98 protein-coding genes, 2 tRNA genes and 1 riboswitch are annotated in these 115,343 nt (G+C 59.2%); of the genes, 27 read left to right on the top strand and 73 right to left on the bottom strand.

All coding sequences use genetic code 11. From position 1 onward, the window contains the following. The first annotated feature begins 33 nt into the window (after positions 1-33). The 4 genes from JX292_RS04910 to JX292_RS04895 all read left to right on the top strand — a co-directional run bounded on the left by JX292_RS04910 (position 34) and on the right by JX292_RS04895 (position 3,623). Entirely contained in the window at positions 34-1,266 is a 1,233-nt protein-coding gene (locus tag JX292_RS04910; RefSeq protein ID WP_204862117.1) for a Wzz/FepE/Etk N-terminal domain-containing protein, read from the top strand. A 123-nt stretch (positions 1,267-1,389) separates the two neighbouring features. Further along, positions 1,390-1,869, top strand: a complete 480-nt coding sequence (pssD, locus tag JX292_RS04905) for a PssD/Cps14F family polysaccharide biosynthesis glycosyltransferase (RefSeq protein WP_204862116.1) — start codon at positions 1,390-1,392, stop codon at positions 1,867-1,869. A gap of 279 nt (positions 1,870-2,148) precedes the next feature. Continuing rightward, positions 2,149-2,859 carry a glycosyltransferase gene (locus JX292_RS04900; RefSeq protein ID WP_204862115.1) on the top strand — a complete coding sequence of 237 codons (711 nt, stop codon included), beginning with the start codon at positions 2,149-2,151 and terminating at the stop codon, positions 2,857-2,859. A gap of 266 nt (positions 2,860-3,125) precedes the next feature. Beyond that, the gene (locus JX292_RS04895; RefSeq protein ID WP_204862113.1) at positions 3,126-3,623 is read left to right on the top strand and encodes a DUF2505 domain-containing protein; all 498 of its coding nucleotides are present in this window, start codon (positions 3,126-3,128) and stop codon (positions 3,621-3,623) included. Positions 3,624-3,740: 117 nt separating this feature from the next. On the opposite strand, the gene JX292_RS04890 is transcribed toward JX292_RS04895, so the two are convergent. The 7 genes from JX292_RS04890 to rfbB form a co-directional block, all read right to left on the bottom strand. After that, positions 3,741-4,238, bottom strand: coding sequence for an adenylyltransferase/cytidyltransferase family protein (locus JX292_RS04890; protein WP_204862111.1), 498 nt, complete (start codon positions 4,236-4,238; stop codon positions 3,741-3,743). Positions 4,239-4,525: 287 nt separating this feature from the next. Next, positions 4,526-4,996 (bottom strand): Fe-S cluster assembly sulfur transfer protein SufU, encoded by a 471-nt coding sequence (gene sufU, locus JX292_RS04885; RefSeq protein ID WP_204862109.1) that lies wholly within the window; start codon positions 4,994-4,996, stop codon positions 4,526-4,528. Between the two features lie 98 nt (positions 4,997-5,094). Further along, on the bottom strand, positions 5,095-6,393 hold the full coding sequence (locus JX292_RS04880) for an aminotransferase class V-fold PLP-dependent enzyme (RefSeq protein WP_204862107.1): 1,299 nt from the start codon (positions 6,391-6,393) through the stop codon (positions 5,095-5,097). A gap of 156 nt (positions 6,394-6,549) precedes the next feature. Beyond that, positions 6,550-7,137: an aminoacyl-tRNA hydrolase gene (gene pth, locus JX292_RS04875; protein ID WP_204862105.1), complete on the bottom strand. Its 588-nt coding sequence runs from the start codon at positions 7,135-7,137 to the stop codon at positions 6,550-6,552. Positions 7,138-7,329: 192 nt separating this feature from the next. Then, complete coding sequence (locus JX292_RS04870) at positions 7,330-7,614, bottom strand: 50S ribosomal protein L25 (RefSeq protein ID WP_204862103.1); 285 nt, start codon at positions 7,612-7,614, stop codon at positions 7,330-7,332. A 234-nt stretch (positions 7,615-7,848) separates the two neighbouring features. After that, entirely contained in the window at positions 7,849-9,273 is a 1,425-nt protein-coding gene (gene rfbD, locus JX292_RS04865; RefSeq protein WP_204862095.1) for a dTDP-4-dehydrorhamnose reductase, read from the bottom strand. Then, entirely contained in the window at positions 9,273-10,271 is a 999-nt protein-coding gene (gene rfbB / locus JX292_RS04860) for a dTDP-glucose 4,6-dehydratase (protein WP_204862094.1), read from the bottom strand. The genes rfbD and rfbB overlap by 1 nt, the downstream gene beginning before the upstream one ends. A 74-nt stretch (positions 10,272-10,345) precedes the next feature. Between rfbB and rfbA the strand changes: the two genes are divergently transcribed. The 4 genes from rfbA (at position 10,346) to JX292_RS04840 (ending at position 14,079) form a co-directional block, all read left to right on the top strand. Continuing rightward, positions 10,346-11,206: a glucose-1-phosphate thymidylyltransferase RfbA gene (gene rfbA, locus JX292_RS04855; protein WP_204862344.1), complete on the top strand. Its 861-nt coding sequence runs from the start codon at positions 10,346-10,348 to the stop codon at positions 11,204-11,206. 108 nt (positions 11,207-11,314) lie between these two features. Continuing rightward, positions 11,315-12,802, top strand: coding sequence for a polysaccharide biosynthesis tyrosine autokinase (locus tag JX292_RS04850; protein ID WP_204862093.1), 1,488 nt, complete (start codon positions 11,315-11,317; stop codon positions 12,800-12,802). Between the two features lie 108 nt (positions 12,803-12,910). After that, entirely contained in the window at positions 12,911-13,768 is an 858-nt protein-coding gene (locus JX292_RS04845) for a nucleotidyltransferase family protein (protein ID WP_239653643.1), read from the top strand. Further along, complete coding sequence (locus tag JX292_RS04840; protein WP_204862091.1) at positions 13,765-14,079, top strand: PqqD family protein; 315 nt, start codon at positions 13,765-13,767, stop codon at positions 14,077-14,079. Before JX292_RS04845 ends, JX292_RS04840 begins: the two co-directional genes overlap by 4 nt. 115 nt (positions 14,080-14,194) lie before the next feature. Here JX292_RS04840 and JX292_RS04835 read toward each other — a convergent pair whose 3' ends face one another. From JX292_RS04835 to JX292_RS04785, 11 genes are all read right to left on the bottom strand, one after another. Further along, positions 14,195-15,445, bottom strand: coding sequence for a glycosyltransferase (locus JX292_RS04835; protein ID WP_204862090.1), 1,251 nt, complete (start codon positions 15,443-15,445; stop codon positions 14,195-14,197). Positions 15,446-15,458: 13 nt separating this feature from the next. Next, on the bottom strand, positions 15,459-16,403 hold the full coding sequence (locus tag JX292_RS04830; RefSeq protein ID WP_204862089.1) for a glycosyltransferase family 2 protein: 945 nt from the start codon (positions 16,401-16,403) through the stop codon (positions 15,459-15,461). A gap of 71 nt (positions 16,404-16,474) precedes the next feature. After that, positions 16,475-17,515, bottom strand: a complete 1,041-nt coding sequence (locus JX292_RS04825; protein WP_239653642.1) for a glycosyltransferase family 4 protein — start codon at positions 17,513-17,515, stop codon at positions 16,475-16,477. Positions 17,516-17,517: 2 nt separating this feature from the next. Beyond that, entirely contained in the window at positions 17,518-18,942 is a 1,425-nt protein-coding gene (locus JX292_RS04820; RefSeq protein WP_204862088.1) for an O-antigen ligase family protein, read from the bottom strand. Further along, positions 18,939-20,054 carry a glycosyltransferase family 4 protein gene (locus JX292_RS04815; RefSeq protein WP_204862086.1) on the bottom strand — a complete coding sequence of 372 codons (1,116 nt, stop codon included), beginning with the start codon at positions 20,052-20,054 and terminating at the stop codon, positions 18,939-18,941. Before JX292_RS04815 ends, JX292_RS04820 begins: the two co-directional genes overlap by 4 nt. Continuing rightward, a complete protein-coding gene (locus JX292_RS04810) occupies positions 20,051-21,136 on the bottom strand; it encodes an acyltransferase family protein (RefSeq protein ID WP_204862084.1) in 1,086 nt (361 codons plus the stop codon). The genes JX292_RS04815 and JX292_RS04810 overlap by 4 nt, the downstream gene beginning before the upstream one ends. An 11-nt stretch (positions 21,137-21,147) precedes the next feature. Beyond that, positions 21,148-23,391, bottom strand: coding sequence for an N-acetylneuraminate synthase family protein (locus JX292_RS04805; protein ID WP_204862082.1), 2,244 nt, complete (start codon positions 23,389-23,391; stop codon positions 21,148-21,150). A gap of 89 nt (positions 23,392-23,480) precedes the next feature. Next, positions 23,481-24,209 (bottom strand): cytidylyltransferase domain-containing protein, encoded by a 729-nt coding sequence (locus JX292_RS04800; protein ID WP_204862080.1) that lies wholly within the window; start codon positions 24,207-24,209, stop codon positions 23,481-23,483. Next, positions 24,209-25,309 carry an RNA-binding protein gene (locus JX292_RS04795; RefSeq protein WP_204862078.1) on the bottom strand — a complete coding sequence of 367 codons (1,101 nt, stop codon included), beginning with the start codon at positions 25,307-25,309 and terminating at the stop codon, positions 24,209-24,211. Before JX292_RS04795 ends, JX292_RS04800 begins: the two co-directional genes overlap by 1 nt. Then, positions 25,300-26,298 (bottom strand): CgeB family protein, encoded by a 999-nt coding sequence (locus tag JX292_RS04790; protein ID WP_204862076.1) that lies wholly within the window; start codon positions 26,296-26,298, stop codon positions 25,300-25,302. Before JX292_RS04790 ends, JX292_RS04795 begins: the two co-directional genes overlap by 10 nt. A 258-nt stretch (positions 26,299-26,556) precedes the next feature. Beyond that, complete coding sequence (locus tag JX292_RS04785; RefSeq protein ID WP_204862074.1) at positions 26,557-27,477, bottom strand: glycosyltransferase family 2 protein; 921 nt, start codon at positions 27,475-27,477, stop codon at positions 26,557-26,559. A 181-nt stretch (positions 27,478-27,658) separates the two neighbouring features. On the opposite strand from JX292_RS04785, the gene JX292_RS04780 reads away from it, so the two are divergent. After that, positions 27,659-28,621, top strand: a complete 963-nt coding sequence (locus JX292_RS04780) for an alpha-1,2-fucosyltransferase (protein ID WP_204862072.1) — start codon at positions 27,659-27,661, stop codon at positions 28,619-28,621. Beyond that, positions 28,618-29,589, top strand: a complete 972-nt coding sequence (locus tag JX292_RS04775) for a glycosyltransferase family 2 protein (protein WP_204862070.1) — start codon at positions 28,618-28,620, stop codon at positions 29,587-29,589. Before JX292_RS04780 ends, JX292_RS04775 begins: the two co-directional genes overlap by 4 nt. Before the next feature lie 113 nt (positions 29,590-29,702). On the opposite strand, the gene JX292_RS04770 is transcribed toward JX292_RS04775, so the two are convergent. From JX292_RS04770 to JX292_RS04760, 3 genes are read right to left on the bottom strand one after another with little or no spacing between them, the layout of a single operon-like run. Continuing rightward, positions 29,703-31,520 (bottom strand): ABC transporter ATP-binding protein, encoded by a 1,818-nt coding sequence (locus JX292_RS04770; protein WP_204862069.1) that lies wholly within the window; start codon positions 31,518-31,520, stop codon positions 29,703-29,705. Positions 31,521-31,528: 8 nt separating this feature from the next. Further along, entirely contained in the window at positions 31,529-32,605 is a 1,077-nt protein-coding gene (locus JX292_RS04765; RefSeq protein ID WP_204862066.1) for an acyltransferase family protein, read from the bottom strand. A gap of 32 nt (positions 32,606-32,637) precedes the next feature. After that, a complete protein-coding gene (locus JX292_RS04760; RefSeq protein WP_239653641.1) occupies positions 32,638-33,507 on the bottom strand; it encodes a glycosyltransferase family 2 protein in 870 nt (289 codons plus the stop codon). 422 nt (positions 33,508-33,929) lie between these two features. Here JX292_RS04760 and JX292_RS04755 point away from each other — a divergent pair, with 422 nt between their 5' ends. After that, positions 33,930-35,096: a phosphotyrosine protein phosphatase gene (locus JX292_RS04755; protein WP_239653640.1), complete on the top strand. Its 1,167-nt coding sequence runs from the start codon at positions 33,930-33,932 to the stop codon at positions 35,094-35,096. A 109-nt stretch (positions 35,097-35,205) separates the two neighbouring features. Here JX292_RS04755 and JX292_RS04750 read toward each other — a convergent pair whose 3' ends face one another. The 3 genes from JX292_RS04750 to JX292_RS04740 all read right to left on the bottom strand — a co-directional run bounded on the left by JX292_RS04750 (position 35,206) and on the right by JX292_RS04740 (position 37,820). Further along, positions 35,206-36,186: a ribose-phosphate diphosphokinase gene (locus JX292_RS04750; RefSeq protein ID WP_204862060.1), complete on the bottom strand. Its 981-nt coding sequence runs from the start codon at positions 36,184-36,186 to the stop codon at positions 35,206-35,208. A gap of 20 nt (positions 36,187-36,206) precedes the next feature. Next, entirely contained in the window at positions 36,207-37,661 is a 1,455-nt protein-coding gene (gene glmU, locus JX292_RS04745) for a bifunctional UDP-N-acetylglucosamine diphosphorylase/glucosamine-1-phosphate N-acetyltransferase GlmU (RefSeq protein WP_204862058.1), read from the bottom strand. 88 nt (positions 37,662-37,749) lie between these two features. Continuing rightward, a tRNA-Gln gene (locus JX292_RS04740) sits at positions 37,750-37,820 on the bottom strand. A gap of 254 nt (positions 37,821-38,074) precedes the next feature. Here JX292_RS04740 and JX292_RS04735 point away from each other — a divergent pair. The 3 genes from JX292_RS04735 (at position 38,075) to JX292_RS04725 (ending at position 41,497) form a co-directional block, all read left to right on the top strand. Then, entirely contained in the window at positions 38,075-39,919 is a 1,845-nt protein-coding gene (locus tag JX292_RS04735; RefSeq protein ID WP_204862055.1) for an ABC-F family ATP-binding cassette domain-containing protein, read from the top strand. A gap of 149 nt (positions 39,920-40,068) precedes the next feature. Then, positions 40,069-40,551: an acyltransferase gene (locus tag JX292_RS04730; protein ID WP_204862053.1), complete on the top strand. Its 483-nt coding sequence runs from the start codon at positions 40,069-40,071 to the stop codon at positions 40,549-40,551. 1 nt (position 40,552) lies between these two features. Next, complete coding sequence (locus JX292_RS04725) at positions 40,553-41,497, top strand: glycosyltransferase family 2 protein (RefSeq protein WP_204862051.1); 945 nt, start codon at positions 40,553-40,555, stop codon at positions 41,495-41,497. An 83-nt stretch (positions 41,498-41,580) separates the two neighbouring features. On the opposite strand, the gene JX292_RS04720 is transcribed toward JX292_RS04725, so the two are convergent. From JX292_RS04720 to rsmI, 8 genes are all read right to left on the bottom strand, one after another. Continuing rightward, positions 41,581-42,774: a glycosyltransferase gene (locus JX292_RS04720; RefSeq protein WP_204862049.1), complete on the bottom strand. Its 1,194-nt coding sequence runs from the start codon at positions 42,772-42,774 to the stop codon at positions 41,581-41,583. A 77-nt stretch (positions 42,775-42,851) separates the two neighbouring features. Further along, positions 42,852-43,868, bottom strand: coding sequence for a 4-diphosphocytidyl-2C-methyl-D-erythritol kinase (locus tag JX292_RS04715; RefSeq protein ID WP_204862047.1), 1,017 nt, complete (start codon positions 43,866-43,868; stop codon positions 42,852-42,854). Between the two features lie 68 nt (positions 43,869-43,936). Next, the gene (gene rsmA, locus JX292_RS04710; protein WP_204862045.1) at positions 43,937-44,809 is read right to left on the bottom strand and encodes a 16S rRNA (adenine(1518)-N(6)/adenine(1519)-N(6))-dimethyltransferase RsmA; all 873 of its coding nucleotides are present in this window, start codon (positions 44,807-44,809) and stop codon (positions 43,937-43,939) included. A 45-nt stretch (positions 44,810-44,854) separates the two neighbouring features. Beyond that, positions 44,855-45,676, bottom strand: coding sequence for a glycosyltransferase family 25 protein (locus JX292_RS04705; protein ID WP_204862043.1), 822 nt, complete (start codon positions 45,674-45,676; stop codon positions 44,855-44,857). A 377-nt stretch (positions 45,677-46,053) separates the two neighbouring features. Further along, positions 46,054-46,875, bottom strand: coding sequence for a glycosyltransferase family 25 protein (locus JX292_RS04700; RefSeq protein ID WP_204862037.1), 822 nt, complete (start codon positions 46,873-46,875; stop codon positions 46,054-46,056). 11 nt (positions 46,876-46,886) lie between these two features. After that, entirely contained in the window at positions 46,887-47,711 is an 825-nt protein-coding gene (locus JX292_RS04695) for a glycosyltransferase family 25 protein (protein WP_239653639.1), read from the bottom strand. A 273-nt stretch (positions 47,712-47,984) separates the two neighbouring features. Next, complete coding sequence (locus JX292_RS04690) at positions 47,985-49,058, bottom strand: TatD family hydrolase (protein WP_204862035.1); 1,074 nt, start codon at positions 49,056-49,058, stop codon at positions 47,985-47,987. Between the two features lie 115 nt (positions 49,059-49,173). Continuing rightward, complete coding sequence (gene rsmI / locus JX292_RS04685; RefSeq protein ID WP_204862034.1) at positions 49,174-50,112, bottom strand: 16S rRNA (cytidine(1402)-2'-O)-methyltransferase; 939 nt, start codon at positions 50,110-50,112, stop codon at positions 49,174-49,176. 172 nt (positions 50,113-50,284) lie between these two features. Between rsmI and JX292_RS04680 the strand changes: the two genes are divergently transcribed. Continuing rightward, positions 50,285-51,916: a dolichyl-phosphate-mannose--protein mannosyltransferase gene (locus tag JX292_RS04680; RefSeq protein WP_204862033.1), complete on the top strand. Its 1,632-nt coding sequence runs from the start codon at positions 50,285-50,287 to the stop codon at positions 51,914-51,916. Positions 51,917-52,009: 93 nt separating this feature from the next. Here JX292_RS04680 and JX292_RS04675 read toward each other — a convergent pair whose 3' ends face one another. The 3 genes from JX292_RS04675 to JX292_RS04665 form a co-directional block, all read right to left on the bottom strand. After that, a complete protein-coding gene (locus JX292_RS04675; protein ID WP_204862025.1) occupies positions 52,010-53,383 on the bottom strand; it encodes a TIGR01906 family membrane protein in 1,374 nt (457 codons plus the stop codon). 135 nt (positions 53,384-53,518) lie between these two features. Then, complete coding sequence (locus JX292_RS04670; RefSeq protein ID WP_204862023.1) at positions 53,519-53,743, bottom strand: DUF3499 family protein; 225 nt, start codon at positions 53,741-53,743, stop codon at positions 53,519-53,521. A gap of 20 nt (positions 53,744-53,763) precedes the next feature. Further along, a complete protein-coding gene (locus JX292_RS04665) occupies positions 53,764-54,183 on the bottom strand; it encodes a WhiB family transcriptional regulator (RefSeq protein ID WP_345771515.1) in 420 nt (139 codons plus the stop codon). Between the two features lie 687 nt (positions 54,184-54,870). Between JX292_RS04665 and JX292_RS04660 the strand changes: the two genes are divergently transcribed. Then, positions 54,871-55,665, top strand: coding sequence for a TIGR03089 family protein (locus JX292_RS04660; RefSeq protein ID WP_204862021.1), 795 nt, complete (start codon positions 54,871-54,873; stop codon positions 55,663-55,665). A gap of 126 nt (positions 55,666-55,791) precedes the next feature. Here JX292_RS04660 and JX292_RS04655 read toward each other — a convergent pair whose 3' ends face one another. After that, positions 55,792-56,397, bottom strand: coding sequence for a GtrA family protein (locus JX292_RS04655; protein WP_239653638.1), 606 nt, complete (start codon positions 56,395-56,397; stop codon positions 55,792-55,794). Between the two features lie 270 nt (positions 56,398-56,667). Here JX292_RS04655 and JX292_RS04650 point away from each other — a divergent pair, with 270 nt between their 5' ends. The 3 genes from JX292_RS04650 to JX292_RS04640 all read left to right on the top strand — a co-directional run bounded on the left by JX292_RS04650 (position 56,668) and on the right by JX292_RS04640 (position 59,629). After that, positions 56,668-57,858, top strand: a complete 1,191-nt coding sequence (locus JX292_RS04650) for a 5-(carboxyamino)imidazole ribonucleotide synthase (RefSeq protein WP_204862019.1) — start codon at positions 56,668-56,670, stop codon at positions 57,856-57,858. A gap of 111 nt (positions 57,859-57,969) precedes the next feature. Next, positions 57,970-58,608, top strand: a complete 639-nt coding sequence (gene purE, locus JX292_RS04645; protein ID WP_204862011.1) for a 5-(carboxyamino)imidazole ribonucleotide mutase — start codon at positions 57,970-57,972, stop codon at positions 58,606-58,608. Between the two features lie 19 nt (positions 58,609-58,627). Beyond that, positions 58,628-59,629 carry a lipid II:glycine glycyltransferase FemX gene (locus tag JX292_RS04640; RefSeq protein ID WP_204862010.1) on the top strand — a complete coding sequence of 334 codons (1,002 nt, stop codon included), beginning with the start codon at positions 58,628-58,630 and terminating at the stop codon, positions 59,627-59,629. Between the two features lie 95 nt (positions 59,630-59,724). On the opposite strand, the gene glpX is transcribed toward JX292_RS04640, so the two are convergent. Then, positions 59,725-60,732: a class II fructose-bisphosphatase gene (glpX, locus tag JX292_RS04635; RefSeq protein ID WP_204862008.1), complete on the bottom strand. Its 1,008-nt coding sequence runs from the start codon at positions 60,730-60,732 to the stop codon at positions 59,725-59,727. Positions 60,733-61,053: 321 nt separating this feature from the next. Between glpX and JX292_RS04630 the strand changes: the two genes are divergently transcribed. Together JX292_RS04630 and JX292_RS04625 are read left to right on the top strand one after the other, a co-directional pair. Further along, positions 61,054-61,785 (top strand): carbonic anhydrase, encoded by a 732-nt coding sequence (locus JX292_RS04630; RefSeq protein WP_204862005.1) that lies wholly within the window; start codon positions 61,054-61,056, stop codon positions 61,783-61,785. A 233-nt stretch (positions 61,786-62,018) separates the two neighbouring features. Beyond that, positions 62,019-63,425, top strand: a complete 1,407-nt coding sequence (locus tag JX292_RS04625; protein ID WP_204862003.1) for a class II fumarate hydratase — start codon at positions 62,019-62,021, stop codon at positions 63,423-63,425. A gap of 135 nt (positions 63,426-63,560) precedes the next feature. Here the strand turns inward: JX292_RS04625 and JX292_RS04620 are convergent, their stop codons facing one another. The 7 genes from JX292_RS04620 to mca form a co-directional block, all read right to left on the bottom strand. After that, positions 63,561-64,832 carry an MFS transporter gene (locus JX292_RS04620; protein ID WP_239653637.1) on the bottom strand — a complete coding sequence of 424 codons (1,272 nt, stop codon included), beginning with the start codon at positions 64,830-64,832 and terminating at the stop codon, positions 63,561-63,563. A gap of 316 nt (positions 64,833-65,148) precedes the next feature. After that, on the bottom strand, positions 65,149-66,405 hold the full coding sequence (locus tag JX292_RS04615) for an FAD-dependent oxidoreductase (protein ID WP_204862000.1): 1,257 nt from the start codon (positions 66,403-66,405) through the stop codon (positions 65,149-65,151). A 48-nt stretch (positions 66,406-66,453) separates the two neighbouring features. Next, positions 66,454-66,927 (bottom strand): DUF6423 family protein, encoded by a 474-nt coding sequence (locus tag JX292_RS04610; RefSeq protein ID WP_204861999.1) that lies wholly within the window; start codon positions 66,925-66,927, stop codon positions 66,454-66,456. A 336-nt stretch (positions 66,928-67,263) separates the two neighbouring features. Beyond that, entirely contained in the window at positions 67,264-67,770 is a 507-nt protein-coding gene (locus tag JX292_RS04605; protein WP_005506863.1) for an NUDIX hydrolase, read from the bottom strand. A gap of 127 nt (positions 67,771-67,897) precedes the next feature. Then, the gene (locus JX292_RS04600; RefSeq protein ID WP_204861998.1) at positions 67,898-68,425 is read right to left on the bottom strand and encodes a prepilin peptidase; all 528 of its coding nucleotides are present in this window, start codon (positions 68,423-68,425) and stop codon (positions 67,898-67,900) included. A 101-nt stretch (positions 68,426-68,526) separates the two neighbouring features. Next, positions 68,527-69,336, bottom strand: a complete 810-nt coding sequence (gene uppS, locus JX292_RS04595) for a polyprenyl diphosphate synthase (protein ID WP_204861995.1) — start codon at positions 69,334-69,336, stop codon at positions 68,527-68,529. Positions 69,337-69,587: 251 nt separating this feature from the next. Next, positions 69,588-70,559 (bottom strand): mycothiol conjugate amidase Mca, encoded by a 972-nt coding sequence (gene mca, locus JX292_RS04590; RefSeq protein WP_204861985.1) that lies wholly within the window; start codon positions 70,557-70,559, stop codon positions 69,588-69,590. 494 nt (positions 70,560-71,053) lie between these two features. Between mca and greA the strand changes: the two genes are divergently transcribed. After that, positions 71,054-71,551: a transcription elongation factor GreA gene (gene greA / locus JX292_RS04585; protein ID WP_204861975.1), complete on the top strand. Its 498-nt coding sequence runs from the start codon at positions 71,054-71,056 to the stop codon at positions 71,549-71,551. Between the two features lie 179 nt (positions 71,552-71,730). Here greA and ilvA read toward each other — a convergent pair whose 3' ends face one another. The 18 genes from ilvA to sdhC all read right to left on the bottom strand — a co-directional run bounded on the left by ilvA (position 71,731) and on the right by sdhC (position 94,682). Then, a complete protein-coding gene (gene ilvA, locus JX292_RS04580; protein WP_204862338.1) occupies positions 71,731-73,008 on the bottom strand; it encodes a threonine ammonia-lyase in 1,278 nt (425 codons plus the stop codon). Positions 73,009-73,226: 218 nt separating this feature from the next. Then, positions 73,227-74,492 carry an AI-2E family transporter gene (locus JX292_RS04575; RefSeq protein ID WP_204861973.1) on the bottom strand — a complete coding sequence of 422 codons (1,266 nt, stop codon included), beginning with the start codon at positions 74,490-74,492 and terminating at the stop codon, positions 73,227-73,229. A 119-nt stretch (positions 74,493-74,611) separates the two neighbouring features. Further along, positions 74,612-75,550, bottom strand: coding sequence for a Bax inhibitor-1/YccA family protein (locus JX292_RS04570; RefSeq protein WP_204861971.1), 939 nt, complete (start codon positions 75,548-75,550; stop codon positions 74,612-74,614). Between the two features lie 169 nt (positions 75,551-75,719). Further along, positions 75,720-76,610, bottom strand: coding sequence for an HAD family hydrolase (locus JX292_RS04565; protein WP_204861970.1), 891 nt, complete (start codon positions 76,608-76,610; stop codon positions 75,720-75,722). A 679-nt stretch (positions 76,611-77,289) separates the two neighbouring features. Then, a tRNA-Leu gene (locus JX292_RS04560) sits at positions 77,290-77,363 on the bottom strand. 266 nt (positions 77,364-77,629) lie between these two features. Further along, positions 77,630-79,015, bottom strand: coding sequence for an NAD(P)/FAD-dependent oxidoreductase (locus JX292_RS04555; RefSeq protein WP_204861969.1), 1,386 nt, complete (start codon positions 79,013-79,015; stop codon positions 77,630-77,632). A gap of 532 nt (positions 79,016-79,547) precedes the next feature. Beyond that, a complete protein-coding gene (locus tag JX292_RS04550) occupies positions 79,548-81,113 on the bottom strand; it encodes a S8 family peptidase (RefSeq protein WP_204861967.1) in 1,566 nt (521 codons plus the stop codon). A 146-nt stretch (positions 81,114-81,259) separates the two neighbouring features. After that, a complete protein-coding gene (locus JX292_RS04545) occupies positions 81,260-82,213 on the bottom strand; it encodes an exopolyphosphatase (protein ID WP_204861965.1) in 954 nt (317 codons plus the stop codon). Between the two features lie 154 nt (positions 82,214-82,367). Further along, on the bottom strand, positions 82,368-82,967 hold the full coding sequence (locus tag JX292_RS04540; protein ID WP_070482901.1) for a DUF501 domain-containing protein: 600 nt from the start codon (positions 82,965-82,967) through the stop codon (positions 82,368-82,370). A 121-nt stretch (positions 82,968-83,088) separates the two neighbouring features. Next, positions 83,089-83,742 (bottom strand): septum formation initiator family protein, encoded by a 654-nt coding sequence (locus tag JX292_RS04535; RefSeq protein WP_204861963.1) that lies wholly within the window; start codon positions 83,740-83,742, stop codon positions 83,089-83,091. 245 nt (positions 83,743-83,987) lie between these two features. After that, a complete protein-coding gene (gene eno, locus JX292_RS04530) occupies positions 83,988-85,268 on the bottom strand; it encodes a phosphopyruvate hydratase (protein WP_204861961.1) in 1,281 nt (426 codons plus the stop codon). A gap of 268 nt (positions 85,269-85,536) precedes the next feature. After that, a complete protein-coding gene (locus JX292_RS04525) occupies positions 85,537-86,283 on the bottom strand; it encodes a MazG family protein (RefSeq protein ID WP_204861959.1) in 747 nt (248 codons plus the stop codon). A gap of 85 nt (positions 86,284-86,368) precedes the next feature. Then, complete coding sequence (locus JX292_RS04520; protein WP_204861958.1) at positions 86,369-89,350, bottom strand: ornithinee aminotransferase; 2,982 nt, start codon at positions 89,348-89,350, stop codon at positions 86,369-86,371. A 241-nt stretch (positions 89,351-89,591) separates the two neighbouring features. Then, positions 89,592-90,842, bottom strand: a complete 1,251-nt coding sequence (locus JX292_RS04515; protein ID WP_204861956.1) for an amidohydrolase — start codon at positions 90,840-90,842, stop codon at positions 89,592-89,594. Between the two features lie 285 nt (positions 90,843-91,127). Continuing rightward, the gene (locus JX292_RS04510) at positions 91,128-91,916 is read right to left on the bottom strand and encodes a succinate dehydrogenase iron-sulfur subunit (protein ID WP_204861954.1); all 789 of its coding nucleotides are present in this window, start codon (positions 91,914-91,916) and stop codon (positions 91,128-91,130) included. A 1-nt stretch (position 91,917) separates the two neighbouring features. After that, positions 91,918-93,681, bottom strand: a complete 1,764-nt coding sequence (gene sdhA / locus JX292_RS04505; RefSeq protein ID WP_204861952.1) for a succinate dehydrogenase flavoprotein subunit — start codon at positions 93,679-93,681, stop codon at positions 91,918-91,920. Positions 93,682-93,734: 53 nt separating this feature from the next. Beyond that, positions 93,735-94,220, bottom strand: a complete 486-nt coding sequence (locus JX292_RS04500; RefSeq protein ID WP_204861950.1) for a succinate dehydrogenase hydrophobic membrane anchor subunit — start codon at positions 94,218-94,220, stop codon at positions 93,735-93,737. Positions 94,221-94,223: 3 nt separating this feature from the next. Beyond that, positions 94,224-94,682 (bottom strand): succinate dehydrogenase, cytochrome b556 subunit, encoded by a 459-nt coding sequence (gene sdhC / locus JX292_RS04495; protein WP_204861948.1) that lies wholly within the window; start codon positions 94,680-94,682, stop codon positions 94,224-94,226. A 348-nt stretch (positions 94,683-95,030) separates the two neighbouring features. Here sdhC and JX292_RS04490 point away from each other — a divergent pair, with 348 nt between their 5' ends. Then, positions 95,031-96,140: a mannose-1-phosphate guanylyltransferase gene (locus tag JX292_RS04490; RefSeq protein WP_204861945.1), complete on the top strand. Its 1,110-nt coding sequence runs from the start codon at positions 95,031-95,033 to the stop codon at positions 96,138-96,140. Between the two features lie 285 nt (positions 96,141-96,425). Continuing rightward, a complete protein-coding gene (locus JX292_RS09005) occupies positions 96,426-96,749 on the top strand; it encodes a hypothetical protein (protein ID WP_239653636.1) in 324 nt (107 codons plus the stop codon). Positions 96,750-96,935: 186 nt separating this feature from the next. On the opposite strand, the gene JX292_RS04480 is transcribed toward JX292_RS09005, so the two are convergent. The 3 genes from JX292_RS04480 to JX292_RS04470 all read right to left on the bottom strand — a co-directional run bounded on the left by JX292_RS04480 (position 96,936) and on the right by JX292_RS04470 (position 99,599). Further along, the gene (locus JX292_RS04480; protein WP_204861943.1) at positions 96,936-97,514 is read right to left on the bottom strand and encodes a 2'-5' RNA ligase family protein; all 579 of its coding nucleotides are present in this window, start codon (positions 97,512-97,514) and stop codon (positions 96,936-96,938) included. Between the two features lie 51 nt (positions 97,515-97,565). Further along, on the bottom strand, positions 97,566-98,630 hold the full coding sequence (trpS, locus tag JX292_RS04475) for a tryptophan--tRNA ligase (RefSeq protein ID WP_204861942.1): 1,065 nt from the start codon (positions 98,628-98,630) through the stop codon (positions 97,566-97,568). Between the two features lie 93 nt (positions 98,631-98,723). Further along, positions 98,724-99,599 carry an exodeoxyribonuclease III gene (locus tag JX292_RS04470; protein ID WP_204861940.1) on the bottom strand — a complete coding sequence of 292 codons (876 nt, stop codon included), beginning with the start codon at positions 99,597-99,599 and terminating at the stop codon, positions 98,724-98,726. Positions 99,600-99,681: 82 nt separating this feature from the next. On the opposite strand from JX292_RS04470, the gene JX292_RS04465 reads away from it, so the two are divergent. After that, the gene (locus JX292_RS04465) at positions 99,682-100,524 is read left to right on the top strand and encodes a GntR family transcriptional regulator (RefSeq protein ID WP_204861939.1); all 843 of its coding nucleotides are present in this window, start codon (positions 99,682-99,684) and stop codon (positions 100,522-100,524) included. Positions 100,525-100,646: 122 nt separating this feature from the next. Here the strand turns inward: JX292_RS04465 and JX292_RS04460 are convergent, their stop codons facing one another. The 5 genes from JX292_RS04460 to purN all read right to left on the bottom strand — a co-directional run bounded on the left by JX292_RS04460 (position 100,647) and on the right by purN (position 106,417). Continuing rightward, complete coding sequence (locus JX292_RS04460; protein ID WP_204861938.1) at positions 100,647-101,525, bottom strand: bifunctional methylenetetrahydrofolate dehydrogenase/methenyltetrahydrofolate cyclohydrolase; 879 nt, start codon at positions 101,523-101,525, stop codon at positions 100,647-100,649. A gap of 185 nt (positions 101,526-101,710) precedes the next feature. After that, positions 101,711-102,985 (bottom strand): serine hydroxymethyltransferase, encoded by a 1,275-nt coding sequence (gene glyA, locus JX292_RS04455; protein ID WP_275586146.1) that lies wholly within the window; start codon positions 102,983-102,985, stop codon positions 101,711-101,713. Between the two features lie 266 nt (positions 102,986-103,251). Continuing rightward, positions 103,252-103,833: a TetR/AcrR family transcriptional regulator gene (locus JX292_RS04450; protein ID WP_204861937.1), complete on the bottom strand. Its 582-nt coding sequence runs from the start codon at positions 103,831-103,833 to the stop codon at positions 103,252-103,254. A 203-nt stretch (positions 103,834-104,036) separates the two neighbouring features. Next, a complete protein-coding gene (gene purH, locus JX292_RS04445; protein WP_204861936.1) occupies positions 104,037-105,647 on the bottom strand; it encodes a bifunctional phosphoribosylaminoimidazolecarboxamide formyltransferase/IMP cyclohydrolase in 1,611 nt (536 codons plus the stop codon). 212 nt (positions 105,648-105,859) lie between these two features. Continuing rightward, positions 105,860-106,417, bottom strand: coding sequence for a phosphoribosylglycinamide formyltransferase (purN, locus tag JX292_RS04440; RefSeq protein ID WP_239653635.1), 558 nt, complete (start codon positions 106,415-106,417; stop codon positions 105,860-105,862). Positions 106,418-106,632: 215 nt separating this feature from the next. Here purN and JX292_RS04435 point away from each other — a divergent pair, with 215 nt between their 5' ends. Next, a complete protein-coding gene (locus JX292_RS04435; RefSeq protein WP_204861930.1) occupies positions 106,633-107,289 on the top strand; it encodes a 4-hydroxyphenylpyruvate dioxygenase in 657 nt (218 codons plus the stop codon). 96 nt (positions 107,290-107,385) lie between these two features. Here JX292_RS04435 and JX292_RS04430 read toward each other — a convergent pair whose 3' ends face one another. The 3 genes from JX292_RS04430 to JX292_RS04420 form a co-directional block, all read right to left on the bottom strand. Then, on the bottom strand, positions 107,386-109,836 hold the full coding sequence (locus tag JX292_RS04430) for a cell division protein PerM (RefSeq protein WP_204861928.1): 2,451 nt from the start codon (positions 109,834-109,836) through the stop codon (positions 107,386-107,388). A 133-nt stretch (positions 109,837-109,969) separates the two neighbouring features. Next, positions 109,970-110,404, bottom strand: a complete 435-nt coding sequence (locus tag JX292_RS04425) for a plasmid stabilization protein (protein WP_204861926.1) — start codon at positions 110,402-110,404, stop codon at positions 109,970-109,972. A gap of 10 nt (positions 110,405-110,414) precedes the next feature. After that, the gene (locus JX292_RS04420; protein WP_049333079.1) at positions 110,415-110,642 is read right to left on the bottom strand and encodes a hypothetical protein; all 228 of its coding nucleotides are present in this window, start codon (positions 110,640-110,642) and stop codon (positions 110,415-110,417) included. 35 nt (positions 110,643-110,677) lie between these two features. Further along, a riboswitch (SAM riboswitch) is annotated at positions 110,678-110,809 on the bottom strand. Positions 110,810-111,094: 285 nt separating this feature from the next. Between JX292_RS04420 and JX292_RS04415 the strand changes: the two genes are divergently transcribed. After that, complete coding sequence (locus tag JX292_RS04415) at positions 111,095-115,219, top strand: DEAD/DEAH box helicase (protein ID WP_204862331.1); 4,125 nt, start codon at positions 111,095-111,097, stop codon at positions 115,217-115,219. The last annotated feature ends 124 nt before the right edge of the window (positions 115,220-115,343 follow it).

Raw genomic sequence — 115,343 nt, 5'->3', positions numbered from 1 at the left:
TTAGTGTCCGTTTTCTCTTCCAAGGATGTCCTCATGGATAACACCTCTCACAACTCCTCGGTGACGCTGGGTAGCCAGGTCCGCCGTATTTTTCGTCATCCCCTGCTGATTTTGGTATCGGTCGTGGTGTTTGCTCTAGCCGGTGCAGCGTATGGCTATGTGACTAATGGCAAGTACACTGCCAAGGCTGCTCTGGTTGTCTACCCGATGGTGGTGGATCCTGCCGGTACCGGTAGTGCGAACTCGGCCAAGGTTGACATTGCGACCGAGTCGCGCGTTGCGTCCTCTCGTGAGGTGGCGTCTCAGGCCGCTAAGACTCTGATTAGCGAGGGCGATACCCTCTCCGAGGCGCAGCTGACCAGTCGTCTTATGGACTCTGTGAAGGTGACCGGTACCTCCCAGACCTCGGTGCTGGATATTGAGGTCACTCGCTCCAACGCAGATGATGCCGCGCGTTATGCAAACGCTATGGCGAATGCCTACCTGCAGGTTCGTTCCGATGCTCTCAAGAGCAGCGTGGACTCGGCAACTAAGCAGCTGGACGAGCAGATCGCTTCAATGGAGGGGGATGCGAACCGTAACGCCCTGGTATCCCAGTTGCAGGAGCGTCGCGCTCAGATTCAGCTGACTTCCCTCGCCGGTGGCCGTGTGATGAGCCAGGCTCAGGTTCCGAGCTCTTCGAAGTCTCTGGGCCCGGTGAAGCTTGGCGTGGTCGGTGCTGTGGCGGGTCTGCTGATTGGTTTGGTTGTGGCGTACGGCCGCGACCGTACGATGCGTCACATCGGGTACGCTGACCGTTTGCAGGATGCGGGTATTCCTGTGCATGAGCTGGGTTCGACTTCCGAGGCGAATGACGCGTTCATGCTGCTGCGTACCGTGGGTGCTCCCGATGGTGATATCAAGAGCGCGGGCGCTTCCGGTGTGGCCATTATGCCGGGTACTGACCGCGGCGTGGAGCACTTGTACCAGATGCTGCAGCGCGTTCTGCCCAGCGATTACGCCCGTTTCACCGATTATGCTTCGGTACGCGAGGATCTGACCCGTTACACCCCCGAGTCGATGGTGACCAGGAGCGAGGCTCCGCTGGTCATCAGCTTGAGTACCGCTACTCCCCTGTCCACTCAGTTGCGTTTCGTGCAGGCTTCGGGTCTGGCTTTGGTTCCGGTTACCGCGGCTACTTCCTTGAAGCCGGTGCGTGAGCTGTTCCAGCAGCTGGATCAGCTGGAGGGTGTCACCTCTCTGGCGGTCTTCTTGGATCGTGAGTAGCGTCGGGGCACACCCGAGTGGGTATTCACTCTATGGCGTGGGGCTCGGCGATTCTGATGTGTCGAGTCCCAGCTGCTCATCACTTTTTTGTTTCTCCCTTTGTGGGGTATTAGGAGAATACTTATGACTGAGGCAACTTCTGCCCAGGCCCGACCTAAGCTCTTGTTGGTTTCCAGCAGCGGTGGTCATTTGAAGCATTTGACGGCTACTGCCGCTGCCTGGCAGGATTACGACCGCGTGTGGGTCAGCTTTAAGCAGCCTGACGTGGAATCGTCGTTGGCCGGCGAAAAGACTTATTGGGCGTATTATCCGACGACGCGCAATATTAAGAATGCTATTCGTAACCTTTTTTTGGCGTTTCGGATTTTTCCGAAGGAACGTCCGGATGCGGTGGTTTCCGCCGGTGCGGGCGTCGCGGTCCCGTTCTTTGTTGCGGCGAAGCTTTTCAGGGTAAAGACTCTGTATATCGAGTGTTTTGACCGTCCGACTCTGCCGACGATGACGGGTAAAATGCTGTACACCATTGCTGATCGCATCATTGTTCAGAGCGATGAGCAGCAGAAGAATTTCCCTGATTCTCGCGTGATTCACCCTATTTTTTAAGAGTGATTAACCTATCCCGAAAATAATGCCCTCACGTGCATAGAGGGCATTATTTTCGGGGTATAGTATCTATTAAACATACAGATATATGAAAAGTCGTGCGCTTCGCTGGGGACTCACCATCCACACGAACTAACCACTCGTCAGAGAAGCGTATGCGGGGATTACTCACCATTCTCTCCGGCACGACGCCGCCGCGTATATCCATACGATGCCCTCCGGATTTTTGCATCGGATATGCGGGGTTACTACCGATAAATACATAGAGAGGAATAGGCAATGTCTATTCAGAACTTCCCCCAGGTCAGTGTCGATACTGCCAAGTTCGACCTGCCCGTATTTACTCCCGCTGTCGCGCCGGTTCGTATCCCGACGAAGACGTACGATCTGGTGGTTTCTCTTGGCACCGACGTTCATACTTTTGATCGTCTTCTGCGCTGGGTTGAGGCTTACCTTGAGGCTCACCCGCAGGTCACCTGCCTCGTGCAGCATGGCCACACTGCGCCCATTAAGCACGCGGACAATCTGAAGCTTCTTCCCGCTGCCGAGTTGCTGGACTACTACGCCAACGCGAGCGTTGTGTTGGTTCAGGGCGGCCCCGGTTCCATCCAGGATGCACGCCGCACCGGTGCCCTGCCCCTGGCCGTTCCGCGCCGCGCGGAGTTCGACGAGGTTGTTGATAACCACCAGGTCCCCTTCACCGCTCTGATGGAGAAGCGCGGCCACGCCGTTGTGGTGGAGAGCCGTGAGGACCTCTTCCACAAGTTGGATTTGGCGCTGTCGAACCCCTCTCTCTTCCGCACTGCCGAGCCCTACGTTTCTACTCCGGAAATTTCCGCAGCCCAGCTGGGTGAGGAGTTGCATAATCTGTTGGCTGGTAAGACCCACCGCCGCGATTCTTTCTGGAGCCGTTGCAAGCAGGCCGTTCGCGCGCATCGTGCGGGCAAGGCTGAGATGGCACGCATCGACGCTATGGCTCCCAGCGCCTAGTACCAGCCCCTAGCGCTACGGGCTGAGTATTTCGGCCCGCTCCCCCATTCGTTGCAGGACGCTCTGGGGTCTTGCATCTTAGACCGGCACGCGAAACCCCGGTCGAGAACGCGGCGACCTGCGGGTATGGACCCGCCGCCGCTGTTTGCCTACGGCGTATTCTCGGCCGGATTCGCATCGTGTTATTAGGCTGCGAAACCCCGCGCACCGTATCCTAAAGAGGAATGATGCGCGGGGTTTATCGCGCACTACGAAAGGAAAATCTCATGGCAGTTCAGGAATCGACCGTCATCAATGCAAGCGTCGAGCAGGTCGTTGAGGCTCTCTCTAGCGAGGATTTCGCTCGCTTCGTCTGCTCCGAGGTGGGCGTCGAGTTCGGTAGCTTCTCGGTTTCCGGTGACACCTCCGCCGAGTTCACCGCAACCACCGAGCGTACCATCCCGGCTAATCGTGTTCCGGATATCGCCCGCAAGTTCGTGGGCAACGGTGTCTCCATGACCCAGGTGGACAACGTGAGCGCCCCCGCAGCTGACGGTGCGCGCACCGTCACAACCGAGGTGAAGGTCAACGGTATCCCTGTCTCGGCCAGCGCCACCCAGCACCTAATCCCCGAAGGCGACAAGACCCGTCTGGATGTCAACGGCGAGGTTTCCTGCTCGATTCCGCTGGTGGGTAAGAAGATTGCCGCCGCAGCTGAGCCGCAGGTTGGCCGCGTGCTGAAGGTTCTGGGCACCTCCGCCGAGAAGTGGATCGCTCAGCGCTAATCGTTCCTGCCCCTTAGGCCGGCGTACAACCGGGCCTCACGAGGGTTAAATGAATCCCCGCTACCCAATGAGGTAGCGGGGATTCATTCGTCTCAGCGGTTACGAGAGCGGCACAGTTTAGGAGGCGACAATCGCCTCGGAGTACTCGCGGTCCCCCAGCAGCTCGGCAAATCGGTGCATCTCCGCGCGCAGGTCGTGCTCAGCCTCAAGTAGGTCAACAACTTTGCGCAACTTAGTGCTGGAGGTGTGCTCGGTGTAGGGGAAGTAGTGCACTTTCACGCCTACCTCTGCGAAGCGCTCCTCGAGGGCGCGGCCTTTCTCAGTGCCCTTCCAGTCGTCACCCTTGAAAAAGACGTCGAAGGGCTTCTGCTTCCAGGTTTCAAGCTTGTCGGGAGTGGTTTCGATGTGCACCTCGTCCACGTAGTCGATGTGGCTGACGATGGCGGCACGCTCCTCAATGGGGATGACGGGGCGGCGGCCCTTAGTGATTTCGAGGACGTCGTCGTGCACAACACCAGCGATCAGGTAGTCGCAGTTCTCCTTAGCCTTACGGAGAATCTCAAGGTGACCGTAGTGGAAGAGGTCGTAGGCACCTGCGGCGTAGCCAATAATCATGAGGGGTTCCTTGTGGTTGGTAGCGGCGATGGTCGCTCCGGCGCCCTGAGGGGGTCGGAGGGTGAGGAACGCATCCGCCCCATTCTGCGGGGCGGGGCTGGTCCGGAAAAGGTTCCTCGCGGGGCGCTGGTTAGGCGAACCGCACCTATTATTTTACCAGTCATCTTTTCCCATGGGGCCCGGATAAAACACGGAATGAGGCGGACGCGTTGTAGCGTCCGCCTCATTCCGTCGTAACAATCTTTAGGCCCTCCAGCGACGAGCTGGTGGAAGTCGCGCGGACTGTACTAGTCCTTCAGAGCGGCTTCCTTAGCGGCCTCCTCCACGGCAACCCAGGAGAGCATCGCGCACTTCACGCGAGCCACGAACTTCGAAACACCAGCGAAGGCGGCCATGTCACCGTATTCCTCCTCGTCCAGGGTAACCTGGCCGCGGGAACGCAGCATCTCGCGGAACGCGTCCACGTGGCGTTGCAGCTCGGAGAGGGTCATGCCCGGAGCCATCTCCGAGAGTACGGAGGCAGCCGCCATCGAAATGGAGCAGCCGTCACCCTCCCAGGAGACCGATTCGATGGTCTTCTCCCCGTCCTTCAGCTCATTAGAAAGCACCACACGCAGGTTGATTTCGTCACCGCAGGTGGGGTTGTACTGATGATTGTCTGCGCTCGCGTGGCCCGCAGGGACCTCCACGAGGTGCTCACCGGTACGCTGCTTGGAGTGCTCCAGGATGATGTCCTGATAGAGAGCTTCGAGAGACATTTTGGTCTTCTTCCGTGTGTTGAATCGTCTAGTGAGAATAACGCGGCCACGCACGGCGGCCCGGGTATGTTCGGGGTCCGCCGTGCGCGCCGTAGAGATTAGAGGCCGAAGTAGGGGCGCACCTCTGCGAGGGCCTTCAGGAAGGCGTCCACATCCTCAGTCGTGTTGTAGATGTAGGTGGAGGCGCGGGTCGAGGCGGTTACACCGGCGCAGCGGTGCAGCGGCTGGGCGCAGTGGTGGCCCACGCGCACGGCGATACCCTGCGTATCGAGTAGCTGGCCCACGTCGTGCGGGTGCACGCCATCGATGGCGAGGGCCACAAGGCCCGCGCGCTGGGAGGGATCGGTCGGGCCCAGCAGGCGCACGCCCTCAATCTTCTGAACGCCCTCAACCAGGCGGGCGCCCAGTTCGTGTTCCCAGGCTGCGACATTCTCCATGCCGAGGTGCTGTAGGTAACGCACAGCGGCAGCGAACGCGACAGCCTGCGAAACGCGCTGGGTACCGGCTTCAAACTTGATGGGGGCGGGCATGTACTCGGCGTCCTGCAATCCGACGCGGGTAATCATGGAGCCACCGGTCAGGAAGGGCGGCAGGGCGTTCAGCAACTCCGCGCGGCCATAGAGGGCACCGATACCGGTGGGGGCCAGCATCTTGTGGCCGGAGAAGGCAGCAAAGTCGACGTCCAGGGCGTGGAAGTCCACGGGCATGTGCGGTACGGACTGGCAAGCATCCAGCACGACGAGCGCGCCGTGCTTGCGGGCCAGGGACACCAGGCGCGGCACGTCGGTAATCGCGCCGGTCACGTTGGAGACGTGGGTGAAGGCCAGGATGCGAGTCTTCTCGTTGACGATACCCGCGGCGGCCTCGTAGTCGATGCGGCCGTCCACGGTGGCGGGGATGTGGCGCAGGGTTGCGCCGGTGCGCTGGGCGAGAATCTGCCAGGGAATCAGGTTCGCATGGTGCTCAATCTCGGTGGTGACGATTTCGTCGCCGGGACCCAGCGCGAAGCGCTTCGCGGCCTCGCCCCCAATACCCTGGGAGGCGTTACCGATGCTGTATGCGATGAGGTTCAGCGCCTCGGTGGCGTTGGAGGTCCACACCAGCTCTTCCTCCGTGGCGCCCACGAAGCCGGCCACGGTACGGCGGGCGTCTTCGAAGAGGTCGGTTGCCTCGACGGCAAGGGTGTGTGCGCCGCGGTGTACGGCGGAGTTGGCGTGCAGGTAGAAGTCGCGTTCTGCGTCGAGAACCTGCAGGGGTTTCTGGCTCGTCGCCCCAGAATCCAGGTAGACCAGGGGGTGCCCGTTGACCTCGGTATTGAGGATCGGGAAGTCCTGGCGGAGCTGGCGCACAACGTCGTCGCTCAGGGGGATATTGGCGGGGGTGGAGTATTCAGCCACGGGTACCTTCTTTTCTCGCTCATACGCTCCACGGGGCGGGTATTTTCCCGTCGTGGAGCGTATAACGTCATTCTTTTCTAGCTTATTCCCTCGCGAGGCTCTTGCATAGTTAGGTAGAGCCTAGTTCGCAGGGCGCACAGCGGGTGAGGCAACCAACTAGGATGCGGCGCCGTGGTAGCGCTGCTGGGTAGCCTGCAGGCCCTCCTTGATGAGCATGACGGTTGCATCCGTGGCGTTCGAGATGAGGAACGGCAGGGCCTTCACCTCGGTGCTGCTGAAGGGCTTGAGTACGAAGTCTGCGGTGTCCATGCGTCCGGGCGGACGGCCGATGCCGGTACGCACGCGGTAGTAGTCCTTGGTGCCCAGCGCCTTGGTGATATCGCGCAGGCCGTTATGGCCGCCCTCTCCCCCACCAATCTTGAGCTTGATGGTATCGAAGGGAATGTCGAGCTCATCGTGGACGACGATGACGTGGCCGGGGTCAATGCCGTAGAACTTGGCGATGGCACTGACGGGGCCGCCCGAAGTGTTCATGTAGCCGAGGGACTTCATAAGGATGACCTTGGGGCCGCCGAAGCCCAGGCGCCCCTCCACCACAACCGCGGAGGCTTTGGAGTGTTTCTTGAAGCTGCCGCCAACTTCCTTGGCGAGCTCGTCCAGAACCATCTGACCAATATTGTGGCGGGTTTTAGCGTAGTTGGGGCCGGGGTTTCCTAGACCCACGATGAGCCACGTATCTGACATCTGTGCCTACCCTTCTCTTGTGATACGTTCTTGGGCGAATTCTCGAGGGGCGTTCCGAGGGGGGGGTGTTCTCGGGCCCTCAAAAAATTCTAGAAGCTTCGGGGGATGCGCGAACGGCCCGCACCTCTTGTTGAGGATGCGGGCCGTTCCCAGCCCGGCTTATGCCGGTTTATAAGCGTTGAAATCCGCTACTTACGCAACGAACACCAGGTCAATGTGCTGCAGTTCGGGGCGGATGGGGTGGCGCTGGATGTCCTGAACGCGAGCCTTGATGGTCTCACCTTCAACCTCGATAGCCAGCACTGCGTCTGCCTGACGAACTGCCATGGTGGTCTCGTGACCGGGCAGGGTTACGTGCTTGGGCTCTGCGCCGTTGCCGTAGATAACAGCGGGGATCTTGCCTGCAACGCGTGCGCGGCGTGCGTAGCCCTTACCGAAGTCAACGCGGGGCTCTGCAACAATCTTGATTTCAGCCATGGGGTTCTCCATTTCTGTAGTTTGTACATAACGCGCCAAGAGAAACGGCGCGGATGAAGAATCCGTACGCCACCTCGTCGATAACGGCTCACCGCGTTTGCGGTGGCCCTCGCCTTGGCCAAGACATTATTGTACAGGTTCCCGGCTCTTCTTCAAGAGCCGGGAACCTGTGATATGGCGATTTTCACGCCTTTTATGCTGTTATCAGCAGATATAGGGCCATATCTCTAAGGATTAGGAGCCCATTTCTGCTAGGTAGGCGGCCAGCGCCTCGCGGTGATCGCGCGGGGTGAATCCCGTAGCAATCAGCTTGGACAGGTCCATTGCCGAGTTCGTCGGACGGTGAGCGAAGAGCTCAGCGTTGGCGAAGTATGCCTCGGTAGTGGTGTCGCTGACGCGCGCCGGGTCGTGGCCGGTACCCTCGTACACCGCGCGGGCGAACTGGGCCCAGTTGATGACCTCACCAGTGTTCGACACGTTGTAGGTGCCGTATTCTGCGCCGGAGAAGAGCAGGTGCAGGGCCGCTGCGGCTAGGTCCTGGGTAAAGGTCGGGCGACCCCACTGGTCGGCGACCACGGACGGGTCGATACCACGCTCAGCTAGGGACGCCATGGTACCCACGAAGTTCTTGCCGGCACCAACAACCCAGCTGGTGCGCAGGGTGTAGTGCTTACGCCACGCGGCGGCGGCCACCTCACCGGCTGCCTTGGACGCACCGTAGACGCTCAGCGGTGCCAAGGGGTAATCCTCCGGGTACTCCTCACCCAGGGGCAGGGAGCCGTCGAACACGTAGTCGGTGGAGACATGTACCAGCGGCAGGTTAGCTTCCTCGCAGATGGAGGCGAGCGCACTCACGCCCAGAGCATTGGCAGCCCAGGCGTCACGACGGCCCTCGGGGGTCTCTGCCTGATCCACGGCAGTGTACGCTGCAGCGTTGATGACCGCACGGAAGGAGCGCCAGCGGAATGCGTCGCGCCACTGCTCAGGCTTACCCAGGTCGAGGCGGTCGCGATCCACAGCCAGGAAGGGTACGTTCTGCTCGGTGAGCTGGCGAACCAGCTCGGTGCCGAGCTGACCGCCAGCGCCAATAATCAGGATCGGGTCGGCTTCCAGGGGCTTAATCTCGTTCAGACGCGGGTGGTTGCGGTCCTTCTCGGAGAGCTCTGCCTTCGCCAGGTCGATAGGCCAGTCGATTGCGACGGTCTCATCGGCAAGGTTCAGGAAGCTGTAGCCGGATACTGCATCCGCCGACCAATGGTCGTTTACCAGGTAGGTGTAGGCGGTATTCTCTTCCAGGGTCTGGAAGGAGTTACCCACGCCGCGGGGCACGAAGATTGCAGTGTCCGGGCCCAGTTCCACGGTGACGACCTTACCGAAGGACTCGCCGGCACGCAGGTCAACCCACGCGCCGAAGATACGCCCGGTCGCAACAGAAACGTACTTATCCCACGGTTCGGCGTGGATACCGCGGGTGGTACCTACCGAAGCGTTGAACGAGATGTTGTTCTGCACCGGGTTGAAGTCGGGCAGACCGGCGGCGACCATCTTTTCGCGCTGCCAGTTCTCCTTGAACCAGCCGCGGTTATCACCGTGAACCGGCAGATCGATGATGAGCAGGCCGGGAATCTCGGTCTCAGTAACCTTCAGCTCCTTGGTCATTACTGACCAGCCTTCGCGTACTTTGCCTCAACCTCAGCCTTCAAGGGCTCCCACCAGCTGCGGTTGTCGGTGTACCACTTGATGGTGTCTGCCAGACCGGACTCGAAGTCAGTGAACTTCGGCTCCCAGCCGAGTTCTGCGCGCAGGCGGCTACCGTCGATGGCGTAGCGCAGGTCGTGACCGGGGCGGTCAACCACATGCTCGAAGTCGTTCTCGTCCTTGCCCATCAGACGCAGGATGGTGCGCAGAACGGTGATGTTGTTCTCTTCGCCATCTGCACCGATGAGGTAGGTTTCACCAATCTTGCCCTGCTCCAGGATGCGCAACACAGCAGAAGAGTGGTCAGATGCGTGAATCCAGTCACGCACGTTCAGGCCCTCGCCGTACAGCTTCGGGGTCAGACCCGAGAGGATGTTAGTAATCTGACGGGGAATGAACTTCTCAATGTGCTGGTAAGGACCGTAGTTATTCGAGCAGTTCGAGATGGTGGCCTCAATGCCGAAGGAACGAACCCAGGCACGCACAAGCAGGTCAGAGCCAGCCTTGGTGGAGGAGTACGGGGAAGAGGGGTTGTAGGGGGTGGTTTCGGTAAACTTGGCGGGATCATCCAGCTCGAGGTCACCGAAGACCTCGTCGGTGGAGATGTGGTGGTAGCGGGTTCCGTGCTTGCGGACTGCCTCCAGCAGGCTGAAGGTACCCACCAGATTGGTGTGGATAAAGGGTTCGGGGTTGGCCAGCGAGTTGTCGTTGTGCGACTCCGCTGCGTAGTGAACAACCGCGTCAGCCTTGCCAACCAGTTCGTCTGCCAGCTCGCGATCTGCGATGTCGCCGACAACGAGCTTAAAACGAGATTCGGGAAGACCTTCCAAAGACGCCGCATTTGCGGCGTAGGTCATTTTATCCAGCACAGTAATAGTGTGATCAGTGTTATCGATGAGGTGGTGAACAAAGTTCGAACCAATAAAACCGGCACCGCCGGTAACAAGAATGTGAGCCATACGGTAAATTTTACCTGGCTAAAGAGCGATTTTTATACCTCAACAAAGAGATAAACATGACACAATATGTAGTTATGAAAGGAATTATTCTTGCCGGCGGTACCGGTAGCCGTTTGCACCCTATCACTCAGGGTATTAGCAAGCAGCTCACTCCGGTCTATGACAAGCCGATGATTTACTACCCGCTGTCCACTCTGATGCTTGCGGGTATTCGCGATATTTTGATTATTACCACTCCGGCCGATCAGGAGCAGTTTAAGCGTTTGCTCGGTGACGGTTCTCGTTTTGGTATTAATCTCGAATATAAGGTTCAGCCTTCCCCGGACGGCCTGGCTCAGGCATTTATTCTGGGAGCCGATTTTATTGGAAATGATCCCGTAGCGCTCGTGCTCGGCGACAATATTTTCTATGGCCCCGGTCTGGGAACTCAGCTGGCCACTTACGAGCAGAAGGACGGTGCGACCGTCTTTGCCTACCGCGTGGCCGACCCCCGTGCTTACGGTGTGGTGGAATTCGATGAGGACTTCAACGCTCTCTCTATCGAGGAGAAGCCCGAGAATCCCAAGAGCGACTACGCAATTCCGGGTCTGTACTTCTACGACTCTAAGGTTGTGGAGTACGCCCACCAGATTAAGCCTTCACCCCGCGGTGAGCTGGAAATCACGGACCTCAACCGCGTCTATCTGGAACAGGGTAAACTGAAGGTTGAGGTTTTGCCGCGCGGCACCGCATGGCTCGATACCGGAACCTTTGACTCACTCGCTGATGCCACGAACTTCATCCGCACTGTCCAGAGCCGCCAGGGTCTGTCCGTTGGTTGCCCAGAGGAAATTGCGTGGCGTCACGGTTGGCTTTCCGACGAGCAGCTCCGCGAGATTGCTACCCCGCTCGTCAAGAGTGGTTACGGAAGCTACCTGCTCGGCCTGCTCCGCTAAGCCTCACACCGCAACCCAGGGGATATACCGTATCCCTTCACCGCCCGCGGCAATACTCCACGTCACGGGTACACACTAACTCAAACTTTCTGGAGTATTCTCACTACTATGACCATTTTGGAATTCTTCCGCACCACGAGGGCTAACCTCTGGTTACTGATTATTGGCATCATCGTTGGTGCCGTGGCGGGCTTCGGCTATGCGTCCCTGCAGCCGAAGGTGTACGCCGCATCGTCCTCGGGCTACGTGACCGTGGGCGAGTCCGGTACGGTGGATGTGCTCTCCGGCTCCTCTGCTGCTAAGGAACGTGCGCGTTCCTACGCAGCCATCGTCTCTTCGGAGGCTGTGGCTCAGAGGATTAAGCAGAAGAACGCTGACCTATCCAACCTGAGCACCGGCCAGATTCGCGCGAGCCTGTCCGCTAGCGCAGGCGAGAACGCAGCGCTCATCACCGTGAGTGCTAAGGCTTCCAGCCCGAAAAACGCACAGCTTCTGGCAAACAGCGCTCTGCAGGCTACCGCAGACTACATCCATGAGATTGAGCAGAACCCCGGTAATGCCCAGGCTCTGGTCAACGGCGATAATAACGCTGCCGCGGCTACCTCTGCGAATGGCAATACCGTCCGTGTGATTCCGCTGAATAACGCGAGCGTTAACCCGCCGCTAGTATCCCCGAACTACCAGCAGAACACTCTCATGGGTGCTGGCGTGGGTCTGGTACTGGTATACGCAGCTATCTTCCTGCGCCGCGCACTGGATCAGCGTATCCGAACCCGCGATGACGCCACCAAGGCAACCGGCACCAGCATCCTGGGTGTGTTGCCCGTCAGTGAGGACCTGAGCGAAGAGAACATCGTGAACGGTGATACTGACGACCACATCGCTCAGGAATCGATTCGCCAGCTACGTACCAACCTGCGTTTCGTGAATGTCGATACTCCCCCGCGCTCCTTCATCGTCACCTCCGCTGTGCCTGGTGAAGGTAAGTCGACCGTGTCGCTCTCGCTGGCTCGTTCCTTGGCTGACGCCGGTTCGCCCGTCATCCTCATTGACGCCGACCTCCGACGCCCGACCGTGGCTAAGAAGCTGAAGCTCGACGCTAAGGTCGGTCTGACCCAGGTCCTGGCCGGTCAGGTGGAGATTGCAAACGCTGTGCACCAGCTAGGCGATTCGAACCTCTTCGTGCTCCCCGCGGGCCGCATTCCCCCGAACCCCTCCGAGCTTCTAGGTTCGGACAAGATGCGCCAGCTCGTCAAGGAACTCTCCGAAGAGTTCATTGTGGTCGTCGACGTTCCGCCGCTACTGCCCGTGACCGACGCATCGCTGCTCTCCAACTCGGTGGACGGCGTGATTCTGGTCGCTTCGATTGGCCGTAGCCACCGTGAGCAGATGACCGAAGCTTCGAACGTCCTGAAGAAGGTCAACGCAAACCTCTTCGGCCTTGTTCTGAACCGTGCACCCCGTAAGGGCCTGGGTAACTCCTACTACGGCTTCGGTTACGCAAGCACCTACGTGGGCTACGCAACCTACTACGGCTACGGTAAGGACGGAGACAAGAAGTCCTCGAAGTCGAAGTCCTCGACCCCCAAGGCATAACCTCTCAAACCTCTCCCCACGGGGAGCAACATACGGCGGGAAGGGCAGTGTTTCTGTCCCTCCCGCCGTATACTTATTTGGTATAGACCGGTGCACCGAAAGGTTATTGTGACCACTCACTCCGCCAATACCCCGGAGCCGCTCACCACCCCGCTCGCGGCACGGATTCGGCTTGCGCATGCCTACTTCCAACATATAGCCGATGCGCATTCCATCGATGTTCTGCACATCAAGGGCTATGCATTCTCGCAGGAGATTTATCGCAAGGGTAGGTACAGCTCCGACGCTGACCTGCTGGTCCGCCCCTCACAGGTAGACCGCTTCGTGAAGATCCTCCTGGCAGACGGATGGCGTATCCAAGCTCATTTCGAGACGGGCTCCGTGTTCGAGCACGCCATGACGCTCTACCACGCTTCTTGGGGTTTGACCGACATCCATCGGTTCTTCCCCGGTCTCGGCCGCCACGGCGACTACGAAAAGACCTTTGACCGTGTCTGGGCTGCCCGCCATACCCGATTCATCGCTCACCGGCCTTGTACGGTCCCCTCAGACCTGGATGCACGTCTTATCGTGGTGCTACACCGTGCCCGCGCTGCTTCTCGGTACAGCGCGGACATCAACTATCTAGTGAACCGCATGTCCTACGCCGATTGGCAACGCCTTAAGGAACGAGCCAACGAGCTCGACTCAAACCTGGCCTACAGCGCTGCCATGGGTGGGCTTGAACAATACCGAGGTGACCGTGACTACCTGCTGTGGCTTTCCGTTTCGCAGGACGTCCCCCACTACATTCAGTGGATTGGTAGGCTCCGGTCGGCGACCACACTGCGCGATAAGCTACGCACCCTGAAGAACATCTTCTTCGTCAATAAGGACCATTTAGCAATGCAACTCGGGCGCACTCCCACGCGTGCCGAGGTGCGTACCAAGTTCTTCGAACGCTTCGGAATCGAGGTGAAAAAATGACGGTTTCCGCAGATTCTCCTCAGACAGCACCTGTATATGGGATTCCCAAGAACATCGCCTACGTACACTCTGAGGAGTTCGCCAAATACTCCCCCACCGCCACCTATATTGCAAACTTAGACACCGGGGAGCACTCTATCCTACAAGATTCGGCCTCCATCATCTGGGATATTTTTGAAGAGCCCACGAGCGAAGAGGAAGCGATTGAGACCATCTGCGAACTCTACGAGCAACCAGTTGAGGTGATTGCGCCGCAGATTCGAGCGTTCATCCCCGACCTGCTCTCCAAGAACCTCCTGGAGATCCTCTAGAGGCCTCTCAACAGTTCGTAAAAGCATAGCGCCTACGGGAAGAGGCGGGGCGGTCAGACTCTTAAGCCTGACCGCCCCGCCTCTTTGACTCTACGAACGAGTGGGCAAAGCGTCCTTACTGGTCTTCGGGAAGCGCATGGATATAGGTCTTCAAACGGCTGATAAACCGTGCCTCCGAAAAACCGTCCACGTGCTCACGGATATAGTCGGCGTCCCAGTCTTTCGGGTTGAAGACTTCCAGAGCCGCCTGTAGCTGTTCCACCGTGGGCTGATCGATGAACACACCCGTCTTACCTTCCTGAATCGTATCCAGGAAGCCACCCGCGCGGTACGCGATGACTGCCTTGCCGCTCGCACCAGCCTCCAACGGGGTGATGCCAAAGTCCTCATAGGAAATCGCCAGCAACGCCAGGCAGTGACGGTAGGCGTAGCGCAATTGCGCGTCCGTTACACCCGAGGCAATCCGAATAGTGTCACCCGCAATCTGCAGCAGGTGTTCCTTCTCAGGACCGTGACCGATCACCAGCAGCTTCTTACCCAGGTTATTGCAGGCCTCCACGGCCTTGTCCACATTCTTATAGGGCAGCAGACGCGAGACAATCAGGAAGTAATCATCTCCACTCATGAACTCTTCGAAGCCCGGAATCGGTTCCGTCGGGGCCTTAGGGTCCACAGAGTGCGGCGGGAAGAAGATCGGAACGTCCTTCTTACCGTATACGTTCTCGATGCGCTTCTTAATGACGCTGGCATTCGCCACGTAAACCGCCGAGCGGTGTGCCGCCCAGTGATCCCACAACATCAGCGCCGGACGCAACGTCTTCAGCAACAACGGAACAGGGCCGGTGCTCTTCTCACCCAGGTACTGATCACTCAAGTAGAGCCAACGGGCCGGCGAGTGGCAGTAGATAAACTTACGTCCCGCATAGTTGAAGCCGTGTGCCCAACCCGTCGTCGACACAACGGCACGCTCCGCGGGAACCTTCAGAAGGGAGGAAGCCAACGGAAGAATCGGCAAAGCCATGCGGTGGTTACGGCGCAGGTAGCCAATCTTGTTCAAAGGACTCGTGATGATTTTCGCGTCCTTGAACTCGGGGAACGTTCCCTCCGGATCGTACAGGGTCGTGTAAATCGGGGCATCTGGGAACGCACGATGCATAGCCAAGACCACGCGCTCAGCACCGCCACGCTGGGTCAGGTAGTCGTGCGCAATCGCAACCTCTTCCTTCGCCTCCGGCCTCACAAAGGGTACGTAACGGCGCACCAAACGCGCTACCTTCTTCATGCCCTTCGGAATATCCCTCAGAACCGCGTCTGGGTTCTTCGGCCCGGTAAACGGAGCGGAGGTCAAGAACTGAGTGAGCGACATTTTCTTTTCCCTCCTAAAAAACTTTCTGAGCACGCTCGGGGTAGTGAATACCGGCATAGGACGCAGCCTCAACCTGCAGAGCCACCAGCTTCTCAGCTACCTTAGCGGGCAGCTTGAGCAGAATCTTATCGCTCGCATCGCCCAGGGTCTTAATAGTCTTCTCGGTCGTAAAGCGCGCCAGGGTCTTCACCGCGAAACCCCACGGGCCGCTCGGGTTCGGAGCCGGGTGCGCGGTATCTCCATGCTTACGAACGAAAATCGTGCGAGCAGATCCCGAGTGCAGTGCGCGCAGAGCACGCACCGCGGTGGTGGTAGCCTCAGCATAGTGCTTAACCTCAACCTCATCAGAAATAATGATGCGGCCACCGGCGTCGTGCACCATCTTTCCCATGTCTACGTCCTCCCAGCCGTAAAGACGGTAGGCAGGATCGTATCCCCCGGTACGCTCGTAGAACTCAGCGGAAATCGACGAGTTTCCGTTCCAGTACAGCCAGCGTCCCTCCTCAGCCACGCTCAGGGCGCCCTGTTTGAAACGCGCGTCACGGAAGTTACCGTAAACGCGGGAGTAGGGAGTATCCGGGTACACGTTCTTGAGGGTGCCAATCACTCCGTCGTAGTCGCGGTGCAGACGAATCTGGTTAGCGACATAATCGGGGGCCGGCTGCAGGTCATCATCGCAACGAATGAGAATATCGGCATCAGCCGCGCGGTGGCCAGCGTTCAACGCTGCCACACGACCGCGATTCTCTTCAAAAACAATCTTGGTCAGGTTCAGCTTGCCCTCGGCAATGTAGCGGTCAACCACGGCCTCGCTGTTATCGATATCGCCGTCGAGGACCACGATGACCTGGAAATCCTTCTCCGTCTGCTCGGCAAGCGCGTCCAGCGGGTAGTGCAGAATCTTTGCGCCACCACGAGAGGGGATAATGACCGCAGCCTTATAGCGGTGAGTCGTCATGCTTTTCCTTCGGGTTGATGTGAGATAAGAGTTTGAGTGAAATATCCCGTTGGGAGAATTCGGGTAAGGGGCTACCGGGCGAAGCGCTCCAGAATTTCGCCCACGCGCGCCTTGCCCGCCTCGGGAGAGTAGTTCTCCTGCCAGCGCCAGAACAAGTCGGAGGTGCGCTCCGCCAGGCTAGAGGAGTTCTCGCGCAGTTCCTCCCCAAGGGTTTTGATGGCGGCGGCCAGGTCCAGAGGCTGACCGGCCGAGACGATGTAGGGGTAGGATTCACCGCCTACGACCTCGGCCAGGGCGCCGGCATCGCTCACAATCACGGGGATGCGGGCGCTCATCGCCTCCGCCACGACCAGACCAAAGGACTCAGGTGCTATGGAGGGAACCACCAGCATGTCGATGGAGCCAAAAAGCTGGTCCGGGGTGGTCCAGCCGAGTCGGGTGCTGAAAGACGACACCTGCTTCAGCGCTTCCTCCACCTCGGCGCGCTCCTCATCCGAGGCGAACACGGGTTCACCACCGATAATCAGGTCGTAGGTGACCTCGTCAGCGTTCAACGCGCTCATTGCCGAGCATAGGGTCGCAATGCCCTTCGAGGGAGTCAGACGGCCCAGGTACCCTACACGCAGGCGGCGGTCGCCCACACTGTGGTCTAGGGCGGTAGATACGCCGCTCACCCAGTTCGCGAAAACCTCGCTGCCCGGGCAGGAGTGCTCCACATAGCGGCTGGGCACCAGGGTCACGGAAGCCTTACGGCGGGCGAAAGGCACCAGCTTGGCGTTCAATCCGGCCGGTAGCTGGTGCAGGTGCACGATGCGGTTCTTACGACCACCGGTTGCGGCAGCAGGCACCAGCCCGTTGCACCACAGCAGAACATCTTTGTGGCGAGCGTGCCAGGCGCGCAGGGCTAGCATGTACTGGGCGCGGTTTTTCACCGGAAGCACGACCCGGGCGAAGCCCTCATCGGCGGCCGCCTCCACAAGCTGATTAGGTTCGTCAGGGCCGACGATGGTGACCTTATAGCCCAGGCTACGAGCTGCGCGAGCCACGTTCAGGAGCATGACTTCACCGCCGCCCATATCACCGTTATTAGTAGCGATGTAGAGCTCTTTCACGATTAGGACTTCCTCGCATGCTGACGGATAGAAGCAATATCAAAGGAATAGCTGGGACCCGAGGAGGAGCGGTCAGCCACGGGAGCCGCAGTAGCACTCACGTCCTCGGTGACTACCTCCGGCACAACTACCACCGTTTCGTCCTCTCCTTGCGAAGACTTCGGTTGGTCGTTCTTCTCGAGGTCAGCCGGCGTGATTTCAGCGTGGCCACTATCAGAAGCGTCCAGCTTATCGTCAGGGTTCAAATACAGCAACGCCAGGCCCACCACGATAGCCCAAGGCACAGTCAAAATAACTTCACCGAGACGCTGTGATGCAATCAGAATAATAACCATAGCAGCTTCAGCAATAACGATACGCTGAGTACGAGCCTGTTTCCAGAAGAAGGTAGCCACAACCATTAGACCCACGACCACCACCATATATGCCCAACCAGCTTCTTGAACCAGCGTCATATATGAGTTATGGAAGTAGAAGTATCGATCTTTTAGCGGAACCTGTGCAGTACCCAGACCACCGCCGTACCACGGAACCACATCAATCATGCGGTACATCTCTTCGTCGATTCGCTGACGCAGAAGGTCACTACCGAGTCGGTCGGCGAAGGCACCGGCACGCGCGAAGTTATCCTCTAGGTAGTTCACGCCCAGGTAGAACAGGTATGCCAGAACGGCCTTTCCGAATAGGTTCAGTCGATGAGAGAAATACAGCCATAGAATCGCGAAGGCATACGCGGCGAGGGAGGTTCGAGAACCGGTCAGCCACAGCATCCCAGAAGTAATAGCAATGGCGACGACTCGGTGTTTTGTCTTCTGAACCATAGCCACAAACAGAAAACCGAACATCGCATAGTACAGACCCGCCTGGTTCTTATCGTTGAGCCAACCGGTCAGCGTACCGGCGTAGTTATCGGGTGCGACGCCCGCATAGAAGCCAATAAAGTTAAACAGAAGGCCAAAGGCCACACCGAAGAGCAGGGAGCGAATATCTATCTTCTTCTGCGCAATCTGCAGAGCAAGCAACACCACGACCGCCATACGTACCGCACGGCGGACAGCGTACTCCACCGGGAAGCTGTTGAACGCCAAGGTTTCAAACAGGGCCCAGCTAATAGCCAGCAGAAGCACCGTGAAGAAGAGGCCGTTATTGGGGTGCTCAACCTTTGCGGGCTTGGTCAGGTTGTAAAGAACCAGGACCATCACCACAACCGTTCCCACGGGCATGGCGAAGAAACCTGTCGTAATACCGATGAAGATAAGACCAAAGCCAGCCCAGAAGTCAAGCATTGATAGCTTGGAGACGCTACCTGCCAGATACTTTGCCTCGTCCTTCGCAGCCTGCCCAAGGCGAGTAGCATGGCTCGATGCGGTGCCTGCGGAGACTGGGCGCTTAGTTCCAGACGCAGGTTGAGGGTGAGCTACTGTCATTTCTTCTCCAAAATACGGGTGTAGATATGGGCGGTCTGGGCGGCCATCTGCTCGTTCGAGATCCAGGTGAAAGGCTCCGCCTCGCCCTTCTGCAGCTGTCGGCGCATCGCCTGCAGAACATCTTCGGTGAGCTTCGGGCTCTGACGATCCACCAGTTCATCAGCTTCCAGAATCTCCGGGTTACCGCCCACGGCGGTAGCCACGGTCTTCAACCCAGCTGCCTTGGCATCCAACAGGGTGTAGGAGCAGTTCTCCCACACCGAAAGCTGCACAATCATATCGCTACGGCCCATCGCCTCGATGGGGTTAACGAAGCCACTAAAGGTCACCGAATCACCAAGGTTCAGACGCTTAGCGTGAGCCTTCAGCTCGTCACCCAAATCACCCGAACCGGCGATTTCGAGGTGAGCCTGCGGGTACTCCTCGCGCAGGCGCGCGAAGGCGTCAAGCAGAACGTCAATGCCCTTCTCGGGGGATAGACGAGACAGCGATAGGATGCGCGGGCCACCCTCGACGGGGACACGCTGCTCGGCAACGGCAGCAGCCACCTCGGGAATGTCCACACCGTTGTACACCAGCTCCACGCCACGGGCACCCCACTTGGCGTGCATCTGTTCGGCAGTCGAACGAGACACCGCAATCGCCTGATCAGTACCCCACAGACGCACACGATGCACGGTCTCCATGAGCTTTGAGCGCCATGAGCTACCGTGATACACCGAGTCGTTGCCAGCAATACCGTGCTCAGTGGTGAGCAAGCGCGGAACCCACACACTACGCTGCAGCAGGTGGTGCATGCGCAGAGCATTCACCACGGCAACAGCCACAACGTCAGCGTAGGCCAGGTGACTGTGCACGATCTCCGGACGGAGCTGCTCAACAGCTTTCATGAGGGACGCGAAAGAGGTCTTAAAACCATAATCGGGACCGAACTCGGCCTTAACGACGGTGACGCCCAGCTCCTCGAGGCGGCTCGTGAGCTTGCCCTCGGGGGCGAGAACCACCAGGTTAAAGCCGGGGAGCCCGGCACGCGCCATATCGACAACGTGCCGAGCTACTCCGCCAAAATCGGGAACCGGAACGACCCACAAGGCCGTGGGTGTAGAGGTCATGCCTTAGTCAACTTTCGAGTGAGGAAAGAACGGAAGGATGCTGAAACTTTCGTTTCAATGGAAATATGCACCAGGTAGGCGAAGCATACCACCAAAACCAGCGCGATAATACGGGAACCCCAAGGACCAGCAAACGGGTAGAACAAATCCACCAGCATGTAACCGACCATCGCATGGCCAAGGTACAGAGGATAGGAAATCCGCCCCAGGAAGTTCAGGGGTCCTCGCGCAAGTAGCGGAACATTCTTAAGATAAATGACCACAAAGAACATCAGGCCAATCAACGCCACGCCGATACCATGAGCGAGATCATGCATCAGGGCCGCGTTGAGGGTAGCCAGAATCGCGAAATACGGGATGTGCCACGTGAATTTACGATCATGGCTATACATGAAGAACATCATGCCCAGGCTAAAGAGCGAGGAATGTTCCGCAACTGCTGCCCAGACAATCATCTTAGGTGCGCCGCCCAGAGAAGCCTCGGGGTGGAAGAGCAGGCACAGGGCCGTGCCGATTACCGACCATGTCAGCAACATAGTCGTAAGCTCATTCCGGACGATCTTACCGCGACGTATCACCATGTACAGGGCGACCATCACATAGAATTGCAATTCCACCGCTAGTGTCCAGTACACCTGATCGACGTTGTCCACGCGCAGAAAACGCTGCAACATCGTCGTATTAATCATGGTCTGTAAGACCGTGATGTGACGGCCGGGATTTCCATACAGAAAATACACCAGTGCAGATACAGCTAGTGCAAACCAGTAGGTCGGGTAGATACGGGAAAACCGAGAAATCGCAAACTTCAGCGCTGAACCACTCTTAATAGCGCTGAGCAGAATCACGAAGCCAGAAATGATGAAGAAGAGCTGAACTCCAAGCTCGCCCAGAGGAATATCATAGGGCGATGGCGCAGTTCGCGGGTAATTTTGAGTAGCCGGAACACCCAGGTGATAAATCACCACGGTAATAGCAGCCAGGCCACGGAACCCGTCTAGCTCCCGGAAACGCCCGGGAGTAATGAAATTCTGGTCCAGAATTCCACTCTCCCGAGCTTTTACGGTCTGAGACTTGGCCATCGATGTCTGTCCTACAGCCACTTCTCGAGGCGGTCCAGAGCGGTGAAGAAGCCTTCACCGTTGTTAATGTGGCCCTGCCAGATTTCGGGAATGAAGGATGCCTTCGGGGCCAGCTCACGCAGCTGCTTACCCAGTGCAGCCCAGTCCACGTCGCCTTCGCCAACCTGAACGCCCTCACCGTCAACGCCAATGCCGTCCACCAGGTGCAGGTGAATCGACAGCGGTGCCAGCTGCTCAACAGCCTCCGACAGCGGAATGTTCAGGAAGTTAGAGGCCAGCATGGTGTGAGAGATGTCCAGGCAGAGCGCGGTGTCGTAGGTACGCGAGAACTCAGCGGTATCCTTCGGATCCAGGAACAGGTTGTGGTACTGCTGACCACCCATCAGCCAGGGGTACGGGGGCAGGGTCTGAGCGGCCAGGCGCACGCCGGATGCATCCAGGCGCTTCAGGGCCTCGCCGATGCGCTCATACTTCGCGGCACGCTCGGAGACGGGGATGTGCTTGTCCTTGGTGAAGCCGCCCATGGTCACAACCATGATCGGGTCCTCATCCACGGTGAAGTAGCGGGTCAGGTCACGGGTGATGTCGATGGTGCGCTGCACCTCGGCGATGGAGCGTTCCCACACCTCAGGGTCCTTCGAGGCGAGGTCCACGAGGAAGTCGCCAGCGAAGAGGTCGGGCAGGTGGGTGGTGAAGCCCATGTCCAGCTTGGAGTCGAAGACATCGTCAATGTTGATGTCCAAATCCTTGTAGGAGAAGTGGAACTCCAGGAAGTCCGGCTTAGCCTCTTCAATCAGCGGCTTGTAGTCGTGGTAGCGGACGGGCAGACCCCAGGGGCGATCGAACTTGAAGTCGCGGCGGGTGACCAGGTCATCCTTCAGGTCGCCCTCGAAGAAGAAGGAGCCTTCTTCAACATCGCGATGCATGGTACGGCCTACAAGCTGGTGCAGATGGTTCGGCTGCAGGCCACGGCCCGGAGACTTCACAGCCACGTCAGCCTCGGTCACGACCTCGCCCTTAGCGATGTGGCGGGTAGCGACCAGGGACTTGGCCAGGTTCACGCGGTTCATCAGCTCACCGGTGGACACCTCGCGGGGAGCGGCGGAACCGATAGCTGCTTCAACCTCGCGAATCTGCTGGACCATGGCCTTGAATTCCTCGGGCAGCAGGGAGACGGTGTGGTCGTTACCCTCGAGGGTCTTGTCGGTGGTGAAGTGCTTCTCAATAATCTTTGCACCGCGAGCAACAGCAGCAATCGGCACGTGGTAGCCACGCTCGTGGCCCGAGTAACCGACCAGGCACTGGCCAATCTCAGCCAGGCGATCCATGTAGGCCAGGTTCACATCCTTGAAGGGTGCGGGGTAGGCCGACTGGCACTGCAGCAGAGCGTAGGATGCACCAGCGCTACGCAACAGGGCCACGGACTCGCGAATCTCTTCCTCACGGCTCATACCGGTGGAAACCAGCATGGGCAGGCCGCGGGATGCGACATCGCGCAGCAACTCGTGGTTGGTCAGGTCAGCAGAAGCAATCTTCATGCCCTGAATACCGTAGTCGACCAGGGCCTGTACCGAGGGAGCATCCCAAGGGGTGCACATGATGTCCATGTTGTGCTGCTTGACGTGGTCGAAGACCTCGTACATCTGGTCCACGCTCAAGGAGAAGCGGGAGAGCAGGTCCAGGGTGTACTGCACGCCCAGGTCCTCACCTGCGGTGGCTGCGCCGCGCTGACGGTAGAGGGCGTCCATGTCACGCAGCTGGAACTTCACAGCGTCCGCACCGGATTCAACGGCCAGGTCCACCAGTTCCTTAGCGAAGTCAACGCTACCCTGGTGGTTGTTACCAATCTCAGCGATGATGAAGGCCGGGGAGTCCTCGCTGATGGTGTGCTTACCGATGCGCAGAACATCCTGCTCGTCCATGGCCAGCGCCACGAGGTGACCACGCTCGTCGGTCAGCGGCACGTGGTTGATGCCCTTAGCAAAGTAACCGCGCAGAGTCTCGGGGTCGGCATCGGCCGGAGCAGTCTGCGGGTTGGTGTTAGCGGCGGCCAGGGCGCTGGTCTCCAGGGATGCGGTCGGGTTGGCAATCAGCCAGCGGCGGAAGTCGCCGTCTGAGAGAGAACCGCGCAGAACGCCGGACTCGTTGACCAGGAAGATGATGCGCTGACCGTTGGCAGAAATCTTCTGCAATGCGGTAAGAATCGGGTCTTCAGCAAAGACCACATACGGGGCGATATTGCGTTCGATAATCATTGGTTTGGACCTTTTCGTTTGAGTGTTCTTATGAATGACTGAGTGCCGGTCAATCCGGGGTGGCGGCCGGAACGTCGCCGGGGCGAGGGTTACTTGCCCTTGTTCAGAATCTGAGTGAGCTGATGTTCTGCCACGGAGAAGTCAATCGGTGCGTCAATGTCAACGCCCTCAACCTCGTTGAGCATGAACAAGTCAATCGTACCGCCGGGGTAGCCGGCCAGGCGGTTGTGGTGCTCCGTGTACACGGGGGTCTTGGTGATGTACATGGAGCCGTTCTCGCGGTAGCGGAAGGTCTCCTTAGTCAGTTCCTGACGGCGCGGACGGTGCATAATCTCGAAGGCTGCGGTGGGTTCCCCATCGACATGCCAGGTCCAAATAAACGGACCAATCGGGACCACACCAACCATGGAGTCCTTGTCGTTCTCAACGAACTGGCGAACCGCACGAGCCAGGGTTCCGGGCAGACGCACGGGGCTAGTTGCCTGCAGCAACATAACGGCCTCAGGCGCCCAGCCGTTCTCGGTGTAGAACTCGATGGCGTGCTCGACAACCGGTTCGGTTGCGGTGGTGTCCTCTGCCAGGTGGGCCGGGCGGATGAACGGTACCTCGGCACCGCATTCACGGGCGATATCGGCCAGCTCGGCATCGTCGGTGGAGACGACAACGCGCAGTTCGTGCTCGCCAGCAAGTTCTTCCTTAGCGGCCAAGGCCTGCTCGACGGTCCATGCAACCAGCGGCTTACCCGCAATCGGGCGCAGGTTTTTACGCGGGATGCCCTTCGAGCCGCCGCGTACGGGAATGACGCAGAGAATACGCATTATGCCTCCAAAGTTTCAATCATAAGTTCAGCGATGCGGCGTGCCGGTTCCTTCTCGGGCTGCACCGGGGCGGGGGTGGGTTCGCTCCCCCAGCGGTTCATGCCGTAGCGGTCCCAGAATTCCACAAGCCACGCGGGCGGTGCCGGGTGGTACACCCAAGCAGGGATGCCGCGGATAGCTGCCTCCAACACACCGGTGGAGAAAATCGACACGACGGGGTTCGGTACCTCGTTGAGCGGGGTGCCGGAACGATCGATGCGGATACCTTCCTTCTCCCACAGCTTGTGGGTCAGCACCGACAGCTTGTCCTTCTCGCTCGGGTGCGGACGATAGATACCGCCGTACTTCTTCAGGAAGGAGTGCGCAGCGAACGCAAAGGACGCTCGCGGAAGCTCAGCACCGTGCATCTGACCCAGGAAGATGGGTTCTAGGTCGTTCTGCTTCTGTGCCTCGCTGCCCGCGGCTTTCTGAGCAGCCAGGTAGAGTAGCTGGGAACCCACAGCGTGGGTACTCACATCGCGTCGACCCGAAGCCCAGAATTCTGCGTCAGCCTCGCTGAACGCCAGCAGGGTGCATCCAACCGGCAACGGCGGTGCCTGCGGCACGAGCAGACCGTGCTGTACGACCCAGTACTCCGCGCCAATCGCGCGAGCGTACTCGTAGGCGGCCGCACCACGGGCCAGGTAGTGACCAAGGGAAAGAACCACGCGCACACCGGGCAGGAGCTCCTGCAACTGGTCTCCTGTCGCTTCCTGCTCGCTCCATGCATCACGACTGTAACGCTCGGTGGCGTACTGGCCGTTGAGGTACTCCGAAGCGTCCTCAGGGACCCACAGGGCCACACCCACGTTTTCGAGGTACTTGAGCGGCTCCAATAGGGAGTTACGGCTCGTCGGCGAGAACGAATCGAGCACGATGAGCACGCGGGGTACGGCGCCGCGGGTGTACAGCATGCCGCCGACGGGACCTTCCTGTTCAGCCGCGCCTCCGCGCAGACGTCCCACAAGAGCACGAGCCTCGCTCTTAGCCCAGCGCAGGGTGTTCTGACGCCTCTGCCAGGCGGCCCATGCGTCAATGTCGAGGGGATAATTTAGGCCCATAGCTGCTCCAAAATCTTGACGCGCTGATCAAAAGTGTGCTCGGCCAGGGTTCGCTTCTGGCCGGCTTCACGAATCTTGCGTGCCCACTTTGGGTCACGGAAAATGCGGGTACAAATCTCAATGAGCTCATCGATGCTCTCGTACACCAGGACCTCTTCACCCGGAATGTAGTAGCGGTCCACGTCAGGGCGATCAATTACCTGCAAGGCTCCCACGCCGGGGGCCTCGAAAGTGCGCATAGTGAAACCGTCCTGGTTATTGTGAATGTTCAAAGTAGCCGGGGAGGACGCCATAATGCCGTACGCTTCGGAACGGTCAATATCGCGGCCGGCGGGCACGCCGGAGTCCTTGAACTGCTTCGTGCGCAGAATATCGTAAAGATGGCGAGACCAGGCACGGCCATAAGCACGCACCGGCAGACCGGCGCTGACGAGAGCCTGCAGGGTCTCCTCACGATTAGGGTACTTGGCACCCACGAAGTTGATGGAATCCTCACGCATGGGAACAACCGGGCAGTGGGTGTCGTAAGCGTTGGGCATGTCGAGCACCTCAAATCCCTGCTCACGCAGGTGCTGTGCATCCAGCGGGCTGTAGCTTGCCAGCGCGCCCAGGTGGTGCAGGTCCTCTTCGGTGTAGCTCATGCGGCGCATCTCGTCGTAAAGCCAGGTGCCGTAACGCACGCCGGAGGTTTCCAGCAGGTCCCACCATTCGCGAGAGAGCATATCACCCTTAATGACCAGCACAATATCGGGACGGAACCCGTTGAAAGCGCCGATAGCCTTACGAGTTGCCTGGGCGGCGAAGCTTTCAGGGCGATACTTCTCGGGCAACTCGTGGGCAAGCTTATTGAGGATGCGCTCAGACAGAGTGCCGGGGGCATCGTAGATGTGGGTGCGCACATCATATCCGTGCACTTCCAGGGATGCCTGAATCGCCTTCCAGTACCCGTGGAATGCGGGTGAGAGCAGTAGAAGTTTGGGCTGAGTCATATGAGGATTGGATCCTGTCGGCGTTTGCTATAAGACCCCGCAGGGCAAAACCGTGCGGTGCTATGTGTTGGAGTGAAGAGGAACGGAAAGTTTCACCTGCAACTTGAGGCAAAATATACCTATTGAAATTTTACAACGAAAGCAGGAGACGACACACTCGAGTGCACTGTGTCGCCTCCTACGTTCTATATGCACCTTCTGAGGAAGAGGGCTAGAAATCTTGCGGAACTGCCGCTGTAGATTCCGCACGTTTTGCGCCTAGTTCTCGCGGCGCTCGGCCTTGGCGATGCGCTCCAGCTCGGTGGCGAGGAAACCACGAGCGTCCACGTCCTTATTGCGCAGGCCGCGCACCGAGTTTACCAGGAAGTTCGCGTAGCTGGTGGCACGCAGAGCAACAGTAAGCTTCTTCTCCCAGCCCCACTTATCCGCATAAATGAAACGAGCGGTGGTCAGCCACTGGACACGGCGCTCCGAAGGGGATGACCCGCCGCCCTCATGAGTGACGGTCACCGAGGGAATCAGGTAGCGATCCACTCCGGCCTTCGAGAGACGGTACTGGAAATCTACCTCTTCACTATTCATGTAGAAGCGCTCATCCATGCCGCCGAGGCGGTTGAAGGTAGCACGGGGCACAACCATGCAAGCACCCATAACCCAGTCAGCCTTCGCATCCGAAGTACCGGTGCATGCCTCAACGTCATGGCCGACACCGCGGTGCCACCAGTTAGTCGGCTTAAAACGAGCCAGCGGAGTGAACCATTCCCAAGCCACATGCGCTGCGGTGGGGAACTTGCGTGCGACCCACTGTTGCTTGCCATCGTGGCCAATAATCTGGGGGCTAGCGAGAATCTCGCCGTGACGCTCTACTGCAGCAAGCATGCGCGAGACGAAGGTGTTATCCAGTTCTAGGTCACTGTTGAGGATGAAGACCCACTCACCGGTAGCGGCAGCAACGCCGGAGTTCACTGCCTTACCAAAACCACCGTTAACAGGGCGGCGAACCACAGTCACGCCCTCGACCTCGGGGAACGGGATAGGCGAAACGTCATCAGAGACAATGATTTCAATATCGGCGGGGTCAATACCCTGCTGAGCGCGCAAAGTGTCGATAATGGCGAGAACCGGTTCCGGCTCACCGTAAAACGGAATGACCGCAGATACGCGGGGATGGAAGGTCATGTATTACAATCTTTCTTGAGTGAGAGGGATAATAGCAACCACCGTAACGGTGGGCGCTATCGTCTCTAGGATTATACAACTTCACTACTTTTTCAGCTGCACTTTTCAATTACCTATGCAGTCGACAAATACTCACCCGCTATCAGCTCGCTATCTTACACATCGGAAAGGGGACTTTCTCATGGATTCTGATATCCAAACTATCAATGATTCAGAAAGGGTCGCCGTATATACTGTTCAGCAACCCGCTTTCAAACGTGCTGTCAATGAGGCTTACAACTCTATTCGCCATAAGTGTCTGGCGAAATATATTAACCTTCTACGTCGCGGCGAAAAAATTATTCTCCTTTCCTACCCTATCTCCCGGGGAGGCAATTGGCTATATCTGTGGGCCCGCGCCGCTACTCTGCGCCATCATGGTACCGACAAAGCGTCGTTGCTCTATGGTCCCGGAATGGAGGCATGGACCGAGGAGTTCCCGAAGCTTGCCTCCATTACGGCTCCTTCGTCAGAGTATACGTTCTTTACCCGCCGTAGCGGCTACTTCCCGACGGATATTGAGGAGGATATCAGCGAAGAAGATTTGCACTTTTTTATTCGCGAGTACCTTCTTTCTTCAGAGACCTTTAGCGAGCGCCTTGCAAGAATGCAGAACGTAGTAGATGAAAATTCTCTCGTCATCAACATTCGCCGTGGCGATTACTATTCTGTGCCTCAAATTAATGAGGTTTTCGGAATTGATACGGTGACCTATGTGGAGGAAGCACTGAAGAAGCTTCAGGATACCGTGACTCCTTCAAAGATTATTTTTGTATCAGATGATCTTCAGTGGTGCGAGGAAAATCTCTCACATCTAAACTCGGTTGCGCCTTGCATTTTCAAAAAGCAGGGTTCCGGCATGTTCGACGATCTGGCCCTTGTGGCCAGCGCCCCTTACCTGATTCTGACCAACACGACTTTCGGTTATTGGGGCGCCTATATCGGTGAGTTACTGGCCCAAAAGCTCGTCCTTTCCCCTGATATTCATCAAGTTATTCCTGAAGATGCTCGTATCTATCAGAGCCGCCCAAAGATGCACCGTACTCATTGGGTTGCTGTGCATCACCCCGAAGGTAAAAACTGGATTACGGGTGAAATGCTGTGATTAACACTCTTAAATCCCTCAAGCACCAGCTTTTCCTGCTGAAAATTAATCATGATAAAAAACGCGAAGCCATTGCGCTCCGTGAGAGTACCGAGTTTAAAGAACGTTACGCATCACTTAACAAAACATTTACCCGCACGGATCTCCCCCGCGGTCCCTTTATCTGGGGCATAACCATGGTGAAGAACGAGGCGGATATCGTCGAACAGACGATTCGCCACCTGCTCGATCAAGGTGTGGATCATATCTTAGCAGCTGATAATGGCTCTTCTGATGGGACCTATGAACTATTGCTCGAGCTTAGTAAAACCCTCCCCGTGCACGTTATTCAGGACCGTGAGCTAGCCTACTACCAGTCAGAAAAAATGACCTGGCTTGCCGATCGGGTGATGGAAGCGGGCGCTGAATGGATTATCCCTTTCGACGCTGATGAATTTTGGTACGGTGTTTCCGCTCCACTATCGGAAGTCCTACGCTCGCAAAAGGGGCACACTATCGAGCTGACGAAGCTGTACAACGTTTTTCCCAGTATTGAAGGACCTTCTCTCAGGATTGACCCAACTCCCTATTGGGATCTGAAAGTCTGCTTCTCTCGCTGGGAAAATGCCGTTATCAAAATGGGCAACCATGAGGTCATTGCACCGGGTAAGCAGAAGCTTAATGAAGCTGCTATCATCCACTACCCCTGGCGTTCAAAGGAACAATTTACCCGCAAGCTACGTCAAGGGGCAAAGGCGTTGGAGGCAACCGATCTGCCTGAAGATATGGGCTACCATTGGAGACGTAATGGTGATATAACCATTGAAAGTGCTACCCCCCTGTGGGAAGCACTTTTGCGTGGCGAAGTTGACCATGAAACCATCACTTGGCGTCCCACCGGTCCTCTTACGTCTATTGGCTCTTCTTTGCCTCAAGAGTTTAAAGACATTATTCATTTGCTCAAGGAGAAGATGAGCACAGGTATTTAACAAGGATCTTTTCAGACGGTAAAAATACAACATAAACACACTGCAACAAAAAGAAGGGGGCTCTCGTTCATGACGAGAGCCCCCTTGCTACTTTAGATATGCGACCTATGAGACTAATCCGGCAACTGGCCCAGCTTCACCAGGTTAGCGAACTCTGCGTTTGCTTGTTGCACCTCAGTGAATGTACCTTGATTAGCGATTCGGCCATTGGAGAGATAAACCAACTGATCAACGTTGCGGACCGTTGACAGGCGGTGGGCAACAATAATCACGGTGATATCCTTCGAGATTCGTTCAATGGTCTTTGTAATCTTGTGCTCGGTCTCGTTGTCCAATGCGCTGGTCGCCTCATCCAGAATCAACACACTCGGGTTGCGGTACAGAGCACGGGCAATACCCAGGCGCTGCTTCTGACCACCCGACAAACGAGTAGCGTTGTAGCCAATCTTAGTTTCCAGACCATTCTCCAGGGAGTTGATGACCTCGGTCAGAGCAGCCACTTCGAGGCAGTACTTGACGCGTTCCACGTCAATTTCCTCCAGATTTAGGCCGAACGCCACAGCCTCCAGCACAGTGGAATCTGCGATAAAGACATCCTGGGGAACGTAGCCGATATGCTGGTGCCAGGAACGCAGATCCTTCAGAATCGACTCACCATTCTGTAGCACCTGACCACGGGTCGGCGCAAAGAGACCCAGAATAAGGTCAATCAGAGTAGTCTTTCCCGAACCAGAACCACCCACAAAAGCAATTGAAGAGCCCATCGGGATGTCAAGGGTGATGTCCATCAGCACAGGCTTATCACCGTCAGGGTACTGGAAGGTCAGATTATCAATCTGGATATTAACCGGCTCAATGCTCTTGTTGATGTAGTCGTGGTTCTTCGGGACGACCGGTGCGGAGGGCATCTTGAACATACGCTCTTCAGGAGTAAGGTGTTCAAGCTCTTCCAGCAGTTTCTCGCTGGCATGTTCACCTGCGCGGATGCTACCAAGAGAGGCAACCATACGGGTGTAGTTAGGCAAAATACGAATGCAGGCACCAGCAAAGAGAAGCAAGTAGCCAGTGCTATCAGCACCTTGCGTAGCGCTCATGAAGGCCAAGAGAGCAGCAATACCAACAATGAAGATGATTTCCAAGGTGTACTTCGGGAAATCGGAGAGGAAAGCACTACGCATCGACGCATTCACAGAGTCAATTCGCTTTTCCTGGTATCGGTAGGTGTAGCGTTCAGTTACACCGTACATGCGGATTTCACGGAAGCCCACTACAGCTTCGATAGCTGCGTCCAGCGCACCCTTAGTCGCATTCAGTACGATGGCGCCCTGTTCGCGATTCTTGCGCTTGAGCAAAGCCTGTAGCACGAATGAAGCCAGGCCGAAGTAGATAAAGGCGAGAAGAGCGGGCACCGGCATAACGACTAGTAGCATTACCATCAACACAATAATTGACAGTAGGTCACCGATAAAGCCAAGCACACCGTTGACGAAGGTGCCGTAGGCCTGACCCACCACATCATTTACGGAGTTCAGCACCGGAGCGGTACCACGCTTACGGTGGTCCAGGTAGGGCTCGCGCATGTAGCGGTTTAGCAGAGTCACTGAAACGGCGCTCTGCTGGGTGGCGATGAAGCCGAGGCTCCAGCGACGAATAATTAGGGAAAAGACACCCTTGAAAACAAATGCTGCGACGAGAGCCACACCGAAGATAACGATTAGGGTGGGGGTATCCGGATCGCCGAAGAAGTTAGAAACTTTCAGGATAAAGCCTTCACGTGGGGTTCCCATAGCGAGGTTCACCAGAGGAAGCACGAGAGCCACACCAAGCATCTCAAAAAGCGATACCGCAAAGAGACCCAAAATGTTTAGTACCAGGAGGCTAAACTTTTTGCCCGGGAAAAAAACCCGAATTTTAGAGTAAACACTCTTCACAATAAGACCTATACCTTCTGTGAATATCTTTTCACAATAAATTGATGAGCCGGACGCTCAATAAAATAATGAGCCAGAAGCGCGAGAATGCTCGCGATGATAAGAGAAATTACAACATACAGCAAACCAGTCATACCACCGTGAGCGGAGGCAGCCGAAGGCATCGATCGCACGTAAGCCAGTACCAGCTCATGTACCAGATAGAAGGCGAAGCTCGCCTCACCGGCAATGACCGCGATCTTCCAGAACACGTTCTTCTCGCGGGGTTCAGCAGAACGTTGGATATCCCAGAGTCCCAGCACAAGAATCAGCACAGCCCAGACTGGCGCCAGCAACAAGCCATGAGTTGTCTGCAGCAAATAGAACTTCGAGCTGACGTACATGGTTCCAAGAGCCAGAGCAATCATCGCCAAACAGTGGTAGCCACGAATCACGGGAACGCGGTAACCATCACGCACCATGAGAGCAAAGAGGCCCAGAGCCAGGCCGAGTGCGAACTCGCCTGAACGCAGAAGCGGGTTGGCATACACCACCACGTCCATGAAGTTTGACTGGGCGGCCAGAATGTAGGAGACCGTTGCCATCAGGAGGAACCAACCACCCAGTAGAGCAGCTTTCACACGGTAGCGCATACCATCCAAACGGTTCAGCACGAACGGGGTCATGAGGTAGAAGAACGCCTCACAGGAGAGAGACCAGCTCACCGCGTTATTTGAGAAAATAACTTCCCAGGATGGCACCCAGGCCTGCAGCAGAACCAGATTCAGCAATGCGCTCAGCGGGTTGAGGTCTCCGACAGAGTTAGACACTCCAACCAGCAAAAGACCCAACAATGCCACGCAGTAGAAAAAGAAATGCAGGGGGTACACCCTCGCAAAGCGACGAAGATAGAAGTTCTTTGCCCCTGCATTCCTGTTGTACGACCATGCCAGCACGAATCCAGAAAGAATAAAGAAGAGCGAAACGCCCACGTAACCAAGACGCGCGCCCGGAATCCAGTTAGCCCACTGCGTACCGTGGATAACGTGGTAACCGAACACAAGAAGTGCCGCCGGACCGCGCACCGCGGTCAGCGAATCTAGCATAATCCTGGAGGAGGGTCGTGCGGGCGCCGCCATTAGGCATCTCCCTTAGGGACTGACCCGTCTTCATTCCAGTAGTTCCATTTCAGGAACTTACCGTGCACAATCGGGCCTTCAGCCACGAATTTGATTCGTTCATCAGGACGGCCGTGCGAAATGTTCTCCCATACCTCGGCAATTTCGGCGTCACTCAGCTTGCTACCTGCCTCCCAGTGAGGTGCGAAGTAGCTTAGGTCCTCACCGGTACGACGGGAGGTCTCGGTTCCCACACGTACCTTGCGCGCAATCTGAGCAATACCTCGGTACTGAAGGTGAACAATCTCAAGTCGCTGGTCAGCATCTCCGAGACGGCACACATCGTGGTTACCAGGGATTACAACGGCAAAGGGGTGAGAGCGGAAAGCGCACTTACCCGGGAAGGGGTAGGAAGCGTCCATCACCAATTCGGTGTCCAGGATGTTCTCAGGCGAATCAACGGTAGGCACAGTGTGGTGGAATCCTGCATAGTAGATACCCATGTTATCGGGTGCGTTACGCAGGAAATCACCAAGCTTCTCATCCTCCGCGTACCAGAATTCGTCACCATCAAAAGGAATGATCCAGCGAGCACCGCTACGCCAAGCCAAGTGCGAAAGATAGGTCATCTTCTCAGACTGAATATGTCGGTCGCAATTATCTTCAGCAAAGATTAGTCGCGAATCCTCATTGGCTCGCTGACGCAGGTATTCGCGGGTGCCATCGGTCGAGAGGTTGTCCGCAACAATAATTCGGTCTATGCCCTGTGCAAAAAGGTGATTGAGCACATAGGGAAGAATATCGAGTTCGTTCTTAACGACAGAAACAGCCCATATCTCCCGACGCGGCCCTACAAGGTGCGGGGCAGGAAGATTATGGACTTTCATCATGCGGATAGCTTCGAGCTGATCCCGCCAAAGCTTAGGGGTGTTTCGCCTCTTAAAGGAGTAGCTAAGCTGCCCCAATTCTGTGCGAAGTTTTGAGAGAAGGTTCATGATGCCTTTCTCGACCCGCCACAAATTGCAGACGGGCCCATGTATTTGAGGAGTGACGAGTAGAGTCTAGCCATAATTCTAGCATGCAAGCTTTCTTTAGCTTTGGAGAATTTTCTGTACTTTAGGTCATTTGTAAACAGAAGTTTTCCACGAATGCCATCGCCTTTCTAAACACTTGTAGGGTATTCGCCACACACAGGAAAAGGAACCGTTGACGATGCAAGGAACTCGGTATGATAGATACTATTCGTTCAACTTCACCCGACACTTCCGGCTTCCCTGTTCACCGTTGGGTACGTCAAGAGAAAAGGCTTTTGATGGGCATCTTCAACATCAAGTCCTTGAAGGACAAGTACACCCGAGGCTCCGCAGAGGAGATCACCGACTCCTCCAAGGCCCCCGAAACCACCGCGGCTACTACGCCGGCATCTGTTCCCTCCATTGCGGAAGGGGTCCGCTCCCTTATCCAGAGCAACCCCGACCTTGCAGGCAAACACCGCCGCGGGGCTGCTCAGCGCTCCATCATTCCTTCGGGTTCACTCCGCGAAGTCATAGGTGAGTATAAGGCCCACTCCCCCGCCGAAGTAGCCGCGCAGACACCTCTTCCTAAGGCATCCGAGCTTTCCCGCGCCGAAGAATTCTTCGAGGACGGCACCGTCACCATTGATGCGCAGCCGCTGAGCCTCACCGAAACCTCAGGTACTGCCACCGATATCCTCCCCCTCGATGCACCTTCCACCGAGAAGTCTGCCCCAGCCATCATTCGCATCGAAGAGCGCCACACGCCCACCGTGGCCTCCGATGTTCTAGCCGACACCGTCAACGATTCTGCTCCGGCAACCCCTGCCGCACGCGAGGAAGCCGCCGACGCTTCGCAGGGTGAGCGCGAACGCACCCCGCTGTTCAAGCTATCCCCGGGCACCTTTACCCGTAGTGGCGTGCACAGCACCGACGGCCCCTTCGAGGCGCTCTTCGTATGCACCGGCAACATTGCCCGCAGCGCATCGGGCGAGATTATTTCCAAGCACCTGGCTGCCGAGTACGGCCTGGAGGACAAATGGACCTTCACCAGCGCAGGCACCGGCGCACTGGTCGGACAGGGCGTCTACGAAACCATTGCCGCCGAGCTGGTTGAGCGCGGTTACAACCCCGAAGGTTTTGTCTCCCGACAGCTAACCGAGGAAATCATCAAGAACGCAACCATCATCCTGGTCGCGGAAAAGGTGCACGCCGACTGGATTGTGCGCGAGTGGCCCCAGTATCACTCCAAGATTAAGCTACTCAAGCAGGCCGCCCGCATCCGAGAAGAGGCTCGCCGCGCCGAGCCGCTCTCATATCTCTACTCCTACGGCGCACAGCCCCTCGATAGCGATAAGCTTGAGGACCCCTACCGTCGCGGCCCGGAAGCCGCCAAGACGGCCGTGGACGAGGTGGAGGAATCGCTACGCGTCATCCTGCCGTGGCTGGCACGAGCACACCGCTAAATCTTCACACCGCGGAAATCCAGAGAGGGCCTGCTCTCCTCTCTGAAACATAAAAATCCCCCGCTACCACAACGATGGTAGCGGGGGATTTTTATAGGTTATTCAAACCCTAGTGATCGAAAATCTCGGTCACGGAACCCCCATCGAAAACCTCACGAATAGCGCGGGCGATGAGGGGCGCGATGGAGAGAACGGTCAGGTTCTCGAAGCGCTTCTCCTCCGGGACGGGTAGGGTGTTGGTCACCACAACCTCGACCGCACCGCACTCGGACAGACGCTCAACGGCAGGATCGGAGAGAACCGGGTGGGTTGCCGCGATGATAACTTCCTTAGCACCCTTGTCCATGAGAACCTTCACGGCGCCGGCGATGGTTCCACCGGTGTCAATCATGTCGTCAATCAGCACGCAGGTGCGGCCCTCAACGTTACCCACAACGGTCTTGGAGACTGCGTGGTTCGGAACGTTAATATCGCGGGTCTTGTGCACGAAGGCCAGGGGCGCGCCATCCAGCAGGGTAGCCCAGTGCTCAGCCACGCGCACACGACCGGTATCCGGGGACACCACGGTCACATTCGACAGGTCCTCAACGCGCTCGCGGATGTGCTTAGCCAGCACCGGAATTGCGAAGAGGTGATCCAGCGGGCCGTCAAAGAAGCCCTGAATCTGCGAAGTGTGCAAATCAACGCACATCAGGCGATCTGCACCAGCGGTCTTGTACAGGTCAGAAATCAGGCGAGCCGAGATGGGTTCGCGACCCTTGTGCTTCTTGTCCTGACGGGCGTAGGGGTAGAACGGGGACACCACGGTAATGGAGCGAGCGGAGGCACGCTTGAGCGCATCAATCATGATGAGCTGCTCCATGAGCCACTCGTTAATCGGTGCCGGATGCGACTGAATCACGAATGCGTCCGCGCCGCGTACCGACTCCTCAAAACGGACGTAGGTCTCGCCGTTGGCGAAGGTGTATGCGGAGGTGGGCAACAGGTCGTGGTCAAGGGCCTGCGCAATCTCCTCGGCGAGCTTGGGATGTGCTCGACCGGAGACCACTACAAGCTTGCGCTCACCGGGGTTGGTAATCTCGCTACTCATGGTGTTGTTCTTTCCTCGGATTAGGATTCTGCCGGTTCCTGCGCACCCGCGGCCTTCGCGGCCTCAGCAGGTTCGGTACCGGCACGGTTCTTCAGAACCCAGCCCTCAATGGTGCGCTGGGAAGTCTCAGAATAGGCGAGGGCGCCCGCAGGAACATCCTTACGAATCAGCGCGCCCGCGCCAGAGTATGCACCATCACCCACGGTGACCGGTGCAACGTAAATGCCCGCGGATCCCATGCGGGCATGTGCGCCAACAACGGAACGGTTCTTCACCAGGCCGTTATAGTTAGCAAAAATGGAACCTGCACCAATGTTGGCACCCTCACCGATGGTGGCATCACCAACATAGGACAGGTGCGGAACCTTCGCGCCATCACCAATCTGCGAGTTCTTAGCCTCGCAGAAAGTGCCAAGCTTCGAGCCCTTACCCAAGGTCGTGCCAGGACGCAGGTAGGCGAAGGGACCAACGGTTGCGCCCTCTCCAATGACGGCGCCGAAGCCGTGAGCGCGGATGACGGTAGCGTCAGCCTCAACGGTCATATCGGTCAGGGTGGTGTCGGGGCCAATGGTTGCGCCGGTGGCAACGGTGGTGGAGCCGTGCAGCTGCACACCGGGCAGGAGAGTCACATCGTTCTCGATGCGCACAGTCACGTCAATCCACGTGTTCTGCGGATCAACGATGGTTACGCCGTTGCGCATGTGGCCCTCGAGGATACGGTTGTTGAGCATACGGCCCAGCTGAGCCAGCTGCACGCGGTCGTTAGCGCCCTCAACCTCCCAGCGGTCCTCAATGGCCAAGGCGGAGGTACGGTGCCCCTTCGAACGGGCGATGGACAGCACATCGGTAATGTACTTCTCGCCCTGAGCGTTATCGGTAGTCACCTCAAGCAGGGCCTCGCGTAGCACATCAGCGTCAAAAGCGTAAATACCGGAGTTAATCTCGGTAATCTCGAGCTCTTCGGGGGAGGCGTCCTTCGCCTCAACAATGGCGGTCACCTCGCCAGCCTGGTTACGCACGATACGGCCGTAGGAACCGGGCTCATCCACGTGGGTGGTCAGCACGGTGACAGAGTTCTTGTCATGCTCGTGGAAAGCGATAAGCTCACGCAGAGTCTCGGGGCGCAGCAGGGGCACATCACCGTAGGTCACCAGCACGGTGCCGGAAACAGGAGCCTGTGCGTCCAGGGCGTTCAGGCCAACCTCAACAGCGCGACCGGTACCGGGAATTTCGTCCTGATCAACAATGGTCACGTCGGGGTCGAAACCGAGCACATGCTCAGCGACCTTGTCGCGCTGGTGGCGTACCACCACGGCGAGGCGTTCGGGGTTCAAGTCGCGAGCCGCAGCAACGGCGTGCTCCACCATGGAGCGGCCACCAATACCGTGCATAACCTTAGGGGTTGCGGACTTCATGCGCGTGCCAGCGCCGGCGGCGAGAACAATCACCGCGGAGGGTGCCAGTTCAGTATTCACTGAGAAGACTCCTTATACGAGGTTGTAAGAGTGAGAGGTGAAGGCAGAACCGTCGACTCTCATTCAACGATTCCGTTGAGTGCTTACGCTCCGCCACTAGGACTCGAACCTAGACAAACGGCTCCAAAGGCCGCTGTGCTGCCATTACACCATGGCGGATTATTCCCGTGCCGGTGCGGGTACCGCCTCTAATGGCAGTCGCCATTCGCAAGCCTAATTTTGGGCAGAGAACAGCGCCGTGCAGGAAATGCTTTCCTCAGTTTATCAAATATCCGCCATAAGCTCGCCCCACGCACGGCGCAAACGCGGGCTTTCGACGGGGGCTTCGGCAATCCTATCTATACCTTCAAGCACTCCCCTATCGATTGCCTCACCAGCACCTGAAAATACCTTCACCCTGTACCCTAGAAGGCGTGGCACATTTACTAGGCGGCGAATCGCTGCATCTTGAGTTTCCTACCCGAACCATTTTCGAGGGCATCACGGTCGGCCTGAACGAGGGCGATCGCATCGGCATTGTCGGCCGCAACGGTGACGGCAAATCCACCCTCATGAAGATCCTGGCCGGCCGGCTCGAACCGGACTCCGGCCGCGTCACCGTGCGCGGCGGTACCCGCATCGGCTACCTGGATCAGTCCGATGTTCTCGACGACGACCACACGGTTGGCTACGCGATTGTGGGAGACACCCCCGAGTACGAGTGGGCGTCGCAGGCCCGCATCCGCGACGTCATTTCGGGCCTAGTCTCTGATCTGCCCTGGGATGCGCCGGTCTCTTCTCTCTCCGGCGGCCAGCGTCGCCGCGTGGCTCTCGCCTCTCTACTCGCACAGGAGTGGGATGTGCTCATGCTCGACGAACCCACCAACCATCTGGACGTCGAGGCCATCACCTGGCTCGCCGGCCACCTGAAGTCCCGCTGGTCGAAGAACGCCGGCGGCCTCATGGTCGTAACCCACGACCGCTGGTTCCTCGACGAAATCTGCACCGACACCTGGGAGGTTCACGATCACATCGTCGAGCCCTTCGAGGGCGGCTATGCGGCGTACATCCTGCAGCGCGTCGAGCGTGACCGTCAGGCCGCCGCCGCGGAGGCGAAGCGCCAGAACCTGATGCGCAAGGAACTCGCGTGGCTACGTCGCGGTGCCCCCGCGCGCACCTCCAAACCGAAGTTCCGCATCGACGCGGCCAACGCTCTCATCGCAGATGTTCCGCCCGTGCGCGACACCGTGGAGCTGAAGAAGATGGCCGTCTCCCGCCTCGGCAAGGACGTGGTGGACCTCGAGAACGTCTCGGTTACCTACGACGACCCCTCCCTGCCCGGCGGCAAGCGCCCCGTGCTGAAGAAGGTCACCTGGCGCATCGCCCCCGGCGAGCGCACCGGTATCCTGGGTGTTAACGGCGCGGGTAAGTCCACCCTGCTCTCGCTGGTGACCGGCGACCTAAAGCCTACCGAGGGCCGTGTCAAGCATGGTAAGACCGTGAAGATTGCGACCCTCACCCAGCAGCTCGACGAGCTGAAGGAGGTTGAGAACGACCGCGTCTCCGACGTGATTGGTCGCAAGAAGCGTAGCTACATTGCCGATGGCAAGGAGCTCTCCCCCTCGCAGATGCTCGAGCGTCTGGGTTTTACCAGCGCGCAGCTGTCTACCCCCGTCAAGGACCTTTCGGGCGGTCAGAAGCGCCGCTTACAGCTCATGCTGATTCTGCTGGACGAGCCGAACGTGCTGATTCTTGACGAGCCCTCGAACGACCTGGACACCGACATGCTCGCAGCCATGGAGGATCTACTGGACACCTGGCCCGGCACCCTGCTGGTGGTCAGCCACGACCGTTACCTCATGGAGCGCGTCACCGATCAGCAGTACGCCGTGATTGACGGTTCGTTCCGTCATCTGCCCGGCGGTGTGGACGAATACCTAGCGCTCTCTGCCGCCGGTGCTGGCGGTTCTGCTGCCGGTAGCGCGCAGGCGCGTACCACCTCCCCAACACAGAAGACTTCGGCACAGCAGACTGAGGCCCCCACTAAGCCGAAGGTTTCCGGTGCCGAGCAACGTGCAGCACAGAAGGAATCCGGTGCGATTGAGCGTCGCCTCGCCAAGCTCGCTGCAGAGCAGGAGAAGCTCTCCGAGCAGATGAGCGCGCACGATGCCTCGGACTACGCCGGTTTGGCCGCTCTGGGCGAGCAGCAGCAGGTTCTTCAGGACGAGATTGACGAGCTAGAAATGCGCTGGCTCGAGCTCTCCGAGATACTGGGCTAACGCCTGCTTTATGTGCCATATATAACAATGGGTTTCTTATCTACTTCTGCGGGATATCGCCTCGTCGGGGCGATATCCCGCTACCATTAGATAGTAACCTTTAACACTTTTAGGGAGCATTTTTCCCTGTCACCCTTATGAAGGTATTCATGCTCAACACACTCAAACAGCTCAAGCACCAGCATTTTCTGAAGCAGAAGACCAAACGCCGCGCGGTACGCATCGAAAAACTCCGCGCCGCCGGTGTCTCCATTGGTGATGGCACCTACGTGTGCCCCACCGCCGAGATTCTTCCAGGGGCTCGGATTGGCTCCGGTTGCTGGATTAACCGCGATATCTTTATCGACCGTGCCGCACAGGTCGGCGACCGCGTCTATCTGGGCCCACGCGTCACCCTATGCACCGCAAGCCACGAGATGGGCCCTTCCCGTCAGCGTGCCGGCGAAAATATTGAGGCTCCCATCGTGATTGGTGACGGTTCCTGGCTTGGACAGAATGTATCCGTCATTGCCGGCGTGACCATTGGCGCCGGATGCATGATTGCAGCGGGGGCCGTGGTGGTCTCCGACTGCGAGCCGAACGGCCTTTACGCGGGTGTTCCTGCACGCCGCATTAAGGATTTGGGGAAGTAACATGAGCGAAAAGTACGAGTACGAAGCTTCGGTCGTCATCCCCGCGTACAACGCAGCCCGCTTCATCACAACGCAGCTGGAGGCCCTAGCTAAGCAAACCACCACCCGCTCTTTTGAGGTGGTCGTTAGCGATAACGGCAGCACCGATAACACTATCGCTCTGGTTGAGGCCTTCGACGCCCCTTACCCTCTCCGCTGGGTGGATTCTAGCGATATCAAGGGCCCCGCAAACGCCCGTAATGTCGGCGCACGTGAGGCACGCGGCAAGATTCTCGTCTACTGCGATGCAGATGATTTCGTGGAACCCGAATGGGTTGAGGGACACCTTCACCTGCAGGATCTGCACGGCCCCGTCATCGGTGCGGGCGCTAACCTGCACGGATCCAACCCTCCCGAGGTGCTGGAAGCCTACGGCATTCCGACCGATGCGGATAAGGATATTCTGGAGAACCGCGGGCTGATTGAGAGCATCGACAAACTCACACCCTTCGCGGGTTTCCTCCCCTCGCTCACCGGATGTAACTTCTCGGTACCTCGCGAGGTTTACCTGGAGCACGGCGGAATGGATTGTAGCTACATCGCGGGCTCTGAGGAGACGGACTTCTCTTGGCGTTTGACGCTTGCGGGGGTCCCCTTCTACAAGACCCAGGAATCCCTCGTCAACTACCGCCTTCGCGCGACCCTTCGGGGTTTGTTCCGCCAGCAGCGACGCTATCAGATTTACCGTGTGCTCCTCTGGCAGCGTTTCAAGGATCAGGGCATGCGTGGCCCCAGCCTCAAGTTCTCGGTGCTTGCCGCTCTGAAGGCTATCCCCATGGTCTGCTTCTCCCAGTCACAGCGCGCTAAAGGACTCGCTCAGCTCGGCGGCAATCTTGGAGCGCTTGAGGGTATCTTCAAGTACCGTTTCCGTGGTGTCCCCGAGCGTCAGCTCATGAGCGACCGCTAGATTATAAATAACAGAGAGTGCCGGTCCTAGATTTTGCTCTAGAACCGGCACTCTTCTATATAAGCATTCCTCGACACTTACGACTAACGGTGGATAGACGCAAAAACTTTCTCCCAACACCGAACAATATGTTCAGGAGAGAAAATAGAGGACTTCTCAACACACAAAGCAGATTTTTTAGCTCGCAATTCATCATCACCTATAGCCAGGCGTAGCTGCTTCGTCAGCGCCTCAACGCTACGTTCTTCAGCGAGATAGCCGAATTCAGGCAAATAGTCCAACAATAGATAGCTGGAGGGGTAAGAAACCAAAGGCGTACCAACGCGCATGCCCTCTTGCAAAGACATGGGGCCACCCTCAAAATCAGAGGCACAAATGGTCAATGATGCTTCGGCATAGGCTTCAAGCACCTGCTCGGAGCTCAGGGGTCCACCCACCACGATACGCTCGGCAAGAGCAGGCTCCAGCGAAGCAACGCGGTCCTTGATCTGCTGTTCCACCTCCTGGCTGCCGCTACCGTTGAATTTCAGAACCCACTCGGGGAACTCCTGCGCACACGCGATGAAGCTCTCCAGAATGTGCATGAGACCCTTCTCAGCCCCATAGCGGCCAACATACTGAATGATTGGCTTCTTCTGCTGAGCTATGCCCATAATCTTCTGCTGAATCTCAGAGGTGATATAAACGTTAGGGTTAAAGACAGCGTCAACCGGACGCTTCAGCCATTCAGCAAAGAGGCGCGCGTCTCCTTCAGAAAGCGCGATGAAGGAGTCATAGTAGCGCCCGATATCCTGAAGGGCCTTTTCACGAGTTGTGCGGTGAAAGCTTTCGAAAGCACTATGGAATTCGTAGAGATACCCGACTCCCTGTTTCTGGTCTTTTCGTGCATAGTCCACCAGATATTCAGCGATATCGGTCATCGAGGTCAAAATAACGGTATCTTTACCCAGCGAGCGCAGGTAGCGGCTGGTGCGCACCGCGTTGTAACGGTCCCACAGGGCGGTAAACGCCTTCTTAGCCGCCAGCACGGCACCCAGCGGTCCGGGGTTGTTGTACACCAGCTTGTTATGGGTAGTCTTTGAGACAAGCGAGCCGGCGCGAATCACAAAATCCGGGGTCACAGCGTCAGGGTTATTTCCCGTATTGTCGTAGAGTGCCAGATGGCTAACGTTGTACCCGGCTTCTTTAAAGGCCCTACCCAAAATCCTGTTAACGGTCGTAATACCGCCAAGAAGGCTAAAACGGTCCTGGGCGATAACAATATTTTTAACCTTCATAAGATTCTCCCTTTCCGCCAGAGAACAATAGAAGTCAGTGAGTGATAGATCGTTATCTAGTGTGACAGATATACGAGCTACGCACTAGTAACTTCGGCAGCTACGGCGTGGTGGCCCTCAACACGAAGAGAGGTAGCGAGAGCCTCTGCTCGTGCTTGAGAAGAGGCCAGTAGCAGCACGGTCGGACCGGAGCCAGACACCAGCGATGCGTGCGTTGCCCCGTCATTGCGCAGGGCCAGGGTTTCAGCCAGCTGCGGGGCGCACGAGAGCGCGGGTGCCTGCAGGTCGTTACGCAACAGGGCCGCTAGGGAGGCGAGCGCCGTATCCGAACCGTCGTAGGACTTCAGAGCATCCAAAAGCTCCACGGGCTCTACCAGCTCGCCGGAGGCGGGATATAGGCCCGCGGCTCGGCCGGCATCCAGTTGCTTGAACACGCTGGGGGTGGCGAGGCCGAACTGCGCGGCGACAATTACCAGGTGTAGCGACTCCGGGGGCGCTTCAACGTTCTGCAGTTCGGTGCCGGTGCCCTGCCCCAGGGCGAGGGTCTGGCCGAGTGCGGCGCGCACGCTAAAGGGGATATCGGCGCCGAGCTGCGCGGCGAGGCGCTCGTAATCACCCGGGGTCAGGAGCCCATCGGTGCGGCCGGTTGCGTGCAGGTAGCGGTCCGTGGCAATCAGGGCGGCTGCGGCATCTGCTGAGCCGCCCGCCATGCCACCGGCCACGGGTACAGCCTTCGCAATGTGCAGGTGCAGCGCCGGCGCGGATTCAACGCCGTGCCCAGAAATACCGTGTTCGGCAAGAATCAGCTCGGCGGCACGGTAGACGAGGTTCCGCTCGTCCATCGGCACGTCGGCGGGATCGAACTGGCCAGCCTGCATCTGCTGATCCACTAGGGAACCGGGCACAATATCCATGCTCAGACTCAGGCCCTGGGTCTGCCCTTCAGAGACGGTGACGGTCTCGGTCAGAGAAACCGCAGCAAAAAGCGTGGTCAGCGGATGGTAGCCGTCCGGGCGAACGTCCCCCACGGCAAGGTACAGGTTTACCTTTCCGGGGGCATCAACCGAAATAGCAGTCTGGGCGGCGGTATTCATCAGCGCATACACCTTTCGCGCGGAAACTCGCTTAAGAACATCAATGAAAAATTCGGTGCAGGAGGAAACTACTCTGCGGCAGGCTCAGCCGGGACGGTCAGCGAAGCCTCCGCGATACGGATAAAGCCGTGGATGTCCAGCTTCTCACCGCGCTCAGTCGGGGCGATACCGGCAGCCATAAGAATCTGCTCGGCACGCGCGCCCGAACCCGCCCAGGAGCTCAACGCAGCGCGCAGGGTCTTACGGCGCTGGGCGAAGGCCGCATCGATAATCGTGAACACCAGGTCACGGTCCACGGTTGAGAGAGGCTCCTCGCGCATGCGGAAGCCCACCAAACCGGAGTTAATCTTCGGGGCCGGCCAGAACACATTCTTGCCGATAACACCTGCCTTGTACACCTCGGCGTACCAATTGGCCTTGACCGAGGGAACACCGTAAATCTTCGAACCCGGAGTCGCCGAAAGACGGTCGGCAACCTCGTCCTGAACCATCACCAGCGCGTGACGGATGCTCGGGAACTGTCCGAACAGGTACAGGAGCACCGGCACCGCCACGTTGTAGGGCAGGTTCGCTACCAGGGCGTCCGGGGTGCGGGGAAGCTCGGTCACCTTCAGCGCATCCATCAGCACCACATCGATATCACCCGCCTTCTCGGGACGGAACTTCTCAATGGTGTGCGGAAGCTGCTGCGCCAGCGGCGGATCAATCTCCACCGCGACCATGTCCTTCGCCGCGTCCAGAATACCGAGGGTCAACGAGCCCAGACCCGGGCCGACCTCCAGCACGGTTTCCTCAGGGGAAATCTCCGCGGCATTGACGATACGACGAATCGTATTGGGGTCAATCACAAAGTTCTGCCCCAGCGTCTTCGTGGGTCGAATGTCGAGGCTCTCAGCGAGCTCGCGAATCTCGGCCGGTCCGAGCAGGGGCAGATCGTTCACAGCGTTCCTTCACATAGGTGGATGGTGGGGAGGTTACAGTTTAGGTTACCGCGAGAAACGCTGCTTTATCTCATCAAGGGTGGCATCCAGAGCAATCCTCGCATTCTTCAGACGTATCTTCGGAGCAAGTGCAATACGCACTCGATCCAGGGGACCAGTACCACGATGGAGACTATTCACCGTGTCCAGATGACGCTTACCGGATGCAAGAATGACGCTACTACCCTCCCAGCCGCACAGGCCAGGTTGCACAAGACGCACATCCACGCCCCACTGCTGGTACAGCCTATAATCGTCAGCCACAGTACCCGGCCCCTTATCCTCAAACTGCTTGAGTAGCAACTCAGCGCCCGAACGGGAAATCAGATACAGACCGGTGCAAATCAGGGGCCAGGCACCGTACAGCTTACCCATACGGTACTTACCGTGCACAAAAGGAGACAGCAGAGATAAACGAATATATTCCACCTGCGGGTTCAGCTTGCCCGCATCATTAGCATAAGAATCACAAAGGTTCACCAGTTGAACCTGCGGGTACTTCGTGATGATTGCGTTCACCACCGCATCAGCATCCGGAGAAAGAAGGACGTCATCCTCAGCAATCAGAGCCCAATCAGCGTCACTAGCGACGAAATCACGCCACATCTTCACGTGGCTAAGCATACACCCCTTCTCCGCGGGCCTAGGGTCGCGATGCCAGCGACTACGGAAAAACTCAACGTCAAACTCTTCATCAGTGACGTGATTATCACGGTTATCCACCGCAGAATAACGGACAAAATCCTGCACGGAAGCACTCACAGAATAGAACGATTCAAAACGGTTTGCGCCATCCAGGCCCAGAACATACTTCAGAATCTTTGCCATGTTTTTCCTTTCAATAGCTCATTCAGAAAACCTAAGCAATAGAAGATTGCAATGGTCAATGATGAGCTTTCAGAGCATCAGACCACCTGCACAATAGAAGGGTTCGTCAATCTTACAAATCAGTGGGCAAATGGCAGGGCGTCTGAATATTGAGCGTGTGATAAATACGCACACAACAGTGCTACGTAGAAAGAATTCTATCATTCAACATGCACCAACCTCAGATATCCGCAGGGTAAGACGCGATATGGTACGCGTCGTGCTGGTATTCAGCAAAAACAATCCCCTCCCTATCGTGTGTGCGATAGGGAGGGGGGGAAAAGTCAGGCAGAAGACCCACTATATATGTGATAGCAGTAGCCCATTCCGTCTCTGGGTTACCGTCCCAAGCGCCGCTTCAAATCCTCAAAAGTTGCTTCCAGGATATTCTGTGCATTCTGCAAACGCTTCCTCGGCGCCAAGGCGATGCGCAAACGATCGAGAGAGCCGGTGCCATGCTGCGTGCTCTTGAGGCTTTCCAGGTGACGAACGCCAGAAGTTTGAATGAGGCTGGTACCTTCCCAACCGCATAGACCGGGTTGCACCAAATATACGTCCACTCCCCATTCTCGATAGAGAGAATAATCATCGGCAACAACGCCAGGAACCGTCTCGCCAAAACATTCCACGAGTCGTTCAGCCCCGGAACGCGAAAGAAGATACAAGGCAGCACCATACAGAGGCTTTGAACCATAGGTACTCCCCATACGGTACTTACCGTACACAAAAGGAGAAAGCAACGACAGACGAGGATAATCCACCCGGGGGTTCAACTTGCCAGCTTCAGAAGCGTAGATATCGCCCAGGTTAACCATCTGTACGTGAGGATACTTGTCAATAATCCTCTCCACTACAGGCTGAAGGTCAGGGGAAATAAGGATATCGTCCTCTGCCAGCAAAGCCCAGTCGGCATCTGAAGCGAGGAAGTCCTTCCACATGTGGTAATGGCTCAAAGCGCAACCCTTTTCGGCAGGCCTTGGCTCTTTACCGTAACGAGTCAAGAACAGCTTGCTATCGAATTGTGCATCAGTGACATGATCGTCGCGATTATCTACTGCAGAATAACGCTGAAAATCTTGAGCAGGTGCGCCCACGGAGAAGAAAGAGTTGAATCGGTTAGCGTTGTCCATTCCCAGAACATATTTCAGAATTTTTGCCATGATTTTCCCCTTTACTCCGCCTTACCCAGGCGGTGCTTCACCTCGTCAAGAGTGGCTTCCAGAGCATTCTTTGCATTTGTAATACGCTTCTTGGGCGCCAATGCAATACGTAGACGGTCAAGAGGACCAGTACCGTGTTGGAGACTATTCACCTTATCCAGATGACGCTTACCGGATTCCAAAATAACGCTACTACCCTCCCAGCCGCACAGACCAGGCTGTACAAAACGCACATCCACGCCCCACTGCTGGTACAGCTTATAGTCATCAGCCACAGTACCCGGAACCTTACTCTCGAACTGCTTGAGCAACAGCTCAGCACCCGATCGGGAAATCAGATACAGGCCAGTACAAACCAAAGGCCAGCTACCGTACGGCTTACCCATACGGTACTTGCCGTATACGAAAGGAGACAACAATGACAAGCGAATATACTCCACGTGCGGATTCAATTTGCCCGCATCATTTGCAAAAGAATCGCTGAGATTCACCAGTTGAACCTGCGGGTACTTCGTGATAATTGCCTCGACTACTGCCTGAGCATCAGAAGAAATCAGTGCGTCGTCCTCCGCAATCAGAGCCCAATCAGCATCTGATGCAACGAACTCCTTCCACATCTTCACGTGACTGAGCATACAGCCTTTCTCAGCGGGCTTCGGGTTGCAATGCCAACGCTGACGGAACGCCTCGGCATCGAACTCAGAAGCAGTGACGTGATTATCACGATTATCAACCGCTGAATACCGGACGAATCCCTGGGCAGGCGCACCCACCGAATAGAACGAGTCAAAACGGTTAGCACCGTCCAGGCCCAGAACATATTTAGTAATTCTCATCAAAAGAATCCTCCGATTTCATGATGACGCCGCATGGGGAGCACATAGTGCTTAGAGAGGAACCCGGACATAGCACATATCGTGCAAACGTCAGGTGGTTGGGGTATCTCTATCTACGACTTCCGGAAGAGAATATTTATATGAGAGTGAATAATATGAAACTATCACAGAAACATGCACATTCGCTAATAAAAAGATAATGCACAATCACAGCCGTCATAGAACATCGTACTGAAAAATACACTCGCCTCATAACCTAGCAGACTGATCAGCCTACCACTGACCGTACACACGCTCCGAATTTTCGCGGATGCGGCGGCACAACGCCTCCAGCTCCTCACTGCGGTGAGCCGCCATAAAACGCACTGTGTAATTTGTCATATAAGACGCATTCGGGCGACCACGGAACGGATGCGGGGTCAAGAACGGCGCATCCGTCTCAGCCAGAATCAGCTCCGGTCGAGCCATCGCCAGCGATTCCTGAATACCCTTCGAGTTCTTGAAGGTAACCGTACCCGAAAAGCTCATGTACCAGCCGCGCTCGTTACAGATTGCGGCCAGCTCGGGCCCACCCGAGTAGCAGTGGAACACGGTCCGCGCCGGCGCGCCCTCCTCGTCCAGGATGCGCACGACGTCCTCGTGGGCATCACGGTCGTGAATCTGCAGCGCCAGGTTATGCTTCTTTGCCAGACGGATGTGCTCGCGGAAGCTGTAGTGCTGTGCTTCCTTACCCTCATCTCCGGTGCGGAAGTAGTCCAGGCCGGTCTCACCGATGGCGCGCACGCGGTCGGCAGCGGCCAGGCGGTCCAGGGTTGCGAGCGCCTCTTCGAGGGTTCCAGCCTGGGCAAGCTCGGGCGCGGTGTTCGGGTGAATGGCGACGGCGGCCAGCACACGCTCGTCAGCCTGGGCGGCGGCCACGGCGTAGAGGGAGGAGGGGATGTCGCATCCGACCTGCACGATGGCGCCGATGCCGAGCTTCTCACCGGCATCGAGCGCATCGCGGGCGCTGATTTCTACCTCGCCGTCGAGCAGGTCCATGTGAGTGTGGTTGTCAACGATGGGGTAGGGCAGCGGCTCGGGGGCGGGTGGGAAAACCAGGTTGCGGCTACGACCGTTCTCACCGGTCGTGGAGCGGCGGCGGGTGCCTTCCCCGCCCTCGGCGTCGCTAATACCAGCGTAGAGTTCCGCCTCGTAGGGGGCCGGAATCTCGCCGGGCACGATGCTCCAGCCCTGCGGCAGCACGGTTCCCTCCAGCTGTGCGGGGGTGGGCAGAGTGTAGCCGGCCAAGGCGGCGAGGGCGTTCAGGTCTTCCTGGGTGATAGCGTTACCGGTATGGTTCTGGCACATGGGGATTCCTTCTGTGTGTTTGCAATGCCGCGAGGTAGTCCGCACAGGGTAATCCGAGGTCCACCCTATGGGGGGGGGGTGCGACACCAAAGTGATTACTGTTCCGGACGGTTCATTATTCCGCACGGGCAGCCAGGGCTGCCTCGTACAGCTCGCGCTTGGAGGTGCCGGTCTCGGCAGCAACGGCGGCGCAGGCGGCCTTGAGACGCTCACCGGCGGCCACGCGGTCGAGAACCAACTGCACGACGTCCTGAGCTTCGGGGGTTTCGGGGGCTTGCGCGCCCTCGACAATAATGACAATCTCACCGCGGATACGTTCGGCTTCAGCCCACTCGGCGAGCTCAGCGAGGGTGCCGCGGCGAACCTCCTCATAGAGCTTGGTCAGCTCGCGGCTGACGGTGCCTCGACGGTCCGCGCCGAAGGTCTGCACAAAATCAGCGAGGGTCGCGGCGGTGCGGTGCGGGGATTCGTAGAAAATCATGGTGCGCTCTTCTCCCGCCAGCGAGGCGAGGCGACGCGAACGCTCGGAGCCCTTGCGGGCCAGGAAACCCTCGAAGGCGAAGCGGCCGGTGGGCAGGCCCGATAGCGCGAGCGCGGTCAAGGCGGCGGAGGGGCCGGGCACCACGGTGATGGGCAGGTTCGCCTCGGCAACGGCTGCCGCGGCCACGTAGCCGGGATCGGAGACGGTGGGCATGCCCGCATCCGAGAGGAGGAGCACGCGCTGGCCGTCCTGCACTGCCTGCACGATGGTTGCGCTACGCTCTTCTTCGTTATGGTCGTGGTTGACGATGACGCGGCCGCGAGTGCGCACGCCAAGCCCGGAAGCGAGGGTCCGCAACTTGCGGGTGTCCTCGACGGCAATGAGGTCGGCAGTGGCAAGAGCCGAGCGCAGGCGGTCGGAGGCGTCAGCCAGGTTGCCGATGGGGGTGCCACCGAGGATAAGCACGCCGCCTTCTTCGGTCGTGACGGGCACGTCATTGTTAAGTGCCTCGGCCGTTGAGGGTTCGGAGAGCTCGATGGGTTCTTCGGGGTGTTCCGCGGCGGGTGCAGTCATGGCAGGCCTCGTGTCTGTGTCTGGTCTTCGCTTACCACCTAAGTGTAGCGCTCACTTTTCGGGCGGCGCGTTCGGGTTACGCTTTCCCGGCGGCGGGTCCTCCGGGCGTCATATACCCTCGTCACCGGGCGGAAATGGTGCATCGCACTGTCTAACCATTTAGGATGGATGGGTGAAGATACCTAAGCTCTCCTCCCCCGAGGCCTCGACCGGGTCGAGCCGGGCCGCCGTCCGTGCAGGACGCTACGGTCTGGACTCCCTGCTCGATGCCCTCGCTGTCGCCTACATCCGTGCCCCGCGCTGGGGTTGGGTAGCCCCCACACTAATTGTGCTACTGGCCGGCGTGCTGCGCTTCTACAACTTGGCTCACCCGAACGCCATCGTCTTCGACGAAACCTACTACGCGAAAGATGCTTACTCCTACGTCCACTACGGCTACGAGCTGAGCTGGACGAAGGACGCGAACGCTTCTTTCGTGGCGGGGCACCCCTCGGGCATCCTGCCGGACTCACCGGAGTACGTGGTGCATCCGCCGCTGGGTAAGTGGATGATCGCCGCGGGCATGGCGATTTTTGGCGATAATAGTCCCTTCGGTTGGCGCGTTTCAGCGGCCCTTATCGGTACGCTGTCGGTGGCACTGATTGCCTACGCCGCGTGGTTGCTTTTCCGTTCCGTGACGGTTTCGACCATTGCGGCGCTGTTGGCCACGGTGGACGGCCTCATGTTGGTTGAGTCGCGTCTGGCGCTACTCGATATCTTCCAGATGTTCTGGATTCTGGCGACCTTCGTGTGCTTGCTCTTGGACCGCATCCACGCCCGGCGTGTGTTGGCTCGTAATATTGCGGAGGCGGCCCGGCATCATCAGGGGGAGCTTCCCCCGATGTCTTGGGGCCCGAGTATGGGCCTGCGTCTGTGGCGTGTGGCGGCCGGTGTGTGCGCCGGTGCCGCCGTGGGCGTGAAGTGGAACTCTCTCTTCTTCATCGCCGCGATGGGTCTGCTGACGGTTTTCTGGGATATGAACGCCCGCCGCATCGTTGGCCTGCCGAAGTGGGGTTTGACTGCTCTGGTGCGCGACGGCATCCCGGCTTTCGTGCAGATGATTGGCGTGGGCCTGCTGGTGTATCTGAGCACCTGGGCCGGTTGGTTCCAGTCGTCGAACGCGTACTTCCGTCACTGGGCTCAGGAGAACCCGGGTAAGGGTCTTCTGTGGCTTCCCGAGGATTTGCGTTCCCTATGGGAGTACCACGCCTCCGCTTTCAAGTTCCACTCGGGTCTGAGTAGCCCGCACACCTATTCATCGCAGGCGTGGCAGTGGCTGATTCTGGGCCGCCCGACCTCATACTTCTACGAGTCACCAAAAATGGGTTCCGCCGGATGCACGGTAAAGTCCTGCTCCGAGGCCATTTTGAACATTGGTAACCCGGCGATCTGGTGGGCGTTTATTCCCGCGGCACTGGTGGGGTTGCTCGTGTTCCTGCTCAAACGGGACTGGCGTTTTGGTGCGTTGCTGCTGGTGTTTGGCGCCGGTTACTTCCCGTGGTTTATGTACCCGACCCGCACGATGTTCTACTTCTACGCGCTGTCCTTCGAGCCGTTCCTGATTCTGCTGTTGGCTGGTACCCTAGGCCTGGGCCTCTCGGGGGCTCGCGGCTCGGTGGTAAGGGCGCGCGTCGGCGTGACCGTGGTTGTGCTGTACCTGGTAGGTGTGCTCGTGGTGAGCGCATACTTTATGCCGCTGTGGACGGCTCAGGTTATTCCCTACGAGCAGTGGTACTCGCACATGTGGTTCAAGTCTTGGATTTAGGATCCCGGATCTAATCCGCGGGCGACCCAAATACGTGGGGGGGCCGGAACCATATGGTTCCGGCCCCCTCGCTATGCATCCAGACGCGCGATGCTAGTTCTCACCCACACGGGCCGAAGCAAGCTTGATGCGCAGTTCCTGGCGTTCCTGGCGGCGACGCTCTGCCTTGAGCTTGCGGTAGGTCGTGGGCCAGGTGGCCACCAGCAAAATCACAATCTGCGCGACCACGATAGCCGCCACGGCGATGGCCGCGTCAATCCAGAACTGCGGCGGGTAGAGGCGAATCAGGGTGCTACGCACCGAGAATTCCCAGTTACCCTGCGGGAAGAACACCTGATGGAAGGTTGTGAAGAGCCACTCCCAGCCGAATGCTCCGACGACGCCCAGCACCACGATGAGGCCCAGGGTAATCCAGGTGCCGGTGAAGAGGCTACGGCGAATCACGCCGGGGGCGCGCTCACGCAACGAGAGGCTACTGAAGAGCGTAACCAGCACAAACACGGCGACGGCAAGCGTGGCAATCAGCAGAACCCACTTCACATCGTGCATGTGGTTGACCTCTGCGTCGGTGAAAGCGAGGGTCTTATCTGCACCGGTGCTGATGCGTGCGAGGTACTCTCGCGGGGCAAAGTTGTTGATGTAGTCCAGACCGTAGGAGCCCAGGCGCATGCGTTCGATGAGGTAGTAGCCGTAGCTGTCCTCGGGGAACCCAGGTCGGTGGTACTCAAACCAGAGGAAGGGCGCGGAGGCGACAGCACGAATCGCAATCATCAACACGCTCAGGGGCACGGCCAGGGCGATGAGCGTGGCGCGCAACTTCAGCAGGCGCGGCTGATCTTGCATGGCATCCTGACGGGCCGCGGCGCGTTCTGCTGCCTCGGGTGAGGATGCGAGGGAGGAAAGCGGCGCGTTGGGGTCGGCAACGGTCTGATTCTGGCCGGTGCGGGTGGTTTCAGTACGGTACTTACGACAGCTGTTACCCGTGGTGGTTGCGGCCTCGGCGGTGGCGACACCCGCCGCCTGGGCGGGTGCACCCGCGGCGGGTGTACTGGAGGCGGTTGCGGGGGCCGAAGCTGCCGCCTCAGCTTCGGCGGCGCGCTGCATGGTCTCGCGGTTGAGATCGCTGAGCGTGGGGTTTTTGGGGGTGCTCTGGGAGTCGCGGACCAGGGGCACGAAGCCGGTGGAGACGTTGGTTCGGGTGCGCACACGCGAACCGACACCCTGCTCACGCAGTTTGCTACGGGCCGGAACAACGGGAACAGAGCCGGTGGGCAGGTCGGGTTCTTCGGCTACACTCGGAACGTCGGCGGCAATGCGCCCGAAAGCTCCGGTATTCGGCGCCGGTTCTACGGCCTGGCGGTTGGCCTGTCGCTCGGCTTGGCGGGCTTGCAGGAGCTCCTCTGCGTTGGTTCGACGGATGGCCGGGCGCAGGGCTCCCCACATGCCTCGAGGTGTTTCTTTGGTCATGGTCTCGCGTTCTATCGTGAGTGAGTGTCCGTTGAGTGTGTTCGGGCGGGTGAATACTACCTGTCAGTTTCTCACACGCAAAGAACCTTCCGCGGCAATTCGCGGAAGGTTCTTTACATTCTAGTGCTTTAAAGCTTAGTTTTCGGTGTCTGCAGCCTGGACAGGCACCTTGTAGACCACACGCCAGCCCTGCGGCGCAGTGAGCCGGGCGGCATGCTCGTCGCAGAGATCGTAGGCGTGGGGATCACGAAACTCCGAGAGCTCATCGATGGTTGCGGTGGAGTCCGCGTAAGAGTAATGGAGGGTGACGGTCGCCTCTCGTCGACAGGTTTGGCGGGAGCACAGTCGCGCAGTCTGCATGTGGGTTATACCTTCCTGGCTTAGCTCGCCTGTTTGCGTAGTCGGCGGCGTTCTCGTTCTGACAGACCGCCCCAGATGCCGAAGCGCTCGTCATTGTCCATTGCATATTGTAGACACTCTTCACGCACAGGGCATACACCGCACACCCTTTTGGCGTCCCGGGTGGATCCGCCCTTTTCGGGAAAGAAGGCTTCAGGATCAGTCTGAGCGCAGAGTGCTTCGGCTTGCCAGGCGAGTTCTCCGTCGTCTCCTTCGGTTCCGTAGAGTCCGGCGGCGGCGGCCCAGATATCGACGGGGGCGGTGGCAGACTGTCGCCGCCCTGCGTCGGTGAGGAAGGTGTCGGTGGCTTGTTCGAGTGATGGTGCAGGGTTCATGCTACGGTGCTGAGCGCCTGAGGTGCGTGCCGCGGTCATGCGGTCAGCGGCTAGGTAGGAGCCCATGGGTATTCCTTCCGTGTTCTCATTGTGAGGATAATGAGTCTGCGGATCCGTCGTGGACAGAATCTTAGTGTGTATGGTGTGGCATGATTCGCTTCGGTCTCTATGGTCCCCCAAAGCAAACACGCTTATATATCTATTAGACGTGCGACACGCTGTTTCGTCAAACTAGACTTATTGATTGTTTGGATGTATATAACACGAAGATTATTTATTGTAATTGCGACTTTTATTTGGCACAGAAACTAAGAATATCGTTTCACAAATGGCGCGAAGCACCTCGTCGAACCCCTCGTCACGCACCTGTTTTCTGGGGCGATTTCTTGCGGCCGAATACCTTCTGGGGCTCCCACCCTATCCTTTAGAGACTCAGCAATAAATAAGAGTAGCCATACCTAATCTCTTGTCGCCCGAGTGTTTCCCCATTCATACAGTTACGCATATTTGATCTTACAGACAAATATTTCATTACTACAACGAGAAAACTTTACATTAAGCGGTTTTATGGCAATCACTATTTGAAAAATATCGCTCCGCTCCGCATGTTTTTCTTCCGCCCACTCGCTGAAAATTTTCTCGTCGCTGTTTTATGGCGCTACCGCCCTGGCCCACCCCTCATCGCACGGCCGAGGCAAACGTCAAGGATGGCCCGTACCAAGGGCAAAGCCCACGGTGCGGTAGAGTGAAACCATGGTTACCCTATCCCCCACCGGTCCCGTGGCTCCCGCCTCCCTCAACCGGTTCTTTGAGACTCTCAGCTCCATACAGACCCCCGCGCTCATCTGGTATTCCGACGATGGCGAGCGCATTGAGCTTTCCGGGCGAGTCCTCATGAACTGGGTCAACAAGGCTGCTAACCTGCTCATCGAGGAATGTGACCTCACCGCTGATGAGGCCTTCGACCTACAGGCCCCCTTGCACTGGCGCCCTCTGGTGGTCGGCTTGGCCGCCCTGCGCGTGGGTGTGACTCTCAATCAGGATGAGCCCCTGGCCGCCGCAGTGTGCACTGAACAGGACGCGCACTTCGTGAACGACCCAGCCTACCTTCTGGCGGTCGACCGCGCTCCCCTGGCCCTCGCCTACTCGGGGGATCTAACGGCCCTGCAAACCTACGCCGATGAAGTGCTCGATTTCTGTGCCCTCGTGCCCAGCATGGGGGACCACTACGAGGGACTACTACCCGATGAGTCTACCGAAGTCATCGAGGGCTTCACCTACTCTGAGGCCTACGCACAGATTCGCCAGCTGGCTGACTCGTACCGCGGCGAAACGCTTTCCGGCGGTCAGCGGGCGCTGGCCCTCATGCTGAGCCCCAGCTACGGTTTTGATTCCTCGAACGCAACGCTGAGCACTCTGATGCAGGCCTTGGCCATCATGGCTTCGGGGCACGCCGTGTTCCTGGCTGATCCAGCCGTTGAGTGGAGCGAGGAGCGGCTTACATCCCTCCTGGAGGCTGAGCGGGCCAAGGAACTCCCCTGTAGCTAGGCCGCGCTCCGATACGACAAGACCCTAGGGGCAAAGACTAAGCACCGGTCCCGATACCTCGTGTATCGGGACCGGTGCTTAGTCGTCGTGGTACGAGTGGCTGGCCCTGCGCCGCACGGTTATCGTTTAGTGGCCGTGCCCGGTGCCGGATGCGCTCGCCTCACCGCCCTGAGCGTTGGAGTTCTTGGAGGATTCGCCGTCTAGGATGGCGGCCGCGTCATCAAACATGCGGCCGAGTTCCTCGTGGTCAGTGCCCTCGCCCTTGGAGACCTGGTTACGGTGCGAACCGTACACCCAGAAGCGGTAGAGGAAGTATCGCAGGATGGTGCCCAGAATGGTACCGATAATCGTACCGGAGATGAATGAGGCCTCAGCGGTGCGCAGGTTCAGCACGTAGGTGCTGAAGGCCACACAACCGGCCTCAACCAGGATACCCAGCAGGTTGACGATGCCGAATTCAATGGCCTCACGTTTCCAGTTCTCTGAGCGGGATTCGCGGAAGGTCCACAGGCGGTTCATGAGCCACGAGAAAATGGTGGCCACGATACTTGCAATGACCTTCGCCTTCGTGTGGGAGTGCGACATGACGGTCATCATGAGGACCCACACGGTAATGGAATTCACCACAAACGCGGCACCGCCAACGGTTCCGAACTTAAGCACCTCGATGCCGTAGCTATCCCATAAGGATTTCAGTCGTTCGGTCATGGTGGGTTTAGTCTGTGTGCTCATGCGGGGCCTATCTAGCAGATGGTGTCGGTGCATAACTTCCGGGTCCTCGGAGATGGGGCCGCGAAGCCGAAACCTGGCACCGGGGACTTTTCAAGCTCTTCATATGGTAGTACAGACCGGCCGAGTTATCCCTAGCCGCGCCGGATTTTTTATCCAACATCCAGTTGGGTAGCGGAAGCTCTCTCTCCAGGCCAAGGGCCGCTACCTTCCGGTAGTTCACGATACGGTTCATCTAACGTGTACGTCCCGAAGCGAGTACACTTAGGTGATGTGACTTACCCTGTAACTGGACCCGTAATTGGCGTCATCGGTGGAGGCCAGCTGGCCCGCATGATGGCCCCCGCAGCAACTAACCTTGGCATCAACCTGCAGATTCTCGCGGAGGCGCCCACCGTCGGCGCCGTGGCGGCGGTACGCACCGCCCCTGTCGGCGATTACAAGGATCTCGATACCCTCCGCGAGTTTGCCCGCGGCAAGGATGTCATCACTTTCGATCACGAGCACGTGCCCACCGAGTTTTTGCGCACCCTCATGGCTGAAGGTGTGAACGTGCAGCCTCAGCCCGACGCCCTGCAGTACGCGCAGGATAAGCTCCTGATGCGCCAGGCCGTTGAGCGTCTGGGCCTGCCGAACCCGCGTTGGGCACGGGTGACAACCCTGGATGAGCTTCTCGCTTTCGGCGATGAGATTGGCTGGCCCGTGGTGCTGAAGACTCCGCGCGGCGGCTACGACGGCAAGGGCGTACTCGTTCTGGATTCTCCCGAGGAGGCTCGCGAGCGTAGCGCCGAGTGGTTTGAGCAGCTGCCCTCCCGCACCGATTTCTCCGCCCTGCTGGCCGAGGAGAAGGTGCCTTTCACCCGCGAGCTTTCTGCGCTGGTGGCTCGACGTGAGAGCGGCGAGGTGCGCCCCTGGCCGGTTGTCGAGACCATCCAGGTGAATTCCATCTGTGACGAGGTGATTGCCCCCGCGCAAAACCTGTCCCCCGAGATCGCAGAGGCCGCCGCGGCCGCTGCGGTGACTATTGCCTCCGAGCTGGGCGTGACCGGTGTGATGGCTGCCGAGCTCTTTGAGGTACCCGGCTCCCCCGCAGGCTTCTACATCAACGAGCTGGCGATGCGTCCGCACAATACCGGCCACTGGACCCAGAATGGTTCGGTGACCAGCCAGTTCGAGCAGCACCTGCGCGCTGTGCTGGACTTGCCGCTGGGCGATACCTCCGTGCTGGACGAGGTCGCCGTCATGAAGAACTACCTGGGTGGCGAGAACGAGGACATCTTCGGTGTCTACCCTCTGGCGCTCTCGGCTGAGCCTCGCGCCAAGATTCACTTCTACGGTAAGGAAACCCGCCCGGGCCGCAAGATTGGCCACGTCAATATTTCGGGTCGGGTTGATGAGCTTGAGAGCCTACGCCACAGTGCCGCCAACGCCGCATCTATTCTGCGCGATGGCCGCCCCCTGTAAGTGGCGGGCCACTCAATGTAGGTCGAGTGCGGGTTCTCTCCGCCGAGAGCCCGCGCCCGACGCCCCTAGTGATGGTGGTACTCCACCGCATTGTGAAAGGATATGAGGATTATGTCTCAGTCTCCCTATGATTCCTCCCAGCCCATCGTCGGCATTGTGATGGGTTCCGATTCGGACTGGTCGGTCATGGAGGCCGCCGCCGAGGTGCTGGAAGAATTCGGCATCCCCTACGAGGCTGACGTCGTTTCGGCTCACCGTATGCCCGAGGACATGATTGAGTACGGCAAGAAAGCTCACAGCCGCGGCATCCGTGTGATTATCGCCGGTGCGGGCGGTGCTGCCCACCTGCCGGGTATGCTCGCCTCCGTGACCGCGCTGCCCGTGATTGGTGTTCCGGTGCGTCTGAAGAACCTCGAAGGCATGGATTCGTTGCTGTCGATTGTTCAGATGCCCGCCGGTGTTCCGGTGGCTACCGTGTCTATCAACGGTGCACGTAATGCGGGTCTGCTGGCCCTGCGTATCCTGGGTTCGGGCACCGATGCTTTTGCTCGTCAGGTGCACGATGACCTGCACGCGTTCTCGACCAACCTGCGTCAGACGGCTATTGATAAGGGTGCCGCCCTGCGCACCCGCGTAGCCAAGGCTAAGGCCAAGGCAGCCGCTGAGCGTGAGGCTAAGGAGAACGTCTCGTTTACCCGCCCGAATTCCTCCCCCGAGGCCTCTTCGGAGCCGCAGGCTTACGTTCCCTAAGCTCGGATACACTAGAGGAATGAGCAATATTCTTCAGTCCGATATTTGGGCACGTTTTCAGGAATCTAATGGTCACACCGTGATTCGCAAGAGCGGTAACGGCTGGTCATACCTTGCGACCGTTGAGGGCGGCGCTACTGGCCGCTACCTGTACAGCCCGTACGGACCGGTTGCTTCGAGCGCTGTGGCCTTTGACGAGGCTCTCGCCTCACTGAAGAAAGAAGCTGCGAAGCACCGTTGCTTGTTTGTACGTATCGAACCCACTGAGTCGGCCATCTGGGGTGATCAGGATGCAGCGGCGTTCCTCGCGAAGCGCGGTGCAGTGTTGGCTCCCCGCCAGGTGCAGCCTTCACATACGCAGATTATTGATCTCTCGGGCTCTGAGGACGAGATTCTCAAGGGCATGAAGTCCAATAACCGCAATCTGCACCGCAACATCCACAAGAAGGGTGTGACCATCGAGGTTTCGACCAATCCTGCGGATATGTCGACTCTCTTCGGTTTCCTTGAGGAGACCGCGGAGCGTAATGGCTTCAACCGTCAGCACGACGATTACCTGATGCAGGTGGCCCGCGTGCTGATGCCCGCTGGCGCGGCTTCCCTGTACATCGCGAAGCTGGCGGGTGAGAACGGTGAGAGCACCCCGATTGCGGCGGCGTTTGTATACGATTCGGACGATACTCGCACCTACGCGCATGCGGCGGCCTCCTTCGAGCATCGTCGCCTGTCCGCGGGTATTCCCGTGGTCACGAACTTCATCCTGGACGCTAAGCGCAAGGGCCTGAAGTACGTGGATCTCTTCGGCATTGCGCCGGAGGATCAGCCGGACCATGAGTGGGCTGGCTTCACGAAGTTCAAGAAGTCCTTCGGCGGCAAGTCGGTGGAGTACCCGGGTACCTGGGATGTTCCGGTCACCTCGCTGGGTTACCGCGCCTACACCCTGGCATACAAGGCTCGCCCGGCGGTTCGTGATGCAATCTCGAAGGCAAAGGCAAAGGTTCAGGCCTTCCGCTCTCGCTAACGCCTGCCGGTAACGGCGATAAACATAAGGAGCCGCCCCCGACCGAACGATTCGGTTGGGGGCGGCTCCTTATATTTGTTGGCTATCTCAAAGGCTTAGGCCTGGCCGGGGCTCTTGGTGTGCGAGAGAATCTCACGCAGGCGGGAGAGGCGGTGCTCCGCCTCGACGGTGCGCACGGTGCCCGAAGAGGAACGCATAACCAGTGACTGGGTGGTGACGATGTTCTTGCTGTAGCGCACGCCGCGCAACAGCTTGCCGTCGGTGATACCGGTTGCGGCGAAGAAGCAGTTGTCGCTGGTGACCAGGTCGTCGGTGGTCAGCACGCGGTCCAGGTCGTGGCCTGCTGCCAGCGCCTTCTCGCGCTCTGCATCGTCGGTCGGTGCCAGGCGGCCCTGAATCACGCCACCGGTTGCCTTGATTGCGCACGCGGCGACGACGCCTTCGGGGGTGCCGCCGGTGCCGAGCATCAGGTCCACGCCGGTGTTCTCGCGGCAGGCGGCAATAGCGCCGGCGACGTCACCGTCGAGGATGATGCGGGTGCGGGCGCCAGCTTCGCGAATTTCCTGAATCAGCTTGGCGTGGCGGGGGCGGTCCAGCACGCAGACGGTCAGCTCGCTGACCTTCTTGCCCTTAGCCTTGGCAACCAGGTGCAGGTTCTGCTTGACCGGCAGGCGCAGGTCCACAAATTCGGCGGCCTCGGGGCCGGTGACCAGCTTCTCCATGTAGAACACGGCGGAGGGGTCGAACATGGTGCCGCCATCTGCCACTGCAATCACAGAGAGGGCGTTGTCCATACCAAGAGCGGTCAGGCGAGTACCGTCAATGGGGTCAACCGCAACATCAAGGGAGGGGCCGGAGCCATCGCCGACGTTCTCGCCGTTGTACAGCATGGGGGCCTTGTCCTTCTCGCCCTCACCGATAACGACGGTGCCGTTGAAGTGAATGGTGGAGAGACGGTAGCGCATAGCATCGACAGCTGCACCGTCTGCAAGGTTCTTTTCGCCCGCGCCAACCCAGGGACCCGCTGCGATGGCTGCGGCTTCGGTAGCGCGCACCAGTTCCATTGCCAGGTTACGGTCGCCGTGGTTATTGTTCGTAGTCATAGACTCACCTTCGAGAATTCTTGACAGCGCCGGTTGGCTGGACCTTTCCAGCACGAAATCACCGACGTTCAATGCTCCTTTCAGGATAGCGCGCTCACGCACCGCATTTCTCATTATGAACGGGTTTTCGAGCGTGTTGGTCATTCAGTGAAAGGATGCACCCCTGCTGTTCCGCGGGGGCGCGTCGCATTAGCTATTTTTCTCATCATTAGGCATATTTGAGTTATGTTCTTTGGGGCGTTGGTGAGGGGCCTCTCCGTTGGGGCCGCTCGGGCCGCCGAAGCCGCGTCCCCTGCGCCCAGATATCTAGGAGAAGACACCATGGCTAAGAAGCCCAACCAGGTTCAGCCGACCCCCGCAGAGGCGTGGAAGCATCTGAAGGACGGCAACCGACGTTTCGTTGAGGGTAGCAACGAGCACCCCAACCAGGACACCATCCGCCGTACCGACCTTGCTTCGGGGCAGTTCCCCTTCGCTTCCATCTTTGGTTGCGGTGACTCCCGTCTTGCGGCGGAAATTATTTTTGACCTGGGCCTGGGCGACGCCTTCGTGGTGCGCACCGCCGGCCACGTCCTGGAGAACGCCGCGCTCGGCTCGCTGGAGTACGCGGTGGAGGAGTTTGAGACCCCTATCGTAATGGTCCTGGGCCACGACTCCTGCGGCGCTGTGACCGCAGCCAACCAGTCCCTGGAGTCCGGCGAGATGCCGCACGGCTTCATCCGTAACCTGGTCGAGCACATCCTGCCCTCGGTGATGTCCCCGAAACTGCCGGAGAACCCGACCGTTAACGACATGGTGCGTGAGCACACCCGTCAGACCGCTATCCGTATTATCGAGCAGTCCCACATCATTTCGGAGGCGGTGGTTGCGGGCAAGGTCGCCGTGATTGGTGTCTTCTATCACCTGAAGGAGGGTAAGGCCGAGCTCGTGTTCAGCTCGCAGGACCTCGCCCTGCCGGAGGAGAAGAACGACGCGCAGAACCCGCCGACCCAGGCGCTTCCGGTGGTCGTGAAGACTCCCCCGCGCGTTGTGGTTGCTGAGAACCTGGACTAGAGCCCGGATTTATTTCTCCGGAGGGACGCTTGAATGACCCGCCGCGAGAACCCACGCGTTCGCACGCAAGGCCATGTTTTTTCATGGGTAGGCCCCTCCTCTACGGTGTGTTCCCACATCCGCGGGGCGGGGCTTTTCCCATGCTCTGAACCCTGCAAAATTTATGAGCGTTTTTCGTTTTCTGACACCGGATTTTGGCGACGAGAGCCACTTTAAGCGCCTATCCTAGAGGTATGGCTGAAAACATTGAATACCGCATTGAACATGACACCATGGGCGAAGTTCGCGTTCCGGCTGATGCACTCTACCGTGCACAGACCCAGCGCGCAGTCGAGAACTTCCCAATTTCGGGTCAGACCCTCGAATCCGCCCATATTCGTGCGCTTGCCCTCGTGAAGAAGGCAGCCGCGACCGCCAATGAGGAACTCAAGGTGCTCGACGCTGAGCGCGCCCAGGCTATTCGCGACGCAGCGGATCTGGTAGCAACCGGTAAATACGACGCCCACTTCCCCATTGACGTCTTCCAGACCGGCTCCGGTACCTCCTCGAACATGAACGCGAACGAGGTCCTGGCAACCCTGGCAACCCGTTCCCTGGAGTCCAAGGGCATTGAGGTTCACCCCAACGACCACGTGAACGCTTCCCAGTCCTCCAACGACGTCTTCCCCACCTCCGTGCACGTTGCTGTGACCGAGGCTCTGGTGAAGGACCTGATTCCCGCTCTCGAGGTGCTCGCTGAGTCTCTGGAGCGCAAGTCCGCAGAGTTCAAGGACGTTGTGAAGTCCGGTCGTACCCACCTGATGGACGCAACCCCCATCACCCTGGGTCAGGAGTTCTCCGGCTACGCCGCAACCGTGCGTTACGGCATTGAGCGTGTGAACGCTTCCCTGCCCCGCGTGGCTGAGGTTCCCCTGGGCGGTACCGCTGTGGGTACCGGTATTAACACCCCGGCTGGCTTCTCGGCTCGTGTGATTGAGCTGCTCGCTGAGGAGACCGGCCTGCCCCTGACCGAGGCTCGTAACCACTTCGAAGCTCAGGCTAACCGTGACGGCCTGATTGAGGTTTCCGGTCAGCTGCGCACCCTTGCGTACGGCCTGATGAAGATCAGCAACGACATCCGCTGGATGGGTTCGGGCCCGAACACCGGCCTGGGCGAGCTGCACATCCCCGACCTGCAGCCCGGCTCCTCGATTATGCCCGGTAAGGTCAACCCCGTGATTTGTGAGGCAACCATTCAGGTTGCCGCCCAGGTCATCGGTAACGACGCAACCATTGCCCTGTCTTCTACTAACGGCGCGTTTGAGCTGAACGTGGGCATTCCGGTGATGGCCGCTAACCTGCTGCAGTCGATTCGCCTGCTCGCTAATGTTTCTCGCGTTGCCGCTGAGAAGATGGTTGACGGTCTGACCGCTAACGTTGAGCGTTGCCGCTTCCTGGCTGAGGCTTCGCCGTCGACCGTGACCCCGCTGAACAAGCTGATTGGTTATGAAGCTGCTGCGAAGATTGCTAAGTACTCGGTGGCTCACAAGGTGACTGTCCGCGAGGCAGTTGTGGCTCTGGGTTACGTGGAGCGCGGCGAAGTGACTGAGGAGCGGCTGGATGCGGCTCTGGACGTCACCAAGATGCTGGGCAACTTCTAATCTCACCCGCCTGAACCTCGGTTGAGGTGCGCGGCTTAACCATAGGGGGAGGGGCGACTCGCCATGACGGCGGGTCGCCCCTCCTTCTGTGTATGTTCTTCGCCCCCCCGTCATTGAGTTGGCAGCAGGTCCTCACTATTGTTCAACAATATTGAACACTTTGAACTGTTTATAGTGGACCAGCGTGTAGATGAGGCAGAGTACAGCCGGGATACTGACGACGAGTGCAGCGTTGAAGGAGCCGAGATGGTCAAGCATCAGTGCTACCGCACCCATGGAGTACAGCGTTCCTAGCCCAAACACGGCACCGTCAAGGGAGCTGGCACGCCCCAGTAGCTCATTCGGTGTAATGCAGTCACGCAGATTGTTGGAGAAGATGAAAGCTGATGCCCATCCTACGTCCAGGATGAAGAGCAGGGCGCCGAGCACTACGGGGTTATTGCTGATGGTGACGAGCGGTATTCCGAGCAGGGATACGACATTGGCGACCAGCAGCATTCCTCGTGTGTTCTCGAAAGAGAGGAAACGATCGATGATGAGTGCCGCGACAATACCGCCGATACCGCTGCAGGCCATAATCATGCCTACCACTGAGGCTTCAAAAGTGAGTTCCTCGTACAGGCGGTAAATAATGATGAGTGAATACGATGCTGTAGCTGCCGCCAAGAAGAACGTGTAGACAAGGATAAGTCTCTGCGGGGCGCCGGAGAACATGTATTGGATACCGTCAAACATGCGGTGAATAAACCCATGTTGTACGGTTTCGCGTTGCTCAGTTTTAGTTTCCATCTCTACGGATGGCAACGTTGCGTATGAAATAGTTGCCGCTCCGAAAAGGAGCACCGGGACGATAAGACCGACCGTTGCACCCGCGACAAGAACAATAAATCCTGCTGTAGGGGGCGCAATGATTGCGGATATTCCCTCACAAATTTCACGACGTGCATTGTACGAAAGAAGGTTTTCTCGTCCGAGAAGCTGCGGAATATATCCTGCTTCTGAGGCAGCAGCCAGCTCGGAGAAGACACCGCTCACAAATCCTAGTGCGGCGATGGCGAACCATGACAGCATATGCTGCTCAATCATCAACGCCAAGGTAAGGATGCTGAGGATGTTTACTGCCCCGGCAATCACAATCATAGGTTTTCGAGGCAGACTATCAGATAGGGTTGCTAGTGGATATGCCAAGGCGATATTGGGGATTTGCATGGCTACTGCCATCACGCCAGCCAACCCAATTTCGCCTGTACTAGCGAGAATCGCGATGGGTAGGGCGAAGGAATATATTCCTGTACCTACCAGAGAGCCGATAAGGGCTACGTAGATTCTCCAGGGTATTTTATGTGTTGTCATGCTTTCCTCTTCCCAGCACGCATCAAAATAGCTGCTAACAATTGTGATGAACACGATGATCCTAGTTCACAGAAAATGGCATGCCTTAAAGATTTATAGGCAGAATAATGAAATGTTGTCCTAGGAATCTGAACTTTACTAGAGACAATATTGACAGTATCCTCCACCTCCTTACATACAGGCCAATTCCTATGAGATAGAATTTCGCCTCTTAAAATATGCTCCCCCAAACACATTGCACCCCTGCAGGACCCTAATGAATCTTGAAGAGAAGCATACAAAACTTCATTTCCCAAAGACATCATAACAATTTCACATTGAGAAATACCTGGATAGTCATCAGGCAAACTCTTAACTAAATCAGAATATTTCATTTTAGTTTTTCGCCCTTCCTTGTAATAGAATCCAAAATTCTAATCACACCAACTCTATGCCCATCAATATTCTTAGCCGCAGGACCCAACGCAGCCTCAGCCCCGGCCCCCAACACATACAATCCATCATGAATAGCACACCAATAGTCCACATCCCAGATATCTATACTCTCATCAATAAGGCAACGAAAACTCTTCGGCACCAAACCAAAACAGAGAATAATTTTTTTATAACCCATCCCTTCACCATCAACCCTAATTCCATCTACATAGATAGAACGGTCTTTCAGCTGAGCCATTGGATAAATATTTAGGAATCCTTTAGTCCTATAAGCATTAAATATATCTAAATACTCATGCATAACTGAAGATTTTTTAAATCCTAAAGATGAACTTTTTCTGTATTTTTCTCGCCCTTCAGGCCTGAAAAACTCAGCAGGAACATCTGCGCAACGAAAAGTAATAGACTCGCCTCTATGATATAAATCAACGTTAGCACCTAATTTCAAGAGCGCATAAGTCAAAGTAGCAGCTGTTTGCCCACCTCCAAATACCGCAAACTTATCTCCTGGCCTTGCCTCCTGAAGAGTATTCAAGTCCCAGGGGGTACTATACCCATCTGGTACTTCAATAGATTCTTGACCAGTGCAAAAAACAACATTTCGAGATTTAAGCATAATTCCAGATTTAAGCGAAACAGTATAATATCCACCCATCTTGGAAATATTTTTCACTTCATCCTCAATGTGCCTTTTTTCGAGTTCATGCAATTCAATCACATGATGCATGAACCCTTCAAAAACATCCATAGGAACTATAGACCGATGCCCCATGATTGACATTTTAACTTGTTCCCTTTCCGTCTCAGTAAGGAAACTATATTTAATCCGAGCAAAATCCACTAGTTCACAATCGTGAACAAATTGGCAACCTGGATGATGTTCATATGGAGACCTCATTACATTTTGACCAATTGAATTACACATGGACAAAAATTTGTCGCCCAACCTTTTATGTGGATCAATAATTACATACTTTAATCCATCAACATGAAAGATAGATGAGGCAAGATTGATTCCAGACAAACCTCCCCCGACTATAACCACATCCAAATAACCTTCAGAATCGATATAGTCATGAAATGAGGGCATCTCATGCAAATCAACTACATTTTTCAAAATTTCCTGCCTCCCCCTGGGGCTATCCAACAAATATCCAGGTGGCACAAAAAAGTAATTTTTATAGTTTCCCATACTTACCTCCTAAAATGCCTACCTATTACAAGATAGGTAGGCATTTTACTAATAGCGAATTTCAACTGGAACAAAAATTTCGTAAGAAGAATCCAGAGTGTACCCCTCTAGAATTTCAGAGAAAATCTCATCAACAGGGGTTCCCTGAGGGCGATGCCTACGTCCGTGACTCATGTAAAACCGACGCGACGGAGCTCGAACGGTAAACTGCTTCAGGACTGCCTCTCCCGGTCGAACCTCACCATCAAAAAATCCCAACCTCCGATGATCAGCGCTATAGACGACCTGTGAGAACTGTTGCGAGATAGCCGGACGAGCAGAATCCTCCACAAATTCACCGTCATCGTCTACGCTCATAATCCAGCTGCTCCAAGATTGATTAGACAGGTTTGTCTCTACCTTAATGAAGGTCCACTCACCTTCTGAAGGCAAATCATAGGTAACCATGACCGCCCGGTCACTGGTTTCCAGGGTTCCAGAGACAAGAATTGTTCGAGTCTCAAGGAAAGCAACTGCAGTCATCTGAACATCACGTGAACGAATTTTCTCGGGTGACTGATATGGGGCCACCACTCCCGATGTAACCTGTGTCATACATAAAGCATCTCATGTACACCACTCATAATTCGACACACAGGCACAACTTAAAGTAAAAAAGACATAAACAAGGCAAAGCCACAGCAAAACTTGGGATTTTAGCTCTTCAATCCCACAGAAAAACAGGAAGAACCACCCAATAACATGTAACACACTGTCATAAAAATGCTGGGAGGGGCGACTCGCCATGACGGCGGGTCGCCCCTCCTTCTGTATCTACATGCCTCATTCGGCGGCTTCTGTTCAGTCTCAGTAGCCGGTCTAGTACTCTTCCGGCGGCACCGACTCCAAACCAAAACGGCAGTGGCCGTCATAGTTCAGCGCCGCATCAATACGGTCCAGCATCCGCTCAGAAAGCAACGCACGCTCCGCCGGGTCAGACACATCCACCCAACGCACCTGCGAAGACTCCTCATCGTTCACCTTCGCCTCACCAGAAACCCAGCGGCACAGGAACGTATGATCCAAGAACTGGCAGCGGTCACCATTACCGAACTGCATCGGCGGGTCGGCCTTCACCTGCGCCAGTTCCAGCACCTCAATCTGCACGTTAGCCTCCTCCTGCGCCTCACGCAGGCAGGTCAGTGCGGGGCTCTCTCCCGGGTCCACAATGCCCGTGATCGGGGTCCACGCCCCGTTATCGCTACGGCGCACCAGCAGCACCTTAGAATCCTGCTCACGGTACACCACAGCCGTCGCACCGGACAGCCACAGGTAATCCGAACCAATCCGCTCACGCAACTTACGGATATAGGGAGGAGTAGGCATAACATCAACCTTTCAAAAGCCCCAGCAGTTCAGCTGGGAAATAGGTGCTAGAGAGCAGAGCGAACAGCCGCGAGCCGCACGAAGAACGAGCCCGCCACTTAGCCGGACGGTCGCCCTACTTCGGAATCTACCACAGAGAATACGCCGGAGCAGCCAACGCCACCAGCGCACCCAGAAGCATAAACGGGCCGAAGGCAATGCGGGTGCTACCGCGCGCCTTCGTAAACAGCACCAGGGCCAAAGACACCAGACCACCGGCAAGGAACGTCACCAGCGATGCCCAGCCCAGGTTCGCCCAAGACAGGTACCCGAGCACACCACCCAGAATGCCGGCAAGCTTCACGTCCCCGCGGCCCAGCGCGCCAAAAGACAGAATACGCAGAAGCCCGTAGCAGAACCACAGCGCCAGACCGGCACCGATCACGCGCCAAATATCGGCGGGGCGACCGGCAAAAAGCAAAGACACCGGCAGCGCCGTATACGTGGCAATAGCCAAAGGAATCAGGATGCGGTGCGGCAGCCGGTGCTCCCGCACATCAATACGCCACAGCCGCAGGGCACACCACAAAAAATACAGCAGGTAGCTGCCGAGCACCAGAGCGGCAATAACGGAGGCACCGCCTGCGTTGTAGAGGCGGGAAAGCTCAGCGAGCATAGAACGTCCATTCTGTATTGCTAGAGGCCGTACTACTGGAGGCTACCAGTCAGGAACCAGCCAGCCGAGAAACACGCGCCCGCGGCGCTAGCCCCTAGCTTCTAGGAGCCGAAGCGGCGGGAACGGTTCGCGTAGTCCCGCAGGGCACGCAGAAAATCAACACGCGTGAAATCCGGCCATAAGGCGGGGCAGAAATAGAACTCGGAATACGCGCTCTGCCAGGTCATAAAACCGGACAGACGCTGCTCACCCGAGGTACGAATCAGCAGGTCCGGGTCGGGCATATCGGCGGTGTACAGGTGGGAAGAAATATCCTCAACGTTCAGCAGATCCGCCAAGTCCTCGAGGGAGGTACCCTTCACTGCGGCCTCACGCAGAACCGAACGGACCGCATCCACAATCTCCTGGCGGCCACCGTACCCCACCGCAATATTCACGCGCACACCAGGCAAATGCGCCGTCTGTGCAATCGCCCAGTCCAGGCGCTCATGTAGCTGACGGGGAATCAGGTCAATATTGCCAATGGCTCGCACCGGACCTCGGGCAGAGTCCACCAGTCGCCCCAAGAAGTTATCGATGACCGCCACCAGGCCGGTCAACTCCTGCTCGGGACGCTTGAGATTCTCAATCGAGAGCATGTACAGGCTCACCTGCGGAATCGACAGCTCGGTACACCAGGCCAGAAAATCAATAATCCGCTCCGCACCGGCCGCATGCCCCTCACGGGTGCTCAGGCCGCGCTGAGCCGCCCAACGGCGGTTGCCGTCCACCAACACTCCAATGTGGGCGGGCAGGGCTTGAGGGCTCAGCGAGCGCTCCAAGGCCCGCTCGTAGACGGTCAGCTCCGTGACAGTACCGGGGTTGCTGGCATGACCGTGCACAGTAATCACGGGCAGGGCATTGGCGCTCATGGCTCGTACCTCATTCGGCTGTCGGAACGGATGCATCACGGGCTCTGCGGTTTGAGAGCCCAAGCTCTAATTCTACGCCCCGGATATATACCGCGGGGCGCCCTTCGAGTACGGACGGGCTGAGAATCAACTCAAAGTTTGAGCAGTCGATGCTCAGGGCCCAAGCAGGTGCTCACACGAAGGCCCCAGACCCCGCTATCAGTAAGTACCGGGGCGGAGCCGAGAACGGTGGAGAAGAATCGTAGAGAGCCCTAGATGACGTAGTAGTCGCTCAGACCCTCAGCCAGGCTAGATTCGGGCAGCTCCACCTTGGTGCGTGAAGCAGCCAGAGTGTAATCCTCCCACGGCCAAAGATCCCTCAGCTGCTCGTTAGGCACCGCGAAGAACACGCCATTCGGGTCCACCTGCGAAGCGTGTGCCCGCAGAGCTCGGTCACGCTGCTCGAAGTGCTCGGGAACCAGGATGCGGGTCGTGGTCTCATGGCGAGGAGCATCCCCCGAAGTTGCACGGTGCGCAATGTTCTCAACCCAGCCGCTCAGCAGGCTCTCACCGTGCGTAGCGAGCAGATGCTCGTGCAGGGCCAGGGTGCGCTCAGGGTTGAACGCGCGGTCATAGTACAGTTTCTGCGGAGTCCAGGGCTCGCCCTCCCCCACATATGCTTCGGGGTCGCCCGCCTTCTCAAAGGCTTCAACGGCCACCTTGTGGCTCATGATGTGGTCGGGGTGCGGGTAGCCGCCAATCTCGTCGTAGCTGATGATGATGTGGGGACGATACTCGCGTACCAAACGCACGAGCGGAGCTGCGGCACGGTCCAGGGGCATGGTGCCGAAGCTACCAAAGGGTAAAGGCGGCATAGGGTCGCCCTCGGGTAGACCCGAGTCAAAGAAACCAATCCAGCGGTGCTCAATGCCCATAATGTCGCGGGCCGCCGCCATCTCGGCACGGCGCAAGCCCGGCAGATCACGATGCGCACGCGGGCTGTTAGCGATCTCCTCATTCAGAATGTCACCGCGCTCACCGCCGGTCATCGTCGCAACCATGAAACGCGCACCACGGGCAATATACGCGGATGCGGTACCGGCGCCCTTGGAGGACTCGTCATCCGGGTGCGCGTGCACGGCCAGGATGCGCAGACCGGTGTAATCCTCCTCCAGCGGCTTAATAGCCTCGACGGGAGGATGAGCCGGCAGATTCGCCTTCAGCAGTTCGATTGCTTCACTCACGGTGGTGTCCTTTGGATTAGTGCCTGACGGCGCGGCGGGTGGTGGGTTGGGGCTGGATGCGTCGGTGCCTTCCGGGGAGTCTCCGAGGCCACGGCGAAAGCGGTACGAAAACACCGCTTGACCCGGGTAACTTCTCGTATGATACCCGGGGGAAGGGAAGGTTCACTAGTGTAGATGACGCCGTGTGACATCGTGAAACGTAACGTCACATCCGGGGAGTGTCTATGAGGTATATGGAGGGATCCCGAACCTTCAGTAGCCACCACTCGCCCCGGCTTTCAGTCACCGCCCCACACACCGTCGAGGATGCATCTCAAGGTGCGCTCAGAGGGGAAGATTCGACCGAGCTACCAGCCGAAAATCCTCCGGTGCTCTAAAATAGGTCTGTTGATTCATTCCGTTACCGGTACCCACCCGCGCATCTGAACGCGGCACACGGTAGCGGGTTTATTCGTTTCGCACCGGCAACGCCGGCGCACAAGCAAAGGATACGCATGGCTGACAACACCGGTGCATGGCTCACTCAGGACGCCTTCGACCGTCTCACTCAGGAACTGGAGTACCTCTCCGGCCCGTACCGTCAGGAAATCGTCGACCGCATCGCTCAGGCACGCGACGAGGGTGACCTCCGCGAGAACGGCGGCTACCACGCTGCCCGCGACGAGCAGGCCAAGAACGAGGCACGCATCAAGCAGCTCAAGCACCTGCTGGAGACCGCACAGATTGGCGACGCCCCCGTCGACGATGGCGTTGTAGCCCTGGGCATGGTCATCGAGGCCGAGGTGGCGGGCCGCCACCTGAAGTTCCTGCTCGGTTCCCGCGAGATTGAGGACACCCTCCCCGCAGGCACCGATTTGAAGGTCTTCTCGGAGAAGTCCCCGCTGGGTGCCGCCATCCTGGGCGCCAAGCAGGGTGACACCGTCACCTACGAGGCACCGAACGGCAAGGAGCTGAGCGCCAAGATTGTCTCCGTGACCCCCTACCACGCCTAAGTCGAGGCCCACAGATTTGCGGAGGTCAGGGCTGCGGAGGTCAGGGCTCAGGGACTCTGTGCCAACACGCTAAAAGTGCGGGGTGCCGATTCTTCAGAATCGGCACCCCGCACTTTTTATGTATTCCACCCCCGCACAGGTTCACGCGCGAGCGGCGACCCACAAAATGAAGGGTCGGCTTAGTATACGATAATCGGCTTGAAGCCCTCATCCTCCAGGGCAGAAATAACCTGGCGGCAGTGCTCCACGCCTTTGGTTTCCATGTCGATGGTGATGGACACGTCCCCCATGGAGAGCGAACCGCCCACGCGGGTGTGATCCACACCGGTCACGTTCGCATCGTTCTCAGCAATGATGCGCGAGATGGTCGCCAGCTCACCCGGACGGTCAGAGAGCATCATCTTGATGGTCATGTAACGACCGGCAGCAGACAGACCACGCTGAATCACCTTCAGCATCAGCATAGGGTCAATATTGCCGCCCGAAAGCACACACACGACCGTGCCCAGGTCACCGTACTCTTCCTTCAGCTTGCCGTTCATCAGCGCCGCCACGGGCACCGAACCGGCAGGCTCCACCACGAGCTTGTTGCGTTCCATCAGGAAGATCAGAGCGCGGGCGATATCGTCCTCGCTCACGGTCGCCACGTCATCCACCAGCTCCTTGATGATGGAGAAAGGCATCTGACCGGGGCGACCGACCGCAATACCGTCAGCGATGGTGGAAACCTTCTTCAGCGGCACCAGCGCATCGGCCGCCAGCGAGAGTGGGTAGGCCGCAGCGTGCTCCGCCTGCACGCCGATAATCTTAATCTTCTTGCCGAGCTGCTGCTCCTTCGCACGAATCGCCGCGGACAAACCCGCCAGCAGGCCGCCGCCGCCAACACCCACAATCACGGTGTCAACATCCGGAACCTGCTCTAGAATCTCCAGGCCAATCGTGCCCTGGCCCGCAATAATGTCTTCATTGTCAAAGGGGTGCACGAACACCGCGCCGGTCTCTTCGGCGTAACGTTTCGCCTCCGCCAGAGCCTCATCCACGGTCACACCGTACAGCTCAACCTCAGCACCATGATCGCGAGTTGCAGTAATCTTCGGCAACGCCGCACCCAACGGCATGTAAATACGAGCCTTAATACCCAGACGGTCAGCCGCCAACGCCACACCCTGCGCGTGGTTACCCGCACTCGCAGCCACCACGCCGCGCTTCTTCTCCTCCTCGGAGAGCTTCGCCATGCGCACGTATGCGCCACGAACCTTGAAAGAACCGGCGCGCTGCAGGTTCTCACACTTGAAGAACACCTCGGAACCCAGGCGCTGGCTCAGCGCACGTGAATGAGCGACGGGGGTGCGTTCAATAACGCCTTCGAGCAGCTCTGCGGCACGTTCAATATCGGTGATGGTCACGGGCAGGGAGTCGAGATCTACGCTCACAGGTTTTCCATTCTGACGGTGCATTGCCCCGCGGGCGCGAGGCGGTGATGTATTGCTCATCCCATTCTAGAGGATAGGCACAGCAAAGGGGGCTACCCGGTCACGAGTAGCCCCCTAACGAGATGCCTACGGAGGCAGCATCTCAACCGGCAATACCGCCGAAAACGAGTCAGCGGTGCGTTACGAGGAGGGCGAGGACGCCCCGTGATTCCGTGCCGGCGCCTCCCGCCCGGTACCGGCCCCTACCCCTCAGATGATTCCGAGGTCTCAGAAGCCCGTTTCTCAGACTCGTCCTGCTGGCCCGGTGCACGGGAGGCCAACTTCTTATCGCTCTTCTGCCTTTCCTGAGCCTTCTCATCCGCCTGCTCGCGACGAGCCACCTCGTGCGGGAAGAGGAACTCCTCATCACGCAGGTTAGGATCGTGCTCCCAGCCACGACCTGCCAGATAACGAACCACAGAGTTCACCACAGCCAGCGTCGGTACCGCAAACAAAGCGCCCACCGCGCCGAAAATCATGGAGCCACCGGCCACCGAGAAAATCACGGCCAACGGGTGCAGAGACACGGCCTTACCCATGATGAGCGGCTGCAGAATATGCGACTCCACCTGCTGCACCAGCAGCACGATACCCAGCATAATCAGCGCCTGCACCGGCCCCAGAGCCACAAGCGCCAGAAGCACCGCCACGGCACCAGAGAACAGCGCACCAATCACCGGGATAAAGGACCCCAGGAACACCAGCACGCCCAACGGAAGCGCCAGGGGTACGCCCAAGATGGCGGCACCCAGGCCGATACCAATGGCGTCAATCGCAGCCACCAGAATCTGCACGCGAACGTACGCGCCCAGGGACTTCCAGCCTGCACGGCCCGCACCGTTCACGGCCTCGCGCGCATCCTTGGGGAAGAGACCAACGACGAACAGCCAGATGCGCTCGCCCTCCATCAAAAAGAAAAGCAACGTGAACAGGGTCAGGAGCACACCGGTCGCAACATCAGCCGCGGTCGAACCAACCCGAGATACGCCGTTCAGCACGGTGTTCGGATTGTCCTTAAAGGTGTTCTCAATCTGGTGCAGGAGCTGATTCAGCTGGTCAGCTCCCAAATCGTACCCGAGGCTCTTTAGCCAGTCCACGAGCTGCTGATAGCCCTGCACCGCCTTGTTGGCCATCGTGGCAAAGCCGCGCACCAACTGCTGACCAGTCAGCGAAATAATTACGGCGAGGAGTAGCAACAGGCCCAGCTCAGCGATAGCAGCCGCACCGCCAGCGCGCATACCCTTCTTCCGTAGGAGCATGACGGTCGGGCTCAACAGAGCCGCTAGGAGCATGGCCACCATCATCGCGATAACCAGCAGGGAAACATGTCCCAGGCCCTTCCACACGACCCATCCCGCACCCGCAATCACAATGAGGCGCCAGGACCATGCACCAGCCACGTCTACAGCAAAGGGGACCCTGTAGCTCTCCCCCGCCCGACGTTCTTTGGCACTCGGTATAAGTTTCACGCTGTCTCTCTTTCTCGAGCCCGCCGTGGTTGCTGAGCGAGCCGGTATTCGTGGGGTGTAACCCCGTCAAAGCCGCGAAAGCGGCGGCACCACACGGTACCGCCGCTTTGTACGAATTTTTAGTCGTCGCTGAAGATGCTTGCCAGGTACATCAGAACGCGCAGAATCTCAACGTACAGCCACACCAGCGATGCGGTCAGGCCAAACGCCAGGCGCCAGGACTCGCTCTGCGGCAGACCCGCGTCCACGGCCTCAGCGGTCGTGGTGTAGTCAATCAGCAGCGAGTAGGTTGCCATTGCGACCGCAATCAGGGCAATCGGCAGACCCAGCGGGATGCCACCGATGCTCATGCTGTTCAACGAGAAACCGAAGATACCCGCGGTCAGCATAGACACCAGGCCGTATCCCAGGTAGCTGAGCGCACCAATCATGAAGATCTTATTCAGCTTGGGGGTGGTGCGAATCTTGCCATTGGCGAAGAGAGCCAGGGTCACACCCGCAACCACGATGGTCGCCAGAACCGCCTGGATAGCGGTACCCGGGTAACGCAGGTTGACGAGGGCAGACAGGCCACCCAGCATCATACCTTCCATAAGTGCGTAGGCCATGACCAAGATCGGGGAAACCTTCTGCTTGAAGGAGTTCACGAGACCCAGCACCAAACCACCCAGCAGGCCCAGGAGCATCAGCATAGGCACGTACCACGCGACCACAGCACCCACTACAACCAGACCCAGGTTAATGGCGGTCTTGACCAGCACATCGTTCATGGTCAGACGCTGACCGGCCGGAATCGGCTCAGAGTAGGTCGGCTCGGAATAAGTCGGGGCGCTGTAGTCGGTATACTGCGGCTGGTCGTATGCCTGCTGGCCGTACTGAGGCTGGCCGTATGCCTGCTGGCCATACTGAGCCTGACCATAGGCCTGCTGGCCATACTGAGCCTGGCCATATACCTGCTGACCCTGCTGGGCCTGGCCCCCCGCCCCGAAGCGGCCGAAGCGAGGATCGCCCTGCCCCTGCTTCTTCGTCATTGAATTAATAAGCGGATTTCCCGCCATCGTTCTCTCCTTAGATAGATAAGTACTAACGCGTTTAATTCTAGCCGACGGTTGTTTGGCTCACGCTTCTGTTCGTTCTAAGCACGGCGCCGATTTGGCCCGGCTCGCATCAAGCGGGGGTGCACAATCATTCGCCGCCTTTCGATTGATAAGAGGCCGGTGCGAGGCGTTAGGAGGCATCATGCGCATCCAGTTTATCCAGTAGGTTTTCCAGATAGGCCAGGACGGCCTGCTCCTCGTTTGTGCCGATTACCTCATCAGCCGCGTTTCGAACAGCCTCCGGAGCGTTAGCCATGGCAACGCCCCAACCTGCGTAGCGGAGCATCTCCATATCGTTCTCGCCATCGCCGAATGCAAGAATGCCCGCCGGGTCAGCGTTCAGACGCTTGCACAGGTCCTTCAGACCGGTCGCCTTGTTCACACCGGTACGCACCAAATCGATAGCACCGAAACCGCTGACCATCGGGGTGACGGTCTGCGGAAGAGCCTCGCGCAGGTATGCGCTAATCTGCTGAGTCTGCTTCGGAGGGGTCAGTAGTGGGAATTTAATGGGGACGCCCTCAAAGTTCTCGATGGAATCAATCATGACCGCACCGGGGAAGAAAAACGCGGCAAAGTCCTCCAGAGTGAGGGTTTCAGGGATGCTCTGACCCGTGTCTTCGAAATAGCCGCGAATCATATGCACAATCTGATCGCAACGATCCTTCGGCAGGTAAATACCCTCAGTGGTACAGACTAGTAGGCCAATCTGCTCTAGCCCCTGAACGATTTCAATAATGCGCGGAACATCTTCAGCAAGGAAGGGGTGAACTGCCAGCTGGCCGCTGTCATCGGCGAGGTACGCGCCGTTCTCTGCAATGTAGATAAGGCCCTGATTCTCGAAGCCGCGCATGTAATCCTGCAGCTTGGGATGGGTGTTGCCGCTAGCCACGACGAAGTGAATTCCCAGCGCGTGCAGGCGAGGCAGGATGCGCGAGAAGCGTTCAGTGTCGAAAGTTTTGGAGTCGGTGAGGAAGGTGCCATCCATATCGACGGCGATAATTGAGGGCTTAGTCTGCATGCTGTGCCTTTCTGACTCGGCTACCCCATTCAGGCAGGGGCGTGCCTGTGGCCATATCTCTATAAGGGTCTCATGTTTTTGAGGTCCCGGAAGCCGTCGCGAGGGGGTTTTAGGTATTGAGCACCGTCACAAAACGTCATCTAAAACCCCGTTTTTTTGGGATACAGGTCACTTTTTACCCCTATTTTTTGCCACTTTTTGCACCCTTTTCCGCTACAGACTAAATTTATTTGAAATGTAAAACTTTAGCCTTCAAACTTTGATACAGGGGTGCCGCTCCCATGAAACTCGCCCGCAGTAGCAAGCTCTCCATCGACGCACTCTTCGCGCACAGCAAGTAGCGCTCCGCGTCCATACATAGACTTTCGGCCTCCGATTCACCGCCCTACACGGGCCACCAATCACCGGCAGGTTCACCAGACTTCACCGCAGGCCGTCCTAAACCCGGCAAAAGACGAGCCCATCTACCCGCGGTGAAGAGAGTGCACAGGATGCCATAGCCCGCACCGGCACTCCACGACGCCCCCGATAGTATGGGTCGGGGGCATCGCCTTTTACCACCCCCAGGAAACCATATAGACACACGAGCGACAGCCCCTCCCCCACGGGAAGAGCCGCCGCTCGTCTTCTTGCCTATCGACACGGTGCTTCCATCTACGCAGTGCCTCTATCTACACGGTGCCCCCACTGGGACTCGAACCCAGAACACAAGGATTTTAAGTCCTCTGTCTCTGCCAATTGGACTATGAGGGCTCGTCTGGCACACACCAGACGCAAAACACCATTATTCCATGAATTCTGAGCAATGCATATCCACGCTCTTCAGCATGTAAAGTGCACGACTCGACCAAGACCGAGTATGCCAGGCAACAAAGCATACAGCACCAGAAAATCTACCTGGAAAGCATCAGAAAACACCACGAATACAGCGACGGGCGGCGCCGAAGACCAGAGTCTTCAACGCCGCCCGTAACGTTCGCGAGGCCTATGCGGCCTCACCGGCTATCGGCCAGCTCGGTTTAGAGCTTTGCCTTGTGCGGTGCCGGAGCAGTACCGGTTGCCTGCTGGAATGCCAGGCGCGGGGAGCGCTGGTGGCGAATCGAGGAGGTATCGCGACCGAAAATCTGGTTCAGAGCCCAGGTGGTCATCACGCGAACGGTACGCTCGGTGGTGGGGATTGCCGAGCCGTGGTAGCCGCGGTGCATAATCCACGCCAGCGGGCCACCAATAGTCTTGCCCTTGAAGTTTGCAACACCCTTCCACAGGCCCAGACCTGCCACAACACCAATAGTCTCGTGGTAGTAATCGGTCAGGGGCTCACCACGGCGAGCAGCCAGCAGGTTCTTAGCCAGAACGACAGCCTGGCGGGAAGCGTGCTGAGCGTTGGGGACGCAGAAGCCACCCACGCCACCGCCGGAGAGGTCCGGAACAGCTGCGTTGTCGCCTGCTGCCCATGCACCCTCGACCACACCGTCATCACCGGTGACGCGCAGGTCTGCGCTCACACGAACGCGGCCGCGCTCGTCAATCGGGAAGTCGGTGTTCTTCAGCATCGGGGATGCTGCCACACCTGCGGTCCAAATCAGAGTGTCGGTGGAAATCTCGCCGGCGGGAGACTTATCAGCCATGTTGATCAGCTTCAAGTCACCGTCAGTTGCGTCAGCCAGGGAGGTGTTGAGCAGAACCTCGATGCCGCGGGCACGCAACTCTGCGACAACCTTCTCGGCACGGTCTGCGGGAACCTCGGGCATAATGCGCGGTGCGGCCTCAATGAGCACGAAGTGCAGATCGGAGACGGACAGACGTTCGTTACGTTCAACAGCAACGCGAGCCATATCCTCAAGCTCGGAGATGGTCTCGATACCGGCGAAGCCACCGCCCACAATCACGAAGGTCAGGGCGCGACGGCGCTCATCCGCGTTGGTCAGCAGGGATGCGACCTCGATGCGATCCAGAACCCAGTTACGAACCGAGACAGCCTCTTCAATAGTCTTCATACCGATGGCAACATCTGCCAGACCCGGAATCGGGAATGCACGGGTCACTGCACCTGCACCGAGCACAATCTCGTCGTACTTCAGCTCGAAAGGCTCACCGTTATCGGTAGGCTCAACCACGGCGGTGCGGTTTGCATGGTCGACAGAGACAATACGGCCGGGAATCAGCTCGGTGTCACGCAGGTGCTGACGCAACGGCACGGTTGCGTTACGGCCTTCCATGGAACCCGCTGCAACCTCCGGCAGGAAGGGCTGGTAGGTCATGTAAGGGTTCGGCTCAACGATGGTGACGACGCCACCGGTCTCCTTGATAGCCTTCTGAATCTTCTTAGCAACGGTGAAGCCGACGTAGCCACCACCGACAATCAGGACGCGAGGACGATCCTGTGCCACCTTAGTGAATGCCATGTTAGTTACTTCCTAGTCTCAGGTACCGGGAGTTCTCATCCCGGTAGGGTGGTATGCGCAGCCTCCGGCTCATTCCGAAAGCTTTCCTAACAAGCGACGAAGCGGCTCGCCCTGGAAGTCCTTACGCAACGCGAAGTGGCTAGCGGTACGAGCCTGTCTGTTACATACCCGGTTCGCTATACATTTTACGCCCTTTTGTTTAGGTGAAATCGCATTTATGCCCCGTTGAAGGGGCCCTACATCAAAAGTTTCGAGGCTTGAACAGAGTTCCTGCAAGATAAGCCACTTACGGTCGAAAAAACTCTTTCCATTTTTTCGCTTGATGTTCGAATTTTTCGTCACAAATGAACGTATTTGAGTTCAGCGCACACCACTACAGGAGAAGATTCCCGCGACCCCATAAAAACTCAGCCACCCGCGAACGAGCTAAGGCAAGAAATATAACGGACCGGCATTAGCCGCTCCTCCATCCCATAAAAGCGCAATCCCACGGGCCCGCCCGCCACCACGACGAACCGCCGCGACGCCAAGCCTAATGATGCGGATGCGGCACATGCTCCGCCGCATGATGCGCCTGCTCACGCACCGCGGTCCCTACCTGACGGGCTGCGTCGCCTGCCCGCACGTGCATCCGGTGCAGACGATGCACCGCACCGGCAGTAATAATCGTCACCCACACCAACAGCGCGCCCACAATGACCGGCGGCAACCAGCCGCGATCCTCCGGCGGGCGGCTTGCATCCGGTGCCGCCTGCTTCACGATGTTCTCGCCCTCCTCATGCACGGGCGCAGCATCACTGGGTGACGGTGCACTCACCTGGTGCTTGCGATGCACCGCAATCCACTCAGACATCGAACCCAGCGGATTCGCCGTCACCTTAGGCGCAGGCAAAGCCATCGCATCCTGCGGGTTAAACACACCGTACCCGTACAGCGGGTCACGGCCCGTAGCACCCGCATCATCAGCCGAAGCAATCAGACGCTGAGCCAGCTGAGCCGCAGACTCCTGCGGATACTTCTGCTTCAACAACGCCGCCACGCCCGTCACCAGAGGGGCCGCCGCCGAAGAACCCGACCACAGCATGTACCCGTTACCAGGCGCCGCCGCAATCATGTCGGTACTCGGGGCAACCACAGCAATCGAAATACCCTGCGTCGACGAGCCCTCAGAAATCTGCTTATTCCGGTCCACACCGCCAACCGTCAGCACACCCGGAATCGTCGCCGGAGCGCCCACCTGAGTCAAACCGCTACCACGATTACCCGCAGCCGCCACAATCAGCACGCCCTTCTGCTCCGCGTAGGCGAAAGCGTCGTCCCAGCTCTGCGGCCAGCTCGTCTTATTCGAACCAATCGACATGTTGATAATCTGTGCACCGTGGTCAACCGCATAGCGCACAGCGGCAGGAATCTGCTCGTCAATGCTCTTACCACCGGTCGTACCCATATTCAGCGAAATCGGTAGGATCTTCGCCTCAGGGGCCACACCAATCATGCCGGTCGGCTTACCCGGCTGGCCCGCAATGGCGGAATACCCCTGAGTATCATGACCGTGGCCGGCAATCAGCGAGGCAACCTCCGTACCGTGCATCGGTTCAGCGCCCAGACCCTTCCAGCCGTCCTCGCTGCCCACACCCGAAACATCGGTACCACGCAGCACATTACCCGCCAAATCCGGGTGGCTCCCGTCCACACCTGTGTCAATCACGGCAACCGTCACACCGCGGCCCGTAGCCTGCGACCACAACGAAGTAATGCCGTAATCGTTCAACCAATACTCACGATGGCGCACATCGTCACCGCTGGCAGTATCCGTCCCCTGACTCGGGGCCGCCGTGCTATTCGGCACCGCCGTACCCGACGGCGAAGGAGTCGCCGTCACCTCCCTCTTAGGGCTCGGAGAAGCCGTGGCCGAGGAGCTCGAATCGGTCGCGCTGACCGCGGTCAGCCACGAAACCGACCCCAGCGGCAGCAGAGTCAGCAACGCGGCAGAAACAACGGCACCGGCAGCACGCGAGCACACCGAATTCAGGCCCGCCGGACGCAGACCATCCAAGGGATGGCGGACGCACCTCGCGACACGCTCAAACCAATCCATTCGTTTCTCCTCAACTGACCAACGCAAGCTCACATAGTGCAGCAAGCTCAACTAGACGATACAAACCGGCCGACCCGCACTGCACGGGTCGGCCGCTAGAACCTCCAGCCCGAAAATCGGGACGGATTTCTGCCTAAATGGCAGGGCTACAGCTGGGACAGCGCAATGCCATCCAGAATGTCATGCTCGCTCACCGTTACCGAATCCACCGCGCCGCCCGTCAACTCGTTCAGGCGAGTCAGGATGCGGGCGTAAATCGTTGCGCCGGCACCAATCACATCTACCCGACCCGGGTGCATATATCCCAGCGCCTCACGCTCAGCACGGTTCAAGGAAGCCAACCAGCGAGAAGTCTTCTGAACGGTCTCGATGGAGAAGGTCTGCGCGTTAATAGCCTCGGAGTCGTAGTGATCCAACCCCAGAGCAGCCGCTGCGATCGTTGTCGCGGTGCCAGCCACGGCCACCACGCGGCGAGCGTCCTGCAGGGGAACGGTCTTGCGGGCCACATCAAGGGCCTCGTCGGTATCAGCTTCAACACGGGCAATCTGTACCTCGGTCGCCGGCGCGTTCACCATGTGACGCTCGGTCAGACGCACACAACCGATATTGACGCTACGGGAAGCCTTCACGCCCGACTCATCCCCCAGCACGAATTCGGTGGAACCACCGCCCAGGTCGAACACCAGGGTGTCGCCGTCGCCAGCACCCACGGCGCGCACCGCACCGGCGAAGGACAGCGCAGCTTCCTCGTCACCACTAATCACCTCGGGCTCAATACCCAGGATGTCGCGAATACCGCTCACGAAGACGCTGCGGTTACCCGCATCGCGAGTTGCGCTGGTCGCCACGAAACGTACCGAATCCACGTCATAGTCACGCAACAGTACAGCGTACTCGCGGGCCGCCGCGAAGGTGCGGTCCAGGGCCTCCTGCGCCAGCCAGCCGGTCGCATCCACACCCTGGCCCAGACGCACAATACGCATCTCACGCACAACGTCCTTCAGGACGGTCTTCTCGACCCCGTCCACCACCTCAGTGGTGGAATCGGCAATCAGCAGACGGATAGAGTTCGTACCACAGTCAATCGCTCCAACACGCACGGTGGGTTCCTTTCAGGATTATCGTCATCATCGTTCAAGGCCAAAGGCAACGCGAGCGCCGCAGGCGAAGCTGTTTTCGCTTCTGGGCGCTCTTTCTATCTATTATGCGCCCGCGCCGTCACGGGCGACGGTGCGGGCGCATCAAAATCAATATTTAGGCTTCCTCACGCCACGCGGGGTCGCAGGAGCATACCTCGGGGGTCCACCACTCAGCGATGGCGTCCAGGCCACGGTCACCCATTGGGTTCACGCCGCGACCCACAGAGAGGGTATGGCCGATGACGGCGTGCAGACACTTCACGCGAGTGGGCATGCCGCCGGCCGAGATGCCGTCAATCTCGGGAACCTCATCGGTACCGCTAATCAGGCGGATGCGCTCACGCTCAGCCAGGTAGTTCTCGTGGGCTGCCGCGTAGGCGGCGGCCAGCTCGGCGTCCTCAGCGAGGGCGTCGGTCATTTCGTACATGAGACCACCCGCTTCCAGGCGGGACGCTGCGGCAGTAATGACCGGGTGTGCCAGGTAGAACACGGTCGGGAAGGGGGTACCGTTGCTCAGGCGCGGTGCGGTGGCGGCAACCAGCGGATTGCCGCATACGCAGCGGGCGGGAATCTCGACCACGTCACGAACCTTACGACCCAGCTGTGCAGAGAGAACACGGATGTCCTGCTCGGTGGGCTTCAGGGTTTCAACGGTCACGCCGAAACCGCCGGGGGTACGGTTTTTCAGGTCCTCAATGGTGTTTTCGGTGCTCATAGTCCTTATTCCTATCCCGTCCACTTGCTTGTGCGGTCCAGGATGTTAGGGTCGTAGGTTCAATGCTGGTCGTCGGCCTAATACGTACAGCAACTTCTCGGTCAGCCGCGCAGGCGCAGTTTCAGTTCTTTTCGAGGGAGTCCCAGACTTTGGTGGTCCAGGCATCCTCGGGGGCATTCTTCGCGTTTGCGGAGGTCTTGTCAGCCTTCGAGGAGTCATCGGTAATACCGGTGACCACGTAGGGGGTATCCCCAGGGTTGACATAGTAGAGGCGGCTGCGGGCCTGCTGACGCACGTAGTTCTCATCGTTCCACCAGGTCTGCTCAGCCTTCAGCTGGGCATTTTCCTGCTGAAGCTGCGAGATGTGGGTGTGGATTCGATTCATCTCCCGATCTTGATCCATGTAGGTCAGCACCGGGTAGGTGGTGCCGAGGGCAATCACACCCACCATGACGGCCGTCAGGAAGCTTCGCCCGGAGAACATATGGGCGGCCACGGGGGTAGCGTAGCCTTCCTCCTCAGCACGCTGTCGGTAGGCGCGGCGGCGCGCACGTTCCTGCCGGCGGGCCTGCGCCGCGCGTTCACGTTCCGGATGGCGACGGTTGAGGCCCACGCCAAAGAAGAGCGCACCGGCCTTCTTCAACAGGGAAATGCCAGCTTGGCGAGCCGCCGAGGGTTCGTGGGAACCGGTGGAAGTTCGACCGGTGCCGCGCTCCTCAGCCGAGGTACGACCCGTTGCATTGCGCCGGGTCTGCTCGTCTGCTCGCTGGCTCATTGTTTCTCTCCCCCATCGTTATTCCTACCGCAGTGCACTTCTACCTATTCTACCCGGGTTTGTGCACCCGCATGCGCGTTCCTTCCGGGGCTGTTTCCGGGCCTATTTCGAGGGGCTCTCGGGCTTTCTACGCTATCCGGGTAACGGGTGCCCTCCCGGGTACAGCAGGAGGCGACACCGCCCCAATTGGGGTAGCGCCGCCTCCTTGAGAGCTAACCGCTCACGCGGTTACGTGCTTCAGTAGCTTATGCCTTGAAGCGGGGGAATGCGGACTTGCCAGCGTAAACAGCTGCCTCGCCCAGCTCCTCCTCAATGCGCAGCAGCTGGTTGTACTTAGCAACGCGCTCAGAACGTGCGGGAGCACCGGTCTTGATCTGACCAGCGTTGGTTGCAACAGCCAGGTCAGCGATGGTGACGTCCTCGGTCTCACCGGAACGGTGAGAAACCATGCAACGGTACTCGTGGCGCTGAGCCAGCTCCATTGCGTCCAGGGTCTCGGTCAGCGAACCAATCTGGTTCACCTTCACCAGCAGAGCGTTAGCTGCGCCGCCCTCGATACCGCGAGCCAGACGCTCGGGGTTGGTCACGAACAGGTCGTCACCGACAATCTGGACCTTGTCACCAATCTGCTCGGTCAGGGTCTTGTAGCCCTCCCAGTCGTTCTCGTCCAGCGGGTCCTCAATAGAAACCAGCGGGTACTTAGCAACCAGGTCAGCGTAGTATGCGCTCATCTCGGCAGCGGACTTCTTCTGACCCTCGAAGTCGTATGCACCGTCGTTGTAGAACTCGGAGGAAGCAACGTCCAGAGCCAGTGCAACCTGCTCGCCCGGCTTGTAGCCAGCCTTCTCGATTGCCTCAACAATCAGGTCCAGTGCAGCTGCGTTGGACTCCAGGTTGGGTGCGAAGCCACCCTCGTCGCCCAGGCCAGTTGCCAGGCCACGGTCGTGCAGCACAGACTTCAGGGAGTGGTATACCTCAACACCTGCACGCAGAGCGTCAGAGTAGTTGTCGAAGCCGATGGGAGCAATCATGAACTCCTGAATGTCAACGTTGGAGTCTGCGTGAGAACCACCGTTGAGGATGTTCATCATGGGAACGGGCAGAACGTGAGCGTTCGGGCCGCCGAGGTACTTGTACAGGGGCAGGTCAGCGGACTCAGCAGCAGCCTTAGCCACAGCCAGGGAAACACCCAGGATAGCGTTGGCGCCCAGCTTGCCCTTGTTGTTGGTGCCGTCCAGAGCAATCATGGCTGCGTCAACAGCGCGCTGGTCGGAAGCCTCGATACCGATGACCTCTTCAGCGATTTCTTCGATGACAGACTTTACAGCACCCAGAACGCCCTTGCCCAGGTAGACGGACTTGTCGCCATCGCGACGCTCAACAGCCTCCCACTCACCGGTGGATGCGCCCGAGGGAACGGCTGCGCGTGCGAATGCGCCGTCTTCGAGCAGAACCTCAACCTCAACGGTCGGGTTGCCGCGGGAATCCAGGATCTGGCGTGCGTGAACTGCGGTAATAACAGCCATGGATTGTTCTCCTTATGAGATGTCAAGGATGTGAACGACACACCCGGTCGTGGCGCGTCGCGTCCCCTAAATTTTAGCAAAACTCCCACATAAACACACTAGTAGCCACTGCTTTTTTAGTCCCCTGAGTGAAGGTATATGGAACCCTTAGTAGCCCTACAGAACGCGGCAATCAACGCCCCGATAACCTCCACTCTCCCGCCGACCGCACGTGTGGGATGTATCCCAAAGCACAACACGACCCCAACCGGAGGGGCGGGGCACACGATTAATAGCGCGGCTCGTCATTCGTATGCTGCGCAACATAACGGCGGATGTACGAGCGCAGGGCACGCTCAGCATCCAGACCGTTGCGCTGAGCACGACAGACCAGCGCAAACAAAAGCTCACCGAACTCCTCCTCGGTGTGCATATAACGCAGATCGTCATCCATACTCGTGGGCTCCGGAGGCAAAATGATGCCAGCCTTCCGAGCCTTCGAAGCAGCCTTTTCAGCCATGGCGAGCGCCGGCAGGTGCGGCGGAATACCATCCAGCGCGCCGCGATTGCTCTTCTCCTTCTTCTTCAGCTCATCCCACGCCGCCTGCTGTTCAGCGGCGGTGCGGGGCGCCTCCGCGGTCTGCTCGCCTTCGGATGCGAAGACGTCGGGGTGGCGAGAACGCAACTTCTCGATTAGGCCCTCAACCACCTGTATGATGTCGAAGCCCTGCGGGTCTGCCGCGGCGATATCGGAGTGGAACACCACCTGCAACAGCACATCGCCAAGCTCTTCACGCAGCAACGGCATATTGGGCTCGCCGCCAGTTTCCACGGCCTCAACGACCTCGTAGGATTCCTCCACAAGGTAGCGAATCAGGGAGGCGTGGGTCTGTTCGGCATCCCAGGGGCAACCTCCAGGAGCGCGCAGGCGGGCCATCGTTTCAACGAGCGTCTCAAAGGCCTCTCCGGCTCGGCGGGCGGTGTCTTCGCTGCTACGAGTGGCGGGGAGTTCGGGAGTGGCGTGGGTATCAGTCATAGCGGTCTTCCTCATCGAAAGCGTGAATACAGCGCGCCGCGCCGACCCCCATACGGGGAGCCGGCGCGGCGCGACTCAAATGGTTTTAGAGGTTCCAGTGCGACAGAGCACTCGTCATGTGCGCCGGGATCTTCGAGCCCAGACGCGGGAACATACGCAGCTCCTCAACGTAGCGTTCAGCATCCAGCGGGCGCGGGTAGCTGACGAAGGCCTGCTCGTTCGCATAGTCGAACGCAGCCTGAACCGGCACGCCCGGAGTAAAGGTGAGGCTCATAGCCAGCGGCGAGCCCTCACCCTCGCTGTACGAATCGGTCTTCAAAGCGGGAATATCGAGCAGGGTTTCGGGAATCAGTTCGAAGGTGCGTGCCTGCTCCCAGAAACCGTTGCGGCGCACGTGAGTCAGAGCGTCATAGTACGAGCCAAGCGCACGCACACGAATCAGCACGGTCGTGGCGTCCTTCGCGGTGCCGTTCTCGCCGAAGAGGTGCTCGACAACCGGAGCCAGACGCTGGGCAACCTGAGCTTCGGTCAGCACGAGGTTACCCTCGGCCAGCTGAGTTTCAGAAGGAACCAGCGGGCTCACCGGCTGGGAGGTGGGGGTATCCAGCTCGTCTGCGACAGTGGGCAACTCGTTGAGTTCGCTCAGGACCGGAGCCGAGGACGTAGCCGAAGAAACAGTAGGAGCCGCGGATGCTACAGCACCGCCAGCGGCCACAGCCGCTGCCGCGGCGAGCGCACCGGTAACGGCGGGTGTGGGAGCCTCCACCTGTGCGGAATCCTCGGAATGCGCCTGGGAGGGTTCGGATGCCTCAGCCTTCGTAGCATGCTTGGTCTCTGCGGGCTCATCTGCCTCGTCAGCAGGCACCAGTTCGTGGTCGTTCAGGAAGTTGGGCAATTCGGGCTCAGCCTCGGTGGATGCTACCTTGTCGGCGGTCTTTTCGCTCTTTCCGGCCGAGCTCTTTTCGGCCGAATCCTCGCTAGCGGAAGAGCCAGCGACAAAGGCCTCTACGGCAGAAGTTTCAGCCTTTTCCTCAGGCTCTTGCGGCTCTTCCAGCTTCTTCTGAGCGTTGGCGACGATAGCGGCCAGGGCAGCTTCCATCTCTTCGCCGTGGTCGGCGTCCTCGGCCTCAGATGCCTCGGGCTGTTCAGCGGCCTCAGGCTGAGCGTGCACGGGCGCAGAGATCTCGGACTGCTCAGACTGTACGGAAGCATCCTCGGCGTCCTGTGAGTCTACGGTACCGAAAATCGGGTCGTTATCGTAGTCGTGCTCGTACTCGGGCTCGGCAATCTCAGTCGTCTGGGCTTCGCCTGCATCGGAGGAAGCTGCGGCAAGCGCGGCGGTACCGGCCACGGTAGCGGTAGCGCCGGCAACAGCGAGACCCGCGGGAGCGCTCTGACGCTCAGACTGCTCCTCGCGGGCTTCCTCGGAGGGCTGGGCATCAGTAGCAGGTACTTCAGACTCAACCGTCTGAGAATCGTCGGACTCTGAAACCTCAGCTTCGGGAGCCTCGGCCTTCTGCTGGTGAGCCTCAGCCGCCTCTGCGGTAGCCACAACCGAGCTCTTCTCACCCTCAGAAGTCTCGAGCAGGAAGCTCTCGTGGGTAGTCTGCCCATCCACAGCACCCAGGTAGGAGGCGTGCACCTCCAGGCCCTCACCCAGACGCGGGCTCAGGATTACAGCCGCACGGTTCCAGGTTGCGCCGACCTCCTGAGCCTCGGTGTACAGGGCCGCGACGGGCACAAACCAGTCCACGCCGGGCAGCACAACACCGTTCTCGACCTCGCGACCGCGGTGCAATAGGCGGTAGTGCATGTCCTCATCTACCTGGCGCAGTTCCAGACTCATAGTTCCCGAACCGCGGGTGCGCATGAGCTCGGCCAGCGAATGGAGGGCGCGCTGTTCGCCGAGGACGGGGAGGTCCGCGGCGTCCTCTGCGGGAGCGGTGAGCACAACAGATTCGGCCACAAGCTCAGCGTCATCGGCACTCAGCTCCTGTTTCCCGGAGGCAACTTCGTCAGATGCGGGCTCTTCGGCTTCCTTCTGCACTTCGTCCTTGGATGCCTCGGGCTTCTCCGCAGACTCGGTAGAGTCAGGACCAGCCACAATGGAACGTTCCTCGGCCGAGGCCGTCTCGCTCACAACTACCTCCGCCGCAGGTTCAATCTGTTCGCCAGAGCGGGTGGGTTCAGCTGAGAGGGATTCAGACTCGGTGGAACGCTCAGGAGCGGAGTGGTCAGCGTCTTCGGTCTCCTCTGCCTCCGTGAAGCTGTCCTCTTCGCTCTCAGGGTTCAGACCCAGGCGCACCGCGTAGGCGGCGGCCAGATCATCCAGGCCGGCGTTCTTCGCTTCGATCAGGGCGGCGCGGGTGCGCGCCTCACGAATCTGCTCCGCAGTGAGGTACTCCTCGGCCGCGGAATTGCGGTCGGTGTCATCGACGTCGGAAGTAACCGGGCTCTCCTCTTTAGAGCCCTCCGCACGGACAGCACGCAGGTACTCTTCAAACTGGGAGCGAGCCTCCTCAGCGGTGTCAGCCGAAGGCTCCGCATTCTCGGAGGATTCGTCCTCGGATTTTTCGGAGGCTTCGCCCTCTTCATCACGCAGGAAGGCGGGGGTTTCCGGCGCGGTCGGCCTATCCTCGGCAAGTTCAGATTCTTCGCTCTCACCGCGAGCTTCGGGCACCGCAGCATCCTCAACGTCCTCGTGAGGGTAGGAGTCCAGCGCCTTTAGAGTACTCCGGAGCTCCTCATCATCAGTGGTTTTAACGGAATCCGAAAGGGATTCCTCAGCGAACGAAGGGGACTCCTCATCGCTGTGCAAGAGGGCGCGCTTCAGGTCTTCCAGTGCGCGGTGTTCTTCGGAACGTTCCTCGTCGCGATTCTGCCGGGTGCTCTCCGACTTCACAAAACGGCGCAGGGAATCCTCCCACTGCTGCTGCTCCATGATTTTGTCACTCAGCCCCGAGCCGCGGGACGGTTTGCTTTCCTCGTGCCCGTCCTGCGCCGCGGTGCTCTCCGCCTCGCGCGCCTGTTCATCCCACTTCTTCTTACCGATCCCAAAGAAGCTCATTGGGCGTCCTCCTTCGGCGTGCGCCGTGAATACGCGCGGTGCCCGTTGAACCTCTCTCGCGACCACGCGCGGGTTCACGGGCACAACGCTGATGTCCTCATAATCTTTTTAATTCTATCGTGTGCCTAGAGTTTCGCCTCGCTATCCAACCGGTAGCGAGGCGAAACTCTATGAAACGACACAACCTGCGACCCTCGCACCTGCAGGACGCTGGATGCGCAAATCAGCGCATCCCGCGGGCCTAACGGGCCTCGTCTCGTACGGGGTTGGCGGCCTTCGCGGCCTTGGCCAGCTCGAAACGTACGGCACGCAGAGCGGTTGCGGCCATGACGCGCACACCAATGCCGATGGCCTGCTCACTCGGGGCGTAGTCGCCCTGGTGCAGGTCGTAGGTGGGGTCACCGGTGGCACGGGTACCCAGTCGGAACATCGATCCGGGCACCTCCTGCAGCATCCACGCGAAGTCCTCGCCGCCCATGGACTGCTCCACGAGCACGATGGAGTCCTCCCCCAGCTCGGCACGAGCGGCGTTCTCGAGCATGGTGGTTTCCAAGTCGGTATTCACGACCGGGGGCACGCCGCGGATGTGCTCCACTCGGGCATCCACTCCGAAGGGAACGGCGACCTGCTCGATGACTTCGTCCAGCAGGTTACCGGCCTGGCGCCACACCTCAACGTCCAGACAACGCATGGTGCCGGCCAGGTAGCCCTCGGCAGGGATCGCGTTCGGGGCGACGCCGGCACTGACCTGGCCCCAGGCAACCAGCACGCCCGAACGAACGTCGGTGCGGCGGGTCAGCACGGCGGGGACCTGCACCGCAATCTGGCTCATCGCGTAGATGAGGTCCTCGGTCAGGTGGGGGCGGGAAGTGTGGCCGCCGTGGCCGCTCAAGTGAATCTTCACGGTATCCGATGCGCTAGTAATCGCGCCGATACGGGTACCAATCTGGCCGAGGTCCACCTTCGGGTCGCAGTGCAGAGCAAAAGCACGCGGAACGTCCTTGAGCAGGCCCTGGGAAATCATCTGCACGGCGCCGCCGGGCAACTGCTCCTCGGCAGGCTGGAAAAGAATACGGATGCTACGGCCCAGCGGAGTCTTCTCGTTGAGCTCGTGTAGCGCCAGCGCCACGCCCAGCATGACGGTCTGGTGAATATCGTGGCCGCAGGCGTGCATCACGCCGGGCACGGTGGAGGCGTAAGGTAGCTCAGTCTGCTCAACGATGGGTAGCGCGTCAATATCGGCGCGCAGAGCCGCGGCGAAGGGGCCATCTCCGATATCGACGTAGCATCCGGTACCTTCACAAGCAATGGGGTTCATGCCGGCTTCTCGCAGTCGGTTCATGAGGCGCTCAGTCGTGACGACCTCGCGGAAAGAAAGCTCAGGGTTGGCGTGTACTTCGCGGCGGAACTGCACGAGGGTACCCATCATACGGTCCACCCAATCGTCGAAAACGGGGGTGGACAAATCGTAGCGAGAATTAGCAAAAACCATACACAGTAGAATAACCCTCCCGGCAATGGTTTACCTATCCGCTCCGGCCGCTACCGGCCCTTTAAGAATGTCTGTGACTTTGTGACGGATTTTGAAGGAACTTCAGGAACCTCAGGGCGCTGTCGACGGGTATACAGCAGGACTCTGGTGCACATCTCTCCCCTACCCTATCCGTTGTTCTTTCCGCGGGTACACGCCCCGGGTACGCGACAAGCCGCCACCCAGTGAAGGGCGACGGCTTGTCGCAGAAGGCGCTTAGCCTTCGAGAATCCGAGAAGGAGCGTTCTAAAGCGAACGGCTCAAGATAGCCTGCTTCACCTCGGCAATAGCCTTGGTAATCTGGATGCCACGGGGGCATGCCTCGGTGCAGTTGAAGGTGGTGCGGCAACGCCACACGCCTTCCTTGTCGTTCAGAATCTCCAGGCGAAGGTCACCGGCGTCATCGCGAGAGTCGAAGATGAAGCGGTGAGCATTCACGATTGCCGAGGGGCCGAAGTACTGACCGTCGGTCCAGAAGACCGGGCAGGACGAGGTACATGCTGCGCACAGGATGCACTTGGTGGTGTCATCGAAACGTGCACGGTCCTCGATAGTCTGCAGGCGCTCGCGCTCAGGCTCGTTCGAGTCGTTGATGAAGAACGGCATGATTTCGCGGTAGGCCTGGAAGAAGGGCTCCATGTCAACAATGAGGTCCTTCTCACAGGGCAGACCCTTCAGGGGCTCCACGATAATGGGCTTGGACAGGTCAAGGTCCTTCAGCAGGGTCTTGCAGGCCAGACGGTTACGACCGTTGATACGCATTGCATCCGAGCCGCAGATACCGTGTGCACAGGAACGACGGAAGGAGACGGAACCGTCCAGCTCCCACTTAATCTTGTGCAGGGCGTCGAGCACTCGGTCGGTGCGGTACATGGTCAGCGGGAACTCGTCCCAGTACGCCTCGGAGGAAACCTCCGGGTTGTAGCGGCGCACCTTGATAATCACGTCGTACGTGGGGATGGAGTCGGAATCGCCGCCGGTCATGCCCTCAAATAGCTTGACGGATTCCGGTTCGGGAAGTTCGTTTTCAGCCATTTTAGTACTTACGCTCCTTCGGCTCGTAACGGGTGTAGACGACGGGCTTGGTGCCGAAGCGCAGGCCCTTCACACCCTCAAACTCGGATTCGGGGTCGAGGTAGACCATAGAGTGCTTCATGAAGTTCACGTCATCGCGCTTGGGGTAGTCCTCGCGGTAGTGGCCACCGCGGGATTCCTTACGATGTAGCGCACCGACAGACATGACCTTGGCCAGCTGGAGCAGGAAGCCCAGCTCGACGGCCTCGAGCAAATCGAGGTTGAAGCGCTTGCCCTTGTCCTGAATCGAGATGTTCTTGTAACGCTCTTCAAGCTTCTCGATGGTAGCCAGTGCGGCGCGGATGGTTTCCTCGGTGCGGAACACCTGCATGTCGGCCTCCATGGCCTTCTGCAGTTCAGCACGGATAGCGCCAACCTTCTCGGTGCCCTTGCTCTCAAGGATGCCGTTGAGCATGTTCAGCACGCGATCCGCTGCATCGTCCGGGACCGGCACGAATTCGGCGGAAGCTGCGTGCTCAGCTGCCTTGCGGCCCGCACGCTTACCGAACACGTTGATGTCCAGCAGGGAGTTGGTACCCAGGCGGTTTGCACCGTGCACGGACACGCAGGCAACCTCACCAGCTGCATAGAGGCCGGGGATGGTCTCTTCGCTGTTGCGGTACACCTCGGTCTCGTTGTTGGTGGGGATACCGCCCATTGCGTAGTGCGCGGTGGGGAATACCGGGATGGGCTGGTGGTGGGGTTCCACGGCCAGGTAGGTACGAGCGAACTCGGTAATATCCGGCAGTTTCTCGTCGATGTGCGAGGGCTCCAGGTGGGTCAGATCCAGCAGCACGTAGTCCTTGTGGGGACCACAGCCGCGACCCTCGCGCACCTCGTTTGCCATTGCACGCGCCACGATATCGCGGGGTGCAAGGTCCTTAATGGTCGGTGCGTAACGCTCCATGAAACGCTCACCGTCAGCGTTACGGAGAATACCGCCCTCACCACGGGCGCCCTCGGTCACGAGGATGCCCAGGCCTGCCAGGCCGGTCGGGTGGAACTGGACAAACTCCATGTCTTCCAGAGGCAGACCCGCGCGCAGTGCGATGGCCATGCCGTCACCGGTGAGGGTGTGAGCATTGGAGGTGGTCTTGAAAATCTTGCCGCAGCCGCCGGATGCGAAAATCACGGACTTAGCCTGGAAGACGTGCACCTCACCGGTTGCCAGGTCGTAGGAGACGACACCGGCGGGGCGGGGCTTGCCTTCTTCGTCCTTGACCAGAATCAGGTCAAGCACGTAGAACTCGTTGTAGAACTCAACGTTGTGACGCACGCAGTTCTGGTATAGGGTCTGCAGAATCATGTGGCCGGTACGGTCAGCTGCGTAGCATGCGCGGCGCACAGCTGCCTTACCGTGGTCGCGGGTGTGGCCACCAAAGCGACGCTGGTCGATGCGGCCTTCGGGGGTTCGGTTGAAGGGAAGGCCCATCTTTTCCAGGTCGAGCACGGCGTCGATGGCTTCCTTAGCCATGATTTCTGCTGCATCCTGGTCGACCAGGTAGTCACCACCCTTGACGGTATCGAAGGTGTGCCACTCCCAGTTGTCCTCTTCGACGTTAGCCAAGGCTGCACACATACCACCCTGTGCAGCTCCGGTGTGGGAGCGGGTCGGATAAAGCTTAGTCAAAACCGCGGTGCGAACTCGCTGACCTGCCTCAATGGCGGCACGCATACCGGCGCCACCGGCGCCAACGATCACTACATCGTACTTATGTACCTGCATGATGTTCTTTCTGTGTTTTCGATGTTTGAATTTGTCTGCTGGGTACGTCGTCGTTAGCGTGCCGCGCAGAAGCTGGGGAGCAGGTTGGCCGCTGCGCCCGAGGGGCAGGGGTCAAACGCAAAGATGGTGAGGGTACCAACCAGCAGGACAAAGGCAGAGGCGGCGAAGAGGATAATCTTCAGCCAAACGCGCAGGCGGTCCTTCTCGGCGTAGTCGTCAATGATGACGCGGATGCCGTTAGCACCGTGCAGCATTGCCAGCCACAGGAGCAACAGGTCCCAGACCTGCCAGAAGGGGTTGGCCCACTTGCCGCCCACGAAACCGAAGTCGATGGCGTGGATACCGTCGCCAACCATAAGGTTCGAGAAGAGGTGGCCAAAGATTAGAACCACGAGCACGACGCCAGACAGGCGCATACCCAACCAGGCGAACATTTCGAAGTTGTTGCGCTTGGAGGAGGAGCGGTTGTACTTCACACCATCAATGCGGTTATCACGCAGACGGGGTACGTAGGTGCGGGGCTTAAGCGGAGTAGCCATGGTTTAGTGACCTCCAATGTGCGAGAAAACGATCGGCAGGTGGCGGGCAGCAAAGCCGGCAACGGTAAGCGCCCAGAGAATCAGCACAACCCACAGAATCTTGATGTGCATGTAGGTTGCCTTCTGGCTAATTTCGACGTTGCCGTCCTTGTTCTTTGCCTGGATGTGCTCCACGTGTGCGTTGGTTGCCTTACCCCAGAAGTCGATGAGGATAATGCGGATACCGTTGAAGGCGTGGTAGACGATGGCTGCGACCAGGGCGGTCTCACCCAGGCCCATGATGGGGTTCTTGTACAAGCTCAGCACACCGTTATAAGCCTCCGGTGAGATGCGCACAACGGCGGTATCGAGGATATGGACAAGAAGGAAGAAGAAAATCGCGATACCGGTAATGCGATGAGCAACCCAGGACCACATGCCCCAACGGCCGCGGTAAAGGGTTCCCTTAGAACCATTCAACACTGAATAACCTCCTGCTGAGACGGCGGGCTCGGGGCGCAAAAAAGGGCACTGGACACCCCTCTGCAAGCCGGTCACGACTATGTACTCGCCGACTGCTTTGTTCGTCTGTTACTTCCAAGATATCAGGTAAATTCACAGCTTATTGACACCCTGTTTATAGATTTTCGCCAGCCTATAAACGTGAATTAGGTTATATTTTTTTTGCAATATTATGATTTTCCCCGTACTGATGCGGAAGTAATCTTAACCTAACAATGCACCCGCCCCTCAATGAGAGCCGCCTGACATTTTCTGCCAAATCCCAAAAGAATTCGATATATGACAAATCCACCCGTTATTCTTGAAGCGATGAATACTACACTCACTCGATTCCGCCCACTGATTCCCGCCGGTGGTGTTGGCTCGCGTCTGTGGCCTCTGTCCCGCGCGCACGCCCCGAAATTCCTGCTCGACCTCACCTCATCGGGCAATTCCTTGTTGCGTGACACCTACGACCGTCTCATCGATCTCAGCAACGGCTCCGTCATGGTTGTCACCGGCACTTCCCACGCCAATGCGGTCACTCAGCAGATTCCCGAACTGCGGGCCGCAGACCTGGTGCTGGAGCCCTCCCCCAAGGACTCAGCTGCAGCTATCGGCCTGGCTTGCGCCATCATCCACCGCCGCGAACCGGACGCCATCATTGGCTCCTTCGCAGCCGATCACGTTATCAGCCCCGTGGATGATTTCCATCGCGTAGTGACCGAGGCTGTCATCACCGCGGCAACCGGCAAGATTGTCACCATTGGCATTACCCCCACCGAGCCCTCCAGCGCTTTCGGCTACATTCACGCCGGCGCTCCTCTAGGCATCGAGGATGCACCCAACGCGCACGCCGTGGACACCTTCGTGGAGAAGCCGGACGCCGCCACCGCTCAGAAGTACCTGGACTCCGGTGAATACACCTGGAACGCAGGCATGTTCGTGGCACCGGCTGCCCTGATGCTCAAGCACCTCGAGGCCAATGAGCCTGAGCTGTACGCAGGTGTTATGGAAATTGCAAACGCCTGGGACACCTCCGAACGCGAAGCCGTCATGGAGCGGGTGTGGGAAACCCTCCCCAAGACCGCTATTGACTACGCGGTGGCAGAGCCCGCCGCGGCCGCAGGTGACGTCGCCATGGTCCCCGGCTCCTTCAGCTGGGACGACGTGGGAGACTTCGACGCCGTGGCACGCCTCAACTCCGAGAAGAGCGGCGAAGAGCTGACCATTCTCGGCGATAAGGACAATGTCATCAACCACGGTTGCTCCGGCATCGTTGTAGCCAACAGCGATCGCAAGATTTCGATTATTGGCTTGGACGATATCGTTGTGGTGGACACCCCCGACGCCCTGCTGGTCGCACCGCGTTCCAAGGCCCAGGCCGTCAAGGACGCCGTGGGTGAAATTAAGGCGCGAGGCCTGAACCACCTCCTCTAAATCTTTGGTCCAGGCAGAATCATGAACCTGCCCCCCTAAAAACACTCAGCTAGATAACCGGCCCCCTTCACTGCGAAGGGGGTCGGTTTTGCGTCTGCCAGTATCTGTCCACCTTAATCTCCAGGTTCGCCTCCGGAGGCAGAATTCAGAGTATTTCATCTGGTGCGCGCCTGGGTCGAGGTTAAGGACACATAAGAACCCTAGACGGGGCCTTCCAAAGCATGACACGCATCAGAAAATAATCTATATAGATAATTATTCTCATATTAATATTCCGTCATGCGCATGACCCGTAAGAATTTCATCTCTCGAGCCAGCGCACTCGGCGCCATGGCTGCTCTTGCCCTGACCGCCTGCGGTTCCCCCAGCACACAAACCACCCAGAACGTACAGACCAGCCCCAGCACCTCCACTTCCGCGAGCGCAACGCCCACACCCATCACCGAAGGCAAGGGTGCAGCCAGCCGCGTGGCCAACCCGGCCGTCAAGAAGCTCATCGCGGTGTCCCTGTCGAACCCGGCGGCGCCCAAGGAGCTCATGCGCGTGGAGCTGCCTAAGGTCCCCCAACGAAATCCCGGGTGTCTCTTCGTCAAAGCCGGCACCGGTTGAGGCTGAGGCACACGGTGCTGAAACTCGCAGTTCTGAGTCTTCCTCAGCTTCTGCTGACGCTCACAAATCCCACGAGGGCCACTCCCACTAGACCCATTGAATCCAAGAGCCTCTAACGGACACACAAAAGAGAGATGCGACCGATAACCTATCGGTCGCATCTCTCTTGACATTTCACGCCAGCTACTAGCTCAGCGGCAGAACCCCGATTTCTTCCCAGTTCTGCCCGTCGTAGGAGTAACAGTGTAGGTAATCCACGCTGAAGGTACGCTGCTCAGCAGGCAGAGCATCAAACACCTCGCGGGCGTCGGCCACCTGCTCCTCACTCAAACCGTAGCCCAGAGTCACATGCGGCACATAGGGGAAGGGTGCCGCACCCGTGCCGAGCATCTGAACCAGCTTCCGGTGAATCCATTCGAATTCGGCCTTGCCCGCTTCCAGGTCTAGATAGTCCACCTCGGTGACAGGTCGGAAGGACTGCACCGACCCCCAGCGAGCCTCCAAACGCGACGCGCCCAAGTCCTCAGAAAACCGTGGGGAACACACGGTATCCAGCAGGAAATCATCCAGTTCCGCCACGTACACGGTCACGTGCGTGCTCATCGAAGCGACGGGAATCCCTGTCGTCTTCTGCTTCCACTCCTCCAGGCGCTGAGCATTCTCACCGCTCACGTGCGCAATAACGCTCAGGTAGCGGTGACCGGGCTTCAGGGTCGGGGATACAGGAGCCGTCGTGGGGCTCGAAGAGTTCTCTTGTGCTGTCATCTCAGTCGTGCAGGTAATGCGGCATCTCAGCCGGGCAGGTTGAACAGCGCGCTAGATTGCTGCGGCAGGCAGGAAGCCAACCTTCTTGTACACGTTCTCAATGGTGACCGTGGCGATCTCGCGGGCGGCGGATGCGCCCACAGCCAGCAGGCGGTCCAGCTCGGCAGGATCGTCCATCAGCTCGAGGGTACGCTCGCGCACCGGAGCCAGGCGGTCCACCACGATATCGGCCAGGTCGACCTTCAGGTGGCCGTACATCTTGCCCTCGTAGCGTGCCACAATTTCGTCGATGCTCTCACCTGTCATAGCGGAGTAGATGGAGAGCAGATTAGAGACACCGGGCTTAACCTCGCGGTCGTAGGCGATGACGGAGCCATCATCGGTCACTGCGGATTTAATCTTCTTCTGGGTGACCTTGGGGGTGTCCAGCAGCTTGATGAGGCCCTTGTCGGATGCCGCGGACTTGGACATCTTCGAGGTCGGTTCCTGCAGGTCATAAATCTTCGCGGTTTCTTTCAGGATGACCGGCTCGGGCACCACGAAGGTCTCGCCAAAGCGAGAGTTGAAGCGCTGGGCCAGGTTGCGGGTCAGTTCGAGGTGCTGGCGCTGGTCCTCGCCCACGGGCACACCGTCCGCCTGGTAGAGCAGAATGTCGGCGGCCATGAGAATCGGGTAGGTGAACAGGCCAACCGAGGCCTTATCGGCGCCCTGCTTCTGCGACTTGTCCTTGAACTGGGTCATGCGGGATGCCTCGCCGAAGCCGGTGAAGCAGTTCAGAACCCAAGCCAGCTGGGCGTGCTCGGGTACGTGCGACTGCACGAACAGGGGCGCTCGGGACGGGTCGATACCGGAGGCAATGTACTGCGCCGCGGTCAGGCGGGTGCGTTCGCGCAGCTCCTCGGGATCCTGCGGGACGGTGATAGCGTGCATATCCGGAATAAAGAACAGGCATTCGTTATTCGGGTCGTTCTGCAGAGCCACCCAGTTATTCACGGCGCCAATGTAGTTACCCAGGTGCATCGAATCGGCCGAGGGCTGAGCACCAGAGAAGATACGCTTCTTCTGCTGGGAGGCGTTCGGGATGAGGGACTTATCCTGCTTCTTGTCGTCTGTCATATTTATTTCCTGTGCAGTTACTTCCTGTGCGGTGCTGCGAACGGTGCAGCGTGTATCTCAAAACTTATGTTCGGGGTGCGGTGACATGAGGCTCTAACCGTCGATGCGGTAGTCCACCACCAGCGGTGCATGATCGCTGAAACGCTCCTCGTAGGTGGCGGCGCGGTCAACCTGCGCCTGCATGGCGCGTTCAGCCCAGGCGGGGGTGGCCATCTGGTAGTCGATGCGCCAGCCAGCATCGTTATCGAAAGCCTTGCCGCGGTAGGACCACCAGGTGTAAGGGCCGGGAACCTGACCGGCCAAATCACGCGCCACATCGCGGTAGCCGATATCGCCAAAGAAACGGTCGAAATAGGCGCGTTCCTCCGGCAGGAAACCCGCACGCTTCTGGTTGGCCTTCCAATTCTTAATATCCAATTCAGTGTGGCCCACGTTCAAATCACCCACGATGAGCACGTGATTGGAATGCTCAGCCAGCTCAGGCATACGCACCAGCATGCGCTCCAGGAAGCGGTACTTATCCTCTTGCTTCTGGGTGCCAACCTCGCCGGAGTGCACATACGCGCTGACCACGGTCAGGCTCTGCCCGTTCGGCAATACGTAGTCGGCCTCAACCCAGCGTCCCGAGTCGTCAAAGTACTCTTCGCCGATAGTGGAGCGGGTGGCCACAGGCTGATCCTTCAGCACCTCACCGGCCGAGTTCGGGGTGCGGCGAGTAGCCACCAGCACACCCGCGCGACCCTTAGCGGCGGCTTCGGCGTGCAGAATATTCCACTGCGACTCGTCGAGCAACTCACGCACGATGGCGTCGGGTGCACGAACCTCCTGCAGGCAGAGGATGTCGATGTCTCGCTCAGCCAGCCAGGCGGCCATATTCTTGCGGCAGGCGGCGCGAATACCGTTGACGTTGACGCTCGCCACGCGGAGCAGACCGGGCTCACGCGGAACGGGAGGAATCGAAGAATGCATAGTCTTAATTATGCCAGCATGCGTCGAAGGAAAAATTCATCATGATTCATTTTTCTTTCACAGATGGTTAAAATGTTGGGTAATGAATTCGCACTCCTCACATACCCCCGAGCCCACCGCCCACTCGCTATCCGCCGATGCTCAGGCCGCAGTTCAGAACCCTCTGAGTACTTCCCCCACCGGCAGCCAGACCTATGAGTTGCCACCTATTCCGGGGCCCAAGTACGAACAGGTGATTCACTACCTCGAGCAGCGCTACATCATCCCGGGTAAGCCCGGCGATAAGCTCCCGACCGAACGCACGATCCAGCAGAACTTCGGCGTGAGCCGCCAGACGGTACGTAGCGCCCTGAAAGTCCTCATCGAACGTGGCCTGCTCTACAACGTGCAAGGGTCAGGCACCTACGTGGCCGAACGCAGCGAAGCCACATACATTCCGCGCGTGGACACCTTCGCCGACGATATGCGCCGCCGCGGATTCGAAGGCTCAACCCGTATGATTGCGACCCGCTGGGTGGACGCCACCGAGGAGATTTCAACCCGACTATCCGTTCCCGTGGGCGAGTCGGTCCTCTTCGTGCGCCGTCTGCGACTAGCCGACCACGAGGTCATCGGCTTTGAGCGCTCCTACTTCGTCAAGGAAGCCGCCAGTAGCATCCTGGACTCCATGATGGCCGGCCTCTCGGGTTCTTCCAGCTCTCTGGACCAGCTAGCCGATACCCCCAACGCCATCAAGCACGCCCGCGTACGCACAAGCGCGGCACTCTTCACCGATGCCGATGCTGAAGCCTTCAACCAGCAGGTTCCCGTGGGCGAGGCCGCGTTCAAGGTCTGCGCCACCGGTTACACCAAGGAAGGAACGCCGGTCGAATACGCCGAGACCCTGTACCTTGCCAACCATTACTTCTACGAACAACTCCTGTAGCCGTGTTGCCTTCATCCGAAAGGCAGGAGGCGACACAGGGCACGCGAAAAGGGCGATGCCTCGAGTCACAATGACCGAGGCTTCGCCCTTTCGCTATAGATTGATGCAGATACCACGGGGGCCTACGCGGCCTGACGCTCCGCGGTCTCCACCACATTCACCAGCAGCTCGGCGCGGGTCATCGGGCCCACGCCTCCGGGATTCGGGGACACCCATGACGCCTTCTGCGCAGCCTCGGGCGAGACGTCACCGAAAAGCTTCTTCTTGCCGGTCTCCGGATCCTCAGCACGGGAAACACCAACGTCCAGCAGGATTGCTCCCTCCTTGACCTGGTGAGCCTTCAGCACGTGGGGCACACCCACGGCGGCAACAATAACGTCAGCCTCACGCAGCACCTCATCCAAGTTCTGGGTACCGGTGTGTGCCAGGGTTGCGGTGGCGTTCACCTCGCGGCGGGTCAGCAGCAGACCCAGCGGGCGGCCCACGGTAATACCGCGGCCGAGCACCACCACGTTCTTGCCGTTCCAGTCGATGCCGTGGCGCTTGACGAGCTCAATCACACCGTTCGGGGTGCACGGCAACGGCGAATCCAGCGGCTCTGAAACGTTCAACACAAGCTTGCCGAGGTTCGTCGGGTGCAGGCCGTCTGCGTCCTTCTCAGGAGCGATGCGCTCGAGCACCCGGTTGGTGTCCAGGTGCTTGGGCAGGGGCAGCTGCACAATGTAGCTGGTGCACGCCGGATCGTTGTTCAGCTTATCAATCTCTGCGTCGAGCTCTTCCTGAGTGATGTCGCCAGGCAGATCCACGCGAATGGAGTTAATACCAATCTCAGCGCAGTCGCGGTGCTTAGCACCCACGTACGAGCGGGACGCCGGGTCGTCACCTACCAGAACGGTACCCAGGCCGGGGGTGATGCCCTTTGCCTTCAGCGCCTCAACGCGCTCCTTCAGCTCCGCCTTAATGGCGGCAGCGGTTGCGTTACCGTCTAGAATCTGGGGCATTGTTTTTCCTTCCATAGATTACGGCGGGGTCGCCGAAACGAATGGTCCATATGTTGGGTTCTTGAGGGCTATTCCCCCACCAATCCTCACCGATAAGCACGTGAGAACGGCGAGCGGAGAGCGAAATAACCCCGCCCGCTCATCAGCCCACTCGGGCGGATGAGCGAACGGGGTTATTCACGGGTCTACCAGTTCTCGCTGCCCTGGTAGAGGGGATACTTGGCGCAGAGTGCATCCACGCGAGCGCGCAGGGCCGCAACGTCCGGGTTCGGCAGCAGTACCGAAGCGATAATGTCAGCGACCTCGGTGAAGCCCTCGGCGTCGAAGCCGCGAGTTGCCAGTGCGGGGGTGCCAATACGCAGACCGGAGGTCACCATCGGCGGGCGCGGGTCGTTCGGCACAGCGTTACGGTTGACGGTAATACCGGCATCGTGCAACAGGTCTTCTGCTTCCTTGCCGTTGAGGGCGTGGTGACGCAGGTCGACGAGCACCAGGTGAACATCGGTACCGCCGGAGGCAATCGAAACGCCGGCATCCTTCACATCCTGCTGTAGCAGGCGGTTTGCCAGGATCTGTGCACCCTCGACGGTGCGCTTCTGACGGTCCTTGAAACCCTCGGATGCAGCAACCTTGAACGCGGTAGCCTTTGCCGCAATCACGTGCATGAGCGGGCCGCCCTGCTGACCGGGGAACACGGCCGAGTCAATCTTCTTCTTCAGCTCCTCGGTGCAGAGGATGAAGCCCGAGCGGGGGCCGCCCAGGGTCTTGTGCACGGTGGAGGAGACCACGTGCGCGTGCGGGACAGGGTTCGGGTGCAACCCCGCTGCCACCAGACCGGCAAAGTGAGCCATATCCACCCACAGGTACGCGCCAACCTCGTCAGCAATCGCACGGAACGCTGCGAAGTCCAGCTGGCGGGGGTATGCGGACCAACCAGCGATAATCAGCTTGGGACGCTCAGCCAGGGCCAGCTCGCGCACCTGCTCCATGTCAACGTAGCCGTTCTCATCCACGCCGTAGGCTACAACGTTGTACAGCTTGCCGGAGACGTTCAGCTTCATACCGTGGGTCAAGTGGCCACCGTGCGCCAGGGACAGACCCATGATGGTGTCACCGGGGGTCAGCAGCGCGTGCATGACGGCGTTGTTCGCCTGCGCACCGGAGTGGGGCTGCACGTTCGCGTGCTCCGCACCGAAGAGTTCCTTCACACGGGAAATAGCGAGGGACTCAACAATATCGACGTATTCGCAGCCGCCGTAGTAGCGGCGGCCGGGGTATCCCTCAGCGTACTTGTTGGTCAGCACCGAGCCCTGGCTCTGCATCACAGCGCGGGGGACAAAGTTCTCGGATGCAATCATCTCGAGGGTGTTCTGCTGGCGCTTGCGCTCCAGCTCAATGGCTTCTGCAACCTCGGGGTCGAGGTCGGCGAGGGGCATCTCGAGGATTTTCTGCTCAGACATTACGCTCCTGGGAGTGTTTTTTGCGTTATCTTCGGTAGCTCACCATCAGGACTAGCGGGCCGGACAGCGCAAGACGACAGGCGCCTCCAGCGGAAAATCCTGAATGAAAAAATATGAGCTACACCTCATAATACCGCAAAGCCCGCTTTCCTTCGACAAGGAAAACGGGCTTTGAGATGTATCACGATGAAGTTTTACGGCGCCGTATCGGGGTACATAACGCGCCCCGGCAGGCCAATCGGCAAAGCTATTCAGGCTAGCAAACCCTAGGCCTGACGCAGGATAGCGGAAGCGTACTCCATGTAGGCCTCGCGGGCGCTATCCTTCTTACCGCCAGCCACCAGCTGAGTCTGCACCACGTAGCCAGTCAGCACCGAGAGCACCGCCGCACCAATGACGGTCAGCCACTCCTCAAGCTCCTCATCCGTGAAATCCAGCTCAGCTGCACCCCAGGTGCGGTAGCGCTCCAGAGCCTGGTCGCGCAGGTAGGTTAGCTGTTCGGACACCACAGCGGCCAGTTGCGGCATTGCCACAGCCTCACCCCAGGTCACCAGCAGGTGACGGCGCACCTTGGGGGTATCCAAAACTTTCAAGCACCCAAACACGTAGTCCCAGGGCTTCTCGGCGCGGATGCGGTCGAAGGGAGCCAGGTCCATGCGCGCGGCGGCGAGGATAATCTCATCCTTGGAGGAGAAGTGATTGTAGATGGCTCCAGCAGACAGGCCGGTGGCAGCGATGATCTCGCTCATCGAGGCCTTCTGATAACCGTGCTTGATGAAGCATTCGCGGGCGGTCTCTACAATCTGAGAACGCCTGTTCTTTTTGTATTCTTCGCTGACTTTAGGCACACCCTAATCCTAGCGAATTTTTTAGCGCTCCGCGCGCCTTCCGGATACGCCTTCCACGCCGTGGAGCTCCAAAACACAAAAAATAGAATAAAAATTCTATAAAAAGGCGGGGTGCCCCGAAAATCCGGGGCACCCCGCCTCATAGTTATGCCATTACGAACACGCTACCGCCAATCAGGGCGGCCACGCGTTCACAGCGGTTCTTAGTGGAAGAAGTGACGGGTACCGGTCAGGTACATGGTCACGCCAGCAGCCTTAGCCGCCTCAATCACTTCCTCATCGCGGATCGAACCGCCCGGGTGCACAACGGCGCGCACGCCAGCGTCCAGCAGGACCTGCAGGCCGTCAGCGAAGGGGAAGAACGCATCGGATGCAGCCACCGCACCGCGAGCACGCTCGTTGCCCTCGCCGCCGAGAGTGTTCGCACGCTCAACAGACAGCTTGCAGGAGTCCACACGGTTCACCTGGCCCATACCGATACCCACAGCAGCACCGTTATCGGCCAGCAGAATAGCGTTCGACTTGGGAGAACGCAGTGCACGCCACGCGAACTCGAGGTCGCGCAGGGTGGACTCGTCGGCAGGCTCACCAGCAACCAGGGTCCAGTTCTTCGGGTCGTCACCCTCAGCCTGCAGGCGGTCAGCCTCCTGGAAGAGCGCGCCACCGGAAATGGGGCGGTACTCAATGGAACCACGGGCAAAGTCCTCGGGCAGAACCAGCAGGCGCAGGTTCTTCTTCTCACGCAGAATCTCCAGCGCCTCAGGCTCGTAGCCGGGAGCCACAACAACCTCAGTGAAAATGCCCTTGACGGTACGAGCCATCTCGGCAGTCACGGGGCGGTTAGCGGCAATCACGCCACCGTAGGCAGACAGCGGGTCGCAAGCGTGCGCCTTCGCGTGGGCATCCGCAATGGGGTCAGCGGCGCCGGGGGTTGCCACGGCGATACCGCAGGGGTTGTTGTGCTTGATAACGGCAACGGCCGGCTCATCGAAGTCGTATGCGGCACGCAGGGCGGCGTCAGCATCAACGTAGTTGTTGTAGCTCATCGCCTTACCGTGCAGCTGCTCGGCCTGTGCAATGCCGGGGGCGGCCGCCGGGTTGACGTACAGGGCGGCGCGCTGGTGCGGGTTCTCACCGTAACGCAGGGTTTCGCTACGCTCGAAGCTCAGACCGGCGTACGGGGGCCAGAAGTTAGCGTCCTCATCCTGCAGGAACTGGGATGCGGTCCAGGTAGCCACAGCGGTGTCATATGCGGCGGTGTGAGCAAAAGCGCCAGCAGCCAGTCGGCGGCGCTCGGCTAGGGAGAAACCACCGTTCTTAGCGGCCTCAACGGTGCGCTCGTAGTCGGCGGGGTCCACCACAATTGCAACAGCGTCGTGGTTCTTCGCAGCGGCACGCACCATGGAGGGGCCACCAATATCGATCTTCTCAATAATGGCGTCCTGGTCCGCGCCCGAAGCCACGGTCTCGACGAAGGGGTACAGGTTCACGACGACCAGGTCGAAAGGCTCGACATCCAGCTCGCCGAGGGTGTCGATGTGCTCCTGCTTGCGGCGGTCAGCCAGAATACCGGCGTGGATGCGCGGATGCAGGGTCTTCACGCGGCCCTCGAGGCACTCGGGAAAGCCGGTCACCTCAGTCACCTCGGTAACGGGAATGCCGGCGGCCGCAATGGTTGCCGCGGTCGAACCGGTGGACACCAGGGCCACGCCGGCCTCGTGCAGGCCGCGAGCGAAATCCTCCAGGCCGGTCTTGTCGTAGACAGAAATGAGGGCGCGGCGCAGGGGCACGCGATCGAGCTCAATAAGAGACACAAATACTCCGATACTTTGCACCGTGCGCGGCAAACGCGGTGGCACGGCTGATGGATGGATGTAAATCCGCCCCAGTGGGCGGGATGTGCGGGTGGGGTTTACCCCCACCGTCGCGCCGGGCACGGAGTGCCCCCACTCGGGCGGTGGGGCGCGACGGTACGTCTGTACGAGCGGGGAATCGGAGTAAGCACTCCACCCGCCGTATGAAAAACTTAGGCAGCAGAATGCTTCTGCGCGAGATCAGCAATAGTCTGCACGAGCAGGCGACGCTCCTGCACCTTGATGCGTTCGTGCAGGGTTTCTTCGGTATCGCCATCGAGCACGGGCACGGCGGCCTGCGCCAGAATGGGGCCGGTATCAACACCGGCGTCGACGAAGTGCACGGTCAGGCCGGTAATCTTCACGCCGTGAGCCAGTGCATCACGCACGCCGTGCACACCGGGGAAGGAAGGCAACAGGGCGGGGTGAGTGTTGATAATGCGGTTGCTAAAGCGCTCGACCAGCTGCGCATCCACGATGCGCATGAAGCCGGCGAACACAATGTAATCGGGCTCGTAGGAGGCAATTTTCTCTTCGAGGGCGCGGTTCCACGCCGGGCGGTCTGCGTAGTCGCCGGGCTGCACCAGGAAGGTGGGCACGCCAGCGGCCTGGGCGCGCTCGATGCCCATGCAGGGCTTATCGGCGCCAACAGCCGCGATGTCGAGGGGAAGCTCGCCCGCCGCTACGGCGTCGAGAATGGACTGAAGATTCGTTCCGGATCCGGATACCATAACCACAATTCGCACCACACCAGTATAGCCCATCTCACATGTGTTGCGGGAGCTCGGAGAGACGGTCACCCGCTCGAATGGGCGGATGCCTCTGGGGTACGCTCGGTAGCCCGGGGCGAGGCGAAGAGCGAAGCGCTCCAACAGGCCGGACGCGGAAGGCGAACGGCCAGCAACGCAGCGAGACCCACACCCCGCGGGACGGTACCCTTAAAGCTATGTCTACTCCCCCGCCGAACATCCCGAACGACCAGCCCCGCAAACCTCAACAGCAGGGTCAGCCGCAGAGCCCTGCACCCAACCCGCAACAGGAACAGCAACAGAGTCAGCCGCAACCGGCCCCCAGGCAGTACAACGCGCAGTACCCCAGCGCACAGTACCCCGGTGCGCCGCGACCGAACGCGGTTCGGCCCGGTGGCAACCCCGGCAAGCCACCGATAGACCCGCTGCAGCGCCAGCGCATCCTGCTCCGCACAGCCCTAGCCCTCGTTGCCTCCGCGCTACTCATCTTCGGGGCATCCTCCTTCGTGCTCTCCCCCATGCCCTATTTCCTGGGCCTTTTCCTCTTCGCGTTGGTGGGCCTGGGACTAAACATCTGGGCCATCGTGCGCACCGCGAGCGCGCGCGGCCCCTGGATCTTTTACGTGGCTGCTTCCCTCAGCATCCTCTACAGCCTCATGACTGTGGTTGGCGGAATCGGTCTGGCCATTATGCCGGGGATGCAAGAGTATCGCGAATGCCGTACGGCTGCACTGACCAGCACCGACATGTACACCTGCGACCAGATGTTCCAGAACAGCATGGACCAGTTCGCGGGCACCGGTGAACCGAAAAATTCCGGTGGCACGGCCGGGGCTTCGGCATCCTCCCGTTAGCGGCGGTCAACGTGAACGGCGGTCGAAGCGCACACAGCACGAACCCCGCGTGAGCAATCCTTACGCGGGGTTCGTGCTGTCTTCCTTCTTCTTGAGCTACTTCTTCTTCGGGGTCTGCGAGCCAGCTGCCTCTTCCACAGTCGACAGCGGAGGCAGTTCCACAGTAGAGGCCTCGTCAGTCAGAAGCGGCAGGATGCCGGTCTGAGCACGCACACCAAAGATGCGGTTCATGGCCTGATCGGCGGAGAGCACCTCCAGCTCGCGTTGCATGAAGTCACGCTCGTCCCCGGTCTTTTTCTGGGCCTTACGCTCACTCTTGGCGGCTTTCTTCTTGCGGCGCTTGCGGGCGCGCTGCTCCGCGGCAGAGGGCTCGACTTCCGGGGCCCCGGGTGCTTCGTGCTCCGAGCGGTCGGGTTCGGTATCTTCAGCGCCCTCGACAGGCTGAATGCCGAAGCCGAAGTACGCCATGATGCGCCCAGCACGGCCTCGCGGGCGGGCGGGCTCGGCGCTTTCGGAGCCCTCCTCGCGTTCGGCGGGGCTTTCTCCCGCGGTCTTCGCGGAAGCCTTCGAAGTTTCCGAGGCCTTCGGGGCTACCTTCTTTCCACTCTTCGGACCCGTCTTAGACGCTGATGCAGGACCTATAAACTCGGGAATGGAGAGGTCGGATTCCATCGGCTCGGGCAGATCTTCATCAGGAACGACGTCGGCCAGCGTATCTGCCAGGGCACGCTCGGCCACGGGATCGGCAGCCTCCAGGGGGTAGGCATGCACAGGCTCCTGCGGATGCACCGGCACATGGCCGGCGGCTACCTCGGCCACCAGCGAGTGCGCCTCGGAGTTCGGCTCGTTCTTTCGGGAGCCCTCGGCGGCCTTGCGCTTGGCTTCAGCCTTACGGGCCTTCTCTTCGCGGCGCTTGGCCTCCTCGGCTTCTTCTAGGGCACGACGTTCAGCCTCGGCCTTGCGCTTGGCTTCAGCCTTACGGGCCTTCTCTTCGCGGCGCTTGGCCTCCTCGGCTTCTTCTCGGGCACGACGCTCAGCCTCGACCTTGCGCTTGGCTTCAGCCTTACGAGCCTCCTCTTCGCGGCGCTTAGCTTCCTCAGCCGCCTCAGCCGCACGACGCTCAGCTTCAGCCTTACGGGCCTCTTCCTCGGCAGCGCGGCGCTCCGCACGCTCAGCCGCACGCTCCGCACGACGCTGAGCCAGATGCTCCTTCGCGGAAGAACCCAGGCTCATCAGGCGCTCACCAAGGTTCGGGCGCTCATCAGCAAAACGCGGCAAATCACGGCTACTATCAGGCACCAGGGCACGGCTGAGCAGATTACCCAGAGCCACCCCGAGCCCCACCCACAGCACCGTGTGAGCCGCAAAGCTCAGCGGCTCGGCACCCACCTCAGTGAAGCGACCGACACCCAACGAGCCATAAGAAATCCAACCCAACCACAGGGTGGCCAGAGACGTCAGCACACCGGTCAGCACACCCAGCGCAAGCGAAGACAATAGGGCCGAAAGCGGGCGGAACGGCACCTTCAAGGCAACCCACTCATCCAGGTGGTCTTCGCCCTCACGCAGGAACCACCAACCGGCCACCGCACCGGCAACCACCGGAACCAGCAAACCCAGCAGGCCGACGTCTCCCAGAGAGTTGGGAACCGCACCCAGAAGCGGCAGCATCGGCAGGGAACCCACCGTGCTACTCGTCAGGCCAATCGAGGTTCCGGTACCAAAGGCGAAACCGGCACCGGTCGACCAGGACATCGCGTAAATCACCAGGTTAGGCAGGAAGCCCAGCTGCAACAGCGTCACCGCGGCGTCACCCACCGCACCCGCGTGCAGCTCCTGGTAGGTGGCCACCACCTGCGACCAACCACCCAGAATGCCCAGGGCCAGCAGTAGCGCGCCCAGGCCCACAAAGGCCACCGCGGCAACCACTGCCGCGCGCACCACAGCCCACACATAGGACCCGGCCCAGCGCGAGTACTGGCTCATCTGCGAAATCTGCTCCGCCGTATCAACACCCACCATGCGCGAGAGCGAACGCGCCTCACGGTAGCCGCCCCACATCAGTCCGACCACCACGATGCCCAGAGGCACCAGCGCGGCATTCAGCACCTGCAGCGGCTTCGGGTTCGGACTCGCCCAACCATACACCGCCGAACAAATCAGCGCGTAGGTCACCGAGCCCGAGAGTACCGGAATGAGGAACTCCCCCTCGTACGAGGCGCGCGCCAGCCTGCGACCGGAACGGTAACAAAATAGCAACGGCAGAATACTCAGGCCCAGCGGCACCAGGGTCATGGTGCCCGCGGAGGCGCCAAAGACGGCCGAGAGGTCCAGGGGAACGCCGTGAATCAGGAGCCACAGGTGGGCCGACATTGCGGCCACCGACGAGAACTCCGTACCGCCAAAACCGTTCGTTGCCCACACGGCAGCCATAGCGGCCACCACCAGGACACCGGACATCAGGGCGGTCAGAATCAGCTCAACGACGCCCTGAAGCCACAGGGGCATGGGCATGGAATAGCGGGAGATAGGTGAGGTGCTTTTCATCGTCCTTCCATGATGCCACGTTTTGACGACGAAACCCGCCTCCGCGAGGGCCGGTGATAGCCCTCGGAGACGGGTTTTTGCACGTCGCGTCAGTTTTTGGGTGAGTCCCTCGGCGGGAATCTTTGCGGCGCCCCTAGTGATCGGTCCAGGGGTTGGATGCATTCACACCCCAGGAACGGTACACCTGCGCCTTCGAGGAGACCAGCTCCAGGTCGTAGGCGCTTGCGCTTGCGGCCATCAGCCCCTCCAGGGCGGCGGTGGGAAGGGGACCGGCATCATCGCGTCCCACCGCATGCTGACCGCGCGGGGCCTGACGGCCCGCCCACTCGAGGCTCACACGCGCATCCACGTTAATGACGTGGTCGCCGAAGCGTTCGAGCAGCTCGGCAATCCAGCGATCGGTCTCGGGGTAGGGGTAGAGGCCTTTGAGCTCACCAATGCTCAACACCGAAATGTACATGTGGCGAAACGAGCGGCGGCGCAGAAACGCAACCACGGCGGGGTCTGGATCCGCCTTACGAATCTCCGCGAGAACGTCGGAGTCCAGGAGCATACCGGAAAAGTTCATACCCCTAATGCTACGCTACACGCAGACCGGCGATTTCGATGGCGGGGATGCCCTCGGGGTTGGGCAGAAGAAGGAAGTTCAGGAACTCGTCGCGCTTAGAAGAAATGCGGGAGTAGTCGTCAATGCTGACCGCGGTGAAACCGCCTCGAGCAGGAACTGCTGCGGCACGCAGGCTGTCCTGGTAGGAGCGGGAGGGGTTCAGAGAGATTGCTGCTTCGGTTGCAGAGCCGTTGTACATGTGACAACCTGCGCCGTGAGTGGCGCGATCCTTTCGCGTTGCTCTTGTCTGTACCGGTTACCACCACGTGAGGTGGCGAATACAAACCGCTTCGTCATCCGAGCCACCCGTGAACATGGGGTTGGCGTTCGACCATAGTCGGAGCTTATCAGTCGAAACTCTTGAAGCTGGCTCCAGCTTACAGCACGTTCTCACCTTAAGTAAAGCCTTCTTCACAAAAGATTCAGGTCACATGTATTTTTGCTTATCAGACCATTTGCAACTGTTCCAAGGTAATCTCGACGCGTAATATTTGACCCTCAGCAGTTCCCTGTCCCCCACCTTTCCGGGAGCGCGCCGACCGGCCGCGCGCGGGGCACTGCGGCCACCTCCACCGTGTTCAAATCACCGCGCACCCCCCGGATGCGCGCGGTCAGGCGGCGGTGACCACCCGCCGGGCGGCACCTCACCCGATGCGAGATAATGGGCAGGTGCCCAACAACCCTTTCCCCGAAATCCCGATCACCGTACCCCAAATCATTCGACAGGTCGGCCACCGCACCTACCAGCGCGGGGCCACCTACCAGCGTAACCGCGAGGTCGTGCGCTACAGCTACGACGAGGACAGTAGCACCCTCACCGGGCTCGTCAACGGAAGCACCCTCGTGCCCTACGAGGTGACGATTCGATTCTTTCCCCCGCGCGCTGGGTCTGCCGCCTTCGCGGCCCGATGCACCTGCCCGGTCGTCAGCAATTGCAAGCACGCCGTGGCGCTCATGCTCACCGCACTGGACCGCGCCTCCGTGGCCGGCAGGGCCCTCACACCGCAGGCCATCGGCCCGCTCGACAGCGGCGGCCGCGGAACCAAAAATCGGGGGGCGAAGGACGCCCCCGCAACCGAGGCCACCGGCTCCGAAACAACAGGCACCGAAACGACCGACCCAGAAGCGAGCGCGGCGGAGGTTCCGGGCACCGAACCGCAAGACCCACTCGCGGCGCTGCGCGCCTCCGGGGCCCTGACCGTGGCCTCACGCCTGCCGAGCCCCGGCTCCACCGAGGTCACCCCGACCGGGCGAGAGAATCAAGAGGATGCGGAAAGCTTCGACTTCGATTCCCTCGGCGGAGACTCCCTCCCCTCGGGCAACACCCGGGAGGCGGCACCCGCCTCCAAGATTTCGACCTGGCGCAAAAACCTCTCCTCGGTCCTTTCCGCACGTCAGGACCTTTCCGGCATCGATTCGCTACGGGTCAGCGGCGCGCTCGACCTCTCAATGAGCGTCTCAGGATCCTACGCGCGCGGCCGCAACATGCCCGGAGCGACCCCGGCCATCAATCTGCTCGCGCGCCCGCTCATGCGCTCCAAAACCGGTCGCTGGGTCAAGGGCGGCCTTACCTGGGATACCTTCGCCTCGAGCGTGGGCGGGCCGATTGGCCGCCACGATATCTACCCTGAGCACGAGCGTTTCTTTGCCGAGCTCTACTCAATTGCCCGCCCCTGGCAGAACATGTATTCCTCGCACCGCGACTGGATTTCGCTCAGCGCCGCGGGCTCTGCCCTGCTCTGGGATGTACTCGCACGGGCCGAGGAAATCGGTCTGCCCCTGCTCGTTAACGGGCGCGAGGTGGAGTACGCCATTCTGCCGCCCGCGCGGGTACGCCTGCGCGCAGCCACCCTACCCAAGGGCTCCGAGGAGGGCCGGGACGGGGGCCTGCTTCTCGAGGCCGCGCTGAGCTGGGAGGGGCGCGAGGGCGAGCTTCTGCGCCAACTCTGGCTTCCGGCCGCTCATTGCCACCCCACGGGCACGCCCCGCATCGGCTTCTTCGCGCTCGGCGGGCTCGCACAGCAGGAGTACGAGCAGGCCGCCAAGGCTGTGCACTGGAAGACCGCCCGGCCGGGCGCGCTGGATGAAGTGGGGCGCGAATCATTTGTGCAGAAGAGCGAGCAGGATGCGCCAACTGAGGAAGCCGAGAATAGCGTACCGACGATTGCCCCAATACAGGGTGAGCGGGCGCGCTACTCCCCCGCGGTCCCGAACCTGCCCGAGGGCGTGGAGCTGGCGCTCATCCCCCTGGTCGAGCCGCTCGACGCCGCCTCCGAGGCACTCATCTCGGCGGGAACCGTCGAGATTCCCGCCGCCGAACGTCCCGCGTTCCAGCGCGATTTTCTGCCGGCGCTCAGCCGCTCCGTACCCGCTCTCACCCCCGACCCGGCCCTGGCCCTGCCCGCCGTCACCCCACCGCGCCTGGTGCTCGAGCTGACCTTCAACGAGGAGGTGCGTCACGACGCGCAGCTGGGCTGGCACTGGGAGTACCCCCTCAATCCCTTCGATGCCGACCCCGAGCACGAATCCGGCGTTCAGCACCTGCCGGCCTTCGGGTACCCCGGCGAGGAGGGCGGCGAGGTACGCGACGAGCGCTTTGAGGCCCGCGTGTTGCGCTCGGTGCGCGCGGTGCTGGCCGCGCATCCGGCCCTGGCTAGCCTGGAGGAACGCCGCATCGAGGGCTGGGAAACCCGCGAACTGCTGAGTGCCGTACTGCCGAAGCTGCGCCGCATTTCCGCCGTTCGGGTGCGCTTCAACGGCACCCCACCCGAGTTCGTGGAGGCAACCGACGCGCTCATCGAGGTGACCGTCACCGAGGGCAATTCGCGCGACTGGTTCGGGCTGGGCATCGCGGTGAAGGTGAATAACTGGACCGTGCCCTTCGCCCAGATTTTTGAGGCGCTGGACCGGGGCGCGGACCGTATTCTGCTCGGTAACGGCACCTACTTCTCGCTGCGTCGACCCGAGTTTAAGACCCTGCGCACCCTCATTGCGGAGGCTCGCGAACTCGACGACGCGGGCGGCGAGCTGCGCATCAACCGGCACCAGGCCGGACTGTTCTCGGAGCTGGAATCACTGGCGGCGAGCGTGCAGACCACCCGCCGCTGGGACGAGCAGGTGCGTTCCCTGCTGGCGCTCGTGGAGGCCTCCGAGGCTCGCAAAGCCGACCCCGCAGAGGGCGAGGACAAGCCCGCGACAAGCGCCGATGTCCACGGCAAGCGTAACGAGCGGGGCTCGGCACGCTCGAGCCTGAACCGGGAGTACCCGGTGCCCGCGAGCCTGCGCGCCACCCTGCGCCCCTACCAGGTGGAGGGCTACCGCTGGCTCACCTTCCTCTACGAACACCGCATGGGCGGCATCCTCGCCGACGACATGGGCCTGGGCAAAACCGTGCAGGCCCTCGCCCTGCTCGCCCACGCGATCGAGGAGCACAGCACCGCGGCTCCCGGCGAGCCGTTCGCGCCCTTCCTCGTGGTCGCGCCAACCTCCGTCATCGCCAACTGGGCGGCGGAGGCTGAGCGTTTCCTACCCGAGGCGAAGGTCGTGACCATTACCGAAACTACCGCGGGCAAGACCCCGCTGGCCGAACGCGTGGCCGGGGCGCACCTGGTGCTGACCAGCTACACGCTACTGCGCATGGACGAGGACGCGTACGTCTCCTACGCGGCCGGGCTCGGCTCGGAGGAGGGCCCGGGCGGCGAAACCCCCGGCTGGGGTGCGCTCCTGCTGGACGAGGCGCAATTCGTCAAAAATACCGGCACCCGCGCCTGGTCCATCGCCCGCGCCATGCCCGTGCGCACCAAGATTGCCATGACCGGCACTCCCCTGGAGAACAACCTCATGGAGCTGTGGGCTCTGTTGGCCATCGTGGCGGACGGGCTGTTCCCCTCCGCCCGCGCGTTCCGTGACCTGTACGCTCGCCCGGCCGAATCCGGCGAGGATCCGGCGCACGCGGCCGCCACGACCGCCCGCCTGCGCCAGCGCATCCGCCCGCTCATGCTGCGCCGCACCAAGGAGCTGGTGGCGGCGGAGCTTCCGGCGAAGAACGATGTGCGCGTGAACCTGCCGCTCTCCCCCGGTCACCGCCGCATCTACGACACGCACCTGCAGCGCGAGCGTCAGAAGGTGCTGGGTCTGCTGGAGGACATGGACAAGAACCGTTTCACGATCTTCCAGTCGCTGACGCTGCTGCGCCGCCTGGCCCTGGATGCCGCGCTCATCGACCCGGATGCCTACGAGGGCGTCACCTCGGCGAAGCGCGAGTACCTGGTGGAGCGGCTACCCGAGCTGCTGGCCGACGGGCACCGCGTGCTGGTGTTCAGCCAGTTCACCGGTTACCTGAAGAGCATCGCCCGGGCCCTGGGCGAGAAGGGTATCGACCACCTGTACCTGGACGGTTCGACCCGCAACCGCGCCGAGGTCATTGAGGCGTTCCGTTCCGGGGCCGCGCCGGTGTTCCTGATTTCGCTAAAGGCCGGCGGTTTCGGCCTGAACCTAACCGAGGCGGATCACGTGTTCATCATGGATCCGTGGTGGAACCCGGCCGCCGAGCAGCAGGCCGTGGACCGTATTCACCGCATCGGCCAGGAGCGGGAGGTGCACGTGTACCGGCTGGTCGCCGAGGGCACGATCGAAGAGAAGGTCATGCAGCTGAAGGCCTCGAAGGCCGCGCTCTTCGATGCGGTGGTCGGCGAGGGCGAGTTCGCCTCCGCGGCGGTCACGGCCGAGGATGTGCGCGCGCTCTTCGCGCTACCGGAGGAGAAAGACGCGGGATAGCGGCGGCCCTACGTGGGTTGCCGTCATGATTCTTCGCATCGTTAAGCTCGAGGCACAACCGGCTCGTCTTCGCCTCGGCCGCGGGCGTAGCATAGAGAACCAATGAACCCGCGGAGGCCCCGCC

Source organism: Rothia mucilaginosa (assembly GCF_901875305.1).
In the GTDB taxonomy this organism is placed as follows: domain Bacteria; phylum Actinomycetota; class Actinomycetes; order Actinomycetales; family Micrococcaceae; genus Rothia.
Note: the sequence above shows the minus strand (reverse complement) of the source record. Positions and strands in the feature narration are given on the sequence as shown.

Bases quoted from the DNA above. Each gene is read 5' to 3' on its own strand.
- JX292_RS04910 (WP_204862117.1), top strand. From the start codon at position 34: ATGGATAACACCTCTCACAACTCCTCGGTGACGCTGGGTAGCCAGGTC.
- pssD (WP_204862116.1), top strand. From the start codon at position 1,390: ATGACTGAGGCAACTTCTGCCCAGGCCCGACCTAAGCTCTTGTTGGTT.
- JX292_RS04900 (WP_204862115.1), top strand. From the start codon at position 2,149: ATGTCTATTCAGAACTTCCCCCAGGTCAGTGTCGATACTGCCAAGTTC.
- JX292_RS04895 (WP_204862113.1), top strand. From the start codon at position 3,126: ATGGCAGTTCAGGAATCGACCGTCATCAATGCAAGCGTCGAGCAGGTC.
- JX292_RS04890 (WP_204862111.1), bottom strand. From the start codon at position 4,238: ATGATTATTGGCTACGCCGCAGGTGCCTACGACCTCTTCCACTACGGT.
- sufU (WP_204862109.1), bottom strand. From the start codon at position 4,996: ATGTCTCTCGAAGCTCTCTATCAGGACATCATCCTGGAGCACTCCAAG.
- pth (WP_204862105.1), bottom strand. From the start codon at position 7,137: ATGTCAGATACGTGGCTCATCGTGGGTCTAGGAAACCCCGGCCCCAAC.
- JX292_RS04870 (WP_204862103.1), bottom strand. From the start codon at position 7,614: ATGGCTGAAATCAAGATTGTTGCAGAGCCCCGCGTTGACTTCGGTAAG.
- rfbD (WP_204862095.1), bottom strand. From the start codon at position 9,273: ATGACCAAGGAGCTGAAGGTTACTGAGACCGAGATTCCCGGCCTGCTC.
- rfbB (WP_204862094.1), bottom strand. From the start codon at position 10,271: ATGGCTCACATTCTTGTTACCGGCGGTGCCGGTTTTATTGGTTCGAAC.
- rfbA (WP_204862344.1), top strand. From the start codon at position 10,346: ATGAAAGGAATTATTCTTGCCGGCGGTACCGGTAGCCGTTTGCACCCT.
- JX292_RS04850 (WP_204862093.1), top strand. From the start codon at position 11,315: ATGACCATTTTGGAATTCTTCCGCACCACGAGGGCTAACCTCTGGTTA.
- JX292_RS04840 (WP_204862091.1), top strand. From the start codon at position 13,765: ATGACGGTTTCCGCAGATTCTCCTCAGACAGCACCTGTATATGGGATT.
- JX292_RS04835 (WP_204862090.1), bottom strand. From the start codon at position 15,445: ATGTCGCTCACTCAGTTCTTGACCTCCGCTCCGTTTACCGGGCCGAAG.
- JX292_RS04830 (WP_204862089.1), bottom strand. From the start codon at position 16,403: ATGACGACTCACCGCTATAAGGCTGCGGTCATTATCCCCTCTCGTGGT.
- JX292_RS04820 (WP_204862088.1), bottom strand. From the start codon at position 18,942: ATGACAGTAGCTCACCCTCAACCTGCGTCTGGAACTAAGCGCCCAGTC.
- JX292_RS04815 (WP_204862086.1), bottom strand. From the start codon at position 20,054: ATGACCTCTACACCCACGGCCTTGTGGGTCGTTCCGGTTCCCGATTTT.
- JX292_RS04810 (WP_204862084.1), bottom strand. From the start codon at position 21,136: ATGGCCAAGTCTCAGACCGTAAAAGCTCGGGAGAGTGGAATTCTGGAC.
- JX292_RS04805 (WP_204862082.1), bottom strand. From the start codon at position 23,391: ATGATTATCGAACGCAATATCGCCCCGTATGTGGTCTTTGCTGAAGAC.
- JX292_RS04800 (WP_204862080.1), bottom strand. From the start codon at position 24,209: ATGCGTATTCTCTGCGTCATTCCCGTACGCGGCGGCTCGAAGGGCATC.
- JX292_RS04795 (WP_204862078.1), bottom strand. From the start codon at position 25,309: ATGGGCCTAAATTATCCCCTCGACATTGACGCATGGGCCGCCTGGCAG.
- JX292_RS04790 (WP_204862076.1), bottom strand. From the start codon at position 26,298: ATGACTCAGCCCAAACTTCTACTGCTCTCACCCGCATTCCACGGGTAC.
- JX292_RS04785 (WP_204862074.1), bottom strand. From the start codon at position 27,477: ATGACCTTCCATCCCCGCGTATCTGCGGTCATTCCGTTTTACGGTGAG.
- JX292_RS04780 (WP_204862072.1), top strand. From the start codon at position 27,659: ATGGATTCTGATATCCAAACTATCAATGATTCAGAAAGGGTCGCCGTA.
- JX292_RS04765 (WP_204862066.1), bottom strand. From the start codon at position 32,605: ATGCTAGATTCGCTGACCGCGGTGCGCGGTCCGGCGGCACTTCTTGTG.
- JX292_RS04760 (WP_239653641.1), bottom strand. From the start codon at position 33,507: ATGATGAAAGTCCATAATCTTCCTGCCCCGCACCTTGTAGGGCCGCGT.
- JX292_RS04755 (WP_239653640.1), top strand. From the start codon at position 33,930: ATGGGCATCTTCAACATCAAGTCCTTGAAGGACAAGTACACCCGAGGC.
- JX292_RS04750 (WP_204862060.1), bottom strand. From the start codon at position 36,186: ATGAGTAGCGAGATTACCAACCCCGGTGAGCGCAAGCTTGTAGTGGTC.
- JX292_RS04730 (WP_204862053.1), top strand. From the start codon at position 40,069: ATGCTCAACACACTCAAACAGCTCAAGCACCAGCATTTTCTGAAGCAG.
- JX292_RS04725 (WP_204862051.1), top strand. From the start codon at position 40,553: ATGAGCGAAAAGTACGAGTACGAAGCTTCGGTCGTCATCCCCGCGTAC.
- JX292_RS04720 (WP_204862049.1), bottom strand. From the start codon at position 42,774: ATGAAGGTTAAAAATATTGTTATCGCCCAGGACCGTTTTAGCCTTCTT.
- JX292_RS04715 (WP_204862047.1), bottom strand. From the start codon at position 43,868: ATGAATACCGCCGCCCAGACTGCTATTTCGGTTGATGCCCCCGGAAAG.
- JX292_RS04705 (WP_204862043.1), bottom strand. From the start codon at position 45,676: ATGGCAAAGATTCTGAAGTATGTTCTGGGCCTGGATGGCGCAAACCGT.
- JX292_RS04700 (WP_204862037.1), bottom strand. From the start codon at position 46,875: ATGGCAAAAATTCTGAAATATGTTCTGGGAATGGACAACGCTAACCGA.
- JX292_RS04695 (WP_239653639.1), bottom strand. From the start codon at position 47,711: ATGAGAATTACTAAATATGTTCTGGGCCTGGACGGTGCTAACCGTTTT.
- JX292_RS04690 (WP_204862035.1), bottom strand. From the start codon at position 49,058: ATGTGCCAGAACCATACCGGTAACGCTATCACCCAGGAAGACCTGAAC.
- rsmI (WP_204862034.1), bottom strand. From the start codon at position 50,112: ATGACTGCACCCGCCGCGGAACACCCCGAAGAACCCATCGAGCTCTCC.
- JX292_RS04675 (WP_204862025.1), bottom strand. From the start codon at position 53,383: ATGACCAAAGAAACACCTCGAGGCATGTGGGGAGCCCTGCGCCCGGCC.
- JX292_RS04670 (WP_204862023.1), bottom strand. From the start codon at position 53,743: ATGCAGACTGCGCGACTGTGCTCCCGCCAAACCTGTCGACGAGAGGCG.
- JX292_RS04665 (WP_345771515.1), bottom strand. From the start codon at position 54,183: ATGGGCTCCTACCTAGCCGCTGACCGCATGACCGCGGCACGCACCTCA.
- JX292_RS04660 (WP_204862021.1), top strand. From the start codon at position 54,871: ATGGTTACCCTATCCCCCACCGGTCCCGTGGCTCCCGCCTCCCTCAAC.
- JX292_RS04655 (WP_239653638.1), bottom strand. From the start codon at position 56,397: ATGAGCACACAGACTAAACCCACCATGACCGAACGACTGAAATCCTTA.
- purE (WP_204862011.1), top strand. From the start codon at position 57,970: ATGTCTCAGTCTCCCTATGATTCCTCCCAGCCCATCGTCGGCATTGTG.
- JX292_RS04640 (WP_204862010.1), top strand. From the start codon at position 58,628: ATGAGCAATATTCTTCAGTCCGATATTTGGGCACGTTTTCAGGAATCT.
- glpX (WP_204862008.1), bottom strand. From the start codon at position 60,732: ATGACTACGAACAATAACCACGGCGACCGTAACCTGGCAATGGAACTG.
- JX292_RS04630 (WP_204862005.1), top strand. From the start codon at position 61,054: ATGGCTAAGAAGCCCAACCAGGTTCAGCCGACCCCCGCAGAGGCGTGG.
- JX292_RS04625 (WP_204862003.1), top strand. From the start codon at position 62,019: ATGGCTGAAAACATTGAATACCGCATTGAACATGACACCATGGGCGAA.
- JX292_RS04615 (WP_204862000.1), bottom strand. From the start codon at position 66,405: ATGGGAAACTATAAAAATTACTTTTTTGTGCCACCTGGATATTTGTTG.
- JX292_RS04610 (WP_204861999.1), bottom strand. From the start codon at position 66,927: ATGACTGCAGTTGCTTTCCTTGAGACTCGAACAATTCTTGTCTCTGGA.
- JX292_RS04605 (WP_005506863.1), bottom strand. From the start codon at position 67,770: ATGCCTACTCCTCCCTATATCCGTAAGTTGCGTGAGCGGATTGGTTCG.
- JX292_RS04600 (WP_204861998.1), bottom strand. From the start codon at position 68,425: ATGCTCGCTGAGCTTTCCCGCCTCTACAACGCAGGCGGTGCCTCCGTT.
- uppS (WP_204861995.1), bottom strand. From the start codon at position 69,336: ATGAGCGCCAATGCCCTGCCCGTGATTACTGTGCACGGTCATGCCAGC.
- greA (WP_204861975.1), top strand. From the start codon at position 71,054: ATGGCTGACAACACCGGTGCATGGCTCACTCAGGACGCCTTCGACCGT.
- ilvA (WP_204862338.1), bottom strand. From the start codon at position 73,008: ATGCACCGTCAGAATGGAAAACCTGTGAGCGTAGATCTCGACTCCCTG.
- JX292_RS04570 (WP_204861971.1), bottom strand. From the start codon at position 75,550: ATGGCGGGAAATCCGCTTATTAATTCAATGACGAAGAAGCAGGGGCAG.
- JX292_RS04565 (WP_204861970.1), bottom strand. From the start codon at position 76,610: ATGCAGACTAAGCCCTCAATTATCGCCGTCGATATGGATGGCACCTTC.
- JX292_RS04555 (WP_204861969.1), bottom strand. From the start codon at position 79,015: ATGGCATTCACTAAGGTGGCACAGGATCGTCCTCGCGTCCTGATTGTC.
- JX292_RS04550 (WP_204861967.1), bottom strand. From the start codon at position 81,113: ATGGATTGGTTTGAGCGTGTCGCGAGGTGCGTCCGCCATCCCTTGGAT.
- JX292_RS04540 (WP_070482901.1), bottom strand. From the start codon at position 82,967: ATGAGCACCGAAAACACCATTGAGGACCTGAAAAACCGTACCCCCGGC.
- JX292_RS04535 (WP_204861963.1), bottom strand. From the start codon at position 83,742: ATGAGCCAGCGAGCAGACGAGCAGACCCGGCGCAATGCAACGGGTCGT.
- eno (WP_204861961.1), bottom strand. From the start codon at position 85,268: ATGGCTGTTATTACCGCAGTTCACGCACGCCAGATCCTGGATTCCCGC.
- JX292_RS04525 (WP_204861959.1), bottom strand. From the start codon at position 86,283: ATGACTGATACCCACGCCACTCCCGAACTCCCCGCCACTCGTAGCAGC.
- JX292_RS04520 (WP_204861958.1), bottom strand. From the start codon at position 89,350: ATGAGCTTCTTTGGGATCGGTAAGAAGAAGTGGGATGAACAGGCGCGC.
- JX292_RS04515 (WP_204861956.1), bottom strand. From the start codon at position 90,842: ATGGTTTTTGCTAATTCTCGCTACGATTTGTCCACCCCCGTTTTCGAC.
- JX292_RS04510 (WP_204861954.1), bottom strand. From the start codon at position 91,916: ATGGCTGAAAACGAACTTCCCGAACCGGAATCCGTCAAGCTATTTGAG.
- sdhA (WP_204861952.1), bottom strand. From the start codon at position 93,681: ATGCAGGTACATAAGTACGATGTAGTGATCGTTGGCGCCGGTGGCGCC.
- JX292_RS04500 (WP_204861950.1), bottom strand. From the start codon at position 94,220: ATGGCTACTCCGCTTAAGCCCCGCACCTACGTACCCCGTCTGCGTGAT.
- JX292_RS04490 (WP_204861945.1), top strand. From the start codon at position 95,031: ATGAATACTACACTCACTCGATTCCGCCCACTGATTCCCGCCGGTGGT.
- JX292_RS09005 (WP_239653636.1), top strand. From the start codon at position 96,426: ATGACCCGTAAGAATTTCATCTCTCGAGCCAGCGCACTCGGCGCCATG.
- JX292_RS04480 (WP_204861943.1), bottom strand. From the start codon at position 97,514: ATGACAGCACAAGAGAACTCTTCGAGCCCCACGACGGCTCCTGTATCC.
- trpS (WP_204861942.1), bottom strand. From the start codon at position 98,630: ATGACAGACGACAAGAAGCAGGATAAGTCCCTCATCCCGAACGCCTCC.
- JX292_RS04470 (WP_204861940.1), bottom strand. From the start codon at position 99,599: ATGCATTCTTCGATTCCTCCCGTTCCGCGTGAGCCCGGTCTGCTCCGC.
- JX292_RS04465 (WP_204861939.1), top strand. From the start codon at position 99,682: ATGAATTCGCACTCCTCACATACCCCCGAGCCCACCGCCCACTCGCTA.
- JX292_RS04460 (WP_204861938.1), bottom strand. From the start codon at position 101,525: ATGCCCCAGATTCTAGACGGTAACGCAACCGCTGCCGCCATTAAGGCG.
- glyA (WP_275586146.1), bottom strand. From the start codon at position 102,985: ATGTCTGAGCAGAAAATCCTCGAGATGCCCCTCGCCGACCTCGACCCC.
- purN (WP_239653635.1), bottom strand. From the start codon at position 106,417: ATGGTATCCGGATCCGGAACGAATCTTCAGTCCATTCTCGACGCCGTA.
- JX292_RS04435 (WP_204861930.1), top strand. From the start codon at position 106,633: ATGTCTACTCCCCCGCCGAACATCCCGAACGACCAGCCCCGCAAACCT.
- JX292_RS04430 (WP_204861928.1), bottom strand. From the start codon at position 109,836: ATGAAAAGCACCTCACCTATCTCCCGCTATTCCATGCCCATGCCCCTG.
- JX292_RS04425 (WP_204861926.1), bottom strand. From the start codon at position 110,404: ATGAACTTTTCCGGTATGCTCCTGGACTCCGACGTTCTCGCGGAGATT.
- JX292_RS04420 (WP_049333079.1), bottom strand. From the start codon at position 110,642: ATGTACAACGGCTCTGCAACCGAAGCAGCAATCTCTCTGAACCCCTCC.
- JX292_RS04415 (WP_204862331.1), top strand. From the start codon at position 111,095: ATGCGAGATAATGGGCAGGTGCCCAACAACCCTTTCCCCGAAATCCCG.